We start from the raw sequence: 115,343 nt of genomic DNA on the forward strand, positions 1-115,343 counted from the left end.
CTCTGTGAATGTCCACACAGATATACTTGTCATATTGTTAAAGAGCATCCCGTTCGCGCTTGGCTCATCGGGTCAGGGCTGCGTATTCTACGCTTTCCCGCGTTGGCGTCAAGTGTTTTTTCAAACTTTCTTTTCGCCTTGATTTGAGTGGCTTAAATACCTTCAAATCACACTGTCGAGCTTGCCACCTACACTTGGTGTTGGCCGCTGCGCCGTGTCAGTGGGAGCGCATTATAGGGAGCTTAGATTTTTGCGCAAGGGCTTTTTTGAAGTTTTTTATGATTTACAGTTTAAGCGAATACTTAATGAACTAATCGCTGTTTTTGCGGGCTAAAACGTAGATTTTTAATACATCTTGATAAAGGAACTAGCTATTACGAGCCTGCATTATGTTTCAACGTCACATCAAAGTATGGTGAAAACGACCGTTAATGAACTAACGATAGGTAATAAAGTCGTAGGTAGACGTTAACTTTATATAGCTAAAATAGCTAACTTTGGCTGCTGATTAAAAAAACTGTACATTTTTCAGCTTAAATTAAGGCCAAGCACTACATTGCGAGCCATAAAACGATATAATCGCCGCTTTGCTAGATAAGCAATCCGACTATCGAGCGCTTATCGCTTTCATCCAGCTTGCTATATCTAATACAGAGACATGTGATCCAGAAGCATGTACCTGAGTTTTGGAATGTGCAGCTAGGTACAGGTTTAAGGATATAACATGAGTCAGGCATTTCTCCCTTTATGTCGACCAGCCATTGATGATAATGATATTCAAGCTGTCACAGATGTGCTGCGCTCAGGCTGGATCACCACAGGCCCTAAAAGTGCTGAGCTAGAAAACCAAGTTCAACAATATACCCAAACCTCTCACGTGGTCAGCTTAAGTAGCGCATCTGCCGGCATGCACCTTGTTCTGCTTGCTCTAGGGGTAGGCCCAGGTGATGAAGTAATTACTCCGTCTCTTACTTGGGTATCAACAGTAAACCTAATTACCCTGTTAGGCGCTAAGCCAGTATTTGTTGACGTTGACCAAGATACCTTAATGACAACAGCTGAGCTAATTGAGCCACTAATTACCGACAAGACCAAAGCCATTGTGCCAGTACACTACTCTGGTGCCAGCTTAGACTTAGATGCTTTATATGCCCTTGGCGACAAACATGGTATTGCTATTGTTGAAGACGCTGCGCACGCGCTAGGTACCGAATACCAAGGTCGACCAATCGGCAAAACGGGAACTTGCTTATTCTCTTTGCATGCAATTAAAAACGTCACTACAGCAGAAGGCGGCATTTTAACCACTCATGATGCCAAGCTTGCCGAAAGAGTTCGCCGCTTGAAATTCCATGGCCTTGGCGTTGACGCTTTTGATCGTGAGACTCAAGGTCGTGCACCTCAGGCAGAAGTGATTGAGCCAGGCTTTAAATACAATATGCCAGATATTTGCGCTGTATTGGCCCTTGGCCAGCTTGAGCGCATTGAACAAATCACAGCTAAACGTACAGAGCTAGTCACCTACTACCGCCAGCAGCTCGCTCAATTAGATGGCTTTACACCATTAGCTATCCCTGAATATGACCACAAACATTGCTGGCACCTAATGATCGTTCGTGTTGACCCGAGTCAAACCGGGATTAACCGAGACGATCTCATTGCTGCGTTAAAAGTACGTGGTATTGGCGCGGGTATTCACTTTAAAGCCATCCACACCCAAAAATACTACCGCGAAAATTACGCTAGCTTATTTGGTGAAATCAATCCAAACCTAAGCAATACCGAGCGCAATAGTCAGCAGATTTGCTCACTGCCATTATTCCCGTCAATGGAGTTAACCGATATCGATCGGGTAATTGCCGCTATTAAAGACATTGTTGGACAATAAACATGAAACACAACCAAAGTATCGACTTCGTTTCGATTGTCATTCCCGTATACAACGAAGAAGCCAGCTTGCCAGAGCTAATCAAGCGCACAGTAGCCGCTGCAGACTCGATGGATAAAGATTATGAACTTATTCTAATTGACGATGGTAGCCGTGATAAAAGTGCTGAGCTAATTGAAGCGGCAGCATCTGAGAAAGACAGTCACGTTGTCGGCGTAATTCTTAACCGCAACTATGGTCAACACAGCGCTATTATGGCCGGCTTTGAGCATGTACGTGGCGACTTAATTGTCACCCTAGATGCTGACCTGCAAAATCCGCCAGAAGAAATCCCTAACCTGGTAGCAAAAGCCGAAGAAGGCTATGACTCTGTTGGTACCGTGCGTAAGAACCGCCAAGATAGTCGTTTACGTCGTTACCCGTCTAAACTGATCAACAAGCTAGTTAAGCGCTCAACCGGTGTTGAGATGAATGACTATGGTTGTATGTTGCGTGCATACCGTCGCCATGTAGTTAATGCCATGCTTGAGTGTCATGAGCGCAGTACTTTTATCCCAATTCTTGCTAACGGCTTTGCTCGCAACACGGTTGAGATAGACGTAATGCACGCCGAACGTGCTGCCGGTGACTCAAAATACAGCTTTATGAGCCTGATCAATTTGATGTTTGATTTGCTCACCAGTATGACCACAGCACCATTACGTATGCTAAGCCTAGTTGGTGGCGGTATTGCCGCACTGGGTTTGATGCTAGCAGTGGTATTAATGGGGCTTCGCCTAATTTACGGCGCCGAATGGGGCGTTGACGGTGTATTCCCACTATTCTCGGTACTATTTATCTTTATTGGCGCCCAATTTGTTGGACTTGGGTTGCTAGGCGAATATATTGGCCGAATTTATTCCGACGTAAGAGCTAGACCTCGCTACTACGTGCAAGACATCTTGGTAGGCGAAGCCACCAAGAAAGCACGTGAGCTCGATGAAAGTAAGCAGTAGCAGCTATTTAAAATTTAACTTTGTAAGGAAATCCCATGAAAGCAGTCGTATTTGCTTATCACAACATTGGTTGCGCTGCCATCAAGAGCATGCTTGAGGCTGGCGTAGAAATCGCAGCAGTATTCACCCATGTTGACGATGCTAACGAAAATGTATTCTTTGAGTCTGTTGCTAAGCTAGCTGCAAGCAAAGGTATCCCAGTATTCGCACCTGAAGATGTAAACCACCCACTTTGGGTTGAAAAGATTAAGAAGATGCAGCCAGATGCATTGTTCTCTTTCTACTATCGCCACATGCTAAGCCAAGAGATCTTAGACATTGCCCCTAAAGGCGGCTTCAACCTACACGGTTCACTACTACCTAACTACCGTGGCCGCGCGCCAATCAACTGGGTACTGGTAAATGGTGAAACAGAAACTGGTGTGACGTTACACACTATGACAGCTAAGCCTGATGCCGGTGATATTGTTGCTCAGCAAAAAATCGCCATTAGCGACGAAGACACAGCAGCAACGCTGCACGGCGCTATGACTAAAGCAGCTTCAGAGCTACTTGCGAACGCGCTACCTGCTATCGTTGCTGGCACTCACACACTGACGCCACAAGATGCAAGCCAAGCAACCTACTTCGGTCGCCGCACCCCTGCTGACGGTGAAATTAAGTGGACCAACGATGCGCGCACTGTATTTAACCTAGTTCGCGCGGTAACTGAGCCATTCCCAGGTGCTTTCTCTTTCCTAGGTGAGCGTAAAGTCATTATCTGGAGCGCTAAGGCGATTGATAAAAACTACGACGTAACCCCAGGTACAATCGTTGCGACCAAGCCGCTAACAATTGCCTGTGCACAAGGTGCCCTGCAAGTTAACTCAGGTCAGACTGAAAATGGCTTATTCCTAAGTGGTGATCAACTAGCAGCAGAAATGCACCTAGTAGAAGGTATGCGTTTTGGCCCACAAGCCAGTGCAGTCATTGCTGCGACTCGTCGCCAAAAAGTACTTATTATGGGTGCCAATGGCTTTATTGGTAACCACCTAACTAAGCGTTTACTTGACGATGGCAAGTACGAAATCTATGCCATGGACATGAGCTCAAACCAAATTGAGCAACACCTTGAGCACCCTGATTTTCACTTTGTTGAAGGCGACATCACCATTCACAACGAGTGGATTGAATACCACATTAAGAAGTGTGACATCGTATTACCGCTGGTTGCGATTGCTACACCAATCGAATACACCCGTAACCCACTAAAAGTATTCGAGCTAGATTTTGAAGAGAATTTAAAAATCGTTCGTGCCTGTGTGAAATACAACAAGCGCATCATCTTCCCATCGACCTCTGAAGTTTACGGTATGTGTACTGACGAGCAGTTTGACGAAGATACTTCACCGCTAATTACTGGTCCAATTAACCGCCAGCGTTGGATTTACTCAACCTCTAAGCAGCTGCTTGACCGGGTAATTTGGGCTTACGGTAAAAAAGACAACCTAAAGTTCACCCTATTCCGTCCATTTAACTGGATGGGTCCTCGCCTAGATAGCTTAAACTCAGCGCGTGTTGGTTCTAGCCGTGCGATTACTCAGCTGATCTTAAACCTAGTTGAAGGTACGCCAATCAAGCTGATTGACGGTGGTGAGCAAAAACGTTGTTTCACCGATATCTCAGAAGCAATTGAAGCGCTATTTCGCATCATTGAGAACAAAGACAACCTTTGTGACAGCCAAATCATCAACATTGGTAAGCCTGACAACGAGGCGAGCATCAAGGTAATGGCTGAAACGCTAGTTGAGAAGTTCGACAAGCACCCGTTACGCGATCAATTCCCACCGTTTGCTGGCTACAACCTAGTTGAAAGCCACACCTTCTACGGTGATGGTTACCAAGATGTTCAGCACCGTCGTCCAAGCATTGCTAATGCGAAGAAACTGCTGAACTGGGAGCCTAAGATCATGATGGACCAAACCATTGAAGACACCTTAGACTTCTTCTTGAAATCAGCAATTGACGAAAGAAAATGAGCCAAGACTCAGTGACCAAAGTCGGTCTTAGGATCGACGTTGACACCTTTCGTGGCACGCGCTTAGGCGTGCCCAAGCTGCTTGAGTTATTTGCCAAACATGATGTAAAGGCCTCGTTCTACTTTACCGTTGGCCCAGACAACATGGGGCGCCATATTTGGCGCCTGCTACGCCCGGCGTTCTTAAAGAAAATGCTACGCTCAAAAGCCGCTAGCCTCTATGGTTGGGATATTCTTATCCGCGGCACTATTTGGCCAGGGCCTGTCATTGGTAAAAAGCTTAAACACATCATTAAAGATACTCAGCTTGCAGGCCATGAAATGGGCTTGCACGCCTGGGATCATCACAAGTGGCAAATGAAGACCGACACTATGTCAGCTAACGAGCTGCACAGTGAAATCAAAAAAGGTCATGACTTGCTGAGTCAAATCACTGGTGAAGCACCAACAACCAGCGCAGTCGCTGGCTGGCGCTGCACCGAGCAAACCTTAGTTGAAAAGCAAAAGTTTGCTTTTAACTACAACAGTGATTGCCGCGGCGAGTCGATATTCAGCCCGGGAGAAGGCCTAGCGCCTCAAATTCCGGTTACCTTGCCAACTTATGATGAATTGATTGGTCAAGGGAATGTCACAGCAGACAATTACAATGATGAAATCATCAAGCTGATCAAACCAAATCAACTCAACGTGTACACCATTCACGCCGAAGTGGAAGGGATTGTTTGCGCGCAGATGTTTGAAGATTTGTTGATAAAAGCTAAGGCAAACAAGATTGAGTTTGTACCCTTAGTCGAATTATTAGATGATTATGACCAACAAAACTTACCTCAAGACACTATTGTCAATGTAGCACTTGAGGGACGTGAAGGCTGGCTTAGCCACCAGCGTTCTATGGTAGAGAAAACTGCAAGTTCTTAATTGGAAGAAGAATGACTAAATCTAAAATTAATCTAGCGGTACTTGTGCCGCTTTTTTTTATCGCGCTATATATCTTACCGCTAGGGTTACGTGATCTTTGGTCACCAGATGAACTGCGTTACGCCGAAATCGCCCGCGAAATGGTACAAAACAATAACTGGATTGTACCTACCTTCAACGACCTACGCTATTTTGAAAAGCCAATTATGGGCCACTGGATGAATGCGATTTCACAGGTCATTTTTGGTGAAAATAACTTCTCAGTGCGTTTTGCTTCAGCCTTTAGCACCTTTGGCGCAGCCTTGTGTCTATTTTTGCTCGTCGCGCGCTTTGCTAATCGCCAACAAGCCTGGGTAACTGTAGCGGTATTTTTAAGCCTGTTCCTGGTTAACAACTTAGGCTCGTACAGTGTGCTCGACGGCATGCTTAACCTATGGCTTACCGCCGCCTTTACCGCTTTCTTCTTTGCGGCAGACTCACCCAACACATCAGCAAGATGGCGTAACTATGGCTTAGCCGGACTGTTTTGTTCGTTTGCGTTAATGACCAAAGGCTTTCTCGCCCTCGCCTTACCAGTAATTGTGGTAGTGCCATTTATGATTTGGCAAAAGCAATTGCTCGAAATCTTAAAGTGGGGTTGGTGGGTTATGCTAGTTGCACTAGTGGTGACCTTGCCTTGGGCGCTAGCAGTACATGCAGCAGAGCCTGACTACTGGCACTACTTCTTTTGGGTTGAGCATATCCAACGCTTTAGCGCTGACAACGCCCAGCACGCTGCGCCATTTTGGTACTACATTCCGTTTTTAATGCTTGGCACTATCCCTTGGCTATTTATTGCACCAGCGGCACTTAAACATATGTCTGGTCAGTGGGACTCGCGATTAATTCGTTACGCCATTTTATGGGCAGTATTGCCGTTTTTATTCTTCTCTATTGCCAAAGGCAAGCTAGCAACTTATATCCTGCCTTGCATGGCGCCAATTGCGATTATTCTAGCGCAAGGGGTAATGAATGCTATCAAGAATAAATCTAAAGGCTTTAATATCGGCTCTTACATCAATGCTGGCTTTTTTATTCTAGTGTCAGTCACTGTGCTTGTGCTGTTCTATATTGGCAAACTGCCACTCACCGAAGATGAAGCGTATCGCCCTTGGCTACTCACTTTGGTATTTGGCGCCTGGGCTGCGTTGGCTATCGTTGCGACCAAGGTGAAAACGCTAGAGGCGAAAGTATCAAGCTACATGCTAATGCCATTGAGCTTATTCTTACTAGTGTGGGCCATCATTCCTAACATTAGTATTGATGGCAAAATGCCAGCACGTTTTTTAAAGCAGGTTAGCCCGCTAATCACAGAAAATACGGTACTGGTTGGCGATCACCCAAGCACCATGTCGGCATTTAGCTGGTACTTTAAGCGTCACGATGTTTACCTAACGGGTTCAAAAGGTGAGTTAACTTATGGTCTGAACTATCCTGATTCAAGCCATCGCTTTGTACCTCTGGACAATCTCAATGGCTTTATCGAGCACCAAACTCAAGATGAAGCTGTGATGATTTTATTCCGCGAAGTGGACGTGCCTGCCAATATTAACGCGCCAGACCAAAAGGTCGTTCGCGGTAAATACCAGGTGTATTTTTACGAGCAAGCAGATGCGGTGGCTAACTAACAGTGTTGACCCTAGCCCTGTTTTTCAGCTCAGTGATTGCAAGCTCGCTCAGTCAATACTGGCAAAAGCGCGCTTCAAGTTATTTTGAAGCGCACCCCGAACTCACCACAATGCAGAAGCTATTTAATAAACCTATTTTACTCAGCATCGTATTTTTAGGTTTGGGGGCATTAACCTGGCTAGCAGTATTGAGTGACTGGGAAGTATCCACCGCCTATCCGCTATTGAGCATCAACTTTGTAGTCATGCTATTGATGTCAAAATACTGCTTTAACGAAACTATCTCAGCAAAGCAGTGGACTGGTGTTGTCGCGATTATGTTTGGTGTCGCCCTGCTAAGCGGAGGCTTAACATGGTAACGACAGCCATTAATAAAGTGACCCAATCTAAAGGCATCGCCTTAGCACTAACCAGTGTTGCATTGATCTCAACCGCACAACTGGCAATGAAGTGGGGAATGGCTAACTTGCGCCAATTATGGCCGCAAATTGAAGCCTTACTATCACCGCTGCAGTTTATGCCGCTGTTTGACCTCGCAATAGCTAGCGCTCTCGCTGTCGGCGCTGGGCTTATTTGCTATGCGTTGTCTATGGTGTGCTGGATTATGGCGCTCAAACATCTGCCGTTATCTAAGGCTTATCCGCTACTAAGCTTGAGCTATGTGATTGTTTATCTCGCTGCGGTCAGCTTTCCCTGGTTAGGTGAAACCGTCAGTGCCACCAAGCTGGCGGGTATTGGCTGTATTCTAGTGGGTTTGTATTTGGCTATTCCAAGTAAGTCAGCTGATTAAGCTGATAACTTCGAACACCATCATAAGTAAAAAAACCACCTTCTGAAGAAGCAGGAGGTTTTTGTTAACTTCCTAGAAGGGAACAAAGTCTAAACAGCTAAAGTTAAAGCATGTAGTTGCGATGACATTTAAAGCCGTTGAAAACAAGGATGTTTTCTTCGAGTCCACAAGGAAGTGTTCACGACGAGCTTTAAATTTCATTGTAACGTGGGCGAAATATGAGAGCTGCCAAATCTGGAAAAACTAGAAGTTTCAGGCAAACCTAATTGAATTATAATTGCCAACCTAAAAAGGTGGTTGAAGCTAAAAAAACGCACCCACTAATCGGGTGCGTTTTGTTATGAGGTGGAATCTTGATTCCTGCATTCAGGAATTAACAAGACTAGTCTGAGCCGAACAAATCTCGGGTATAGACTTTATCTTCAACATCCAGCAGCTCTTCCATCATACGATTAGACACAATCACATCAGACATCTTCTTAAACTCATCGACATCACGAATAAGCGGCGAATTAAAGTAGCTATCTTCTTCCATAACCGGCTCATAGATCACCACGTTAATGCCCTTGGCTTTAATGCGCTTCATAATGCCGAGAATAGACGATGCACGGAAGTTATCAGAACCTGACTTCATGATTAATCGATATAGACCAACCGTCTCAGGGTTACGCTTTAGAATCGCGTTAGCAATAAAGTCTTTTCGAGTGGTATTGGCATCCACAATTGCGCCGATAATGTTGTTTGGCACATCCTGGTAGTTAGCCAAAAGTTGCTTGGTATCTTTAGGCAGGCAGTAACCACCATAACCAAATGATGGATTGTTATAGTGCGAGCCAATGCGTGGGTCTAAACCAACACCTTCGATTATTTGTCTTGATGACAAACCATGAGTTTCGGCGTAGGTATCTAATTCATTAAAGTAAGCTACGCGCATGGCCAGATAAGTATTAGAAAACAGCTTAATGGCTTCTGCTTCCGTATCATCAGTAAATAGCACTGGCACATCTTTTTTGATTGCACCTTCCACTAGCAAATTAGCAAAAACTTCAGCACGTTTTGAACGTTCACCAATCACAATACGTGATGGGAACAAGTTATCGTGTACTGCACGCCCTTCGCGCAAGAACTCTGGCGAGAAAATAATGTTGTCATGACCCAACTTCTGCTTGAGTGACTTTGTGTAACCAACAGGCACAGTCGATTTAATCACGATAGTCGCTTGCGGGTTAATCGCAATCACATCTTCAATCACAGACTCAACCGACTTTGTATTGAAGTAGTTGGTTTCAGGATCATAGTCAGTTGGCGTGGCTACGATAACGTAATCAGCACCGGCGAACGCCTGCTGCTTATCTAAGGTCGCTGTTAGATTTAGTGTTTTGGTATTGAGGAAGTCTTCCGCTTCTTTATCAACAATTGGCGAAATACGATTATTTAGCTGCTCAACGCGCTTTGGATTGATATCCAAGGCAACAACTTCACTATGTTGCGACAAAATAATCGCGTTTGATAAGCCGACATAACCTGTACCGGCGATAACTATCTTCATAAACCACTTAACCTAGTTAAAAATGTGCTTGCGCTAATTGCGGCTAGTTTAATCAATAAACATGACAAGAAACAGATCCCACACCACAAACTAAAGGATAAGCTCATTAATCGGCCAATCATGTTATATTCTGCAACCAAGTATAGCTCGTGCGCTTATAAGGAAATCAAATGTCACAGTCAGTTCGTGCCTACAAGGGTATTACTCCAACAATCGATCCCAGTGTTTACGTTGATGAAGCCAGCGTTCTCGTTGGTGATATTCATCTCGCCAAAGATGCCAGCATTTGGCCATTAGTTGCCGCGCGCGGTGACGTCAACATCATTCGCATTGGCGAGCGCAGTAACGTACAAGACGGCACAGTATTGCACGTCACCCGCAAGTCGCCATCAAACCCAGAGGGCTTTCCGCTGATTATTGGTGATGATGTCACCATAGGCCACAAAGCTATGCTTCACGGCTGCAAGATTGGCAACCGAGTATTGATTGGTATGGGCGCTGTTATTATTGACGGCGTAACGGTAGAGGATGACGTCATCGTCGCCGCAGGCAGCGTAGTCCCGCCAAATAAGACGCTAAAAAGTGGCTATTTATATGTCGGTAATCCATGTAAACAAGCGCGCCCACTGACCGAAGCTGAACTGGCATTTTTACCTCAATCAGCCGATAACTATGTGCGTCTAAAAAATGAATATCTAGAAGAGCTGGCAAACGACTAGTTGCCAAAGCACTAAACAATAGAGCACTAAACAACAAAGCACTATACAAGAGCCCTAAACAACACGCTCCCTAAACAACTAGTTACGATATGTCCTAAATGCAAAAAGTCACCGGAATCGGTGACTTTTTTAATAACGAAGCCCTAGCTCACTATGCGCTGATATGTACCTCGCCTTGTCCATTCACTTGCTCATCAAGAATTTGCTGTTCGGCGAGTTCTTCAATATCGAACCTTAATGACTCAAACACTTGCAGCGCATTCTCTGACGATACAACCTCATTGGCATAATTAAGCTGTTGATTTAACGCTTGAAGATCAGCAAAGCTCACCACACACACCAACACTTGCCCTTGTTGCTGGGCATTAAAGCGCACTGAGTTATCAATGATGGTTAGCTCATTATCGAACTGAATTGCTTGGTTCATATTGCTCTTATCTGCTGATTATTAATAGCTAACGGCTTAACCACGACTTAGCAGCTCACGAAGTTTCGCCATAGTCACGCTGACATCGGGCTTTACCGCGCGCCACAGGTAAAAGCTTTGCGCGGCTTGACCAACCAGCATTCCTAGTCCATCAGCCACCTTTTTAGCACCAGCTTGCTGTGCCCATTGGTTAAACACGGTTTGCTCTGCGCTATAGGTCATATCATAACAATGGGTTTGCTTACCGATAATCGAGTCTGGCAGCGCGATTAACCCACCTGCAAGCCCGGCTGAGGTGGAGTTGATGACTAAATCATAACTAGCGCTATCAGCTAAATCATCGATAGCCACAGCCTTAACCTCACCATAGTCGGCAAATAACTCAGCTAACGACTGCGCCTTTGCGTGGGTGCGATTGCAAATAACGATCTGTGCACCAGCATCTAACAAGGGCTTAATGCAGCCTCGCGCCGCACCACCAGCACCAACTAATAGGACAGAGCGACCGTTAAGCTCACCAAAGTGCGCCTCAAGATCGGTTACTAAACCTACTCCATCAGTATTGTCGCCGCGCACTCGGCCGTCATCTAACCTAATCAGTGTGTTGACCGCACCTGAGAGCTTAGCTAATTCGCTAAGCTCGTCACTAAGCTCAAAGGCTTGCTGCTTAAAAGGTGCGGTCACGTTAGCGCCTACACCACCTTGCTGCCAAAACTCAGCTAAAGCGTCAGGAAAAGCATCAACCTCGGCAAAAATTGCTTGATAACTAATATCTTGCCCAGTTTGCTTGGCAAAATCACCATGAATAAAAGGCGATTTACTTTGCGCGATAGGGTTACCAAATACGGCATATTTTGCGGTCATGCATGTTCCTGTTTACTTGTGTCGCTTTGGTTTATGTCACTTGGTTTACGTCACTTTAGCTTGTGTTACTTGCTGCTATTTAGAATAGGCTCGCGGCATGTCTGACTGTGTCAGGTAGCGATCACGCAATTTGTCTAAACGGCTTTGCATCGACTGCGCTTCGCCGCCAATCCACATGGCTTCAACTTGAGTAGAGTACTCAAAAGGATCGCCACTCCACAACACTAAATCCGCGCGTTTGCCTACAGCAACCTCACCGGCCTCAATATCGAACACTTGTGCAGCATTTATGGTGACCGATTTCAGTGCAGCTTGGTAATCCATGCCATTTGCCACTGCATTACCTGCCGCATAACGCAAACCGTAAACCGAGTGCGCCCCGCCTGTGGTCAATACCACTTTTACCCCTGCTTGTGTCAGCTTAGCGGCGTTATCAAGCGAGTTATGCAGCGAGTCAAAACTCTCTGGTAGGTTACGCATGGCATCAATCAGCACAGGTACATCTGCCTTGGCAATATGCTCAGCAACACTTACAGCATCAGCGGCGCCAACTAGCACTAGATCAATGCCGTATTGCTTCTTAAGCTTGAGCAATTGCATGATGTCGCTGGCGCGGTCGACTTGTACAACGAGTGCTTTTTCGCTTGCAAGCACAGCGTTAAAAATAACGGCTTCTTTGTCTAACTCGGTATCTTCTTCGGCTTCACCTTTGTTTGCAGACGATAGCGCTTTTTGGGTTTCTTCCAGCTTAGTGCTAAGCGTTTGCATACCCACAGCGCGCGAGCCATCATGTTCAGCACCTAGGGTTACAAACAGCGCGCCATGAGTTGAAATAACGCTATCCCAGTCGCCGCTCATTTTTGCGACAAAAGTCTGCCCAACAAAAATATCTTCGCCGCCATCAGCTGAGACTACGCTAGTGGTTAAACCGCCTTTGCGGGCAAAAGCGATAGTGGTGCTTTTTGGGTTGTAAGCCAGGCTTGGGTCAAACGTCATGCCAGCGCGCTCATCGCCAGTGTCTCGCGAATCCTTTTCTTGACCAACTTCCACTAGGCCAACTGTGTTCATCGTACTAATAAAGCCTGGTGTTAGCACCTTGCCTTTACCATCAATAATGGTCTCTGCCGAAACCGCGGCTGGGTTAATTGCGCTGATCTTGCCGTCAACAAACACCACTGTGGCATCTTCCAACACACCTTGTGCCGATGCAGTGTGTAACTGCACATTAGTGATAGCCACACTTTCAGCCAGTGCAACACTTGAGGTACTTGCAGCAATTGCCAGCGCAAGTAATGATTGATTAATCTTAGTCATTGCCTTGCTCCTTATTGCTGACCTAGCATGAAATCACTTTTAGCTTGATAGGCTTCATCAAAGCGGTCGTAAACCTTAGCACCATCAATAAATACCTGCTCTGCTTGAGCATAAACGCTAAACGGGTTTTGATTCCAAATCACCACATCAGCATTTTTACCAGCCTCAAGTGAGCCCACTTTGTCTGCAATACCTAGGGATTTAGCAGCATTAGAGGTGATCCAACTAATCACATATTCCGGTGTGTAGTTAAAACCATTGGCATTGGCACTTGCCATGATCTTGGCCGTTTCTTGGTTTAGGCGCTGAATGGTAGTTGCTGAATCTGAATGAACAATGGCGCAAGAGTTTTTCGCTGCATCAACAATGGCTACGTTTTCAAGTACCGTATCGTAAGCCTCCATCTTGAAGCCCCACCAATCAGGCCACATCGCGGCGCAGTTGCCGTTTTCGCCCAGTAAATCGGCAATTTTGTAGGCTTCAATAGCATGATGGAAGGTGCCTGAGTGATAGCCAAACTCTTTACCTAGATCGATCATCATCGCCATTTCTTCTGCTTTATAGCAGTGGTTGTGGATCATAATCTCGCCATCTAACACCCCTTTTAAGGTGTCTAAGGTTAAGTCGCGCTCTGGTGCTGTTGGGTTTAACCCTCTAGCGTAATCAGCCTCATATTTATCCCACGCACGCTTATACTCTGTTGCTTCAATAAAGGCCTGACGATAACCCGCCATGTTCCCCATACGTGTCATCGGTGCCTGAGTGCGCTTACCGTAAAGCTTCTTAGGGTTCTCACCACAGGCCATTTTCAAACCATAAGGCGCATCAGGAAACTTCATCGCCTGCATGGTTTCAGCTGGCATATTCTTTAAGGTCACACCACGGCCACCAATTAAGTTGGCAGAACCGGGTAAGATTTGCAGTGTCGTCACACCACCAGCACGCGCTTGGTTAAAGCCAGGGTCTTGCGGCCACACGCTATGCTCAGCCCACACTTCAGCAGTAACTGGCGAGGTCATTTCGTTGCCGTCACTGTGTGACTCGGCGCCTGGGCTTGGATAAACCCCTAGGTGCGAATGCACATCAATAATGCCTGGCGTAACCCACTTACCCTTGGCATCAATTGTCTTTGCACCTTGGGCATCGAGATCAACACCAACAGCTTTCACTTTGCCATCAAGTAGCAATACATCAGCAGTTTCAAGTCGTTTGCCTGTACCTGTTAGTACGGTTGCATTAGTGATCAGCAAGCTATCACTGGCAAGTGGTTTATAAGTACTCGGGTAGGGATTTTTGTTGATGGTAACTTTGGCATCCTGTTGCTCAGACTGGCAACCTGCAATCACAAAGCTAACCGCGATAGCTATCGCAGTTGTGGCGAATTTGGCCATTAGCGCTCTCCTTATTATTTTCAGTTAATCTAAACAAATTACCGCTGAAAATATAGCCACAACTAACAACAATTTAGTTTCAAATCGTTAACCGATTCGCAGTGTTGGCCAAGTTAAGGTTTGTTACCATATGGGCTAAGACAATAACCACAGTGAATATCACCATGCTGTCCTGGCTTAAAAAACACATTAACAACAACTCTACCGAGCGCCACCCTGAGCAATCGAACGCCTATGATGTAATTGGCGGCGATAAGGTAATCAAGGCTATCGCGCATGAGTTTTACCAACAAATGCAGCAAAGAAAGGAAACAGCTGAGCTACTGGCAATTCACCGCGCACCTATCGCTGAGTCGGAGCAAAAGCTATATGAGTTTTTAAGCGGCTGGCTGGGCGGCCCTAACTTATATCAGCAAAAATATGGTCATCCTGCTTTAAGAGCAAGACACATGCCGTTTGCCATTGACGAAAATATGCGTGATCAGTGGCTGATTTGCATGCGGGCGGCCATCGAAATACATATTAAAAAGCCTGAACATCAACAGGTGATTATTCAGGCTATTTCGACGTTAGCTGATCACATGCGTAATCAGTAACGAAATACTAAACTAGCTTGCTTCTAAGCCAAGCCAGTCTTGTGGTTTAAGGTAGCGCTCGTACAGCTCCGCTTCTTCAGAGCCCTCTTCTGGAGTAAAACCATACTCCCAGCGCACCAGAGGCGGCATCGACATTAATATCGACTCGGTGCGGCCACCGGTTTGCAAGCCAAACAAGGTACCTCGGTCATACACCAGGTTAAACTCGACATAGCGACCACGGCGATACAGTTGGAATTGACGCTGCTCATCTTGGTAGTCCAGCTCTTTGTTGCGCTCAACTATCGGCTGGTAGGCTTCGATAAAGCCATTGCCCACTGCGCGCATAAACTCGAAACTTTTTTCAAATCCGTGCTCGTTGAGATCATCAAAGAACAAACCGCCCACGCCGCGCGTCTCACCTCGATGAGGTAAGAAGAAGTAATCGTCACACCATTTCTTGTATTTAGGATAAACCTCATCACCGAAGGGTTTACACAGATCAAATGCGCTCTGGTGCCAGCTGACAACATCTTCTTCAAATGGATAATAAGGGGTTAGGTCAAAGCCGCCGCCAAACCACCAAACCGGATCAGCCCCTTCTTTTTCAGCAATAAAAAAGCGCACATTGGCGTGGGTGGTTGGAATATATGGATTATTTGGGTGGATGACTAAGGATACGCCCATGGCTTCAAAGCTGCGCCCTGCTAGCTCAGGGCGATGCGCTGTTGCAGATACTGGCATTGCCGCACCTGTTACATGGGAAAAGTTAACCCCTGCTTGCTCAAACACTTTGCCGCCAGTTAATACTCTACTTTCACCACCGCCACCTTCTGCTCGCTCCCAGGTGTCGGCTTTAAACTCGGCTTTACCATCTAGCGCTTCAAGGCGTTTACATATCGCCTGCTGCAAGCCAATAAGGTAAGCCTTAACTTCTGTCACACTTGGCTTTTGCGAAGACGAGTTTGCGTCATTTGCCATAAATCAATTTCCCTTTCGAAGTACATCGCCAGTTCTGGCATCAATAATAGTTGAAGGCTGTCTTTGTTCACCCAGCTCACCTTGCACCACAGCATCTATCTTGCCGCTAAATATATCTAGCACTTGCTGATGCGACATAGCTGGGTCTTCACCTGCCAGATTAGCACTGGTGGAAACTAAAGGTTTACCAATGGTGTTACAGATCTCGCGCACCACAGGATGAGCAGATACGCGCACCGCAATCGAGTCGAACTCGCCTTTTAACAAGGCTTGAGTTTTGTCACCGACAGGCATCACAAAGGTAAATGGCCCCGGCCATTTTTGCTTGGCAAAACTCAGTTGATCATCACTTAACTGGGTTAAATCAACATAACCTTGTAATTGCGATAAGTCTGCCGCCACTAAAATCAGCCCCTTTTTCCAGGATCGCTGCTTGACTTGCAGGACTTTTTCTATCGCTTGTGGATTATCTGGGTCGCAGCCAAGGCCATAAACTGCCTCGGTTGGATAAGCAATCACTCCTCCGCTGGCAATCACATCGCTGACCGCTGAAGGTGGTAATTGTTGCATAGTAGTTCCTTAAATATGCTTGAGCTATGTAAGACGCCCTGAGTTACAGGGCGAGTTCATAAACATGTATCGCGCTTTTTATGGGCATAAATGAGCTTTGAGGAAGCAAGCTTCTTTGGCAAAGATGCTAAAGTGGAGCTCCTAACTTAGCCTTAGGGGATGATTTTACGACGTTTTACACCCTCAAAGTTCATTTACCCTTAGAGCATGGTCGATAATCAATAAATCATGCGGCTACGCTACTCTGTGTCATATTCTGACTCCTGACACTTTTATGTTGAGTATCTGGTAGCGGCAAAGCCTAACAAAGCAAGCTTAAATCTTGCTGAGTCACATGCTAAAGCGCGAGCTTATATTTACAACTTTTCTGTGGGCACTCTAAGCGATGACCACTCGCCGTTTTACGCTCGACTAAAATGCCAAAGCCACAGTCTGGGCAACTTTGCGCCACTGGCGGGTAATTTACAATAAATTTGCACTTAGGATAAGCACTGCAGGAATAAAAGGTTTTGCCGTAACGGCTGGTACGCGACTCCATGTGACCCGTTCTGCAATGAGGGCAAGTGATTTCAGCCTGTTGCTCTTGTTGGTCATGCTTTTCGATATGGTGGCATTCTGGGTAATTAGTACAGCCAATAAAAATACCAAAGCGGCCTGATTTTACAGCTAATTCACTACCACACTCAGGGCATTGAGAGCCCGCTATTACCTGCGACTCTATCGCTTCATGATGCACTAAAGGCCGAGTGTAGTCACAAGTTGGGTAGTTATTACAGCCAACAAAGCTTCCGTGTTTACTGTGCTTAACCGACAGCTCACAGCCACACTCAGGACACAGCTCAAACTCTTTCTCAAGTGCATGCTCGTGAACAGTAAACAGTTGTGAATCAATTTTCGACATCGACAGTCAACCTCTTATGGCGATCAAAAAAGGAGGCTAAGCCTCCTTCAATTTATACCGCTACGAATGCAACCTACCGTCAGGTTGCTCGAAGATGAGATCTTCCATTTGCTCATACGCAGACTCATTACCGGGCACATTGAATAATACCATCAATACCACCCATTTGAGATCTTCTAATACCAAATTAGGCTCATCTAGCTCCATAACACGGTCAATAACCATTTCACGTAACTCGACGTTAAGCACCTTGATTTGCTCTAAAAATAATAAAAAGCCACGGCAAGCGACATCTAACTTGACCATTTCATCTTTGGTATAAATCCGGAAAGACTGTTGGTCATGGTTGCAAAGGTAAGGCTGATCGCCTTCTTGCAAGTTTGCGAGATGCTCAAGCCAGGCAAGTGCTTTTAAAATATCTACCTGATGAAAACCTGCTTTGGTTAACTCTTTGGTTAGTTCATCTTCGTCAACCAAAAGCTCGACTTCACTATGAACATAGTTTTCAAATAAGTACATGAGGATATCAAACATGGCTAGCTCCTCTTTAATCTGACGTAACCACCGGCTACCGCTGTAACCCACCCTTGTAATTCAAGCTCAAGCATTTGTACTAACACCAGATCTAATGGTTGCCCACTATGCTCAACGACTTGGTCTAATGTCGTTGTCTCATATCCTACACTAGCTAACAGGGGAGGAAATGGCAAATTACAATTACTCATGGGCTCTATATGGTGACGTTGTTGTAATTGTTCAAGGTGGAAATGCGATAAACTCAGCAACTCTTCTATTATATCGGCCGATTTTTCGACAAGTTTTGCCCCATTTTGAATAAGCTGGTGACAACCTTCGTAATGACCACTTAATACCGAGCCTGGTACAGCAAACACTTCCCGGTTTTGCTCCATGGCAAGCCTGGCAGTTATAAGCGAGCCACTTCGCAGCGCAGCCTCGACAACTATCACCCCCAAAGATAGACCACTGACAATGCGATTACGCTTAGGGAAGTTACCGGCAAATGGGCCGACATCAGGCCAGAACTCGCTAACCAAGCAGCCAGACTCTCGTACTTGCTGATATAAATTACGATGACGCTTGGGATATATGGTGTCGATACCTGTGCCTAACACGGCGATGGTTTTCCCGCTTGGATTAATCGCGCCTTGATGAGCGGCAGCGTCAATACCTAGCGCCAAACCACTGGTTACCGCAAAGCCCTGATTAGCCAACTCAGCTGCCAGTGTTCTTGCAATCTCAAGCCCTGCTGGTGATGCATTTCGACTGCCGACTATTGCCACACTTGGAATAACTAAACTATGAACATCACCTTTAACAAATAGTATGGGTGGAGGATCAGGGATTTCTGCCAGTAAAGCAGGATAAAGAGGGTCTGATCGGGAGAGAATATAGTGATCATCAGCCGCGGCTTGCCACTCTAACGCCTGCTCAACGCGCTGATGATCAATATGGAGTTTTTCAATGCTGGAACTAGGTAAAGGCAGTGTTTGCTTTTCAAACTCCAACCTTTGCCTTAGCTCCTCAACATCCATGTGAGTTAATAATTGCTTAATCCGAGCGGGTCCTAGCCCAGAAACTGCGTAAACAACCAGCCAGTCGACCAGTTTGTCAGATATCTAGTCCGCCTTTAGTTTAATCTCAACAGGCTCCATTAACTTATCGCCTACACGCACAGGACGTTGATTATACATAATCAAGCCCATTGCGGTGCGGTCGAACACTTTAAACACCATTAAGTTACCATGGAAAATATCAGGCATTTTGGTCACGCTATCTTCAGAGAAGTGAGCCAGCACTTTTTCATACGATGAACGATCAACCACGCGAACAGGCATACCATCATTGTCGATAATGATTTCTTCACCGTCACGGTACATAGAGAACACATGACCAGGGCGAACGCCGTCAACGCTTCCTTTATCTAAATAAACTACATCTAGCTTGCCAGCTTCTCGTACACTACCAACTGTCGCCAACACACGCGCACCTTCAGTTTCAGCCGCTTGCGGCATAAAGTAGGCAGGTAAAAGCGCTTCATCCTCTACGCGTGCCACTTTGAAGCCAACTTTAGTTTCGCGCAAGTTACTCAGCAACTGAACTTTTGAAACATCACCGGACTCAACCACACGGCCACTCGCAGAGACAATAATCTCACGTCCTAGGGGTTCGCCTGATTCTGCCTCAGTAAACTCACGCGCTGGCTCATAAATCAACACTTTCTGACCTTTTGGCATATTGGCATTGATATAAACGATATTATCCATAAGGTGATGACGAGAAGGATTCTCACCACTTAGCACCATAGGTAGACCATCGAGCCACTGCTGCTCAACAACACGATTTTGATTCAAATATTGATGAATAAGCGATAAATCCACCGCGGGAATTGCACCGCCTTTTGGAGAAATACGCCCTTCAACATTCTTTTTCACGTGTTTTTTAACAACAAGACGCGGCTCGCCATCAATAAAGACTAACGTTAGACGATCGCCTGGGTAAATTAGGTGAGGGTTGGCAATTTGTGGATTAACGCCCCACAACTTTGGCCAGCGCCAAGGGTCGTTAAGAAAGTAGCCAGAAATATCCCATAGGGTGTCGCCTTTTTTGACAACATAAGTATCAGGATGACCCGCTTTTAATGTCAGCGTGTCAGCATTAACTTGAGTAATATTTAATGCCAAAAATGCGAGAAATAGTAAACGTCTCATGCAGAGGTCCATGTTATTAAGCCTAAAAAGCGCTTTTTGCTGTTATTGATAGTCCGTTAGGATTAAAATTACCCTATTTGCATCTGCCAGTATAGCTAACTGGCTGAAATTTGACAGACTTGTTAAGAGTTTAAATATGCCATTACTAAAAGTATTACGCTTTCCAGACGAAAGATTACGAACCATTGCTAAGCCTGTGACAGATTTCGGCCCAGCATTACAAACCCAAATCGACAGCATGCTTGAAACCATGTACGAAGAAAAAGGCATTGGCCTTGCGGGCACTCAGGTGGACTTCCATCAACAACTGATTGTGATGGATCTACAAGACGATGTTGAGCGCCCAAATGTGATTATCAATCCAGAAATCGTTGCCAGTAGCGGTGATTTTACCAATGAGGAAGGTTGCCTTTCAGTGCCAGGCATCTACGCCAAAGTGGAGCGCGCCGAAAAGGTAACCCTTAAGGCTCAAGACCGCAATGGTGACGAGTATACTATTGAAGCAGATGATCTTTTTGCGATTTGTATTCAACACGAAATGGATCACCTTCAAGGCAAACTGTTTGTTGACTACCTGTCGCCATTAAAGCGCCAGCGCATCAAAACCAAACTTGAAAAAGAAGCTCGACTAGCAGCTAAAAACGCATAGGACACACATTGAAACCGCTAAAAATCATTTTTGCCGGCACTCCAGACTTTGCCGCGAGACATTTACAAGCCCTTCTAGACTCTGAACATCAGGTTGTTGGAGTTTATACCCAACCTGATAGACCAGCCGGACGAGGTAAGAAACTTACGGCAAGCCCAGTTAAGTCGTTGGCAGTTGAACATGATATTGCGGTTTATCAACCTAAGTCTTTGCGTAATGCAGAGGCGCAAGCCGAGCTTGCGGCTATTAATGCAGACATCATGGTCGTAGTGGCTTATGGCCTTATCTTGCCTCAAGTAGTACTCGATACACCGCGTTTAGGTTGCATCAATGTCCACGGTTCAATTTTGCCTCGCTGGCGCGGCGCAGCGCCAATTCAGCGCGCGTTATGGGCGGGCGATAAAGCGACTGGCGTCACCATTATGCAAATGGATATCGGCCTAGATACGGGCGATATGCTACTAAAAACTCACCTGCCAATTGAAGACAGCGACACTTCGGCAACCTTATATGAAAAGCTTGCTGAGCAAGGCCCACAAGCCCTTGTTGAAGCTCTTGCAGGATTAAGTGCTGGTACACTGAGCGCCGAGAAACAAGACGAGTCGCAAGCTAATTACGCAGAAAAACTGTCGAAAGAAGAAGCCAAGCTAGATTGGAGCAAAACAGCCACTCAACTTTGGCAAGAAGTTCGCGCCTTTAACCCTTGGCCAGCAAGTCACTTTAGCCACAACGAGCAGACGATTAAAGTATGGCAAGCTAAAGTTGAGCAGCTAGAATCAGCAGCAAAGCCAGGCACCATAATTCGCGCAGACAAATCAGGCATAGTGGTTGCCACAGGTAAAAATGCACTCGTTATTGAGACCTTGCAGTTACCAAACAAAAAACCGCTAAGTGCAGCCGATGTGCTTAACTCACGCGCTGACTGGTTTGCAGCAGGCACTCAACTCAGCATCGAGGCAGCTCAATAATGAACGTTCGCGCATTAGCCGCTAAAGCGATTTTTGATGTGCTTGAACGAGGCATCTCGTTATCAGTTGCCCTACCAGAGCAACAAAAGCACCTAGCCAACGGCAAAGATAAAGGCCTACTTGCGGAAATCTGCTATGGAGTTATGCGCCAACTACCTCAATTAGATAAATGCGTTAGCGATTGCCTAAGTAAACAGTTCAAAGGTAAGCAGCGCATTATTCACCAACTATTACTGGTGGGTTGCTATCAGCTGTATTTCACCCGCATTCCTGCCCACGCTGCTGTTGGTGAAACAGCAGAAGCCTGCCGGCAATTAAAGTTTAACGGCCTAGTGAAAGTGGTTAATGGCGTGCTGCGCAATATTGAGCGCCAAAAAGCGCCTTTAAGCGAAGCGTCTGACACCCTCAAGTTCAACACACCCGCCTGGTTAGTTAAACGCTTGCAGCAAGCATACCCACAGCAATGGCAGCAGGTTATTGAGCAAAGCCATCAACGCCCGCCAATGTGGCTGCGAAACAATCAACAGCAACAAAGTCGTGACAGCTACTTAGCCAAACTGGCTGAGCAGCAAATTGAAGCAAGTAGCGGTACTAGCGATGATGCCATCTTACTAGCAAGTCCAACTGACGTAACTCAGCTACCTGAGTTTGAAAATGGTGCAGCATCAGTACAAGATGGTGCGGCCCAATGGGCCGCTACCCTACTCGCGCCACAAGCAAATGAAATCATTCTTGATGCATGTGCAGCTCCTGGCGGTAAAAGCTGTCATCTGCTTGAGCTTGAGCCGAGTATTGAGCTCACAGCAGTAGATTTTGACGCCAAACGCCTTGAGCGAGTGCAGCAGAATCTAGATAGACTCAAGCTTAACGCCAATGTCATTCATGGCGATGCGGCCAATATTGATAGCTGGTGGACAGGCGGTAAGTTTGACCGCATTTTGCTAGACGCGCCTTGTTCAGCAACCGGTGTTATCCGTCGTCACCCAGACATTAAATGGCTGCGTAAAAGTAACGACATTGAAGAGCTAGCCAAGCTGCAAAAACAAATTTTTGATCACTGCTGGCAGTGGCTAAAACCAGGTGGCACCCTGCTCTATGCCACCTGTTCTATCCTGCCGCAGGAAAACCGTGATCAAGTAACTGACTTCCTTGCCCGCACTCCTGATGCCAAACTTGAGCCCATCGCTCAGCAAGACAGTAGTGATGATATCGGTTGGCAGATCTTGCCTGGGCAAAATAATATGGATGGCTTTTATTACGCCAAGCTTACCAAGAGCGCAAAACAATAAAAGCCAATAAGGTGATGGATACGCAATGAAAATTATTATCTTAGGTGCAGGACAAGTTGGTGGCACACTCGCCGAAAACCTAGTGGGGGAGAACAACGATATCACCTTGGTAGATAGCGACCGCGCAACTCTTAACATCCTACAAGATAAGTTTGATTTGCGTGTTGTCGCTGGCCACGGTGCCCACCCCAATGTACTCAAGCAAGCTGGCGCCGAAGATGCCGATATGTTGATCGCGGTAACCAACAGCGATGAGTGTAATATGGCAGCCTGCCAAATTGCCTACAGCCTCTATGGCACACCAACTAAGATTGCCCGTATCCGCTCTGAGCCTTACCTGCAAATGCAAGACAAACTGTTTATCGACAGTGAAGTAAAACAAGGCGATGCCAAACCTCGTGGCGGCTTTATTATCGATGAGCTGATCGCCCCAGAACAGTTAGTCACCACTTACATTAAACGCTTGGTTGACTACCCTGGCGCACTGCAAGTACTTGAGTTTGCCGACGGTAAACTAAGCTTGGTAGCAGTAAAAGCTTATTATGGTGGCCCGCTGGTTGGTAATGCATTAGCAACTCTGCGCGAACACATGCCGAATATTGATACCCGGGTTGCAGCAATTTACCGCCAAGGTAAACACATCATGCCTCGCGGCACCACCATTATCGAGGCAGATGATGAGGTGTTCTTCCTGGCTGACAGCCGCCACATTCGCGCGGTAATGAGCGAAATGCAAAAGCTAGATAACTCGTACCGCAATATCATGATTGCCGGTGGCGGTAATATCGGTTTTGGTCTTGCTGAGCAGCTGCAAAGACAACATTCAGTTAAGTTGATCGAGCATAAAAAAGAGCGTGCTGACATGCTCAGCGAAAAGCTCACCAAAACCACAGTGTTCAATGGTGATGCCTCAGATCAAGAGCTGCTTATTGAAGAAGGCATTAGCCAAACCGATGTATTTATCGCTGTAACCAATGACGATGAAGCCAACATTATGTCGGCGCTGCTAGCTAAGCGTATGGGCGCCAAAAAAGTCATGGTGCTAATCCAGCGCGAAGCCTATGTCGATATTGTGCAAGAAGCCAATATTGATATTGCGGTGTCACCGCAACAAGCAACCATCTCAGCCCTACTGACTCACATCCGTCAGGGTGATATCTGCAATGTATACTCTTTGCGCCGCGGTGTAGCCGAAGCCATTGAGGCAATTGCCCACGGTGATGAAAACACCTCAAAAGTGGTTGGCAAGCGCATTAGCGATATCAAGCTGCCACCTGGGACAACTATCGGCGCGATTGTGCGTAATGATGAAGTGCTAATGGGTCACGATAAAACCGTGATTGAACAAGGTGACCACGTGATCCTATTCTTGGTTCACAAGAAATACATTACTGATGTTGAAAAGCTATTCCAACCAAGCGCTTTCTTCTTTTAGATACAAGCAATCACTTTTATCATACCCAAAAACACCAAGGGCGCTGATTAGCGCCCTTGTTGACTCGACAATTCCTGAAATTATGCCTTTGTCAGCTGACAAATATGATCAGCGTATAGCTTCACATCGTCCCAATCAGTGTAATCAATCACTGCTTTACTATCAGTTGGGCCATCGGTCATTTTCATGATCAGCTTAATGGCTAAGCTGTCGTACCAGGTCCACGATGGGTAATCAACTTTACCAGCAATGATCTTCACATCCTGTGGTTTCCAATCTGACAGTTCAATAAATTTTTGCAGGTATTTATTGTTCTCAGGAATACGCTTTTCTGGTTTGCGGGCAACCACATTCACGCAGAAGAAGCTATTTGGCAAACTCGCTAATTGCTCATGGTGGCGACGGCAAAACTCAAATACAGACTTATGGTATGAGCCATACAAAACACATGCGCCTAGTGCTATCGCATCATATTGCTGCCAATTAATTTCACCTTTATGTTCGACTAAATTAATCACATCACACTGATGCTCGTTGGCGGTAATCTGCTGCGCGATTGCGCGACTGATCTGCGCGGTATGCCCACCACGTGAGTAATAAATAACTAAAATGTTTGCCATTGCTATCACCTAAGCTTAAATCTGTTGCCAGTGTGACAAAAAACACCCACCAATGCGTCATTAAGGATCACAAAATTAGGTTCTGTTAATCTTTGCAGGTAAGATTTTGTTCGAGGAAAAAACGCTTTAATCGCGGCGTGAGCGATGCAGTTTAGTCCACTAAACAAGTTACTCACAACAAAGAGAAAAGCGTTTTTAGCCGAACCTTACAGGCAGCGCTTGTTGTCATTTCTACTACGTTAGTGGCTTTTTATGTGAACTACCACACCGCAAAACCACTGCCTTGTATAAATTTCCAACAAGCAGCTGCAAAATCAACCTCGAAAGATCAACAGAACCTATGCTAGCTCATATATTTATTGTTAATAATTGAGATATGAATAGCCCAAACGTATTATAAATACATTGCTAAATTACTTGGAGAAGCTGACTGTGCAAGGCGAAATCGATGTCGAGTCTATGTTGACCAACGCAGAAACAGCAGCGAAGTGGCTAAAAGCCATTGCGAACCCTTACCGGTTAATGATCTTATGTTTGCTGTTAGATAATGAACTGAGCGTGACAGAATTAAACGAAACGGTACCGCTAAGCCAATCGGCATTGTCACAACATTTAGCAGTATTAAGACAGCAAGACTTGGTGAGTACCCGCAAAAGCTCGCAAGTGGTTTACTATCAGCTCAAAAATCAGCAGGTAACTGAGGTGATATCCATTCTGCACAAGCGTTACTGTGCTTAACTCAGAATAGCCAACACGAGTCAGCACCAGCCCCCTCAGCTAGTACCCATAAAAAAAGCAGCTCGAAGCTGCTTTTTTAGTTTTGGGGCTCGCTTGAATACTTGCTAGTTTTTCCAGAAAGTTGGCGTGAATAAAACCAGCAAGGTGAATACTTCTAAACGACCAAATAGCATAGCAACAATCAATACCCATTTAGCGCCATCGGTAATTGAAGCATAATTGTCAGCCACCTCACCCAAGCCAGGGCCTAGGTTGTTAAGACTCGCGGCAGTTGCACTAAAGGCTGTGGTTGGATCCATATCCATCGCCATTAAAATCACCATGCACACCACAAATACCAGAGCATAAGCCGAAAAGAAGCCCCAAACCGCATCAATAATTCTATCTGGCAGCGCAGTAGAGCCAATCTTAATCGAGTACAAGGCTTTAGGGTGCACCAAACGCTTCAATTCACGCGAGCCTTGCAAGAACAGTAAAATAAGCCTGATCACCTTCATACCGCCACCAGTTGAACCGGCGCAGCCACCAATGAAGCTTGAAAAAATCAGTAGTACCGGCAGGTAAAGCGGCCATGACGAGAAGCTCTCGGTACCAAAACCTGCGGTGGTTGAGATAGACACCACTTGGAAGAAAGCATAATCCAGTGTTTGTTCAGCACTGTCATAAATACCGGCATTATAAAGTGTGGCAAAACAAATCGCGGTAAGCACCAGTTGCACCGCAATCAAGGCCTTAAACTCAGCGTCTTTAAAGTACACTTTAAAGTTAATACCGCGACGAGAAAACGCTGCAAAGTGCAGACTAAAATTCACCGCAGCAATTAATAAGAACACCGCACAAATCACGTTGATAAGCGGGCTTTCAAAATAGCCTAAGCTTGCGTCATGGGTCGAAAAGCCGCCGATGGCAATGGTAGAAAATGAATGACAGATGGCATCAAACACATCCATGCCAGCAAAGTAAAAAGCACTAGCACAAGCCACTGTTAGCATTAAATAGATATACCACAGCGCCTTGGCTGTTTCGGCAATCCTTGGGGTCATCTTGCTGTCTTTTACCGGCCCGGGTACCTCAGCTTTATAAAGCTGCATACCACCAATACCTAACAGCGGCAAAATTGCGACCGCAAGTACAATGATACCCATGCCGCCCATCCACTGCAGTAGGTGGCGGTAAAACAAAATCGCTTTAGGGAGATGGTCAAGCCCGGTAATCACAGTAGCACCGGTTGTGGTTAGCGCCGAAAATGACTCGAAAAAGCTATCGGTCCAACTTAAATTTGGCTCAGTTGAAAAAATAAAAGGTAAGGAACCAATTGAGCCCAGTACCGTCCAGAACAACACCACAATAAGGAATCCCTCACGAGTACGTAGGTCACCTTTTTGTTTGCGGTTGGGATACCAAAGTAAGAAACCAAGGAACAAGCTGACGCTAAATGCTTGAATAAATGCGGTACCACCACCGTCTTTGTATATCACTGCCACTAATGCTGGTGGTAGCATAGTCATAGAAAACAAGCCCATTAACAGGCCAGTGATACGGATAATGGTTTTATATTGCATGCTGGTTCAAAATCCAAAATGCCTTGGAAAACAAGAAGCTCAATTACGGCGAGCTTACATTTTTATAAAGAACTCACATTTTGGCACTTACACATCAAGCTGTAAACTTAACTTGTAACGCCCCTTGGGTTTGCGTCGCTAAAAGTGCATTAAACTTTTGTTGCCAGGCTTTGGCTAACTCAAACTCAACCGTCACCGACTCGGCAAACTGCTTATCAATAATCACGCCTTCACATTGAGTGATAACGTACTCGACATCATTAAGCTGGGCATAATCACAAGTTAACTTAACTGGATAACGGCGGGTTTTAAGCTGAGTTTTTAACTCAGGAATGACCTTCTTGATACCTGAACTATACGCACGTACCAAACCGCCAACACCTAGTTTAGTGCCGCCAAAATAGCGCACCACAACTGCGCCAATTTCACCAATGTTAGCCCCTTGCAAGCAGGCAAGCATAGGCCTACCAGCGCTGCCAGCTGGCTCGCCATCATCGGACGAACCGATAGCAACCAGGTTACTCGGGTCGTCAGCGACAAACGCATAACAGTAATGACTTGCCCCAGGGTAATGCTGTTTAACGCGAGTAAGTACTAACTTCAGCTTTTGTTCGCTATCACAATGAAACACAAAAGAGATAAAGCGGCTGTGCTTTATCTCTTCTTCAAATTCAACTTCCTCGGCGGGAATTAAAAACTCTTCAGTCAACTAAACCTTGCTCTCTAGTCATGTTCTCATTACGGTCATGATGGACGATAACGTTATCTTCAATACGGATGCCGCCGTAAGGTCTAAGCTCATCAATTAAATGCCAGTTAATACTTGCCTTAGCAGCATCAGATAACTTGTTTAGCAGGCTATCAATCACATACAAGCCTGGCTCAATGGTGAGCACCTGATTTGCCGCTAACATGCGAGTGCAGCGTAAGAATGGGTGTTCTTCTGGCGCGGCGATGTGAGTACCACGTTCATCATGGGCAAAACCGCCCATGTCATGCACTTGCAAGCCAAGCATGTGACCTAACCCGTGCGGGAAAATCGCTTTGGTGATCCCTAAGTCCAACGCGCTTTCTACGCTACCTGTGGTAATGCCAAACTCATTGAGCAATTGCGCCAGTTTAACGTGCGTCTCAACATGTAAATCGACATACTTAACCCCAGGCTTCATCATGTCGATAATCTCAAGCTGTAATTTATCCATGGCAACAATCAGCTCGTAAAAACGGCTCTTGCCAAAGGCGTATGTGCGAGTAATGTCAGCCGCATAACCATGGTAATTAGCACCGGCATCAATCAAAAATGAATAACGCGAATCAGGGCTTTGGTGCTCAAGTGCGGTGTAGTGCAAAATCGCGGCGTTGTGGTTCAAGGCGATAATGTTGCCGTAAGGCACTTCATTCTCACCCTGACCAATTTCAGATAAATACTGCTGCTGAATTTCAAACTCGCTAGCACCATTATAAAACGCCTGCTTCGCCGCCAAATGGCCTTTTACCGCAATCTGGTTTGCTCGGCGTAAACACTCAAGCTCATACTGCGTTTTGTCAGCGCGGTGGTAGTGCAAATAGTTAAGTACTGCGTCAGGGTTACGTGAGCTAAACCCAAGCACATCAGCTACATCCAAATGCTCACCAATATATGCCCAGTCAGTGATTTGCTTAGGCAATAACTCAGCTACGCGGTCAGCTTTGGTCAGCAGCTTGATATCGAAATGCTTAGTCCAAAAGGTTTGCGGCACATCATTCACCTTGTGCCAAAAATCTTCTGGACGATAGTAAATAAGTGTTGGCTTGTCTTGGCCGTTAACTACCAGCCAACTGTTTGGATTGTCCAACAGCGGCAACCAAGCCTTAAAATGTGGGTTAACTTTAAATGGATAATCCATATCATCCAAAAACTGACGATGATACTGCCCTGAGTGAATAATCAGTCCGGCTATATTTTCTCGCTGGCAAACATCAGCAACGCGGCGGTTAAGCTCGCTAATATGGTCATGATAAAGGTGAGCTAATTGATCCATTTTTAATCCTTTAGGGTCTAATGCCCTTTGGTGTTAATCCCATGCAAAGTCTATCACAAACCGCAAATAAACTTAGCTTTACAAAATTATTAAACGATCGTTTAAATTGGGTGTTGTAATTTTTCTCGTTTAGAAGCACACTGTGGAACAACTGGTCAACAGATGACCTATCTTAGCTGTAAAACAAGCTTGATAACTACACGGCAAAATAGATGTGGAAGTCGCTTTAAGCAATAAGGAAGCAAGCAATGATCTACCAAAGCCCTACCATTCAGGTTGAGTTACTCGAAGATAATATTGCCAAGCTGTGCTTTGATGCACCGGGCTCGGTTAACAAGTTCGACAGGGAAACTCTCGCCTCACTTGACGCTGCATTAGACAGCCTCATGCAACAGTCAGACGTTAAAGCATTAGTACTGACATCAGCAAAAAGCACCTTTATCGTGGGTGCAGACATCACCGAATTCTTAGGATTGTTTCAACAGGATGAAGCAACCCTACTGACCTGGGTTGAACAAGCAAGTGCAGTATTCGATAAACTAGAAGACCTGCCTTTCCCAACAGTTTCAGCAGTAAACGGTTTTGCTTTAGGCGGTGGTTGCGAAACCATCCTTGCGACAGATTTTCGTGTTGCAGACACGACAGCAAGCATTGGACTACCAGAAACTAAACTTGGTCTTATCCCGGGCTTTGGTGGCACAGTGCGTCTACCACGCGTTATTGGCGCAGACAACGCACTTGAGTGGATCACAACCGGTAAACCACAAAAGCCACAAGCTGCATTAGCAGTTGGTGCAATCGACGCAGTCGTTGCCCCTGAAGCGCTTGAAGCAAGCGCTATTCAAATGCTAAAAGATGCCTTAGCAGGCAAGCTTGACTGGCAAGCGCGTCGTCAGCGCAAACTTAGCCCACTAAACCTGCCTAAGCTTGAAGCCATGATGTCGTTCACCACGGCAAAAGGCATGGTATTTAAAGTTGCGGGTAAGCACTACCCAGCACCTATGGCTGCAGTAGAGGTGATTGAGCAAGCAGCGACACATTCTCGAGCAGAAGCGCTAAAAATTGAAAACCGTGCCTTCCTAAAGCTTGCGAAAACTGAAGTGGCTACAGCACTAATTGGTATCTTCTTAAATGACCAAGTAGTAAAAGGTAAAGCTAAGAAAGCAGCTAAAACAGCCAAAGATGTTAACAGCGCGGCTGTACTGGGAGCAGGCATTATGGGCGGCGGTATCGCTTACCAAAGTGCAAGCAAAGGCACGCCAATTGTAATGAAAGACATCGCCCAACCAGCTCTAGATTTAGGTTTAGGTGAAGCTGCCAAGCTACTTGAAGCGCAAGTTAAACGCGGCCGCTCGACCCCAGCTAAAATGGCTAAGGTACTCAACAACATCACACCTGCACTAGACTATGCACCTGTTAAAGATGCTGACGTAGTAGTAGAAGCCGTTGTTGAGCATCCAAAAGTTAAAGCGACTGTACTTGCTGAAGTTGAGCAACAAGTTGCTGAAGATGCAATTATCACCTCAAACACCTCAACAATTTCTATCAATCTACTTGCTAAGAGCCTTAATAAACCTGAGCGTTTCTGTGGTATGCACTTCTTTAACCCAGTGCATAAAATGCCATTAGTTGAAGTTATCCGCGGTAAAAACACCTCTGAAGAAACCATCGCCTCTGTTGTTGCTTACGCAAGTAAGATGGGTAAAACCCCAATTGTGGTAAACGATTGCCCAGGCTTCTTTGTTAACCGCGTATTGTTCCCTTACTTCGCCGGTTTCAGTGGCTTACTAGCAGATGGCGCAGACTTTGCCAAAATCGACAAAGTGATGGAAAAACAATTTGGCTGGCCAATGGGCCCAGCTTACCTACTTGATGTTGTTGGTCTAGATACTGGCCATCACGCACAAGCGGTAATGGCTGAAGGTTTCCCAGATCGCATGGGCAAAAACGGTAAAGATGCTATCGACATTATGTTCGAAAATGAACGCTTTGGTCAGAAGAACAAGATTGGTTTTTACCAGTACTCTGTTGACCGTCGTGGCAAGCCGAAAAAAGACATCGACCCAACTAGCTACGAGCTATTGGCAAACCAGTATGGCGCGACAAAAGACTTCGATGCAGATGAAATCATCGCTCGCTGCATGATCCCTATGGTGATTGAAACGGTTCGCTGTTTAGAAGAAGGCATCGTTGCTTCACCAGCTGAAGGAGACATGGGCTTAGTTTATGGTATTGGCTTCCCACCATTCCGTGGTGGTGTATTCCGTTACCTAGATACTATGGGCGTGGCAAACTTTGTGGCACTCGCGGACAAGTACGCCCACCTAGGTGGTCTTTACCAAGTAACACCAGCGATGCGCGACTTAGCCGCAAGCAACGGTAGCTACTACTCAGCCTAATTTAGCCTAAAGGATTATCATCATGAAACACGCTGTAATCGTAGATTGTATTCGTACTCCAATGGGCCGCTCTAAGGCTGGAGTATTTAGAAATGTTCGCGCAGAAACCTTGTCTGCCGAGCTAATGAAAGCCCTGCTTTCGCGTAACCCACAACTAGACCCAAATGGCATTGAAGATGTTATTTGGGGTTGTGTACAACAAACCCTAGAGCAAGGCTTTAACATTGCTCGTAACGCTGCACTACTAGCTGGCATCCCTAAAACAGCGGGTGCAGTAACAGTTAACCGCCTTTGTGGCTCATCGATGGACGCATTGCACCAAGCAACGCGCGCAATTATGACTGGCCAAGGTGACACCTTCATTGTTGGTGGTGTTGAGCATATGGGTCACGTACCTATGAACCACGGTGTCGACTTCCACCCAGGTCTTGCAAACAATGTAGCTAAAGCTTCAGGCATGATGGGCTTAACTGCAGAAATGCTAGGTAAGCTGCACGGCATTAGCCGCGAGCAACAGGATGAGTTTGCAGTACGCTCTCATCAACGCGCTCACGCAGCCACAGTTGAAGGTCGCTTCGCCAAAGAAATCGTCGCAGTTGAAGGTCACGACGAAAACGGTGCGCTTATCAAAGTTGAGCACGATGAGGTTATTCGCCCAGAAACTTCAATGGAGTCGCTATCTGGTTTGCGCCCGGTATTTGACCCAGCAAACGGTACAGTAACTGCAGGTACGTCTTCTGCTCTATCTGACGGCGCATCCGCTATGTTAGTTATGGAAGAAGAAAAAGCACGCGAGCTTGGCCTGCCAATTCGTGCTCGTATCCGCTCTATGGCTGTTGCTGGTTGTGATGCTGCTATTATGGGTTATGGTCCAGTTCCAGCAACACAAAAAGCACTAGCTCGCGCAGGCTTAACCATTGAAGATATGGATGTGATTGAGCTTAACGAAGCATTCGCAGCACAGTCATTACCATGTGTGAAAGACCTTGGACTAATGGATGTGGTTGACGAGAAAGTTAACCTTAACGGTGGTGCAATTGCACTTGGTCACCCACTAGGCTGTTCTGGTACACGTATCTCGACAACGCTAATCAACTTGATGGAAGACAAAGGTGCTAAGCTAGGTCTTGCAACTATGTGTATTGGTTTAGGTCAAGGTATTGCAACTGTATTTGAGCGCGTCGACAACTAAGCTACTCACTCGGCGAAGCTTGGAATTGACCAGCTAAAAAGTAAATCTCAATTTACATTTTATAAAAAGGGCTCTATGAGCCCTTTTTTATTTGTTTTTTAATTTTTCTGCTTTGACTAATGTTCCACGTGGAACATGTTTCATGAAAATTTATTTTCGATTCAAAATTACTGCTAACGCCAAAAATCAATCAATATCACATTAGCTAATACTGAACTTGGCATCCAATAAAGGCAGGCGTAAAATTAACCCTATTTAGTTCACAAGAAGTATTCGCATGTCTGACACATTTGAGCAAGCTAACCATCAACTCGACGCCTTGGGTTTACGTTGCCCCGAACCGGTAATGATGATCCGTAAAACCGTGAGAAAAATGGCTGAAGGTGAAACCCTATTGATCATTGCCGATGACCCAGCAACCACCCGCGACATTCCTAGCTTTTGTGAATTTATGGATCATACACTGGTATCAAGCGAAACTAGCGAGACACCTTATCGCTATCTTTTGAAAAAAGGACTTTAACATGCCAACACTGACAGGGATTGCATACAAAGATAAAAAGCGTGGGCCAATGCACGAGCTTGACTCTGTAAAAGTCACGCTTGAGAGTGGAGTCGCCAATGATATATTTGGTCGCCCAGGCAAACGCCAAGTTACCCTTTTATCTTCAGCTCAATGGCAGCAAGCCTGCAGTGAAATAGCACAAGACCTCAATTGGCTTACACGTCGTGCCAATCTATTAGTTGATGGCTACCAATTTAGTGCTGCCGATGTAGGTAAAACAGTCCATATCGGCGCCCAGTTACAGCTTGAAATTACTGGCGAGACTGACCCTTGCGCTAAAATGGAACAAGCCGTAGCTGGCTTGGAGGCTGCCTTAACACCCGAATGGCGTGGCGGTGTTACTGCTAAGGTAGTCAATGCTGGTGAGATTAGCATTAACGATACCGTCAGCATCCTATAAGCTCACACTCATCATGAACTGTTATAACTAACTCTACAGCTCAGCACTATATGCTGGGCTTTTTTATCACCAGCTAACCGATATTCCTCTGGTCAAATCTGTCAATTCAAACATACGAGTCCCATCTATCTACTGTCATAAAAAGAAACAGAAAAAGGCTACCGTTTAACCAAGGTTTGTGAGATAACTTCAAGCTGATCCACATGAGCTGCAATGGCTCACACCGCGAATTCCAATACAACCAACAATAATGGAAACAGCATGTTTACTCGAAAACTAACCCCTATATATACAGCTGTGGCGCTGTCACTTGGTTTAGCTGCCAATGTTACAGCCGAGGAAGAAAAGACTGGCTGGCAAGTTAACGCCCCGGCACAAGCACCTTTAAGCAAGATTGATATCAATGTCACCGAAGGCACCTGGATGAACGTAAGCGTTTCACCAGATGGCAAAAATATCGTATTCGACCTACTAGGCGATATTTACCAGATGCCAATTTCAGGTGGTGAAGCCAAGCCATTGGTCACAGGCATAGCCTGGCAAATGCAACCCGTATACAGCCCTGATGGTAAGTACATCGCCTTTACATCTGACGAGGACGGTGGCGACAACATTTGGGTAATGGATGCCGATGGCAACAATCAAAGAGCAGTAACTAAAGAAACCTTTAGACTATTAAACAGCCCTGCATGGAGCCCTGATTCGCAATATCTTGTTGCGCGTAAGCACTTTACCGCTAGCCGCTCACTCGGTGCTGGCGAAGTGTGGATGTATCATGTTGCTGGTGGTGAAGGCGTTAAGTTAACCGAGCGCCCTAATGATCAGAAAGACTTGGGTGAACCAGCCTACTCTCCAGACGGTCGGTACATTTACTTTAGCCAAGATGCGACACCTGGTAAAACCTTCCACTACTCAAAGGACTCGGTTAAAGGTATCTACAAGATCAAACGTTACGATACACAAACTGGTGACATCAAAGTATTGGTTCAAGGCACAGGTGGCGCGATTCGCCCAACGCCAAGTCCTGATGGTGAGAAGCTTGCTTACATTAAACGTGACGGTTTCCAATCAACCTTATACCTGCTTGACTTAAAGTCAGGTGAACAAACGAAGCTCTACGATAAGTTAGACCGTGACATGCAAGAAACCTGGGCTATTCACGGGGTTTACCCGACTATGTCCTGGACTCAAGATAACGAAGATATCGTATTTTGGGCTGGGGGTAAAATCAATCGCTTAAACGTTGAAGATAAAACGGTAACTGATATTCCATTCTCGGTGAAGACTCAGTTAGATGTGCAACCATCGGTTCGTTTCACCCAAAACCTCGACCAAGATGAGTTTGACGTTAAGATGCTGCGTATGGCGCAGGTATCTCCTAACGGTGAAAAAGTAGTATTTGAAGCGCTGGGTAAACTGTGGATCCGCGATATTAAAGACGGTAAGCAAAAGCGCTTAACCCGTCTCAGCGACAACGTTAATGAACTATTCCCACAGTGGTCACGTGACGGTAAGAAAATCGTATTCACCACCTGGAATGACCAAGACCAGGGTAGCGTTCGTGTTGTTAGTGCACGCGGTGGCAAAAGTAAAAAGCTAACCCAAGAGCCGGGTAAATACGTAGAAGCGACCTTCTCTCCTGATGGCAAGACGATCGTCTATCGCAAAGCACGCGGCGGATATGTTACTCCTCGAACCTGGTCACAAGAGCCTGGTTTATATAAGGTTGATGTAAAAGGTAAACGCAATGAGTTCATCACGCCTTATGGTTACCAACCTCAGTTTGGTGCCAGCAATGAGCGCGTCTACTTTATGGATCATGGTGAAACACCAGAACTATCTTCGATAGGCCTTAATGGTCATGAAATGCGTACTCACTACACCAGCAAGCACGCAACTGAGTTCAGAGTATCGCCAGATGGTAAACACCTGGCATTTGCTGAACGCTTCCGTGTGTATGTAACGCCATTCGCGAAACATGGTGAGACCATCAATATTGGCCCTAAAGCCAACAACCTACCTGTTACTCAGTTAAGTGTGCGTGCAGGTGAAAGCATTAGTTGGAATGGCGACAGTGACGCGCTGTACTGGACACTTGGCCCTGAGCTTTATCAAGCCGATATTGATACTGAGTATGTAAAAACTGAAACCAAAGTTGAACCTAAGATAACTGATATTGGCTTTAAAGCTGACGCAGATGTTCCACGTGGAACAGTTGCTTTTATTGGTGGCAATGTCATAACCATGGACAACGACAAAGTCATCGAAAATGGTGTAGTGATAGTCAAAGACAATAAGATTGCAGTTGTCGGTGACGCAAATACTGAAGTACCAAGCGATGCCCAAGTTATCAATATTTCAGGCAAGTCAATTATGCCAGGTCTATTCGATGCTCACGCTCACGGCGGTCAAGCAGACGATGAAATCATCCCGCAGCAAAACTGGATGCTCTATTCGGGCTTATCACTAGGTGTTACATCGATCCATGACCCATCAAACGATACGACTGAAATCTTCGCTGCTTCTGAGCAGCAAAAAGCCGGCAATATTGCAGGGCCACGCATCTTCTCTACAGGTACCATCTTGTACGGTGCAAACGCTCCAGGCTATACCTCACACGTAGATTCACTTGATGATGCTAAGTTCCATCTGGAACGCCTCAAAAAAGTGGGCGCATTTAGTGTTAAGAGTTATAACCAACCACGTCGTAATCAACGCCAACAAGTCATTCAAGCTGCACGCGAGCTTGAAATGATGGTAGTGCCAGAAGGCGGCAGTCTGCTTCAGCACAACCTAACAATGATTGCAGACGGTCATACTACGCTAGAACATTCGCTACCTGTTGGCGCTATTTATAGCGACATCAAGCAAATGTGGCGCCAAACCGAAGTTGCTTACACACCAACCCTAGTTGTAGCGTACGGCGGTATTTCGGGTGAACACTACTGGTACGACAAAACAGACGTATGGGCTCACCCTCGTCTAAGTAAATACGTTCCAAGCGACATGCTCAATGCACGCTCTATGCGTCGTACTACCGCGCCAGATGGTCACTATAACCACTTCAACGTTGTACGAGTTGCTAATGAGCTAAAAGATGAAGGTATTATTGCCAATATTGGTGCTCATGGTCAGCGTGAAGGCTTAGCAGCACATTGGGAGATGTGGATGTTTGCCCAGGGCGGTATGAGCAATATGGAAGTGCTTAAAACAGCCACCATCAACCCAGCGAAAACCTTCGGTATGGATCATCAACTTGGTTCAATCGAACAAGGCAAGCTAGCGGACCTAATCGTGATTGACGGTAACCCACTAGAAGATATTCGTGTGACAGATAAAGTGACCTACACCATGGTGAACGGCAAGCTTTATGACTCTGAAACGATGAATGAACTAAATGGCGATAAGCGCGAGCGCGAACGATTCTTCTTTGAAAAGTAAGCCAACTTGCCAAAGCTAATAACCTTTAGATTCTAGGTTTTAAATTAGAGCCTAGAGTCACGCGATAAAAAGGAAAAAGGGTGTTCCACGTGGAACACCCTTTTCTATTTTACTACACACTAAATGGTGATCGAGTATAACTATCATTTAGGATTTAAATCTTTGCCGTAAAGGAAGCAATCTTGAGTATGATCATTGACCATGCCAACGGCCTGCATAAACGCATAGCAAATTGTTGGGCCTACAAAATTAAACCCGAGCTTTTTAAGCGCCTTTGACATTGCTTCAGACTCAGGCGTTTGCGCAGGTAACTCAGCCATAGAAGCGAAATGATTAACCTTAGGTTGTCCACCAACAAAGTCCCATAAGAATTCACTAAAATCATTGCCTTCGGCTTCAAACTTAAGCAAAGCCTTAGCATTGCGAATAATCGAATTAACCTTAAGCCTGTTACGCACGATACCCGGGTCTAGCAATAATTGCTCTACTTTGTTTTCATCATAAGTAGCAATTACCTTGGCATCAAAGTTAGCAAACAAGCGCTCATAATTAGCCTGCTTTTTTAAAATGGTAATCCAGGATAAACCCGCTTGCTGACCATCAAGGCACAACTTGGCGAATAACTCCTGCGAGTCATATACAGGTCGCCCCCAAACCTCATCATGGTATTGCTGGTAAACAGGGTCATCACCACACCACTTGCAGCGCTTAATATCCATAATCTGTGCTCATTAGTAATTTTGCTATGTACGCTAAAAAATAACCTACATAAGCGCGGATCTACAAGGTATAATCAACAACATTTTCCTATATTAGCCTTAACCAGTAGATAAGCGGACATGACGACGAAACACGACGTAAAAACATTCCAGGGCTTTATTATGACCCTACAGGAATACTGGGCGCAGCAAGGTTGCGCAATCGTACAACCATTAGATATGGAAGTCGGTGCGGGTACATTCCACCCGATGACATTTTTACGTTCATTAGGCCCAGAGCCGATGAGCAGTGCTTATGTACAGCCTTCTCGTCGCCCTACCGATGGCCGCTATGGTGACAATCCTAACCGTCTGCAACACTACTACCAGTTCCAAGTGGTATTAAAGCCATCACCAGACAACATCCAAGAGTTATACCTAGGTTCACTTGAAGCTCTAGGCATCGACATGAATGTACACGATGTGCGTTTTGTAGAAGATAACTGGGAGTCACCAACACTAGGTGCTTGGGGTCTTGGTTGGGAAGTATGGCTAAATGGTATGGAAGTATCTCAGTTTACTTACTTCCAGCAAGTAGGTGGCCTTGAATGTAGTCCTGTAACAGGTGAAATCACTTATGGTCTAGAGCGTCTTGCGATGTACATCCAAGAAGTAGACAGTGTTTACGACCTTGTATGGACTGACGGCCCAATGGGCAAAGTGATGTACGGCGATATCTTCCACCAAAACGAAGTGGAGCAATCGACCTACAACTTTGAACACGCCAATGTTGAAGTACTATTTAAACAATTTGAAGATTGTGAACAAGCTTGCCAACACCTACTTGGTTTAGAAAAGCCACTACCACTGCCAGCATACGAACAAGTAATGAAAGCGTCTCACGCATTCAACCTTCTTGATGCGCGCCATGCAATTTCGGTAACCGAGCGCCAACGCTATATTCTCCGCGTTCGTACCATGGCAAAAGGCGTTGCTGAAGCCTACTATGCAGCCCGTGAAGCGCTTGGCTTCCCAATGTGTAAATAGAGTAAGTAGAGGTATAACTAAATGAAATTTGAAAACTTACTCATTGAAGTGGGTACAGAAGAACTGCCACCAAAAGCACTACGTAAGCTTGCTGAATCTTTAGTGGCTAACTTTAGCGATGAATTAAAAAAAGCCGAGCTAAGCTTTGAAAAAGCTAGCTGGTATGCGGCGCCGCGCCGCCTAGCGCTTTACATCGAACAACTCGCTGTAGCGCAAGCGGACAAGGTAGTTGAAAAACGTGGTCCTGCTATTGCACAAGCATTTGATGCAGATGGTAACCCAACCAAAGCTGCTATGGGCTGGGCTCGCGGTAACGGTATTAGCGTTGACCAGGCTGAGCGTCTAACAACAGATAAAGGCGAATGGTTACTACACAAGGCACAAGTTGTTGGTGCAGAGACGAAAACGCTAGTGGCTGACATGGCACAAAAAGCCTTAGACAAGCTACCTATTCCTAAGCCAATGCGCTGGGGTGCTAACAAGACACAATTTATCCGCCCGGTTCACACCATTACTATGTTACTTGGTGATGAACTGATTGAAGGCGAAATTCTAGGTATTAAGTCGGCGCGTACTATTCGCGGCCACCGCTTCATGGGCGTAGACACCTTTGAACTAAGCCATGCAGACAACTACCTCACCGAGCTTGAACAGCAAGGTAAAGTGATTGCCGATTATGAGCGCCGTAAGACCCTTATCAAAGCTGATGCAGAAGCTGCGGCCAAACAAATTGGCGGCGTTGCTGAGCTTGAAGATGAGTTACTAGAGGAAGTCGCTTCTTTGGTTGAGTGGCCTGTTGTACTAACAGCAAACTTCGAAGACAAGTTCCTAGATGTGCCAGCAGAAGCACTGGTTTACACCATGAAAGGTGACCAAAAGTACTTCCCAGTATTTAATGCTAACGGCAAACTGCTGCCTAACTTCATCTTTGTGACTAACATTGAGTCAAAAGATCCTCAGCAAATTATTGCCGGTAACGAGAAGGTTGTTCGCCCTCGCCTAGCCGATGCTGAATTCTTCTTCGACACTGACAAAAAGCACACCTTAGAGTCGCGTTTAACCAGCTTAGAAACCGTGGTGTTCCAAAAGCAACTTGGTACGATTAAAGACCGTGTTGAGCGCATTTCTGAACTGGCAGCTTACATCGCAACTGAAATAAAAGCAGATGCAGAGCAAGCTAAACGTGCAGGTTTATTGTCTAAGTCTGACTTGATGACCAACATGGTAATGGAGTTTACCGATCTACAAGGCACCATGGGCATGCACTATGCTCGTTTAGATGGAGAAGCTGAAGCGGTAGCGGTTGCGTTAGCAGAGCAATACAAGCCTAAATTCTCTGGCGACACAGTACCAACTGCGCCAATTTCAATGTGCGTAGCGCTGGCTGAAAAGCTAGATACACTAGTGGGTATTTTCGGTATTGGCCAGGCTCCGAAAGGCGCTGCTGACCCATTCGCCCTACGCCGGGCAGCAATCGGTATTTTACGTATCTGTTTAGAGAACAACTTACCGTTAGATCTGGTTGACCTAATTGCTAAAGCACAAGCACTTCACGGTGATAACCTAAGTAATGCGGATGTCGCTGAACAAGCGCTTGAGTTCTTTATGGGCCGCTTCCGCGCTTGGTATCAAGATCAAGGTGTTAGCGTTGACGTTATCTTAGCCGTACTTGCACGTCGCCCTACTTCACCAGCTGATTTTGAAAGCCGCATTAAGGCTGTAGCTCACTTTAGAACGCTAGAGCAAGCACTAGCACTTGCTGCAGCTAACAAACGTGTGTCTAACATTCTTGCTAAAGTTGAAGGTAGTATAGCCGCTGAAATCAACAATGAACTACTCGTTGAAGACGCTGAAAAAGCACTGGCAGCCAATCTGGCTGAGCTACAACCTCAGTTAGCACCATTATTTGCTGATGCTAAGTACCAAGAGTCATTAGCACTGCTAGCGGGTCTGCGCGATGCAGTAGATAACTTCTTTAAAGATGTAATGGTAATGGCTGACGATGAAGCGCTTAAACAAAACCGTTTAGCACTACTGAGCAAGTTGCGTGAGCAATTCCTGCATACTGCAGATATCTCGCTACTTCAGTAAGCAATTAACTGAAAGCAAACAAAAAAGCCGCTATCAAGCGGCTTTTTTATTATTAATCAGAATGTTAGTGAACCTGAACTCTGGATAAGGAAGTGCCAATAACTCTCTAGGCCAGATTTATACCTTCCATTATGTTTCTAGCGAGATAGTTTTTGTGTAGTTCAAGGCGAAGCTACGCGTCAATAGCTAGCCTATTGCAAGTAGCTTCAACGAAGAAATGGGCAAAAATAGCCGTTAGAAACCGATTTATTATCCAGAGCTCAGGTTAGTTATTAAAACTCGATTAGTTTTTGATGTAGTAGCCCAAATGCATCAATATCTAAGCCCACGCTTTGCATAAGTCCCTCTAGCACCTCGTCAGACAGCTTGTTTGCTTGACGCAGCATAGAACACTCACTAATGATATTTGCTTGCCAAATTACTCTAGCGAGCCCCTGCTGCGGCACATTATTGGTATTGGCAAGTAATACCAGGTTCTTAGCAAATGAGATAGGTAGCTGCCACTCTCTTGCTAACAAAGCACTCAGGGTTAACGACTTAGTGGTCATCACCTGACTAAATAATAAAGACCTTGGTTGTTCACCGGGTTCGGCTTGATGAAAGGCATCGATAAGTAATTTGAAGATGGCAATTTTGCCTACATCATGCAGTAAACCAAGCAAAAACGCCGACTCGTTGTCTTCCTCGGCAAGTTCACTAGCGAGAAATGCCACCTGCATCGAGTGACGCCAAATTTCAGCACCAAAACGGCGAAAATAAATAGGCTTAATGTCGATCATCTCGCGCGATAAACTCGCAGTAACAAAGCGGCGTAACTGTACCCTACCAAGTTGTACTAATGCTTGCTGCAAGTTAGTAATGTCACTATTACTGCGTCTAAATGCCGGTGAGTTACACAGCTTAAGCACTTCGACACTTAATAGTGGATCTTGCTCGATTAACGCTAGTACTTCCTTAGTATCGATGTCTTCATTGGCAAGTTTTTTATCAAGCTCTATAATTTTACTCGGCAGTTTAAGCGTGGTATCGGCAATGCACTTAACTGAGCTAAGCGCTGCCTCTATTTCTCCCATCACCTTACGCTCTAGATTATTAGCCGTGCCACCAGCAGACTCAGGTTGCTGTGAGAACAGCAAACCATAAAACAATGCAGATAAATCAACTTCGGCAGCTTTTTGCTGCGGGGCTTTGGCAATAGGTGTTTGGGCTAATTGAGGTGAGGATGTTGATTGTGAAGCAGGTGACTTGCGCATCTGCACATTGCTTGGTCTAGATTGCGCTATTTTAGCCTGTCTTTTGGCAGCCGCAGAGGTCCCGGTAAACTTTGCTTGCTGCTGTTTATCCCGGATATTAAATACTTTTTTAAATAAGCCAACGACCACGTTACTACGACCTTATAAAACAGCGAACCATCCTATCTATTTTACTACTGAAACAGGCGACTCGCAGTAGTTTATAGATTGAGCAAAAACAAAAAAGGCACCCGAAGGTGCCTTTTGTTAACTAGATCTCGTTAGTAAATATCATTAAATTTTTGAATTTAATAACCTTTTACTTTGTGGGTGAATAACTTAAATTTTTATGTCATTCACCCACTAATAATCACTAGTTGCGCAGATGCATTAAACGTCTAGGTTCGCAACGTTTAGTGCGTTGGTTTCAATAAAGTCACGACGAGGCTCAACCTGATCACCCATTAGTGTAGTAAATAGTTGATCTGCCGCTACGGCATCTTCAACCGTTACTCGTAACATGCGGCGAGTTTCAGGGTCCATTGTGGTTTCCCAAAGCTGCTCTGGGTTCATCTCACCCAGTCCTTTATAGCGCTGGATGTATAAACCACGGTTTGCTTCATTCATCGTCCACTCTAGTGCTTCAACAAAGCTGGTGACTTCTTTAACACGCTCACCACGTTGTACATAACCGCCCTCTTCAACCAGACCATTAATCGCTGCGCCAAGTTTGGCAATGTGCTCATAATCAGCAGAGGTAAAGAAGTCATAACCAAATAGGTAACTGGTGTCGATACCATGCTTACGAATGGTCAGGCTAGGTGCATAAACATTACGCTCAGGATCATGTGTAACCTCTACCGAGTACAGCACACCATCAGTTTCACGTTCAGTTAAGTCAGCAACAAAGGCTTCTGCCCATGCTTTCATTGCCGCTTCATCAGCTAACATTTCAGCAGTCACACCAGTGTGATATAGCATGCGATCAGTCAGGTTAGTTGGGTAGCGCTTTTCTAAACGGCTAATAATCGCTTCCACTTCACGGTACTGATTAACCAAACGCTCTAGTGGCTCACCTGACATACCAGGCGCACCTTGGCTTGGATAGATATGAGTGTTATCTAAAGCTTGTGTAGTTAGGTATTCAGTGAGTGCAGCTTCATCTTTCAGATACTGCTCTTGCTTACCTTTCTTCACTTTAAATAGCGGTGGCTGTGCAATATAAACAAAACCGCGCTCAATTAGCTCAGGCATTTGACGGAAGAAGAAGGTCAACAGCAAGGTACGAATGTGCGAGCCGTCGACGTCAGCATCGGTCATGATGATGATGTTGTGGTAGCGAGTTTTCTCTGGGTCGTACTCATCACGACCAATACCACAACCAAGTGCGGTAATAAGCGTTGCCACTTCTTGAGACGACAACATCTTATCGAAACGTGCTTTCTCTACGTTTAGAATTTTACCTTTCAGTGGCAGAATAGCTTGGTTCTTACGGTTACGACCCTGCTTAGCACTACCGCCCGCAGAGTCACCCTCCACTATGTAAATTTCTGAAAGACCAGGGTCTTTCTCTTGGCAGTCAGCTAGTTTCCCTGGCAAACCACCTAGGTCTAATGCGCCTTTACGGCGGGTCATTTCACGGGCTTTACGCGCCGCTTCACGCGCCTTAGCTGCATCAACAATTTTTTGAACCACTAACTTAGCGTCAGTAGGGTTTTCCAATAGGTAATCGTTTAGCTTCTCACCCATGGTTTGCTCAACAGCACCTTTTACTTCACTAGAAACTAGCTTGTCTTTGGTTTGTGAGCTGAATTTTGGATCAGGTACTTTAACCGAAATAACGGCAGTAAGACCTTCACGAGCATCATCACCACTAGCACTAGTCTTGCCCTTCTTATTGTAACCTTCTCGCTCCATATAGTTGTTTAGGTTACGAGTCAGTGCACCACGAAAGCCTGCTAAGTGAGTACCACCATCGCGCTGTGGGATATTGTTGGTGAAACAGAAGATATTTTCTTGGTAACCATCGTTCCACTGCATAGCAACTTCAACAGTGATACCGTCTTCACGCTCATGTTGGAAGTGGAAGATATCTTTGTTTACTGGAGTTTTGTTGTTATTTAAGTAATCAACGAAAGCACTGATACCACCTTCATAACGGAAGAACTCATTGCGCTCTTCTTCGCGCTCATCGACTAAACGAATACCAACACCTGAGTTAAGGAAAGATAACTCACGAACGCGCTTAGCCAGAATGTCGAAGTGGAATAATGTGTCAGAGAAAGTCTCTTTGCTCGGCCAGAAACGAATGCTGGTACCGGTTTTATCCGTGTCACCAACAGGCTTAATTGGCTCCTGCGGTACACCCATATCATAAAACTGCTCGTAAACTTTGCCATCACGGCGAATCGTCATTTGTAGTTTTTCAGATAGCGCGTTTACTACCGAAACACCTACACCGTGAAGACCACCAGAAACCTTGTACGAGTTGTCGTCGAACTTACCACCAGCATGCAGTACCGTCATAATAACTTCTGCTGCTGACACCCCTTCTTCAGGGTGAATTTCAACTGGAATACCACGACCATCATCTTGTACAGAAACAGAGCCATCAGCATGAATAGTGATGGTGATTTCGTTACAGTGACCTGCTAGTGCTTCGTCGATAGAGTTATCGACCACTTCAAATACCATGTGGTGTAAGCCGGTGCCGTCATCGGTATCACCGATATACATACCAGGTCTTTTACGTACCGCATCAAGGCCTTTTAGTACCTTAATGCTGGAAGAATCGTAACTATTCTCTGACATATTTCTCTCTCGTTGTTATTCAATAACCGCTATCTTGCCGTGTTCCACATGAAACATCCTGTCGGGTGGGCTAGATAACGAATCGACTATTGCTGCAGGGTCAATGGCGGTCACAAAAATCTGTGCTCCGGTTTCCGTTAACTGTTTCAGCAATAGCTGCCTATGCTTTGCATCCAACTCAGACGGTAAGTCGTCCACCAAATAAATGCTGTTTTTATTGAGTTGTTGTTTCAGCAACTTTCCCTGTGCAATACGCAGTGCACAGACTAATAATTTTAACTGTCCTCGGGACAAGGCATCTTGAGCCGGCAAGCTTCCCACCCGTAAACGCAAGTCTGCTTTATGGGGGCCGCTTCCAGTAAAACCAGAGGCTAAATCGCGTGGATATTGGTTCTCAAGATGTTGCAAATACTCCGTTTTGCTATCCCATCCTCGGGTGAATGAAACCTTTAAATCTACCTGAGGTAAAAACTCTTCGATTATACCCTTTAGTAGCGCATTTAACGAGTCTACATATCGATTTCGTATCTCAGTAACCACCTCAGCATAGCGCACCAATTCTGTATCCCAAAATTGGATATTTGCATAGGGTGTTTCGCTCTTAAGGAGTTGATTACGCTGCTTTAAAATTCGCCTTGTATTGGCCCAAGCCAAATGAAAATTAGGATCACAATGAAATGCGCCCCAATCAATAAACTGCCGCCTTGATTTTGGGCCTTCAAAAAGCAAAGAAAAACTCTCTGGCGTGATAACTTGAATGGGTAAGGCTTCGGCTAGCGTCGACAAGCGCTTAATGTTCTCGCCATTGATTTTGACATCAATATCACCACTGCGGCTACGACGTAAACCTAACTTTGTTTGCCGAGTTCCGCGCTCAAGCATAGCAAACAAAGTGAGATTATCTTGCTCGTTATTAATGACCCTTTGTGACAAATGGCTGCGAAATGAACGCCCCATGCCTAAGAAGAAAATCGCTTCTAATACGCTGGTTTTGCCGCTGCCATTCTCGCCATAGATCAAATTAAGCCCGTCAGCCAATTGCATCTGAGCTGACAAGATATTTCTAAACGAATTGATATTAAGGCGAGTTAAACTCATGAATTCCTACAAACGCGGATAGACAAACAAAAAAGGTGCATCAAGTTATGCACCTTTAGAGATTACCACAATTTAATCTATAGATTTATAATCGCATCGGCATCACCACATACATAGAATCTTCTTCTTTGTGGTTTTCAATTAAGGCACTTGAGTTGCCGTCAATTAAGGTAATGCGCACATCATCGCTGGCAAGGTTGTTAAGCACATCAAGCAGGTAGCTAACGTTAAAGCCAATCTCTAACTCACTACCTTGATAGTCAACATCAATGATTTCTTCGGCTTCTTCTTGCTCTGGGTTATTTGCAGTTATCTTCAATAAACCAGGCTCAAGCTGAATACGCACACCGCGGAACTTCTCATTCGATAAAATAGAAGCGCGGGTCAATGCTTGTTTAAATTGATTGCGGCTAGCAACCACAATTTTATCACCGCCTTTTGGTAGTACGCGGCGATAATCAGGGAAACGGCCATCAACTAATTTACTGGTAAATACCGCTGCAGCCGTGGTAGCACGAATCGCACTGTCACCAATGGCAATGGTAATGTCGGCGTCTTCAGTATCAAGCAAACGCGCCATTTCAATCACACCTTTACGCGGCACAATCACTTGCTTCTCTGGCAAAGTGGCTTCAACCATTCGATGGCTTAATGCCAAACGGTGACCATCGGTGGCAATGGCTTTAAGTACATTGCCTTCGGTTTCAAATAACAAACCATTGAGGTAGTAACGTACGTCCTGGTTAGCCATTGAGAACTGCGTTGAATCGATGATCGACTTAAGCACACCTTGCTTGATGCTAAATTCAATCTCAGCCTGAAAGGCCTCAACATTCGGATACTCTTCAGCGGGCAATGTCGCTAACGAGAAGCGGCTGCGACCTGAGCGCAATAACCAGCGGTTATCTTGCTGCTCAACTTTGATTTCAGACTCTGGAAGTGACTTAACAATATCCAGCAGCTTTTTGGCAGGAACTGTGGTTCTACCTATTTGAATGTCACCTTGAATAGGTGCATGACCAACCAGCTCGACCTCAAGGTCTGTACCGGTTAGTTTCAGTGAGTGTTCACTCACCTCAACCAATAGGTTGGATAAAATAGGTAGGTTATGACGACGCTCAACCGCGCCGCATACTAGCTGTAAAGGCTTTAATAGGGCATCCCTATCAATTGAAAATTTCATCTATTCCACGTTCCCTGAATTAAGAAGACAGTGTACGAATCAAGTTAGCATAATCTTCTTTAATATCATGACTTTCTTCACGCAGCTGCGCAATCTTGCGGCAAGCGTGCAACACAGTGGTATGGTCGCGACCACCAAAGGCATCACCAATTTCTGGCAGACTTTGGTTAGTTAATTCTTTAGACAATGCCATCGCCACTTGTCGTGGACGTGCCACACTGCGTGAGCGGCGTTTAGATAACATGTCAGCCATCTTGATTTTGTAGTATTCAGCCACTGTTTTCTGAATATTGTCTATAGTGACCAATTTTTCTTGCAGTGCCAAGAGGTCTCTTAGTGCTTCTCGCACAAAATCAATTGTGATTGGGCGGCCAGTGAAATTCGCGTTAGCAATAACGCGGTTTAATGCGCCTTCTAGCTCACGAACATTAGAGCGTAAACGCTTAGCAATAAAGAAGGCCACTTCATCAGGTAAGTTTATGCCGCTCTCTTGGGCTTTACGCATTAAGATGGCAACACGGGTTTCTAACTCAGGTGGCTCAATCGCCACGGTTAAACCCCAACCAAATCGCGATTTAAGACGATCTTCAACGCCGTCGATCTCTTTTGGATAACGGTCTGAAGTTAAGATGATCTGATGATTACCTTCTAATAACGCATTAAAGGTATGGAAGAATTCTTCTTGGGATCTGTCTTTGTTAGCAAAAAACTGAATATCATCAATAAAGAGTGCATCAACACTGCGGTAGTAACGTTTAAAGTCTTCAATGGCATTATTTTGTAGTGCTTTAACCATGTCCTGAACAAAGCGCTCAGAATGCATGTACACCACTTTCGCATTAGGGTTGTTCTTAATAATGCCATTACCCACTGCATGTAAAAGGTGGGTTTTACCTAAACCTGTGCCGCCATATAAAAATAGTGGGTTATATGCACCGCCTGGGTTTTCTGCTACTTGCAGCGCTGCAGCCTTACCGAGTTGGTTCGATTTACCTTCAACAAAGTTATCAAACTGATAAGTAGGATTAATATTACTGCGATGATTGGCATCCGCTAGTGGTTCAGCATTGGTATTGAAGCGTGGTCCACTGCTGGCACTTGGGCTAGCAGCAGGCTTACTTGGTGCTTGTGGGGCAGCTGGTCGCGACACAGGGGCTGATGGACGACTACCAATATCAAAGCGCAACTTAGGCGCATCACCGCCCATTTGCTCAGTAAAAAACTGATTAATGCTATTAATGTATTTGTCGCGAACCCAATCTAATACGAAACGGTTTGGGGCATATAACACAAGCGTATCGCCATCCATTTCAGCTTGTAACGGTCGGATCCACATACTAAATTGCTGCGCACTGAGCTCATCTTGCAATCTGCCGATACATTGTTGCCAAAGTGAAACCGCCACTTATTTATCCCCAAATGTTTGATTAAAGGAGGGCTATTCTATAGCGAGATCTGAATGATCGCTATCCTTTATAGAAGAATTATCCCCAGAGCGATCCATTGTATGTGGATATCTAGGATCATTAAAGATCATTTTCGATCCAATTCGCGATAATTTGACGCTGCTTCGGCTTTATTAACCGATCAGCTTTGATCTATAATAGCGCCGCTCTGATCTGTGTTAGCCGCTTATGATCCACAAGATGTAGTGTTAGTTAACAGACTTATCCACACCCTGTGGTGGCAACAACAGATAAGATCCCAATAAGAATAGGTAGAATTTAGCCATAATACTGCTTTGGCTGTTGACGCTGGTAGTTAAAGTGATTACAATTCGGCCTCTTTTTTGCCCTTTGCTCTATTTGAGTTAAAGGTTTACTAACTAACAAAGACGGATTGCCATCATGAGTAAACGTACTTTTCAACCTAGCAACCTGAAGCGCAAGCGTTCTCACGGCTTCCGCGCTCGTATGGCCACTGTTGGCGGCCGTAAGGTTCTTGCACGTCGTCGTGCAAAAGGTCGCGCTCGTTTATCTGCTTAATAAGTAGTTAACTAGGTGACTAGCTATACCTTTGGGCGGGAGTTAAGACTCTTAACTCCCGCACAATTCAAACCCGTATTTACCAACCCCATCAAAGCATCTTCTGCTGAAATTACCCTGCTCGCAATTCCTAATTCAGAGCAAAATCCACGTATCGGTTTAACTGTTGCTAAACGTTTTGTAAAAAACGCCAGTGATCGTAATCGTATCAAGCGAATCATTCGAACTAGTTTTCGCTTAAATCAGCATGATATTCCCAATCTCGACATAGTCGTCCTTGTGCGAAATGGCGTGGTAGATATGGATAATGCACAACTTCACCGATTGATAGAGAAGCTATGGCGCAAACTCAGTCGCCGTTACAATGGTTAGCCACCAAGGCAATTAGAGGCTATCAACTCTTTATCAGCCCTATGCTGGGGCATCGCTGCCGCTTTCATCCAAGTTGTTCACAGTTCGCAATTGAAGCAATTAATCTGCATGGAACCGTAAAAGGTTGTTGGTTTGCAGCCAAACGCATATTAAAATGTCACCCTTTACATCCCGGCGGTAGTGATCCCGTCCCACCAAAAAAAGACAGGTGTAATAAATAAACTATGGAATCTCAACGCAATATTTTGCTTATTGGCCTATTGTTCGTCAGCTTATTGCTGTGGCAACAATGGAATGCCGATCAAGCCCCACAACCAGCACCACAAAGTGCTGCTCAAACAACCTCAGCTGCAAATCATAGTAGTGATGTTCCACAAGCTGACAGTGTTGGCGTTCCAGCTCAATTACCGCTTGACGCTGATTTCATTTCAGTAAAAACAGACACGCTTGATATTAAAATCAACCCTGTTGGTGGTGATATTGTTTACGCTGCGCTACTTGAGCATAAGCGTGAAATCGACCAAGAAGATCCATTTGTTCTACTTGAACAAAACAATGACTTCACTTACATCGCTCAAAGCGGCCTAATTGGTCGTAATGGTATTGATAGTGCTGCAAATGGTCGTCCGCATTACGCAGTATCAGCGGAGTCATTCACCCTTGCTGATGGTCAAGATAGCTTAACTGTACCAATGACTTTCGTTGCTGAAAATGGCGTTAAGTATGTTAAAAGCTTCACCTTTACCCGTGGCCAATATGATGTAAGCGTTGATTTCGAAGTAAACAACACCACTGCTAGCCCGCTGCAAATGCAGATGTATGGTCAAATTAAACAAACCATCCGTCCTTCAGAAAGCAGCATGATGATGCCAACTTATCGCGGCGCGGCTTACTCAACCCAAAATACCCGCTACGAGAAGTATGACTTCGAAGACATGGCGAAAAGTAACCTAAACCAACCAACTCTCGGTGGTTGGGCTGCTATGCTACAACACTACTTTGTATCAGCATGGGTTCCACCAGCAAACGATGCTAACACCATTTTCTCAAGCGTTAGCGCTGGTGGCTTGGCTAATATTGGTTTCCGCGGCGCTATGTATGACATTGCACCTGGTGCTAACCAAAAAATTAGCTCACAGTTCTATGTTGGCCCTAAAGATCAAGAAGCCCTTTCTGCTATCTCAGAGTCTCTTAACCTAGTAGTTGATTATGGTTTCCTATGGTGGCTTGCAATCCCTATCCACTGGTTATTGATGTTCTATCAATCACTGGTAGTTAACTGGGGTATGGCAATTATCTTAATTACGCTAACAGTTCGTGGTTTCCTATACCCACTAACTAAGTCGCAATACACTTCTATGGCGAAGATGCGTAACCTACAGCCGAAACTTGCTGACCTAAAAGAGCGTTACGGTGAAGACCGTCAGAAAATGGGTCAAGCAATGATGGAGCTGTACAAGAAAGAGCAAGTTAACCCTATGGGCGGCTGCTTACCTATCTTGTTCCAAATGCCTATCTTCATTGCCCTTTACTGGGTACTGCTAGAGAGCTACGAGCTACGTCATGCACCATTTATGCTTTGGATTGATGACTTATCGGTTCAAGACCCATACTACGTACTTCCACTACTAATGGGTGCGTCTATGTGGTTAATGCAAAAGATGCAGCCAATGGCACCAACCATGGATCCAATGCAAGTGAAAATGATGCAGTGGATGCCAGTTATCTTCACAGTATTCTTCCTATGGTTCCCATCAGGTCTAGTACTTTACTGGTTAGTCGGTAACATCGTTGCCATCATCCAGCAGAAGATTATTTATGCCCAGCTGGAGAAAAAAGGCTTAAAATAAGCCTTAGCTCGACCCAGTAAATGATTTAAAGGCGGCTGTTTAGCCGCCTTTTCCTTTGTAAAAATTAACAGGTATTCCAGTGAAAACAGACACTATCGTGGCACAAGCTACCGCCCCTGGACGTGGTGGTGTAGGTATTATTCGTGTTTCAGGCGACCTTGCTAGCAAGGTCGCAGATACTGTTTTAGGCCATATTCCTAAAACGCGCTACGCTGACTACTGCAACTTTAATGCTGCTGATGGCAAGGTTATCGATCAGGGTATCGCGCTATTTTTTAAAGGACCAAACTCATTTACTGGTGAAGATGTACTTGAGCTACAAGGTCACGGTGGGCAAATAGTGCTTGATATGCTGATCAAGCGTGTGCTTGAAGTCGATGGTGTACGCATAGCTAAACCTGGTGAGTTTAGTGAGCAAGCCTTTATGAACGACAAGCTCGACTTAGCCCAAGCAGAAGCCATTGCTGACTTAATTGATGCCACCAGCGAACAAGCTGCCAAAAGCGCATTAAACTCGCTGCAGGGTGAGTTTTCAAATGAAGTACACGAACTGGTAGATAAGGTCACTAATCTGCGCCTGTATGTTGAAGCAGCGATTGATTTCCCTGATGAAGAAGTCGACTTCTTATCAGACGGTAAAATAGCTAATGCTCTGTATGCGATTATCGACAAACTTGCCCATGTGCAACAAAGCGCTAAGCAAGGCTCAATCATTCGCGAAGGCATGAAAGTGGTGATTGCTGGTCGCCCAAATGCCGGTAAATCAAGTCTACTTAATGCTTTGGCAGGTAAAGAGTCAGCCATTGTGACTGAAATAGCTGGCACCACACGCGACGTGCTACGTGAACATATTCACCTTGATGGTATGCCGCTGCATATTATTGATACTGCGGGGCTGCGCGACACTTCAGACACTGTCGAGCAAATCGGTATTGAGCGTGCATGGGATGAAATAGCCACCGCCGACCAAGTGTTATTTATGGTTGATGGCACCACCACAGAGGCGATTGACCCACACGATATTTGGCCAGATTTTATTGACCGCTTACCAAAGAATCTAGGCGTGACTGTAGTGCGCAATAAAGCTGACTTAACAGGCGAAGCGTTAGAGCACACCACAGAAAAAGGTAATGAGGTTTATCGCATCTCAGCCAAAACTGGCTTAGGTGTCGATGCCCTTAAGCAACATTTGAAGTCGTTAATGGGTTATCAAAGTAACCTTGAAGGTGGCTTTATTGCCCGTCGTCGCCACTTAGAAGCACTAGATTTAGCCTCAAGCCATTTGCAACTGGGTAAAGAACAACTTGAGGTATTCCAGGCTGGTGAACTGCTTGCTGAAGAGCTACGCATGTGCCAGTTAGCGTTATCTGAAATTACTGGTAAGTTCACCTCTGATGACCTATTAGGTAAGATTTTCAGCTCGTTCTGTATTGGCAAATAGTACTTATTGATCCCAAGATATAGAGCTCGAATACATAAAGTGAGTAAGTACTAACTTTATATTCGCAACTATCCGTACATATCAAAAAACGCAACTAACTGGCTGCGTTTTTTGATTGTAAAACCCCAACTGTTCTACAAAGGCATGACCTGATAATCATGGAGTTTAATTTGCCCTTTATCATCTAGGGTTAAACGCCAATACTCAGCCACATCAAGCTCGAGTACCTCACCTTTAAATTGCGATGTTTCATAGGTCTGCGCTTCAAGGTGAATTATCAAACTTACCTTATGCTCCCCTTCATTCTCGCCTAACTTAACATCAATTTGCTTAACCAGATGTAAACAGTTGGGTTTGAAATTACTGCGGGCAATTTGATACCAAGCATCAAATCCATCAGGGCCAACAAATTCCCCTTCAGGCATAGCTAAACGTAAATCATCGGCCAAAAACTGTTTAAACCAGGCACTGTCATCAGGTAGCACATCAAAACGCTTAAACCACTGGGCAACAAAGGATTCAATTAAAGGTTTGGGTACTGTCATCTAGGCCTCCGCTTATGCATCTTGCTTGGTTAATTGCTGTAGCTGAGTCATCAAGCGATCAGCGTGAACTAAAGCTCGCCCCTGCACCTCATCCAACTCGTTATAAACATGTGGGATATATACCATGCCATGAGAATAAATCGGCTCAACATAGTGCATTTGTGCCAGCATGGCGGTTTGATGTAGCGGCTTCATCAACTGCTCAATGGTAAAATGGTTATAGCCTGTGTCAGTATATGACTCTTCTGGGCCACCCACTGTAAAAGATAAGACCAAATGCTTACCTTTTAACTTGTCGCCTTTTGAGCCATAAGCAAAGTTATAGCTAAACACATCATCCAACCATTTCTTCAAAAGTGCAGGCATTGAGTACCAATAAAATGGGAATTGCAGCACAACAACATCAGCGCTTTGCAAAGCCGCCTGCTCAGCAGCTACATCAATTTTGTAATCACTACCATAAAGCTTATCTAAGTAGCGCACCTCAATGTTATCTACGCCTTGTTCTAGCTGCTTTAGGATCACAGTGTTAGTGTTTGATGTTGCTAATTCAGGGTGACCAGAAATTACTAATACTTTGCTCATAACCATCTCCAAAAATATTGACTGACACCGTATTGCTAGCCGAGTGCCTTAAAACTTGTAGCTAGTGTAGAGCGAATAATTAATAATTTTTAGACAGATATTAACTAAATGATTATTATGATTTAGCTAATAATAGTGAGATAACTATGCTTTCAGGAACCACCTACAGCCAACTTAATATCTTTAATGCCATTGCCACTGAAGGCAGTATTACTAAGGCTGCTAAGAAGTTAGAGATAGCGCCGCCATCTGTCAGTAATGCCTTAAAGGCGCTAGAGCAGCAATTAGGCTTGCCCTTGTTTGTTAGAACCACGCGCCGTATAGAGCTGACAGAGGCAGGTAAACGCCTGCACCAAAGCACTTTTGCGACTATGCATGAACTCGCCGTGGCAGTCGAAAGTGTCAGTGATCTCAGCAAAGCACCTTCAGGTAAGCTGCGTATTACCACACCGCGATTTGTCTACCAACACTGGTTAAAGCCTATCTATCATGAGTTTTGCCAGCGTTATGGGGACATTGAACTCGAAATTTCAGTTTCAGATGCCACCATCAATATCCTAGAAGAAGGTTTTGATTTAGGTCTGCGATTTGGTGATAAAGTTGAGCCTGGCATGATAGCAAGGCCACTGACTGCACCAATGCGCGAAGCGCTGTTTGTGTCGCCTGAGTATCAACAGCAAAATGGTATACCACAGTCATTTGAAGACTTGCAGCAACACAAACAAATCCGCTACCGCTTTATCAGCTCCAATCAGCTTGCGCCGCTGCAGCTAGATAATCACGGACAAACGATCACGGTGGAATTTCCCAACTCCATGGTGGTTAACGACACAGACTTAATGATAGATGCATCATTAAATGGTTTAGGAATTGGCCGCATCGTTGAGCCCATTGTCGCAGCTCAACTTGCCAATGGCTCACTTATACCAGTATTGGAACCATACTGGCCGACCTATTCGGGAATTTACGTTTACTTCCATCAAAATACCCAAAAAGCTAAACGCGTTCGGGTACTGATTGATTTCCTACTTGAGAAGTTCAGCCAAACCGCCAAATAAGCTACATAACCAAATACAAGGTAACCCATGACTGCAGCAAACAATGTTGTCGTACTCGACTTTGAAACCACAGGTTTATCACCGGATAAAGGCGACCGCGCTATTGAAATCGGTGCAGTTAAACTGATTAACGGTGAAATAGCCGACTCATTTCAAGCATTAATGAATCCAGGGCGACGCATTAATAGTTTTATTGAAAATTACACCGGGATCAGCAATCAAATGCTAAGCACGGCGCCAAGTTGCGAGACTGTAATGAGCGAGTTTGCCGAGTTTATGGGTGACTTTAATCTTGTGGCTCACAACGCAAGCTTTGATATTAAGTTTCTCGATGCTGAATTTGCCAGAATTGGTCATAGCTATTCTGGGCAATGTGCTTGTTCTTTACTGCTTTCAAGGCGAATTCATCAAGATGCGCCTAATCATAAGCTAGGTACACTGGTGGACTATCACCAATTACCCACAGATGGCGTTTATCACCGCGCGTTAGCTGATGCCACCATGACAGCGCACCTATGGCAACATCAATTGGCTAGCATTGCTAAACAACAATCATCAGTAACTAAACCGCTGAACTTTGAACAAGTGATAAAAATAACCCAAACACCCAAAGCGCAAGTACCAAGATTGCTGAGCAAGATGTTTACCTAGATAGTCAGCAGCCACAGCACTATAGCGCTTCGGTTAAATGCGCCATTAATAAACGCACCTTGGTCGATAGATGCCGGTTTTGTGGATAGAGCGCCCAAATCCCTTCTTGCTCTGGCTGAAATTCATCGAGTATCGATACTAACTTGCCTTGTTTAAGTGCCTGACTAACGTAGTAGTCAGGCAGCTGAACCAAACCAATCCCCTTCAATGCAGCATCAAACAAACTAAAACCACTGTTACAGCGTAGGTTGCCCGCAACTTTTATAGAGTAAGTCTGAGTCTTGTCAGTAAAAGACCAATGCGAATGGGTGCCGACTAAGCAATTGTGATCAGCTAGCTGCGCTAATGATGTTGGCTGGCCAAATTCAGTAATATAGCTAGGCGCTGCGCAAACGTACTGGGTTCGGCTAGCTAAGCGTTTTGCCATCATAGATGAATCAACTAAATACCCTAACCTAATCGCTAAATCGTAACCACCGGCGACTAAATCAAGCTGTCTGTTAGTTAGCTCACAAACCACCTCTACTTGCGGATATTGCTGCATAAAATCAATGATAGCTGGCATCACAAAACGCTCGCCATAAGTAACTGGTGCAGTAATCCTAATCAGCCCTCGTGGCTCTTGCTGCAAACTTGATATGGCTCTTTCAGCCTCGGCTAAACCATCAAGTACCTGCTCACAATGACGAAAATAGACTGCGCCCTCTTCAGTTAACGACACCTTGCGCGTGGTGCGATAAAACAGTTTGGTTTGCAAGCGGTTCTCTAATTGGCTCACCTGACGACTAACTTGAGCAGTAGAGATACCTAAGCGTTTACTTGCTGCGGTAAAGCTCGCTGTTTTGGCAACTGCAACAAACTCCATTACACCTTCCCATGGACTCATTATTACTCTCTCGTAAAAGTGATTTGCAATTAAGGCTGATTATCAATCATAAAATAACAATTACAATAATTTTATCTTCTACACTCTGTAGAGCCTTAGTTAGTACCAACATAATCCTTAGGAATACCTGAATATGTCTGCACAATTTATCAAATCAAAAGCCGCCGTAGCCTGGGCAGCGGGACAACCACTCAAAGTTGAAGAAGTTGACGTCATGCTGCCAAAAGCAGGCGAAGTCCTTGTCAAAGTAATTGCTTCAGGCGTATGTCATACCGATGCATTTACCTTATCAGGCGATGATCCTGAAGGTGTGTTTCCAGCAATCCTTGGTCACGAAGGTGGCGGCATTGTTGAGATGGTTGGCGAAGGCGTCACCAGCGTAGAAGTTGGCGACCATGTGATTCCGTTATACACAGCTGAGTGTGGTGAGTGTAAGTTCTGTAAGTCTGGCAAAACCAATTTATGTAGTGCGGTGCGTGAAACCCAAGGTAAAGGGTTAATGCCAGATGGCACCACTCGCTTCTACAAAGACGGTGAACCTATTTTTCATTATATGGGTTGCTCTACCTTCTCTGAATACACTGTACTACCAGAGATTTCACTGGCAAAAGTTAACAAAGCAGCCCCTTTGGAAGAAGTCTGCTTACTTGGTTGTGGCGTAACAACTGGCATGGGCGCTGTGCTCAATACCGCTAAAGTAGAGCAAGGTGATACTGTTGCTATCTTTGGATTGGGCGGTATTGGTTTATCAGCGATTATCGGTGCCACAATGGCGGGTGCGTCACGCATTATTGGTATCGACTTGAATGAGTCTAAATTCGAACTGGCCAAGCAACTAGGTGCTACCGACTGCATTAACCCAAACAACTTTGATAAGCCTATACAAGAAGTCATTGTAGAAATGACAGATGGCGGCGTAGATTACTCATTCGAGTGTATCGGTAACGTTAACGTTATGCGTAGCGCGTTAGAATGTTGTCATAAAGGTTGGGGCGAGTCAGTGATTATTGGTGTTGCAGGAGCAGGGCAAGAGATTTCAACCCGTCCATTCCAACTGGTTACTGGCCGAGTATGGAAAGGCAGCGCATTTGGCGGTGTGAAAGGTCGTAGTGAGCTACCAGGCATTGTTGAGCAATACTTAAATGGTGAATTCGAACTTAACCAGTTCATTACTCACACTATGGGGCTTAATGAAATTAATGAAGCATTTGAGCTAATGCATAAAGGTGAAAGTATTCGCAGTGTCATCCACTTCGATAAGTAGCCTAGATAAATAACTTAGATAAGCCTTGGTTCGCTACAGTATAAATTACTCAGCGAACACTTCTGGTTACAGCCATGATAAGGGACAGAAAATGAGTTTAACCCAAGTAAGCGCAGCGAAAGTATTCGGCGGCTGGCACAAACAGTTTAGCCATGCATCATCAAGCAATCATTGCGATATGCGCTTTGCTGTATACCTGCCACCACAAGCAGAAAAGCAAAATGTACCTGTGGTTTATTGGCTGTCTGGCTTAACCTGCACCGATGAAAACTTTATGCAAAAAGCGGGTGCATTGCGGGTTGCAGCCGAGCTAGGTTTAGCAATTGTAGCGCCAGATACGAGTCCGCGCGGTGATGATGTGGCAGATGACGCTGATGGCGCGTATGACTTTGGTTTAGGCGCAGGCTTTTACGTCAACGCAACGCAAACCCCATTTGCTCAGCACTATCAAATGTACGACTACGTAGTTAATGAGCTGCCTAAACTCATTGAGCAACATTTTCCGGTGACGACTCAGCGTGCAATTAGCGGCCATTCTATGGGGGGACACGGCGCATTAATGATAGCCCTTAAAAACCCGCAGCGTTATGCCAGCGTGTCAGCATTTAGCCCTATTAGCCAACCAATGAATTGCCCTTGGGGACAAAAGGCATTTGCAGGCTACCTTGGCAATGATCAACAGCAGTGGAGGCAATACGACAGTAGTGAATTAGTGAAAGCAAGCCCAGTGCAGGATCATATTCCCGCATTAGTCGATCAAGGTGAGCAAGATAACTTTTTAGTCGAACAGCTAAAACCAGAAGCCTTAGTTGGTGCTGCCAAGCTGGTGGATTATCCATTAACCCTGCGTATGCAACCTGGCTACGATCATAGCTATTACTTCATTGCGAGCTTTATTGAAGAGCATCTGCAGTTTCATGCAAGGTGCATTATCGACAAGAGCTAGATAGAACCTAACACTGGCAGGGTAAGAGCATGAGTGATTAATTATCAAAGTTCATTCAGGATGAATGAATTTTGATTGCGCAATACGCCGTAAAATCATCCCCTAATGCCACTTTAAGGGCTCCGCTTTAGCATCCCTGCTAAAGAGGCTTGCTTACTCACAGCTCATTAATCCCATAAGAAAACGCACGATAGATGTTCATGATCTCACCCTGCTAACACTGATAGATAAACCAAATAAGGCTCCTAAACAGGAGCCTTATTCATGTAAATATTTGGATTGGGTAAGCTTAACTTAAAACAAAAATTAAAAGCCAAAATTAAAAGTAATAACCAAAATTGATGTTAACTCTTTTATCCCAACTGGTGCTATTTTCAGGCAATCCAACATGGCCATTATCCCTTGTTGACGCATACATGTTCTTGCCAAGAATAAAATCCACCATGGTATATGTCGGCCCAGCTGTAACTGCAGCTCCTGTGACATTTTGGTAGCTATTGTCATAGCTATCATCTGCTACGTCAGGGGTTACTAGACCAAAATCATTGTAAAATTTAATATTACCCCAATCGAAATTAACCGTACGGGCGAGGTTGATACTATATGCCTGCGCTTTTGAGGCTATTTCGTATTGCCACTGATAAGCAGCAACAGCAATTTTGTTATCATCAACGGCATCTGCCGCATCATAGTGGTATTGCATAACTTGTAATTGCAAAGCCCAATCTTGATAACTTGCATCCATATGCACAGCTGCAGCATAGCGGCTACCAGTATTCCCAGTAAGGCTATTGTAAATCTGCCCTACTTCTAATGAGCCACCTATAAGTGCTTTACCTGCTTCATAAGTCAGTTCATACGTTTGGCGAAGGTTTACTTGATTGGTCTCTTCATTATGGTATTCAATATCACCCACAATACCAGAGTATAAATCAGGCGAATAACGCTCATTGCTAGTAGCACTAGCTTCACCATTTTTGAAAAAGGCAATTTGGGTACCCCAAGCACCATTGTTATAAACGCCTTTTATACCTAGATCATAGTCATCTTCAAAACCTAGGTAGTAAGGCACGCCAAACCAAAAGCTATTAGAGATGAATCCTGGGTTACCAAAAGGTGTTTGCGTCACACCAAGTTGTAATTGCCAATTTGAGTTAACATCAACAAAGCCATAGCCATAACGCAGAGTTTGCCAACCATCATAAAAACGATATTCAGAGGCCAGTCCCCAGTTGTCTAGCTTGCCATCAAATTTAACTGCAGCCATATCAAAGGTAAAATCACCAAGCTTATCTCGCGAGGCCTGGTCATAATCAATATAAGCATAATTAACCCGCAGCGTACCTGAAACATCGATACCATTTTGCTGTTCATTTGCAGCAACATTCGTTGCAAAAGCAACGCACATAACTATCGCTATTGGCGACAACTTTATAGACATAATTAACTCGGTAGGATTTGCTTTTCAGCAATAAAAAGGAATGCGCTGCTCATGCAACGCGAATTTGATCTAGATCATAGAGGGATTGTTGACTAAGTAGAGTAGTTTTGTACTAAAAGGCGATCTTGATCGGGATAATTAAAAAAATAATTTACAAATGCTACCTATCACTCAAGGTCAAAGCCAACTCAATAAAACGCTGCATAGCTGGGTTAAGCTGCTTATCAGAAGCATAAATAAGCTCACTATACCAACTCACAGACTTACCTCCCGACACCACGAACTCGGTAACATCGCCTTGTTCCAGATAGGTTTCTACTTGAAATCTCGGCACAATCGCCCAACCCATTCCTAAGCTCACCATCTCAATTAAGTCGGCTAAATTAGCCACGCTGTGATAGTGATAACTCAGAATATGTCCATGCAAGTTGCTGTTTTGCGCCACGTAACGATAAACCAATTGCGGGCACGACTTTAACTGTTCCTGCACTTTAACTTCATCACTACCAACCCAACTTGGCGAACCAATAAAAATCAGCTCAAAGTTAAATAATGGCTGACTGATGATCCCTTCAAATGGCTTAAATAAAGTGGTTATGACCCCCAGATCAACTTGATTGCTGGTAACAAGTTCGATTATTTGCTCTGGCTCGCCGCTATGAAGCTCGATAGCTAAATGCGGATATTGTTGCGTAACTTGCTTAATACATCGCAATAATTGGCGATCGTGGATGGTGCTATCTAGTGCAATGCGCAGCTCACTGGGCAACTTTGCGTGCATGGTATCGATTTTGGACTCAAGCACGCCTGCTTCAATCAGTACAGGCCGTGCAAACTGATAAAATTCAAGGCCTGCTTGAGTTGGTGCAAGTTTACGAACGTGGCGCTCAAATAGCTGAATATCAATATCGACCTCTAGTGTTGCGACTTGCTGACTAATCGTCGTGGCGTGTTTGCCTAGTAATAATGCCGCTTGCTTAAAACTGCCCTGCTCCACAGTCGTGACAAAAGCGGTGAGTTGATCGAGCGAGAACTTCATCATGAATACCCTTAACTTTTAACTATCAGTATTTAGCCTTCAGCTATTAACTTCTGCCATTGGTATTTATAGCAGGATAAAACCCTTTTTATACGAGTTATTGAAATGAAATTTATATTCCATAATCCCTCTCGACAGCAAAGTTAGCAACTCAAAATCGAGGTTATTATGAACAACTCAATCATTAGCAAAAAATCACTCGCGATTGCAGCATTAGCCGCGACAAGTATGTTTGCAATAAGCGACATCGCTCAAGCTTGCTCAAACTTTAACTTTAACGCTAACGGCAATACTTTTGTTGGCAGAACCATGGAATGGCCTGGCGAGCTAAATGCACAAGTTGCATTAGTGCCGCAACAGCACCAATTTAGTTATGGCACAAGTAAGTATGGTTTTGTCGGTATTATGCATCAGAACGAACTGTTTTCATCAGGTTTAAATGAACATGGACTTAACGGTGAGGCACTAGTGTTAGGTGAAAGCCAGTTTGCACCAGAAGGACAAGAACAGCTTAAATCGGGCGATCTTGTTGGCTTTGTATTATCCAATGCTAAAAATGTTGATGAAGCAGAAGCACTGCTAAAGCAACATAAAGTCAGCATTGCCGCGTACGACGTAGTTGATGGCTTACACCTAGCAACTCACTTTGCTTTTAATGACGGTAAACGTGCGATCGTTGTTGAGTACCAAGACGGCTCTGGCTACCCTACCATCTTTGAAAATAAACTTGGGGTGATGACGAATGATCCAAGCTATCAAACCCAGCAAAGTCTCGCGGCAATGCTAGTTGATGGCGGTAAGACTCAGTTCTCAGAAGAAACATTTGCAGCGTTTGATATGTCACCTATTGGTCGATTCCAAAAGCTAACCGCTTTACATCAAACCCAAGATTTGCAACTTGTTAAGTCTGACTTTGACGCAGTAAACCGCGCTTGGAATATGATTAACTCAGTCGACATTCCACAAGGGGCACTGTACTGGCGCTTTGCATCAGATCTACCTCAGTTCACTTCATTTGCAAACGTGGTAGACATCAACAACAAAGATTACTATTTCAGAACTTATGACAATATGGATGTTCGCAAGATTGATCTTAACAGCATCAACTTCAAGCAAGCTAAGTTCATCAGTAAATCTATTTTTAAAACAGGCGATTACCAAGAATATTCATTCAAGTAATATAAGCAATTGCAGGCTGTTATTGTCCTCAACAGCCTGCAACTCCCGCCCGCTCACTAATACCTACTGAACAGTAGCTAACTATCTCTAAATAGTGTTCCAACACTGGGAAAAGCAATAAACTAGTGCCACTATCAATCTCACGAGTTTAATCCCAGCAGCCCACAGTTTGGGCAATAGTTACCTTGAAAGCTTAAGTAAATAGTAGGAACATCGAATGAGCAAAATCGCATTACTAGTAGGAACAACACTCGGCGGCACTGAGTATGTTGCAGATGATATGGCAGAGCAGCTTGCTCAGCTTGGCCATCAAGCTGACGTTTTTACCGATCCACAATTAGACACAGTCAGCACATATCCACTATGGATTTTGGTTTGCTCAACTCATGGCGCAGGCGAATTACCAGATAATATCCAACCATTTCATAAACAGATCATGCTATTTCAACCCGATCTTAGTGCAGTAAAATTCGCCGTTTGTGCCATTGGCGACTCAAGCTACGACACTTTTTGTGCAGGCCCCAAAAAGCTCGCAGAATTATTTACACAGGCAGGATCTAGCGAGTTTGTGGATAAGATCCAAATTGACGTCCAACAATCCCCAGTACCTGAAGAAGCCGCACTAGCCTGGCTTTCTCAATGGCAACAAACCATTCCACAATAAGCAATTCTGAGAAAAGAAGATCCTATTATTGGATAATAGGATCTTCTATCCACATTTCCATATCTTTTATCCACAAATTATGATCTAAAATGATAAATATGTGGATAAACTATTATTTTCACCGATCATAACTTTGTACTGTTCACACTCGGATCTACCATTGGATCCACCTTGTGGATAAAGTAGCGATCTATCCCCAAGTTATATTGAGTTTGATCGTCAATAGATCACAAGTTCAAAATCGCGTAAGTAATTATAAATACAGAACTTTAAGCGTTACCCACAGAAAAACACGATCTTAATAGTAAGAAATAATAAAGATCTTTTTAAAAAGATCTTAAGATCTATTAGTCCTTGCCTCACTGATCCACTATGAAAAAATGATCTTCCACCTTGTGGACAGTCAATGATAAAATGATCTGCTCAAATTGAATCTCGGATCAAAATTTCATTTATTTATTGAAGGTCAGGTAATGCATTTTCATGAACGGTTTGATGTCATAGTTGTCGGTGGTGGTCATGCCGGAACGGAAGCCGCACTCGCAGCAGCAAGAATGGGATCAAAAACCTTATTGCTCACACACAACATCGATACTTTAGGACAAATGTCTTGTAACCCAGCCATTGGTGGCATAGGTAAAGGACATCTTGTAAAAGAAATTGATGCACTTGGCGGAGCAATGGCAATTGCAACTGACTTTGCAGGTATTCAATTTAGAACGCTTAATTCAAGCAAAGGCCCGGCAGTACGTGCGACTCGTGCTCAGGCTGACCGCGCCTTATACCGCCAAAAAATTCAGCAGATTTTACAAAGCCAAGCTAACTTACGCATATTTCAACAGGGTGTAGATGATCTTGTTGTAGAAAATAACCGTGTAGTGGGTGTTGTCACTCAAATGGGATTAGCATTTGAAGCGCCAAGTGTGGTGTTAACTGCCGGTACTTTCCTTGGTGGCCAAATTCATATTGGTTTAGAAAACTACAGTGGTGGTAGAGCAGGTGATCCGCCATCAATTGCGCTAGCTCAACGTCTGCGTGACTTGCCTATTCGTGTTGGTCGTTTAAAAACTGGCACACCACCACGACTTGATGCCAATACTCTAGACTTTTCTAAAATGACTGAGCAAAAAGGTGATGACCCATTACCTGTAATGTCATTTATCGGCGATGTCGAGCAGCATCCAGAACAGATATCTTGTCATATCACTCATACCAATGAGCAAACTCACGACATTATTCGTGGTGGACTTGATCGCAGCCCTATGTATTCAGGGGTGATTGAAGGTGTTGGCCCGCGCTACTGCCCGTCAATTGAAGATAAGATCATGCGTTTTGCTGACAAAAACTCACACCAGATCTTTATTGAGCCAGAAGGCTTAACCACCAATGAAATCTACCCAAATGGTATTTCAACCAGCTTACCATTTGATGTGCAATTGAATTTAGTTCGTTCGATCAAGGGCTTAGAAAACGCCGAGATCATTCGTCCTGGCTATGCCATTGAGTATGATTATTTTGATCCACGTGATTTGAAAAACTCACTCGAGACCAAAGTGATTGAAGGTCTATTCTTTGCAGGGCAAATCAATGGCACAACCGGTTATGAAGAAGCGGGTGCGCAAGGTTTGCTTGCAGGTATGAACGCGTCATTGAAAGTGCAGGGCAAAGACACATGGTGTCCACGCCGTGATGAAGCTTATCTTGGTGTACTGGTTGATGATTTATCAACATTAGGCACAAAAGAGCCTTATCGTATGTTCACTAGCCGCGCAGAATATCGCTTATTATTGCGTGAAGACAATGCTGATTTACGTTTGACTGAAAAAGGCCGTGAGCTTGGCTTAGTTGATGATGAGCGTTGGGCAAAATACAGCGAAAAGAAAGAGGCTATTGAGCAAGAATTACAACGCCTTCGCAGTCAGTGGGTGCATCCAAATTCACCGCTGATCGATGTGTTAAACCCTGAACTTAACACGCCGATTTCACGTGAAGCGTCATTTGAAGAATTGTTGCGTCGCCCAGAAATGGACTACGACAAGCTAATGTCACTTGATGGCTTTGGCCCTGGACTTGAAGACGCCCGCGCTGCTGAGCAGGTGCAAATTCAGGTGAAATACTCGGGTTATATTCAACGTCAGCAAGATGAGATCGATAAAGCTATTCGTCATGAAAGCTCATTATTGCCGTTAGATCTGGATTATCAAGAAGTGCCGGGGTTATCCAATGAGGTGATCGCTAAGCTTAATAACCATAAGCCAGAAACGGTTGGTCAGGCATCGCGTATTTCGGGGATCACCCCTGCTGCAATTTCGATTTTGCTTGTACATCTTAAAAAGCGTGGTTTGCTCAGAAAAACGGCTTAAATCACGCATTTTTACCAACTAAAATCGTAAAGGAAGTTGAAAGACTTCCTTTCGTTCATTTACCGCATCATAATACTGATAATTTCATTGCTGCTAAGCGCTGTCACTGTGCCCACAGCATCAAGAACCATTAATCCAATATCGAGGCTTTCGTGTTATTAGAGCAACTGCGTGGCTATTTGTCCGAAATGAATATTTCTGCCACTGAGCAGCAACAATCACAATTGGTTGGTTTTGTCGAAATGCTAAATAAGTGGAACAAAGCTTATAACTTAACATCTGTGCGTGACCCAAAGCAGATGTTGGTCCGTCACGTGATGGACAGTTTAGCGGTTTCACCTTACCTTGACGGTAAGCACTTTATCGATGTTGGCACAGGGCCAGGATTGCCAGGTATTCCGCTAGCGATTTTGAATCCAGATAAAGAGTTTGTGTTGCTCGATAGCTTGGGCAAGCGTATTCGCTTTCAAAAGCAAGTGAAGTTTGAGCTGAAAATTGACAATATCAGCTCAGTAGAATCTCGAGTCGAAGCTTATCAGCCTGAGCAAAAGTTTGATGGAGTGCTTAGCCGCGCCTTTGCTTCAGTTGAAGATATGCTAACTTGGTGTCATCACTTACCCGCACAAGATGGTTGCTTTTATGCGCTAAAAGGGCAATTGTCTGAACAGGAGATGCAAAATATTCCTGCTGGTTTTACTGTGGCTGAAACCATTGTGCTTAAAGTGCCAACTTTGGACGAACAGCGCCACTTACTGAAAATTACCCAGTAAGAAATTATTACCGGACATCAATAATTTATAACAGGACGACATTGTGGGAAAAATTATTGCCGTAGCCAACCAAAAAGGTGGCGTAGGAAAAACAACGACTTGTGTAAACTTGGCTGCGTCGCTTGCAGCAACTAAGCGCAAGGTGTTGTTGATTGATCTTGATCCGCAAGGTAATGCCACAATGGGCAGCGGCGTCGACAAATACGATGTTGAAAATACAGCTTATGAATTACTGGTCGATGAAAAACCATTTGCAGAAGTGGTGATCAAAGATACGGTCGGTAAATACGATCTGATTGCGGGTAACGGTGATGTTACCGCGGCAGAGATCAAGTTAATGGAGTTTTTTGCCCGCGAAATTCGCCTGCGTAATGCTCTGGAAAGCGTCAAAGATGAATATGACTTTATCTTTATTGACTGCCCACCATCGTTGAATATGCTAACGGTTAATGCCATGAGCGCGGCTGACTCAGTATTAGTGCCAATGCAATGTGAGTACTACGCCCTTGAAGGCTTAACTGCACTTATTGATACCATCAGCAAATTAAGCGCCATGGTTAATAAAGACTTAACCATAGAAGGTATTTTACGTACCATGTACGACCCGCGAAATCGTCTATCTAATGATGTGTCAGATCAATTAAAACAACATTTTGGTGAGAAGGTTTATCGCACTGTTATTCCAAGAAATATTCGTCTAGCTGAAGCGCCAAGTTTTGGTGCTCCTGCCATGTATTACGATAAGAGCAGTGCTGGTGCTAAGGCTTATTTAGCCTTAGCAGGAGAAATTATTCGCCGTGCTGAGCAGCAAGATGCTCAAGCAAAAGAAGCCTAGGAACAGAGAATGAATTCAAAAAAACGTGGTTTGGGTAAAGGCTTGGATGCCTTACTGAGTAACAGCAATGCAGCGACTAAAAAAGCCGATGTAGCCATAGAGGCTGCTAGTGCTAACCAAGAAGGTCACGACCTTGTTGAACTTGCCATTGATTTACTGCAACCAGGCAAATACCAACCGCGTAAAGATATGTCTCCAGAAGCACTTGAAGAGCTTGCCGAGTCTATTCGCTCACAAGGCATAATTCAGCCAATTGTGGTGCGTAAAGTATCTGATACCCAATATGAAATTATTGCAGGTGAGCGTCGCTGGCGCGCATCGCAACTAGCTGGACTAGAGGCTGTCCCTTGTATCGTTAAGCAAGTGGCTGACGAAGCCGCTGTCGCAATTGCGTTAATTGAAAATATCCAACGTGAAGACTTAAATGCAATGGAAGAAGCCATTGCATTAGCACGTTTGAAAGACGAATTTGAGCTTACACATCAACAAGTTGCACAAGCGGTTGGTAAGTCGCGGGTAACCGTCTCAAATCTGCTGCGCCTTAATAGCCTTAACGAGCCTGTTAAGCGTTTACTTGAACATGGTGATATAGAAATGGGCCACGCTCGTGCGTTGCTTGCCATTGAAGGTGATATGCAAACTGAGCTGGCTAGATTGGTTGCATCAAAAGAAATGACTGTTCGAGAAACTGAACGACTAGTCAATAAAGCATTAAATCCTGCTAAAACTCCCGAAAAAGCCGTCAAAGATCACGATGTTGTCCGCTTAGAACAGCAGTTAATTGAAAAGTTAGGTGCGAAAGTGGCAATAAATCATGGCAGTAAAGGTAAAGGTAAAATCGTAATTAATTACCAGAATCTTGCTGAATTAGACGGTATTCTTAGCAAAATCCACTAAATATCCCCGCTAAAAATTGCTATACGGTAAGTTTGTGACGAGGTAGAGATTTCAGTTTTTATTAATTTAGACTTAAATCACCTTGAAAATCGCTGTTTTGACATGAACTAAGTTGCAAACAAACCCCGAGAAGGTATACTTTGCAGGCTTTTTGGATGTTAGCTCTCAGCGAACAAAATTCACTGTGTAGCAAGCTCACATAAAAGCATGAATGCGGAGAATTAAATTGAGTAATGTTTTAGCGCAGCGTGGTCGGCTTTCAGCCTATAAGCTGGTTGGATTGCAGGCAGTAGCAGCGATAGTAACTTCAATTTTATTTTTCGTAATGTGGGGAGCATTGTTTGGTCTATCAGCACTGGCTGGTGGACTTATTGCAGTACTCCCTAATTTTGTATTCGCAACCCTAGCATTTTCCCACGCGGGAGCAAGTGCATCAAGAAAGGTCGTACTATCGTTCTTTTTTGGGGAAGCGGTAAAGTTGCTGTTAACTATCGCATTATTTGCGCTAGCGTTCGGAGTGTTTAACGCAGAGTTTCTGCCGTTATTTTTCACTTACGCTTTGAGCTTGGTAGTGCCTTGGACAGCCCCTTTATACGTCAAGCAAAATTAAGTGAGATTAATCATGGCGACAACTGGTGAAGCATTAACTGCTACCGGATACATCCAGCATCACTTGACCAATGCTAAAATGTGCTTCGACGAAAGCGGAGTTGCTTTTAACTATGCATGTCAAGATGCTGGTTTTTGGACTTGGCACGTTGACTCACTTTTGTTTTCAGTTGGCTTAGGTATGCTATTTTTGTGGTTATTCCGCAAAGCTGGCAAGAAGGCAACAACTGGTGTTCCAGGCAAATTTCAATGTTTCGTTGAAATGTGTGTGGAAGGTGTAGATAGAATCGTTAAAGACTCATTTAGCGGTCGTAACGCACTAATCGCACCACTAGCTCTAACTATTTTCATCTGGGTATTCCTGATGAACTTAATGGATCTAGTCCCAATTGACTTCGTACCTGAAGCTGCAAACAGACTACTTGGTGTTCCTTACCTTAAAATTGTACCAACTACCGACTTAAACGTGACTCTAGGCATGTCTTTGAGCGTGTTTGCGTTGATTATTTTTTACAGTATCAAGGTTAAGGGTGTAGGTGGTTTCACTAAAGAAATGACCTTAAATCCATTCAACCATTGGGCACTTATTCCAGTTAACTTAATTCTGGAAACAGTAACCTTGGTTGCGAAGCCTATCTCTCTAGCGCTTCGTCTGTTTGGTAACCTGTATGCAGGTGAGTTGATCTTTATTCTGATTGCGTTAATGCCTTGGTGGGCACAGTTCGCATTATCAGTGCCTTGGGCGATTTTCCATATTTTGGTAATTGTACTTCAGGCGTTTATCTTCATGATGCTGACAATTGTTTATTTAAGCATGGCACATGAAGAACATTAATTTAATTAAATTAGTTATTTCGGAGATAAAATGGAAACTGTAATTAGCTTTACAGCAATCGCTGTTGCAATCATGATTGGCTTAGCAGCGCTAGGTACTGGTATTGGCTTCGCTATCTTAGGTGGTAAGTTCTTAGAAGCTTCTGCTCGTCAGCCAGAACTTGCTCCAGCTCTACAAACTAAAATGTTCATCGTAGCTGGTCTACTTGATGCGATCTCTATGATTGCAGTTGGTGTTGCATTATTCTTCGTATTCGCGAACCCATTCGTAGCTCAACTAGCTGGTTAATTTAGCACCCTATAAGGAGTTGTCGTTATGAGTATTAACGCTACCCTGCTAGGCCAAGCGATCTCTTTTACACTCTTCGTGTGGTTCTGCATGAAGTTTGTATGGCCGCCGCTGATTAATGCTATCGAAGAGCGCCAAAAGAAAATTGCTGATGGTCTGGCTGATGCCGGCCGTGCTGCAAAAGATCTAGAGTTGGCTCAAGCGAAAGCTACAGAGCAACTTAAAGAAGCTAAAGCAACAGCTAACGAAATTATTGAGCAAGCTAACAAGCGTAAAGCTCAAATCGTTGAAGAAGCAAAAGCAGAAGCAGATGCTGAGCGCGCTAAAATTATCGCTCAGGGTCAAGCAGAAATTGAAAGCGAACGTAATCGCGTGAAAGATGACTTGCGTAAGCAAGTTGCTACTCTAGCCGTAGTTGGCGCAGAGAAGATTCTTGAGCGTTCGATTGATCCAGAAGCGCACAGCGACATTGTTGATAAACTTGTTGCTGAAATTTGATAGGGGATTTGAGTTATGGCTGAATTAAGCACCATCGCTCGCCCTTACGCAAAGGCAGCTTTTGATTTTGCTGTTGAAAATCAAGCAGTGGACAGCTGGACAGAAATGTTAGCTTTTGCTGCATTGGTAAGTGAAAACGAATCAATGCAACCACTGTTAAATGGCACTCTAGCGAGCGCCGAAATCGCATCACTATTTATTAAAGTATGTGGCGAGCAAGTAAACGAGCAAGGGCAGAACCTAATTAAGGTTATGGCTGAGAATAATCGTTTAGCGATACTACCTTCAGTATCAGAATTGTTCGTTGAGTACCGCAATGAGTGGGCGAAAGAAGTTGAAGCACAAGTTACTTCAGCTTCTGAGCTAAGCGATGAGCAAAAACAGCAAATTAGTGTTTCTTTAGAGAAACGTCTCGCACGCAAAGTTAAGCTGAACTGTAGCATTGACGCATCGCTATTAGGCGGTGTGATTATTAAATCAGGCGACCTAGTCATTGATGGCTCGGTAAGCGGTAAATTATCGCGTCTGTCTGAAACGCTACAGTCGTAATTGGGAGTTTGAGCATGCAACTGAATTCCACTGAAATCAGCGATCTGATTAAGCAGCGGATCGAGCAGTTCGACGTCGTTAGTGAAGCTCGCAACGAAGGTACTATCGTTGCAGTAAGTGACGGCATCATTCGCATTAACGGCCTTGCCGATGTAATGCAAGGTGAGATGATCGAATTGCCAGGTGGCCGTTTTGCAATCGCGTTGAACTTAGAACGTGATAGTGTCGGTGCCGTAGTGATGGGCCCTTATGCTGATCTAGCAGAAGGCGCAAAAGTAAAAACCACTGGTCGTATTCTTGAAGTACCAGTAGGTAATGGTCTATTAGGCCGCGTTGTTAACACTCTTGGTGAGCCAATTGACGGTAAAGGACCAATCGATAACGATGGTTTCTCTCCTGTTGAAGTAATTGCTCCAGGTGTTATTGAACGTAAATCTGTATCACAACCAATTCAAACTGGTTATAAAGCCGTTGACGCTATGATCCCAATCGGTCGTGGTCAGCGTGAGCTTATCATTGGTGACCGTCAGACTGGTAAAACAGCGATGGCTATCGATGCAATTATCAACCAGAAAGATTCTGGCATTAAGTGTGTTTACGTAGCAGTTGGTCAAAAAGCATCAACTATTGCAAACGTAGTACGCAAGCTAGAAGAACATGGCGCGCTAGCTAACACTATCGTAGTGGTTGCATCAGCTTCTGAAGCTGCAGCACTACAATACCTAGCACCATACTCTGGTTGTTCTATGGGTGAATACTTCCGTGACCGCGGTGAAGATTCTTTAATCGTATATGATGATCTATCTAAGCAAGCAGTTGCTTACCGTCAGATCTCACTACTATTGAAGCGTCCACCAGGACGTGAAGCATACCCAGGTGACGTATTCTATCTACACTCTCGTCTACTAGAGCGTGCATCACGCGTAAACGAAGAGTATGTAGAGAAGTTCACTAACGGTGAAGTAAAAGGTAAGACTGGTTCTTTAACCGCACTACCTATTATTGAAACCCAAGCTGGTGACGTATCAGCGTTCGTACCTACCAACGTAATTTCGATTACCGACGGTCAGATCTTCCTAGAGACCGACCTATTTAACTCTGGCCTACGTCCAGCGGTTAACCCAGGTATTTCGGTATCTCGTGTAGGTGGTGCAGCGCAGACTAAGATCATCAAGAAACTGTCTGGTGGTATCCGTACCGCACTTGCACAGTATCGTGAGCTTGCAGCGTTCTCACAATTTGCATCTGACTTAGATGATGCAACTCGTGCTCAACTTGAGCATGGTGAGCGAGTAACCGAATTAATGAAGCAAAAGCAATATGCTCCTATGAGCGTAGCTGCACAGGCTGTGTCTATTTTCGCAGCTGAAAAAGGCTACCTAAAAGCTGTTGCTATCAATGAAATCGGTCGCTTTGAAGCCGCTCTGCTTGCATACATGAACAGCGAACATGCTGAGCTTATGAACAACATCAACGCTACTGGCGATTACAACGCTGATATCGAAGGTGAGTTAAAAGCAGGCATGGACAAGTTCATTGAAACCCAAACCTGGTAATAATTATCGGGGTGTCATAAGACACCTTCGGTCCCAGATTGGAGAGTAGAGATGGCCGGCGCAAAAGAGATTAAAACCAAGATCGCGAGTGTGAAAAACACTCAGAAGATCACTTCCGCTATGGAAATGGTAGCTGCGAGTAAAATGCGTAAAGCACAAGACCGCATGGAAGCTAGCCGTCCATATGCAGAAAATATGCGTAAGGTGATCGGTCACGTCGCGCAAGGTACTCTTGAATTTAAACATCCATATTTGGAAGTTCGAGATGCTAAGCGGGTTGGTTACATTGTTGTGGCAACCGACCGTGGCCTTTGTGGTGGTTTGAACATCAACTTGTTTAAGCAAGTTGTTGCAGACATGAAGAAGTGGAAAGACCAAGGTGCTGAAATTGAGTTCTGCCCAATTGGTGCCCGTTCTGTACAGTTCTTCAATAGCTTCGGCGGTGATATCGCTGCCCATGCATCAGGTTTAGGTGACGAGCCTAAGCTAGCTGACCTAATTGGTACAGTTCACGTGATGCTACAAGCTTACAACGAAGGCAAACTGGATCGTCTATTCATCGTATACAACAAGTTTGTAAACACGATGACTCAGACTCCTGTGATCGAACAGCTGCTACCTTTGCCTAAATCGGAAGAAGAAGTAGCTAAGTATCCTTGGGATTACATTTACGAGCCGGATCCAAAAGCAATTTTGGAAACATTATTAACTCGTTATGTTGAGTCTCAAGTTTATCAAGGCGTTGTTGAAAACGTTGCTTCAGAGCAAGCTGCCCGTATGGTAGCGATGAAAGCAGCAACCGATAACGCTGGCGAACTAATCGACGATTTGCAATTAGTCTATAACAAGGCCCGTCAGGCTGCGATTACGCAAGAACTGTCGGAAATTGTATCAGGCGCTGCAGCGGTTTAGGTTAGGTAACGAATTTAAGTTTAGAGGATTAATCATGAGCACAGGTACTGTTGTCCAAGTAATTGGCGCGGTTGTGGACGTAGAGTTTCCACAAGATTCTGTACCTCAGGTATATGACGCTCTGAAGATCACAGGTGAAGGCGCCTGTAATGGCTTGGTGCTGGAAGTTCAGCAGCAGCTAGGTGGTGGTGTAGTTCGTACCATCGCTATGGGTTCTTCTGATGGTCTGCGTCGTGGTCTTGAGGTTGAAAACTCAGGTGCACCTATTTCAGTTCCGGTTGGGGAAAAAACCCTTGGCCGTATCATGAACGTTTTAGGTCAACCTATCGATGAAGCAGGTGAAATTGGTGAAGAAGAGCGTTACGAAATTCACCGTGAAGCTCCTTCATACGAAGATCAATCGAACACAACTGAACTTCTAGAGACTGGTATCAAGGTAATCGACCTTGTATGTCCATTCGCTAAGGGTGGTAAAGTTGGTCTGTTCGGTGGTGCGGGTGTTGGTAAGACAGTTAACATGATGGAACTGATTAACAACATCGCTAAGGCACACTCGGGTCTTTCTGTATTCGCTGGTGTAGGTGAGCGTACTCGTGAGGGTAACGACTTCTACTACGAGATGGAAGATTCAGGCGTACTTGATAAAGTAGCCATGGTATACGGTCAGATGAACGAGCCTCCAGGAAACCGTCTACGCGTAGCGTTGACTGGTCTGACTATGGCTGAGAAGTTCCGTGACGAAGGTCGTGACGTACTATTGTTCGTTGACAACATCTACCGTTACACACTTGCAGGTACCGAGGTATCAGCACTTCTAGGTCGTATGCCTTCTGCGGTAGGTTATCAGCCAACTCTAGCTGAAGAAATGGGTGTTCTACAGGAACGTATTACTTCAACTAAGACTGGTTCGATTACTTCTGTACAAGCTGTATACGTACCTGCGGATGACTTAACGGATCCGTCACCAGCTACAACCTTCGCTCACTTAGACGCGACAGTTGTACTTTCACGTAATATTGCATCGCTAGGTATTTACCCTGCGGTTGACCCACTGGATTCGACTTCTCGTCAGCTAGATCCACAAGTAGTTGGTCAAGAGCACTATGACGTTGCAAGTGGTGTACAAACAGTATTACAGCGTTACAAAGAGCTGAAAGACATTATTGCTATTCTGGGTATGGACGAATTATCTGATGAAGATAAGACAACTGTATTCCGTGCACGTAAGATTGAGAAATACCTATCTCAACCTTTCTTCGTAGCAGAAGTCTTTACAGGTTCTCCAGGTAAGTACGTTTCTCTTAAAGACACTATCCGTGGCTTCAAGGGCATCTTGGAAGGTGAATTCGATCACCTACCAGAGCAAGCGTTCTACATGGTTGGTTCTATCGACGAAGTAGTCGAAAAGGCTAACAAAAAATAAATAACTAGGCCGTAAAGCTTAGTTCTTTAAGGAGAACTTGATGGCAGCCATGACAGTCAAACTTGATATTGTTAGTGCGGAAAACAGCATGTACCACGGCGAAGTGAGCTTCTTTGAAGTGAGCGGCGTTGAAGGTGAGTTAGGTATCATGCCTAACCATGCTCCATTACTAACAAAAATCAAACCTGGCATGGCGCGCATTATCAAGCAAGATGGCAGTGAAGATGTGATGTACCTTTCAGGGGGAATCCTCGAGGTACAGCCAGCTTCTATCTCTGTGCTTGCAGATGTAGCAATGCGCGCTGATGATATTGATGAAAAAGCTGCGCTTGAAGCTAAGCAACGTGCTGAGCAAGCAATTGCAAATGCCGGTGCTGACTTCGATTACGAAGCGGCAACAATCGAATTAGCTAAATCTTTAGCTCAATTACGTGTTGTTGAAACCATCAAAAAGAATATCGCCAGATAATTTGATTATTTGCGTAATACTAGGCGGTGCTTGTAAAAGCATCGCCTTTTTTATGCCTTTTTTATGCCTGTTTTTCAGTTATTACCTGTATTTTCATTACCAACAGTTACTTGTATATCCCGTCACATCGCATCTTTGTTTAATTGGCTTGAATTCAAATTCAGTGCACTGAGAGTCAGCTCACTAATAGCTATATAACCTAACTGTATGCTGATTTTCTTGTGAGTAAGCCAAACCAGTAATTCTTATCTCCACTATTATTCTCAATGGCATACCTTTAATTTGTGAAAGCAAACATGAGCCCAATCTGCTATTGAACGAGCGTTGTTCCAGTCACGATAAGTTGTAATTAACTGTGCATCGCATTTGATACGCTAATGAATTAAAATTGTCGCTTTGGTTGAGTCTTTAAAATCCCAAGGGAAAGTTAAAGGAAAATTTTATGTCGTTAAATGTTGTTATCTTAGCTGCAGGCAAAGGAACCCGCATGCGCTCAGATCTACCTAAGGTGCTTCACCCAATTGCTCATAAAAGCATGGTGCAGCATGTGATTGATACCGCCAACTCATTGGGTGCGAGTGGTATTCAGTTAGTTTATGGCTATGGTGCAGATAAGCTACAAGCAAACCTAGGGGAACAAGCGTTAAATTGGGTACTACAAGCTGAGCAGCTTGGTACTGGTCATGCTGTTGCGCAGGCAAACCCAAATATTAACGATGACGACACTGTACTCATCCTTTATGGCGATGTACCGCTTATTCAACAATCGACCCTTGAAAAGTTGTTGCAAGCTCGCCAACAAAATGGCCTGGCTATTTTGACGGTAAACCTTGCAAACCCAACAGGCTATGGCCGAATCGTACGTAATGAAGGTAAGGTCGTTGGTATCGTAGAGCAAAAAGATGCAAATGCAGAGCAACTGCTGATCAACGAAGTGAATACCGGCATTATGGCTGTACCGGGCAAACAGCTGAAAACCTGGTTAGAGAACCTGTCGAATGACAACGCGCAAGGTGAGTATTACCTAACTGATATTATCGCCATGGCCCATGAGCAAGGCGTTGCTATTACTACAGCACAACCAGAGTCTGCAATAGAAGTTGAAGGGGCTAACAACCGCGTACAGTTAGCTCAGTTAGAGCGCGCTTATCAGCTTCGAGAAGCTGAAAAACTGATGTTAAATGGTGCTAATCTGCGTGACCCTGCTCGTATTGATATCCGCGGAGAGGTCAGTTTGGGTATGGATGTAATGATCGATGTAAACGTAGTGCTTGAGGGTAAAGTTGCCTTAGGTAATAACGTGTCTATTGGCGCTGGTGCAATCATTATTAATTCTGAAATTGCTGACGACGCAACCATTAAACCTTACTCAATTATCGAAAACGCCAAAGTTGGCCCATCAAGCAGTGCAGGCCCATTTGCTCGTATGCGTCCTGGCAGTGAGTTAGTTGAAGATAGCCATATTGGTAATTTTGTTGAAATGAAAAAAGCCCGCTTAGGTAAAGGTTCTAAAGCAGGGCACTTAACATACCTAGGTGATGCAGAAATTGGTGCAGGGGTAAATATTGGCTGCGGTACTATTACTTGTAACTATGATGGTGCTAATAAGCACCTAACTAAGATTGAAGATGATGTTTTTGTGGGCAGCGACACTCAACTCGTGGCGCCTGTTACTATTGGTAAAGGTTCAACTTTAGGTGCGGGCTCAACAATTACTAAAGATGTGGGTGAAAATGAACTGGTGATAACCCGTGTTAAACAACGTCATTTAAAGGACTGGCAGCGTCCGGTAAAGCAGCCTAAATAGTGATCACTCACACAAACATTAACACGCCAGGTTACATAATCTGGCGTTTTTTTTAACAAAAAAGCAATCAAGGTAAAGGTTGCGTAAATACAGAATAAATGCAAATCGTTCTCATTTATTATCCCCGCCATAAAATAGAGATGAGGGTGATATTAGATGAAGTTACTAACCAAGGTTTCATGCCTTTCTGTTGCGATTGCAAGCAGCCTAGCTGCAACTGCAGTAAGTGCAAATGAGCAAATCGTTGCAGAACCTGATACCAGCAATATTGAGCGAATTCAGGTTAAAGGTCGCAGCTTTAACGACTACAAAGTTGGCAGTGCATCTGGGGCTATGCGCGGCAACATCAGTTTGATGGATACACCACAGTCTGTGAATGTGATCCCTGACTTTGTAACCGATGAGCAGCTTGCTACCAACCTTTCTGAAGTGTTAGTTAACGACTCTAGTGTTACCGGTGGTAGCGAAAAGTGGAACCGCCAGGTATTTAATATTCGTGGTTTTGAGCTATCTTCAGGTTCAGGCTACCTAGTTAATGGTCATCAGCAGTGGTCGCACTATGTTCAGCCTATCGAAACCTTGCAACAAGTTGAGGTGCTTAAAGGCCCATCAAGCATGTTATACGGTCAGTCAGGTCCTGGTGGCTTAATTAACATGGTGACCAAAAAGCCAACTTACGAAAGTTTCTATGAACTTGGTTTCGACACTGACCAAAACGGTTCAACTCGCTTCCAGCTTGATGCGGGTGGCGCACTAAACGAATCTGAAACGATCCGTTACCGTTCTGTATTGGTAAAACAGGACACTACCTACTGGCGTGAATATCAAGATGGCACTAACCAAGAGCGTGATCGCTGGTTAGGTTACATCAATCTAGAATTTGACTTAACTGACGACTTATTACTGTCGGTTAAGTATGACCATACCCAAGATAAAACCGGTATTGACCGCGGTGGCTGGTTAGACAGCAACGGCGAGTTAATTGGTGGTCGTGACATGATTTGGGATCAGCCTTGGGCATTTACCGACAATACTATTAGTAACTTTGGTGCCGACTTAACCTACCATATGTCTGATGAATGGAATGTCAAAGTGGGTTATAACGACCAGCAATTCAACCGTCAGCGTTTAGACTCATCGCCAAGCTACAACGAAAATGCAATGACTGAAGGTTATACTATCAGCCCATTCGATCGTTATGATGACTGGCAACACAAGACTGCTTTTGTTGACTTCAATGGTGAGTTCTCAACTGGCAGTATTGGTCACCAAATGCTAATTGGTGCCAACATGCTTGACTACTACTATGGTCAATTACGAGTAAAAGGCGCAACTGAGACTGTTCAAGTTGGCGCTCCAGTTCCTCGTCCTGATCTTGATTACAACGACGATGACTCCTTGTATCAAACAGATTACAAGCACTATGGTTTTTATGTGCAAGACTTAATCACGCTTAACGACAACTGGCAAGTGCTTGCTGGTGTTCGTTATGACGAGCAAAAGAAAGATGGTGAGGGTAACAACAGTTACGCGGTATCACCTAAGTTTGGTGTAATTTACTCGCCAGCTGAAAACGGTAGCATCTATGTTAACTACTCTAAGAGCTTTACTCCTCAAGGAATGGTTAATGATGAGAAAGACGTTAACGACAAGCTTAACCTAGACCCTGAATACGGCACTCAGTACGAAATTGGTACTAAGTGGGAATTCTACGACGGTGGCTTAATCTTAACGGGTGCGGTATTTGATATTACCGTTGATAACGTCACAGTTACTGAAGACCTTGAAACACCTATTGGTGATAAAGAAACCATTACTACTCAGTCTGGTGAGCAGCGCCACAAAGGTTTTGAAATGGGCGCTCAAGGTCAGCTAAGTGAAAAGTGGTTTATGACAGGTTCTATGATGTACTTAAATGCTGAGTATGTTCGTCCAGAAACTGATGCGCTAAACGGTATGACTCCAATTGATGCTCCTGAGTGGTCTGCAAATATTTGGACTCGCTATGAAATGACTGATGAGCTAGCACTTAACTTTGGTGCTGTGTATGTTGGTGAGCGTTTTGCTAACACCACTAACACAATCACTAAAGACGGTTATGTGCGCTTTGACATGGGGGCAGCATACGAAACAGAGCTATTCGGTAGTGATGTTAGTGTACGTATGAATATCAAGAACCTATTTGATGTTGATTACCTAGAAGGTGGTTCATACAACGATGTTACTGTTGGTGACGGTCGCCATGTTAGCCTAGCATTACAAGCTAAGTTCTAGCACTTTTCTTTTAGAGTGGTGTGATAGTCACTCTATCAGGTAATGATCAAAGCCCTTGTCGAAAGATAAGGGCTTTTTTGTGTCTTTTTGATCAAAAAGTGGCTGATTAACTACCAAATAAGTTTCGTTTGTTTATAATCTATCTTTCGTTTCAAAAGATGCTGAAAGTAAATAGGCTTAAATGAACAAACGTAATACTCAGCAACGCCGCCATAGCATTATGACCCTGCTTAATGAGCAAGGTGAGGTCAGTGTTGAAGATTTATCCTTACGTTTCGAAACTTCAGAAGTCACTATTCGCAAAGATTTAGCCACGCTTGAGAAAACCGGCCTTTTGCTGCGTCGCTATGGTGGTGCAGTTGCAGTGCCTGATGAAGTTACCAGTCAATTTACCGCCAAAGTTGCGCCCAATAAGCTATCAATTGCTAAAGCCGCTGCTGAGCTGATTAACGATCATAATCGCATCATTATTGATAGTGGCACTACTACAGCAGGTATTATCGCTCAGTTAAATACTAAGCGGGGCTTACTGGTCATGACCAACTCATTGTCACTGGCGAACCAAATCCATGAGTTAGAAAACGAACCAACACTATTGATGACAGGTGGTACCTGGGATCCCCATTCAGAATCTTTTCAGGGGCAAGTAGCAGAGCAGGTTTTGCGCTCGTATAACTTTGACCAGCTATTTATTGGCGCAGATGGAATCGACATAGGGCGCGGTACAACTACTTTCAATGAGCTTACTGGCTTAAGTAAGGTTATGGCCGAAGTATCCCGAGAAGTGGTAGTGATGTTAGAGGCTGACAAGCTTGGCAGGAAAATTCCTAACCTTGAGCTATCTTGGGAAAGTATAAATATATTGATTTCTGATGACCGGTTGCCCTTGCATGCTGTAAAGGAAATTGAGTCACATGGTGTAAAGGTCGTTTTGGCTCCGTATACCGATAAATAACCAATTAAAGTGGAACTATTATGTGTGGAATTGTAGGCGCTGTTGCGCAACGAGACGTCGCTGAGATTTTAGTTGAAGGTCTTAGACGCTTAGAGTACCGAGGGTATGATAGTGCTGGCGTGGCAGTAATTAGCAACGGTGAGCTAAGCCGTACTCGCCGCCTGGGCAAGGTACAAGAGCTATCTAGTGCGTTAGATGCAAACCCACTAACTGGTGGTACAGGTATTGCTCATACTCGTTGGGCTACACATGGTGAGCCAAGTGAGCGTAATGCGCATCCGCATCAATCTCGGGGTGATATCGCGGTTGTTCACAACGGGATTATTGAGAACCATAACAAGTTACGTGACATGCTTACCGAGCAGGGTTATGAGTTTGCATCTGACACGGACACCGAGGTGATTTGCCACCTGGTTCATCATGAGCTAAAAAGCCACAATAGTTTACTAGCGGCAGTGCAAACAACTGTAAAGCAACTTGAAGGTGCATACGGTACCGTGGTTATTGATCGCCGCGACAGCGAGCGCATGATTGTTGCTCGCAGTGGTAGCCCACTGGTTATTGGTTATGGTTTAGGTGAGCACTTTGTAGCATCAGATCAACTTGCACTGCTACCAGTTACGCGCTCATTCGCTTTCCTGGAAGAAGGCGATGTTGCCGAGGTAACACGTCGTGAAGTGAATATTTTTGATGTGGACGGCAACCCAGTAGAGCGTGAAGTAAAAGAGTCTGAAGTGACTCATGATGCGGGTGACAAAGGTGAATATCGTCACTACATGCTTAAAGAAATTTATGAGCAACCAACTGCGATTGCTAGCACATTAAGCGGGCGTATTGAGTCAGGTAAAGTGCTAGATAGTGCCTTTGGTGAAAACGCTGCAGAGTTCTTAAAAGATATCAAACATGTACAAATTATTGCCTGTGGTACTAGTTACCACGCAGGTATGGCCGCACGTTACTGGTTAGAAGATTGGGCCGGTGTATCGTGTAACGTTGAGATAGCTTCAGAGTTTCGCTACCGCAAGTCGCATATGTTCCCAAATAGCCTTCTGGTGACAATTTCTCAATCTGGTGAAACTGCTGATACTTTAGCAGCACTGCGCCTAGCAAAAGAAATGGGCTATAAGGCTACGTTAACTATCTGTAACTCGTCGGGTTCATCACTGGTACGTGAGTCAGACATGGCTTATATGATGAAAGCAGGCGCTGAGATTGGTGTTGCATCAACCAAAGCCTTTACTGTGCAACTTGCTGGCTTATTAATGCTAACCACAGCCATTGGTCGTCATAACGGTATGAGCAGTGAAATGGAATCAGCTATTACTCAAAGCCTGCAGTCTATGCCTGCGAAAGTGGAGCAAGCGTTAGGTTTAGATGATGCGATTGCAGAGCTTGCTGAAGACTTTGCCGACAAACATCATGCATTATTCTTAGGTCGCGGCGACCAATATCCAATCGCGATGGAAGGTGCGCTTAAGCTAAAAGAAATCTCCTACATTCATGCTGAAGCCTATGCTTCAGGTGAGCTTAAACATGGCCCATTAGCGTTAATTGATGCTGATATGCCGGTAATTGTGGTTGCACCAAACAACGAACTGCTTGAGAAGCTAAAATCGAACGTTGAAGAAGTACGTGCCCGTGGTGGTTTGATGTACGTATTTGCAGATAAAGATGCTGAGTTTGAGTCAGACGACACCATGAAGGTGATTCCAGTACCGCATTGTGATGAGTTTATGGCGCCGCTTATCTACACCATTCCGCTGCAGTTATTGTCTTACTATGTAGCCTTAATCAAAGGTACTGACGTAGACCAACCACGTAACTTAGCTAAGTCAGTAACGGTTGAATAGCAGGTTGAGAACCTGAGGTTTTTGCCAAAGGAATATAGGCAGAGCTTCAGCGAATGAGTAAGTATTTAAAATCTCCAATTAAGCATGTCTTAGTTGGAGATTTTTTTATGGCTGAGATTCTAATTGAATGACTAATGCCAATTGAACTAAGTGACAGTTAGGAGCACTCACTTACTTGTGGTGCTTGATATGACATAAAAAAAGAGCCGCGAATGCGGCTCTTATAGTATCAATCTAATTTAGTTGTACTTGATGCGGTAGCTTTCAAGCTTGATGTTACCTGGGTTGCTCGGTGCAACATGATAGTTAATGAACTCTTGGTCAATCTCAACTACGTGCCAGAAGTTAGAGGTTTCCAGCTTTTCATCAACAGGTTTGTTCATTGGCTTTTGGCTGAAGATCTTGGTCCATTTTTCAGGTGTCATATCTGCAGGTGTTTTGCCTTTAGTATCTTTGCTTAGTAGGTTAAAGCGATCAACACTATCTTTGTTGTAATTCCAGTACATTTCTGGCAATTCAGTCATGTTGATTTTTTTACCTTCTAGGCCAAATTCTGCTTGGTAACTAGAGCTAAGGTCGTTGTTTACGCGAGCTACGTTAGCTGAAACCATTTGGTTGCCATCCATCTTAAACTCAACCACTTTGTTTGCAGATACTTCAAAAGCACGAGTACCAGTGTAGTCAGTTAGCGTGTAGGTTAAACCTTCAGCTGGTTTTATTTTGTTTAAGAATTTAATGCCGTTTTCTACAGAACCTGCTTCAAGCAATTTACGGTAAACAAAAATTTGCGCTAGACCGTTCATGCTGTGCTCAAGTTGGAACTTAGAGTGTGGGCTAAACGTGTGAGCGGCGCCATCCGTGGCAAAAATACCATGACCGCCAACCATGCCGGCAAATGCTGTCATTAAAATAACCGAACCGTCGTCATTTACGTGTTTGATAAGGCTTTGCGAGCCCTCCATAGCACGGATCCAGTCTAGTGTGTAACCAACAGAAGCTTTGTTGTCGCCCCATACTGAAGCGTGAGAACAGTGACCTGGAATCGCGCTACCGTGTTGTGCTTTTTCCATGGCAAGCATTGGGTCAATGCCTGTCATATCTTCAATTACCCAGAACATGGCATCGTATGAGGTAGCGTTCCAAGTAAAGATCTCTTCAAATGAAAGGCCTGAACCGTCAGCGATACCTTGCATCTCTTCTACTAGATCTGGCACTTCTTTTTTTGCTGTTGCTAGTAGGCCTGTGTTTTTGAACACATGCTTGTGAAAATCAGCGTAGGTAATATCTGTACCTAGTGTGCTAAGCAGATTGCTGACCATGTCGTACTTGAAACGGTTCACAGCATGACGAATAACCTTGCGAAGCTCTTTACCGTGCTTGTAGCCACGCTCGTAGTTAGTACCTGCAACTTCAACTGTAAAGAATTCAGATGTGTCGTTTGAGATGCTAACTTGGTGCTCTACAGGTGGCACACCTGCTAGGCTGGTATTGGAAACAAAAGCGCCAGAAACACTGAGAGCGATAAGTGATGCTAAGACAACTTTCTTCATACTATTAACCTCTGTTTTATTAAATTAATAAACGGATTGGCTTTTATACGAAGGAGTTTATCTGCATAAGAGCCAATAGAGCCTGGTTTAATTTTTGGGCTCCGTTGTTTTTATGGCTCTATATTAAGGTGGATTTTCGAATAGTATAAATCAATTATTATCCGATTTTCGAATGATAAATCGTTCAATGATTGATTGGCATACTTGTCCTAAATTGCGGTTTGCTGCCCAAACAAGATCAAGACCTGAGTACATTTGGGTTTGATTAAATTCAGGTTCAATGGCTATTAGAGAGCCAAGCTCAAATCGCTCGGCGCACCAGTCAGAGGGGAGAATGCCCCAGCCCATACCTAACTCGATTAAGTGACAGCACTGAGCCATATTGTCTGCTTCCCAAGTGTCCTGAGAGAATATTGATGTTTGACTGAGTACCGGATGGTGTTTAGTCGATTCACAGACGATTTGTCTCGCCGCAAGCAATTCTTCGTTGCTAATGCTTTCAAGGCTGGCAAGTGGATAGTCGGGACTACAAACACACAACCATTCATATTGATAAACAGTGATAAAGTTAAGGTATTGTGGGTAAGCGTCCGCACCAAAATGAATTCCTAGGTCAATATTGTGGGCAAGTAACTCTTTTTGTAGAGTTGCATGGTCAAGTAGACGTATCTCTACCTCGGTATTCGGGTAGAGTTTGTCTATATTGATCAGCATGGAATCGAGGCAAGACATGGGAGCCAACGGGTCGATTCCAAGTACAACTTTACTCTCAACCCCTTTATTTACAGCTAGAGCGAAGTGATTCATTTTTTCAGCTTGACGGAGTAAGAGTTTTGCTTGGTGATATAGTCGCTCGCCTGTATCTGTTAATGTGGGCTTGCGGGTACGGCGGTCAAATAAATCTAATCCTAATTCATCTTCTAAGTTACTTACCCCAATACTCACTGAACTTTGGCTTTTACTCAATTTTCTGGCCGCTGCAGAAAAAGAACCGGTTTCGACTGTAGTAATGAAAGCGAGTGCTTGCTCTAAATTGATCATAAGTTGGGCGAACCTAAGTGTTTGGGGGAGACGAAGAGTATTGCTCCACTCTATTACAGGTAAGCGAGAGTTTCGAGCTTCTTAAGTGATACCAAACTGTTGAATGCTGACGCTAGTTGAGTATTGAATCTCGCAGGAAATGACTATCCGCTTAGAAACCCAAATCACTCATTGGCAGCAAGGCTGATATTAGGCTGGGTAGGTAACCCCAAGTCAAAATATTGATTTGAAGTCACCTAATTAAGTGGTGTTATGAAGGTTGTGAATGTGCCTGACGCTGCAATAGAAGCAAATATCCTGCTGGGATCAGCATTAGCACTACAGGGGCTGATAGTGCCATTCCCCAGCCGATCACTAACGCGATTGGCGACATTAAATTATCATAACCGCCTACGCCGTATGCTAAAGGTAGCAGGCCTGCGACTGTGGTGAGTGACGTGACTAACATAGGCCTTACTCGGCTAATCGCACCTTCAAGCAGTAACTCGGGCCACTGCGTAGGGTTAGCGTTAAATTGCATTTGTCGGTAGTGATAAAGCATCACTAGGGCATTATTTACAACTACACCAGTCATACCAATTATACCTACACATGCAAAAAAGCTTAGTGGTTTACCATGTAACCATAGTATTAGCAGTGCAGATGCCGCGGCTGCTGGCAACACTAACAATGCGAGTAAGGCAACACTCACTTTATCAAATAGCACCATCATTACCATTGCCATCGCCGTAATCGCAATTAATAGTGCTAAGCCTAAAGATTTCAGTGAGTTGATGGTTTCACTAGCCTGGCTACTGCTAATTATCTCAGCGCTGTATTCATGGCTAGCAAAAGCTTGTAATAGCTCAGCCTCCACAGCGATTGGGTCGGTGATATTGGCATCAATATGGCTGGAAACCCTTAAAGTTCGTAAGCCGTTATAGTGCTCAAACACTTCTTTTCGTTCACTTTGCTGCCAGTGAATAAGTTGCCCAAGTTTAACCAATTGTCCCTGATTGTTAGGTAATGTTAATTGGGCTAACTCACTTGGCGTGCGGTCATTGTCATCAAGCACTAAGCGATAACGGACTTCTTCACCATCTAAAAACAGCCGTGACACATGCTCACCTTCAATGGCTATGCGCAGTAAGTCCGTTACTTGATTGAGTGAAACGCCATGTTGTACTAACCAATCTGGGCGAATATCTGCGCTGAGCTGAGCCACAGGCTCGGCATCTGAAATTCTTGGTGCCACGACACCATTGATGCTTTGTAATTTTGCCAGAATGTCTTGAGCCAAAGCTTGGCGGTCACTATCACTACCGCCAATAACTCTTATATCAATTGGGCGTTCACCTGGTGGGCCGCCGTTGTCGACGTCAAATTCTAAATCTAGCCCGTAAGCCTCGCCTTGTTGCTGCCATTGTTGTACTAGGTCATTAGCACTGAGCTTGCGTAAACCTGCAGGTGTTAGACTCACCTCCCAACTGCCGCTAGCCTCGGTTACTTCACCATACCAGCCGCTCACTTCTTCGGTATTTGCAAGCATTTCATCGATTTGCTGCGCCAATTGCCAGCTCTGATCTAATTCTAGGTTTGCTGGCATAGTTGCAGATATTGCGACTAAATAAGCGCCGTCGTCGGGGAAGAATACCAAGGGTAAGCGTTGCCCTAGCATTGCAACTAGTAATATCGATACCGCTAAAACTGAGCCAATAACCGATTTTGGGCGGTTAATTGCAAACTGCAATAGTGGTCTTAAGTACTCGCCAAAGTTTGTTAGCCAGGCTTTGGTTGGCAGCGAATCTATTTTATTTAACGCTCTACGCAGGTGGGATGGCACAACAACTGTCGCGTCAAGTAGCGAGAAAGCAAGCGCAATAGAGATAGTCAGCGGCAGAACATACAAGAGCTTTCCTGTACTGCCTGGCAGCCACAACATAGGTAAAAAGGCGATGATAGTGGTACAAATTGATACCAGAATTGCCGGTGCGACTTGTTGTACACCTTGAATGACGGCCTGGGTAATATCCATTCCTTCACTAAGATTGGCGCTGATCTTCTCGCTGACCACGACTGAGTCGTCAACAATAATACCGATGATGAGAATAAGCGCAGCCATGGTATAGCTATCAAGAATTTGCCCAATGGCAGCGAGCACAGCAATTGTGCCTAGCAGACAAAATGGAATTGATAATGCGACCCAAGGTGCGATTCGATGATGGAGCACCAATGCCAACACGAGTAACACGAGTATTAGGCCTGTCACACCATTAATTTTAACGATATCAAAGCGGGTTTGTATTTCTTCAGCAATATCAAAACCAACAGCCAGTTGGTAGTCTGAGCCTAACCTTTGTTGTTCACGGGTCAGAAGTGCGCGAACAGCTTGTGACGTGCTAACAACATCGGCCTTTTCGGCTGCACGTAAGTCAAAACCAATACTACGTTCACCATTAATCACCGATAAACTTTGCTGTCGCTCATAATCATAACGAACAGTTGCCACGTCTTTGAGGCGAATGAGAGGCTGCTGTTTTAGAGGCAGTTCTTCTAGCTTAGCAACTGTGTCTAGGCGTGATTCAGCGACTAATTCTATTTGTTCATTGTTGATATTAATGTTGCCAGCGGTAGCCAGCAGGTTGTGGTCGGCAATTGCGCTAGCTATGTCTGTAGCATTAAGTTGATAACGGCTAAGCTGTGCAGGCTCTAGTTCAATCCAAAACTCTCTCTCACGCAAATCAATCAGATTAACCTCACCAACACCTGATATACGCCTGAGTTTTAGTTCTAGCTGTTTAGCCTGTTCCCTTAACTGCTTGTAGCTTATTTGCTTAGAGCTTAGCTGAGAACCGATACCAACTACCATGAAATCAAGGTTTGATGACTTGTGAACCCGTACCAAGGGCTTTTCAATCACTTGAGGAGGCAAGTCAGTAACACGGTTCACCGCATCACGAATATCCTGATATACAGGTTCTAGCTTGGTGATATTTGAGTCAATGGTAATAGCAATGCGTGAGCTGCCACTTTCAGAAACCGAACTAAACTTTGAAATGCCCGATACGCTGAGCAGCTCTTTCTCAAGTTTAGAAGTCACATTCGATTCGACCTCTTCAGCAGATGCGCCAGGATAACTGGTACTCACAGATACTTCACCCGCATCAATGGCAGGTTTTTCTGCCATAGGTAACGACCATAACGACAGGGTGCCGATAGCTAATAATGCTATTGTGAGTACGTTTGCCAGCAATCGTCTTTGTATTAAGTTGGCAAAAAGGGCTGCAAAAATATTCACTCCACGCCCCCTTGTTCAAGGCGCAACTCTGCGCGATAGCCTGGTTTTAATTGCCTTTCTAGGTTGGCAAGTTCAAGCTCGATGCGATAGCCGCTACCATCTTGTTGCGGCGCGTCGGCAAGGCGAATTATGCTGGTTTCAAACTGCTTTTCGATAGCTGGTACATAAACTTTAATTGCCTGACCTAACGCCAGTTGTGCGATATCTTGCTCAACCAAATTAGCTTGAATTAATACCGTGCTGATATCTGCCAGTCGGTAAAGAGGCTCACCGACACTTACCCATTGACCAACTTCCACGTAACGTTCAATTACGCTTGCAGCAAAGGGGGCGAGAATTGTGTGCTTGTCGAGATTGCGCTTAGCAATAGCAAGGTTTTGTTGTTGTACCCTAAGCTGAACCTGACTTATCTGCGTTTGCCGTAGTTGCTCTTCTAGCTCGCTATCAGTCACGGTTTTCTTTGCATTGAGCTGCTGTAGGCGGGTCAGTTGCTTTGCTTTTAATTGACTATCAACCTCGGCAAGGTCACGGTTAGCCTGGGCCAAAGCTAATTCTAACTTGGGGTCTGTGGCATCGAACTCTAAAAGTCGTTGGAATTGAGTAACCTGTTCGCCAAATTCGACATCGTAATGATTGACTAGTCCATCGACCTGAGCCATTACATTCACTTCCGCTTTCGCTTTAATTTCACCTATGAGGTAATCGGTGGCATTGGCTGCTGACGACAGCATGACCAGCAGCAACAAAGCAATACGCATATTTAGTACTCCACATCTGAATATGGGCAGTATGTTATGCGAATATCTGTCGAAGAAATGTCGATGCCAGATGGCTGAGGATTGGTTTTGGGAAGAATGTACCTATGGAGGGGGAGCAAATCAATTAGCGTTGACATAAACACAACTGGTCACATTTTAGTCGTTAACTAGTTTGAGTTGATTGTGTTATATCTAAAACAGTTATTAGCCTAAGTGCTTCTCATTCACATCAATTTAAAACGACTTATGAACTACTTGAAAACACTCCTTTTTATTGTTGGCTTACTTTGCATATCGATACCTTATAAAGTTCACGGGCAAGCCAGTGCGAAAGGGGATCATATTGAAGTTGCTTTAGTGAGTGAGAATCAGCAGTTAAGTCCTGATAAAACTAATTGGATTGGTGTGTTACTTACGCCTGAAGAACACTGGCATACCTATTGGCAGAACCCTGGTGATTCAGGGGAAGCACCAACTGTTGAATGGAGCGCCTCAGTGCCTTTATCTTTTGGGGATATTTTATGGCCAATACCCCAGCAAATTCCTGTCGCCCACCTGGTTAACTATGGTTATGACGGGCAAGTACTGCTTATGGTGCCTGTTGAATTGTCGAATGCTGACAAGCTTGCAGAGCAAGTAGATATCAAGGTGTCACTGTCTTGGTTAGTGTGCCAAGAAGACTGTATTCCGGGTTGGGCTGATTTAACTCTTTCGTTGCCTGTGTCTGTAAACACCCAAGAGTCTAGCTACGCGCCATTATTTGCCCAAACCCGCGAGCAATTACCTAACGATACTCAGCTAACCGCAAAATTTGAAATTACTGAGCAACACCTTGCTGTGTCTTATCAAGCACCGTTTGAATCAGATTGGCAGTTACTGCCGCTGCGCTCAGACGTGGCGCAGCACAATCAAAAGCAATCTGTCGTTAGTGAAGCTGACTTTAACAATCAAGTGATTGCCAGATCAGACTACTTTGTGGGTGATGCGCAAACCTTGAAGTTTTTAATGACAGACGGTCAATCTGGTTACTATGTCACTGCACACCTAAATGATAATCAGCAGCAAACGACCGATGCTTTATGGGTGATTTTGATAATGGCGTTTGTTGGTGGGTTAATCCTAAATATTATGCCATGCGTATTACCTGTGCTGTCGTTTAAAGCCATGGCTATTGGCCAGCAAAACATGACCATGACCCAAAAGCTTGGCTACGGCATTGGTGTACTGGTTTGCTTTAACTTGTTTGCCACCATGATTATTGTGTTAAAAAGCTCAGGCGAAGCGGTAGGGTGGGGTTTTCACATGCAAGAGCCGGCTGTTATCGCTTTTTTAGCTTTCTTGTTTGTGTTTATCGCGTTGATATTGATGGATATTGCGCCCTCAGGTGCAAGGCTTGCGGGAGTTGGGCAATCACTGATTGCAGGAAACGGTTTTGGCAGTCAGTTTTTTACCGGTGTATTGGCGGTTATCGTAGCTTCGCCTTGCACCGCGCCATTTATGGCTGCGGCGTTAGGGGTTGCTTTGGTAAGTCCCCCTATCACCACATATTTGATTTTTACGGCTCTTGCGCTTGGTTTTGCTCTGCCTTTATCCTTGTTATTTATCTCGCCAGTTTTTGCCAAATTATTGCCAAAACCAGGGGCGTGGATGAACACCTTTAAGCATTTGTTGGTGTTCCCTATGCTAGCTACAGTTGCCTGGTTAGTGTGGGTTTACCTTGGTCAAACAAGCAGTTTCGCCCAGTTTGGTTTGCTATTGGCTTTAGTGGGATTTGCGCTGTTTATTTGGTTGAGTAGCGTGTTAAAGGGAGTGTATAGCCTTAGCAGTTTGATATTGGCTTTAGTCATACTACTAGGTGCGTTATTTAATGGTGCCCAAACGCAAGCATTACCAAATGACAGTTCGCACGAGGCTTATTCCCCTGAAAAGTTAGCGCAACTGCGAAACAATGGACAGCTTGTACTGGTCAATATGACTGCAGACTGGTGCATTACTTGTAAAGTGAATGAGCAGGTTGCCTTTAGTACAGAGCAGGTGCAGCTGGCTTTGCAGCAAAACCAGGTCCACTATCTAGTCGGCGATTGGACCAACAAAAATGACATGATTTTTAACTATTTAAAGCAATATCAACGCTCTGGCGTGCCGTTATATGTCATGTATGCCGGTAATGATTATGAGCAAGTATTGCCACAAATTTTAACACCAGAAATGGTAGTAACAGCGATTAACACAGCAAAAAAGGAAGTGAATCATGATTAGCAAGAAACTACTCTCAGTCACTATTTTGTTACTGGGCTTTATTGGCAATGTCGCAGCTGCAGTGAAGGTAGATCAAGTTGCACCTAACTTTAGCTTAGCCAACTCTAAAGGTCAGCAAGTTCAACTTTCAGACTTTAAGGGTAAGTATGTGGTGCTTGAGTGGACTAATCACTTATGTCCTTATGTTCAAAAACATTATGACAGCGACAATATTCCAAGCATGCAGCGCGAATATACTCAAAAAAATATTGTGTGGTTATCGATTATTTCATCAGCCGAAGGTAAGCAAGGTCACATTGATGCTGCCAAATCTGATGAATTAACCGCGTCACGCAATGCTGCGCCAACTCACGTACTGTTTGACCCAGAAGGTGACGTAGGCAAGTTATATGGCGCTAAAACCACACCACATATGTATATTATCGACCCTGCAGGGACCCTTAAATATGCTGGCGGTATTGATAGCATCAAATCTGCAAATCCTGCTGATATTGCTAAAGCCGATAATTACGTAGAGCTTGCAATGGCAGAGTTGCTAGCAGGTAAAAATGTCAGTAAAAAGCTAACCCCACCTTATGGATGCTCTGTGAAATACAAAGGGTAATCCACCTGTAAATAGGCTTAGCTCAATTCGGTGCTAGGCCTATTTAAGTATCATGCAACTAGCATTTCTTGGCTGTTATTGTTCCGTACATTCAAGCCAAAAATAAAAACACGCCGCTCCACATTTTTTTCACATTTGTTTCTTATTGTTCAGGCTGGCCTTTAAAGGATCCAGTAAAGGAACAACAAGATGAACAACTATTTAGTGATAAGTTCTTTGGTATTAAGCCTAGGAGCCATATCTTCGCTCAGTGCTGCAACCTTGCCACCACTGACGATAACAGTTGATGAAAATACTAAAACCAATACAAGAATTGGTGAAATTAAGTTCTTTGATGGTGAAGCAAATAGCAGTTTTACCATTGAAGTCGGTAGCAGCAGTATTGAAAACTGGGCTACTAACGGTGAAGCGTTTGAGCCAATCGCGTTTTATAACCAATTTACTCAAACCCCTATTTTATTTAGCCAAATTCAAACAAATAGCAGCTATAAAGTTTCTTATGATGTGTATACCAACTCGTATACCGGCACGGTAGAAAAAGCCGGTAGCGAGTTTTTGCTGCGTGCACGTCATCAAGGTGTATCTGCAACAGGCTTTGAAGCTATTTTAGAGTCTGAGTTAGATAAGCGTGGCACCAGTGCTGTCACTGCGATTAACAATAAAGGTGCGGAGCTACTTGGTTGGATGGCTGTAAGCGACAGTCGTCAAGGTGTTTGGGGAGAAATGCCTTTTGAAGTTACGTCAACTGGGTTGAATGTGACTCACAGTGAGTTCTCTCAAAGCTTTACTGCGCCGATGACAGATACGCCAAATATCTTAACTACTATCACTAGTTACTCAGAGATAGCTCAGGCTGGCGTAGCAATTAATAAAGTCAGCGATAACAACGTTAAGTTATTTGTCGATGAGATTGATGATGGCAGTCATGCCGCTGAAGAAATCAGTGTTTTTGCTGTTCAAGGTAGTGGCATTTTAAAAGATGTTAACGGCACTAGCATTGGTGAAACGGGCGCTGTTGAAGTAGCTGACACTGGTCGAGATGCAGTATTCACGGTTAACCTGCTAAGGCAATACACCAACCCTGTGGTATTTGTTCAAGCTGTAGGTATCGATGGCACCATTAATGATGCGGCAATTCGCCTGAGTCAGGTTGGTAGTCACTTCTTTACTGGTTACTTGCACGATATCAGTGAATCAGTCGTACCCAACAAACATGGCCAATTTACCTTGCATTATAAGGTGTTTGAACAAGGTAGTTGGGATATTCCTGTAGAGCAATATCAATATGCCATTGTTGCTGGCAATGATACTGGTGCATTTAGCGTAGATGCGGCAACTGGCAAAATCCGCATTGCTGATCAAACCCAAATTGATTATGAGTCTGGAATTCATTCCTTTAACTTTACAGTGCGCGTGACAGATGGTCGTGGCAATGAGTACGACACTGAAGTGACCGTGAATGTAAATGACATCAATGATTCACTCAATAACAACGCTCAAACCATTGCAGGTTTGGCACAAGACGATTGGTCTGGTTTTGGCCTTGCACCTGCGGGTGATGTTAATGGTGACGGTTTTGACGACGTTATAGTTGGTGTGCCTCATGATGACAACAATGGCGAAGATGCTGGTCGAGCTTACGTATTATTTAGTAATGCTTCAGGCGTGTTACCAGACTTTGAAACCGTGCTTTCTGGCTCAGGTGGTTTCGTTATTAACGGCGCAAAGGCTGGTGACAAAGCTGGTTTTAGTGTTAACGGTGGCGCAGATATAAATGGCGACGGTCTAGCTGACATTATCGTAGGTGCACCCTTTGCCGACAATAACGGGCTGAATTCGGGCTCGGTTTATGTGGTGTTTGGTAAGCCTGATACCGCGCCTGTTGAACTACTAGCTTTTAATGATGGCGGCAACTTACAAGGTTACGCTATTCATGGTGCTTACAAGCACGATTATGTCGGTGGCAGTGTACTTGTTGGCGATGTAAACGGTGACGGTTTGGCTGATGTTATTGCTGGTGAAACCCAGACACGTTTTGTTGTTGGCAATGAAGCTTTTTCTATCAGCGGTATTGCTGAAGATGCCAACTACAGCGACCCGCATATGGCCTATGTGGTTTATGGCAAAGCTGATAGTAATGTTCAATACCTTTCTGAAGTAGCCTTAGACAACAACAGCAGTGGCTTTGTGGTTAAAGATGATGGCCGTGCACCTTTTAAAGATTGGCCGTTTGGTGCTTTGGTTATGCCATCGGGCGACTTTAACAGTGATGGCCTTACTGACGTAATTATTTCACACGGTATTCTAGGCCGCGAAAGCGGCGTGAATAAGCTGCTATTTGGACGTGTCGGTGGCGCCGCAGTTGATTACGGTAAAATTTCATCTGAAAAGCATGGCATCAACATTAACGCTGAATATGCCGGTAACTATGCGTTTGCTTCAAACCTTTCTTCAATCACAGTGACGCCAGGATTTGTTTCGGCAAGTATTGGCGACATTAATGCCGACGGCATTGATGATATGGCGCTGCTGGCGCCTGATGATGGCTGCTGTAACAGTTGGGAACACCCTCGTGCGTACATTATTTTCGGCACCCTCGCGAATGTAGATATTGACTTGGCAGCTATTGCTCAAGGGCAAGGTGGCTTTGTTATTCATAACGATGCATCAAATATCGACTTTAAAGGCATGCAAATCGTTATTGGCTCAATTGGTGGTGCGGGTGACCTAAATGGTGATGGCTATGACGACATAATTATTGGCGACCCGTTTGCCGAAGATGAAAAAGGTCGCGTTTATGCAGTGTATGGATCTGCGCAAACTCAGCCAGTTTATTTAAGCGAAGTTATTGAAACATCTCGTGGTTACTACGCAACTGGTAATGGCGGCGAAATGTTAGGTCAATGGATTGCGAGCGCTGGTGATATCAATGGTGACGGCATTAAAGACATCCAGTTCGGTACGCCATCTGCATCTACCAATAATTTAACCCGCAACGGCGCGATATATGTTCTAAAAGGCGACGGTAGCCAAATTACGATAAGGGGTACAGACCTTGATGACACTATCAATGGTGATAGCAACAATAATTACATTGCTACAGGTACTGGTAATGACGCGGTTTTCAGCAAAGGCGGTCAAGACGCCATTTATACAGGGCCAGGAAATGACACAATTGTTATTAGTGATGATTCTTTTGTACGTATTGATGCTGGCGGCGGCACTGACACTGTGGTGTATGATGGTCAGGGAATTCATTTAAACCTAACTTCTGCCGCCTCTAAAGTACGTAGTGTCGAAGTGTTTGATATCCGTGGTTCTGGCGCCAACAAGTTATCGCTCAATAAAAGTGTTAGTAGTAATTCTAAATTGCGTATTTTGGGTGACGCAAATGATGCCGTATTCGCCGCGAATAACCAGTGGCAAGACACCGGCAATGTGCAGGTAATCGATAATGTAGAGTACAGTGTATTCCAGGTGGGCGCCGCGCAAATGTTGGTGCAGACGGGGGTAGCTGTTGAGATTAATAACGACCCAAGTATTGCCGATCAAAGTTTTGCTGTGAGTGAATACACGGCTGGTGGCTCGTCGATTGGACTGATTGTCGCCAACGCCAATGATGTTGGCGACTTCGTAACCTATAAAATCATTGCTGGCAATACTGATAACGCTTTTGTAGTAGATGCACTTAGCGGTGCGTTATCAATAAGTAGTGCTAAATCGCGACTCGATTACGAGGAGCAAAGTCAGTATGACTTAACTGTGCAGGTGACAGATACATACGGCGCATCTACTGTGGCGACAGTGTCTGTTGAAGTTAATGATGTCGAGTTTATCAGCCACTCATTCAGCGCCGATTTAAGTGCAACAGAAAGTACCTTTGGCTCAACTGCATTTACTGACATTCTTCATGTGGCGACCATGAATGAAATAGCTGGCGGCGAAGTATCAACTGCAGATATTGATCCTATTCAGGCTCCGGGTATTGAGTATCCACCCGGGTTTGATGTTGCTAACCCAGAAAATTGGCAAAAGAAGATCGAAGATACAACCAAAAATGTACAAGGCCTGTTTGAAATGAACCTAGGCGTACATCTGTTCTTTGAGCCTCGTTTAAGCATGCAAACTGGACAGGTTGTGTCAGACATTCCTGTGAGTATGGATCTTGCCTATGCCGATGAAATACAGGTGGGCCAAGAAACCTTAATCACTTCAAAGGTAAATATAGATAACTATGCGGAATTCACAGCAACGTCACCCGCGTTCGAGTTTGACTTTGCCCTAGGGGTTAAGGATTTATCTTTTGGTGTTAAATCAGACATCATTCTTGATAAGCATGGTGACCCACTCAACAAGCAAACTGCATTAGATGAAGGTTCATTTGAGGTAACGCTAAAATCAGATGAATTGGCGGTGGTGAGTCGACACTGTTTGCAAACGCTAGGGCAACCAGCATGTTTAATTGGCTCAGAATCAGATGAAACCCAGCCATTAAGGATGTCAGCTTCGATTGATGCCGATGACTGGTTCGAGCAAGAGTTGTATTACAAAACATCCTGGAAAGCTTGGTACCATGGTGCTAGTGGCCAAGCCATTAGTCATAACGTAGAAGAGTGCCGCGAAGATTTCTTCTATCCTGCGGGTGAAGATCTTTTCTACCGCTATAACTTTGAGATGTTAGATACTTTCTTAAGTGTTTATGCCGATATTAAACAGGACTTTTACCTTGAGGTTCGCCCAATATCACGCTTAACACTTGAAGATGGTAGCGAGCTTGTCTTTAAAGGTGATGAAGATATCCGCTTTACACCTGAGCAATACCACGATGTAAACAATGACGGTGTAATCGATGCAAACCTAACCGTGAACTTGTATTCAGTTTTCTATAACGACACGAAGACAAGTATGGGCGCAAGATTGCCATTCCAAATGGGTATTGCAGATTGGAATATTCAAGAAGCCGTTTGTACTTCAACAAACGTTTACTTGTACCAGCAATCAGGTGCCATGTATGAGAAAGGCACCTTCGGGCCTGTATTTGACTTTGAATTTGGCTTCCATGTTGAAGAGCTTTCTTTAACTGAGTGGAAGTGGGATGAAGCAGCTGAAGCACTAGCTTCTCCGTTTGTTAAAAAGTCTGAGTCTATAGAGCCTCTCCCACCTTATCTTTATAACGACAACGAATGGTTATTGGCCCATGAAAAAATCAGTAAAGATATCTCGTTCGACTTGTGTAATCAGGACGGTGAGTGTGGCCAACCTGTGCTTTCTTTCCACAATAATGCGCCAACAGCGACAGATGTAGTAGTAACCGGTGAGCACACGGCTAAGCGTGCGTTGGCAGCGAGTTATGTTTACAGCGATTATGAAGGCGATGCGGAAAGCAAGTCAGTACATCAGTGGTTTATAGCAACAGATAGCGCAGGCAGTGATGAAGCGCCAATTGTTGGTGAGACAACGCTTTCATACACGCCGAGTATTGCTGAAGTAGGCAAGTATGTCAGGTACTGCGTACGCCCAAATGATGGTTCTAGTCTAGGGTTTGTAAGCTGTAGTAGCTGGCAGCAAATTGGCACACCTTTCTATCAAGATGGCTCAATCTTAACTGGCTTTGGCCAAGCGGCTGTTTTTGATGGTGTGACACAATCATTACTACAAGAAAACTACGGCATGTTTAACCCAGATAACTCATTCACCATTGAGTTGTGGTTAAACGTCAATGAACTCAATTCGACGACCCATAACAATGTGATTGTCTTTAAAAATGGCAGTCTTGGTCGCGCGGCATTACGTGTGAAAGATGATGGCAGTTTACGTGTCAAAGTCACTGACACCACGTTCAATACCACACAATCTGTTAGCCTTAACAGCTGGCACCATGTGTCGATGACTTACGACAGCACAACAGGGCAATTAACCACTTATCTTGATGGTGATGAGGTGATATCTGTAACAGATAGTTCAACCTTTGGTGCATCGGATATTGTTTGGGGAGCCAACAAGAACCGTGGAAATAGCTTATTTAACGGTAAGCTAGATGAGCTAAGAGTCTGGTCTAAGGCCAAGACGGCAGACGAGGTCAAGCAAGGGATGTTAGCGGGCGTGAGCTTGTCTGATCCTGAGTTATTGTCTTATGTCGATTTTGAAGGTGCTGATACTTACAACATTAGTGAGCGCGTGGGTAACGTGGCTGTTTCTGCCCAAGACTCATTAACCGTTGACAAGCATCGTTCATTTGCCGTGTTAGATGGTAATGATGACTATGTTGAGATAGAACACAACACTAGATTAAGTTTTTCGAAGCAGAGCTTCTCAGTACAAGCTTGGGTGTACGTAACTGGTGATGCAGATTACGAGCGAAGTGTGATCAGTAAAATTTCAGCATCTAACACCGAGAGAGGTTGGTCGCTTAGGGTTGATAACAACAATCGCCCTAACTTTAGATATGTGACTAAACCGCTTGGTCAATTAGGTGATAGTAAACGTGTCGTGTTTGACTTTACCTCTGATATCGCATTAAACAATGAGCAGTGGTATCACTTGGCGGCAACGGTCGATCGCAACAACCGAATAGCTAAACTGTATCTTGATGGTGCTGAGGTTCAATTTAAGAATTTAGACAGCTCAGAGGTGACTAGCAATACCGTACCTATGCGTATCGGCGCTTTTAGTGGCAGTGGTGCAGGAGGTTACTTTGAGGGGTTGATTGATGATGTTGCTATTTGGAAAAGGGTTCTGACTCAAGATGAGATTCAAGCTTGTATGCAAGGTATGCAACCAGGTTGTGAGAATGATCTGATGGTTAAATATGACTTTGAAAATAAGAGTACCGATAACAAGTTGAGTTATAACTACCCTGGTAGCTTGGTTAATGGTGCCCATACCGAAGATTCATTTATTGTGACCTTTAACGCGAAAAATGGTGAAACCCTGTATGGAGCGTTACCAGTCGGTGATGGCGTAGCCTTTGAGTTAATGGATTCGCCAAATAACGGCACAATTTACCTCGATGAATACTCTGGTGAGTTTGAATACATACCAAATGTTGATAACACCCAAACCAGTGATTCATTTAGCTATATTGTTTATGACATTAACGATGGTTACAGCTTTAAACGCACGGTAAATATCACCATTAGCGATTAACCATCCAGTAAAAAGCGCATACGTAGAACTGCCCCTAATAGTTGCACACCAATTATTGGGGGCTTTTTATTTTTGCGAGTTTTTCTTGCGCAGTGTTTTAATCGGCGTCAGCTCGCAATTAAATGCTCTACTGGGCTTTGGCAAACTTCTTTTTGAGAAAGGTTAAGCTGCACTTTAAAATCAAAGCTTTAAACTGAATGAAATGTAATTATTGTCTGCTTAGCGGCGCGGGCAAATCTGTTGCTAAATTTCATCTTGTGTTCAGCAGTGGTGATGCACAATGCGATATTAACTTGGCGCGACTATTTAGCGTAGATGAACAGTAGGCTGTACGTGAATAGTCTTAAACGAAAAGAGAAAGCATGATAGTTGATCTTGTAATACTGTTCTTAGCAGGCATTGTGGGCGGGGTGTTGAACTCAGTTGCTGGTGGTGGGAGTTTTGTGACGTTTCCTGCGCTAATGGCAGTTGGTGTGCCGCCTGTGGTTGCCAATGCGACCAATACCTTTGCTTCATTTTTTGGCTATTTAAGCGGTGCCTATGCTTTTCGTCAGCAGCTAGTTGGACATGGTAAACAAATTAAAATCATCATAGTAGTAAGTTTTATTGGCGGCGCCCTTGGGGCATTTTTATTGCTGTGGGCATCGGAGGCCACATTTAAACAGGCAATTCCATGGCTGCTACTATTTGCCACCTTGTTATTTATTTTTGGTGGTCAGATAAATCGCTTTGCTAAGTCCTTGTCGAATAACAAGTATGCATCCCAGCTGGGCGCTGTCATGTTGACCTTAGTGTTATTGGCTATCTGTATTTACGGCGGCTTTTTTAATGCAGGACTCGGCATTATTGGTTTGAGCTATTTAGCGTTAGCCGGTTATACCAACATCAATACCATGAATGGCATTAAGCTAGTGATCTCTTCAGCGGTGTCTCTGGTTGCGATTGTGCTGTTTATTGCTAATGATGCCATCGCCTGGGTTGAGGGCGCGGCAGTATTGATTGGTACCTTGATTGGCGGCTATATGTCCGCTGGCGTGTCGATGCGTATCCCTCAGCACTATATACGCTGGTTTGTGATTGTGATGAGCTGTTTGATCACCGCCTACTTCTTTTACGTTACCTACTTTTAATTGATGCTTTGTTGCTAAAGCAAACGCACTCGAGACAAACACAGCGAATACACAGTAATGAAGAGAGCGGCTGTGTGTTAGCTCCCTAGAAGGGTGCCTAGCTTCACCGGTTGAAACTATAAACTAGAGTGGTAATGACATCTAAAGCCGTTGAAAACACGGATGTTTTCGTCGAGCACATAGGGATGTGCTTGCTGCGTGCTTTAAATGTCATTGCGACGTGAGCAAACAGTCAAAGCTGCCAGGTATGGAAAACACTAGAAATTACAGGCAAACCCTGTTCGATGATTACTACCAACTTCATTAGGTGGTGTAGGGACTGAAAACAAAAGGGAGCCTTGGCTCCCTAACTATTGATTCAGTAATTCACCCTAGCTCATTTTGCGAATAAGGCTCACAGGCGCAATACGTAATAGATAGTGCATAAATGCCCACGGCCAGCTTGGTACGTATGAGTTTGGTTTTTCTTTATCAATTGCAGCAACTAGGGCGCGGCAACCTACGTCGGTGTCGACAATAAACGGCACCTTCTCGACTTTTTCGTTAATCTCGCTGCGAATAAAACCAGGATGCACACAGCTGACCTTGATTGGCGTATTCATCAAATCAATGCGCATTCCTTCTGTAAGAGAGGTCAGCGCGGCTTTGGTAGCGGCGTAAACTGTCATCGCTCGTCTAAAACCACGCAAGGCGCTGATGGATGAAATTGTCACTAGGTGACCAGCATTTTGTTGCCTAAAGATTTCTACAGCCGCTTCGCATTGAGCGATGGCGGCAATGAAGTTGGTTTGTGCCGTTTGCAAGTTAGCGTTGAAGTAACCGGTACCAATAGACGCGCCTTTACCCATACCAGCGTTAACGATAATTCTATCTAGGCTGCCAAGCTCATCTTTAAACTCATTAAACACCTTAAATACTGCATCATGATCGTTTACATCTAGCGACTTAATCGACACGGTAATATTTGGGTTGAGACTTTCTAGCTGTTGTTTTACTTCCTCAAGGCGCTCAACGCGGCGCGCACATAGGGCGAGGTTATGGCCTTTTTTGGCAAACTCGAGTGCCATGCCTTTGCCAAGCCCAGAGCTTGCGCCTGTAATTAGAATGTTGGTTCTCATGCTGCTAGTCCCTTAGTGATTGATTTGTTGTTATTTTACTTGTCTGTGTTGCCCATTAGCCTTTATGTATAGGTCACCAGTTTGCCCGGAAGCCTTTCTAAAAAGTCATGTTGATTTAGGCTTGAAAGCTTCAAACGGCCATTACTGTCGATAATAAACTTGGTCATTCCGGCGTTCACCAGGGTTTGGTTGACCATTAAAAACTGCTTGGGGTCTAATCCAAGAGCAAAGCAGGTAAGCATGCTAATAGGGCCGCCTGAACTAAACACCAGAGTATTTTTCTGGCCTTGAGCGAGCTCAACTAAACTTTGCTCGGCGAGCTTGATACGCTGATAAAACTGATGCCAACTTTCACTATAACCTTGATTATCCGTTGTCTGCGTCCATTTGCTAATGGCTAGACCGAACGTCTCTAAAAAGAAATTTTTAGGGTTAGCTAAGCCACGAGCATGCTCAATCATGGCTTTAGCGCTGTGAAAGCGTTGATCGTATTGGCCAATAATATTCTGGTGATCTAACTCATTCAGCTCAGCGATGGAAGTTATGGCTGGTGGCTGTACTTGTCCTTTCGCTTTATTTCTATATGCAAACAGTTGATTAACTGTGAGTGACGCGGTTTGCTGGTGGCGCTTCATGGTGCCAGCGAGCAAACGGCTAGCATTAAAGCCGCTAGTTGCTAGGTGTTCACCTAGGGCAATTGCTTGCTGTTCGCCTTTGGGTGACAGCTGATCATAATCTTCGCTCAGCGCCGATGCTTGCCCATGTCTAATGAGGTAAATACAACTCATGGTTTCCTCGCTTAATGACTGTTAATTTTTGCCTAACACGCGACTCTACTTGTTTTGCGCCTTGATGGATTTTTTGCAGCGCCACAATAGATAGTGCACAAATACCCAGAAGTTTTTGAATGCTGGGTTATTCGTTTGTTTGTGGTGATAGCGGTAATAAATTTGCTGCACAATACCAGCTAGTCTAAACAGGCCATACACCTCGTAAAAAGTGAAGTCGTCACATTCAATGCCGGTTTTTTTAAGGTAATAATCAATTACCTGTTGTCTGGTTAGCATGCCTTTTAGGTGTGTTGGTTGGCGTCTGGTACTCTGGGCTAAAAAGTCATCGTCAGCTTCAATCCAGTAGGCCAGACTATTACCTAAATCCATGAGTGGGTCGCCAAGTGTTGCTAGCTCCCAGTCGAGCACGCCAATAACTTGAGTATGATCTTCAGGGTTGAGTACTACATTATCAAAGCGAAAGTCGTTGTGAGTTAAGCAAATACGCTCTGTGGTAGGCATATTGTTTTGAAGCCAATTCATTACGTATTTTGCTGAAGGTACATTCCAGGTTTTCGCCTTGGTATAACGCTCGCTCCAACCGCTGATTTGACGCTCGATATAACCCTGACCTTTCGCGAGATTACTCAGCCCCGCTTTGTCTATATCCACCTGATGCAGCTCTACTAAGCAATCAATGACATTGGTGCACAAGTTAGCGGTTTGCTCTGGAGTGGAATTGAGTCCGCGCGGCAGGTTCTTGCGTGGTATCACGCCAGTGAGCTTTTGCATTACATAAAAGTCGGTACCAATCACGGCATCATCGTCGCAAAAGGCTATCATTTTAGGCACATAGCGATACACTTCTTGCAGCGCCTGTTGCAGTCTAAACTCGCGACCCATATCGTGGGCGCCCTTGGCTTTAGTGCCTTTGGGGGCGCGGCGTAAAATCAGCTCAACATTGCTGTAGGTTAAACAGTAGGTCCAGTTAGATGCGCCGCCAGCATACTGAGTAACCTCAGGCGTGCCTTGAACATCAATTTTTTGTGCCTTTAGCCAGCCATCAACAGCATTGATATTAAGCTCTTCACCTTGTCTTACGGCTTTGGCTTTATCTAGCACCTGATTGCTCATGCTTGATCTCCTTGGGTTGAGCCTTGGGTTTCTCCGTCCACTTTTTTCATGCTAGCCGCTTGCTCAGACTTAACTGCTTGTTTTGACTTGGCGACCATTTTGGCGGTGCCTTTTATCGCGCGCTTTAAATAGCTCTCCATTGGTAGCCATTTTTTCATCAAATAAGTGCGTTTGCCAAGCTTGTGGGTGAGGATTAAAAAGCGCTTTTGTTTGGCTTGAATAAAGATGCTCTCGGCGATCTGTTCCGCGGTCATATCGGCCTTTTCAAACAAGCGTGCGACGGTGCGGTGCATTAATGGTTCGCTTGAGCGAAGCGATTTATCTAAGTTAGTTTTGAAAAAGCTCGGGCAGACCACGCTAACGGCAATATTGTCATCAGTCAGCTCCAATTTTAAGGTTTCAGAAAACGAAATCACCGCCGCTTTTACCGCGTTATAGCTTGCCATCAGCGGAATAGGCGTTAACCCAGCTTGTGAAGCAATATTGATAATTTGCCCGCGACCTTGGGCACGAAAGTCATCAACAAATGCCTGACACACGCGCACCATGCCATATAGGTTGATATCAAATACCCACTGCCATTGCTCAATTGGCTCGCTTTTCAGTGAGCCGCCAGTGGCAACCCCAGCGTTATTGATGATGCAGTCAATGCGGCCGAATTTATCGATAACATGTTCACGTAGCTGAGCGACTTGCTGAGCATCGGTGATATTACAATCAAGGTAGCTGGCCTGCGCGCCGAGGGCGATTAACTCGGTAACAACCTCAGCCCCGCTTTGACTATCAATGTCGGCAACACAAATCGCAATCGGCTTGTGTTGTTGCTGATAATGCTTGGCCCAGGTGATGGCTAATGCCTTGCCAAGACCACTAGCAGCGCCTGTGATAAGTATGGTGTATGACTTGTTGCTCATGCTGTCGTAGTTCATGGGCCGTATCCTTAGCTATACTTTTTCAGCTCAAGGCGCGACACCATGGCCATATGCACTTCATCTGGGCCGTCGGCTAGGCGTAACATGCGCGCCATGGCGCTAAACATAGACACTGGGAAGTCGCCCGATACACCGGCGCCGCCGTGCATTTGAATTGCCATATCACTGACCATTTGCAACATGTTTGGCACCACCACTTTAATCGCAGAGATCTCGGTCATGGCCTGCTTAACGCCAACATTATCTATCTTCCATGCGGCGTTAAGGGTGAGTAATCTCGCTTGATCTATCGCCATTCTCGCTTGCGCTATGCGCTCCATATTGCCGCCAAGTTTGATGATTGGCTTGCCAAAGGCTACACGTGACATGCCGCGTTTTATCATTAACTCAAGGCAACGCTCTGCTGCGCCAATTGCGCGCATACAATGGTGAATACGCCCTGGCCCCAGGCGGCCCTGGGCAATGGCAAAGCCTTTACCTAAACCGACAAGCAAGTTGGTTTTAGGTACGCGCACATTGCTAAATTCAACTTCACCGTGACCATAGGGCGCATCGTAATCCTGGCTGGCGGTTAACATGCGCTTGATGTTCACTCCGGGAGTGTCGAGCGGCACTAACACCATAGAATGCTGGTTATGTTTGTCGTTTTCTGGATTCGATAACCCCATAAAAATAGCCACTTTGGCTTTTGGGTGACCTAGACCTGTGGTCCACCATTTAGTGCCATTGAGCACTAGCTCGTCACCGTCAACATCGATCCGTGCTTGCATATTGGTGGCATCGCTAGAAGCTACATCCGGCTCTGTCATGGCGAAAACAGAGCGGATGTCGCCATTGAGCAGTGGAGATAACCATTGCTGCTTTTGTTGTTCATCACCAAAGTGATACAGCACTTCCATATTGCCGGTGTCAGGGGCGTTACAGTTAAAAACCTCTGGGGCAAATAACACCTTGCCGGTTTCTTCTGCTAATGGTGCATATTCAAGACAAGATAAACCTTCGGCGAGCTCAGCATCAGGCAAAAACAAATTCCAAAGGCCTGCAGCCTTGGCTTTGGCTTTTAGTTCGTTAATCGCGGCAGGAACTTGCCACTCGCGCCAATCCACATGCTCGTTGAGGCGACGGTTTTCAGCCACAATGGCTTGCTCTTGCGGCAATACATGCTCAGCCATAAATGCCTTCAGTTTGGCTAAGTACGCCTGACTTTTTTCGCTCGGTTGAAAGTCCATATTCTGTGCCTCACTTAATTACCAATAAATTTAGATTAATACAGGTGTTTGAATGAATTAAGTGAAATATATTGTTAGCATGTGATGAATGCTGTTCATAGTTTAGTGGTGATCAACGAATGTCTAAGGCGCTTTATGCTTAACGAAAAACAACTTCAACAGCTGGACTTTAATCTTCTGAAAGTATTCGAAGCCCTGTATATGGAGCGCAACATGACTAGCGTGGCTAAGACCTTGTTTATTAGTCCGTCCGCGGTGAGCCATGCCATAAAGCGCTTAAGGCAAGCTTTGGGGGATGAGCTGTTTGTGCGTAAAGGGCAGGCTATGGAGCCAACGCCTGCATGTCAGCAAATTGCACCGCAGGTCATTGAGCTGTTGTCTAAGCTGCGTAAGGTGCTGCAAAGCTGTGGTGAGTTTGAGTTAAGCCAAAGTCAGCAAACTTTTACTCTGGCTATTCACGAGGCATTAGAGCCTATTGTATTGCCTAAGCTGGTGGCGATATTTCGCAGTCAGGCGCCCAATGCTTTCTTAAAAAGTATCAAGCTAGACCGCAGTAATATGCCGCGCCAACTGGCAAATCGCCAGGTAGATATGGTGATTGATATAGCCAGACCGATTCAGTCGCCAATTATGCACGCTAGTCTTTCTAGTGATCACTTTGTAGTGCTTGCCGATAAACAACAATTTGCTCAGCACAGTTTGTCGAAACAGTTTTATATCGACTCGCAGCATATTGTGGTGTCTAACCGCAGTGACGGCATAGTGATAGAAGATGTTAGCTTGTTGCAGCAGGGTATTAATCGACAAATTAAGGTGCGTTGTCAAAGCTTCAACACCGCCAAAAATGTACTTAAAGGCACAGACTATTTGCTGACCATACCGTCGATAATTGCCAAGCAGTTTATGGCGTCAGCAGAATTTGATGACAGCTTAATGGTGTTGCCGCTGCCTTTTGAGGCGCCGAGTTTAAATACCCATTACTACTGGCATCAAGACAGCGATGCCGACCCAGCTATCGATTGGCTAAAACAGATGGTGCAGCAACTACTCGGCTAGCCTCTACACATGAAGAACCAGCTAGATGTGAGGTGTTAACTCGCTTTGCTCTGTGTAGTACTAGTCTGTTGATTCTCCGGTTTACTGTCACCTCGCGGCCATTTAGCCCAGAGTGCTATGACCATCGCACCTACATACATAGTCAGCCCGTAAACACCTGCTGCAATCGCAAGTTGTGGTTGGTTTAAAAATGTCATGGCAATCAACATAGCTAGCGTCGCGTTTTGAATGCCCACCTCAATAGCTAGGGTGACGCCATCAGTGCGTGATAATTTGAATATTCGACCAAGCAGCAATCCAAGCGCTACGCTACCAAGGTTTAGCAACAAACACGCGAGGAACATGTCTTTAAATGACTGTGCCAAAATTTGTCTTTCTTGCCACAACACCGCAATTATCATTAACCCCATAAATAACGCCGAAAAACGCCTAAAGAGTGGCTCACTTTTACGACTGACATTTGGAAAATAGTGATTTACCAACATGCCAAGGGCAATGGGCAGCAGAGTAATTGCGCAAAGCCCTAAGGTGACATCAACAAGTGAGAATTGCGGCTGCGCCTGACCTAAAAAGTACTTGCTACTCCAGCTGATCAGTAGTGGCGTTGTGATTAAACAGATCAGGGTACTAAAGCTGGTTAGGGTTATTGAAAGCGCGAGGTTAGCGCGGGCAAGCTGACTGATCACATTCGACATAGTGCCGCCGGGGCAGGCTGATAGGATCATCAGCCCCACCGCCATTTCCGCAGATAACTCCAGCAGTAAACACAAACTAAAAGCGAGTGCAGGTAGCAATAACATTTGCCCGCTTAACCCTAACGCTACCGCTTTAGGCCAGCGCAAGACGCGGCTAAAGTCTGCCAGGGTTAACCCCAAGCCCATGCCAAACATGATCATAGCGATGGCAGCGGGTAATAAGCCCTGAGTTATCCACGAAGCTGTCATGATTATCCTTATCTCGCTTTTTTGTTGTCAGGCCTAAACCAATTAATTAGGTTGAGATCATTGAATTAGGCTGTGACGTTGAATTACAGCTTGTTGCAGACTTGGTAACTTAAATAGTTAGCAAGCGATGCAATGACATTTAAAGCTCGCTGCAAGCACATCCTGTGAGCTCTACGAAAACATCCATGTTTTCAAAGGCTTTAAATGCCACCGCAACCGTATGCTTTCGTAGCTGCCAGTTAGCCTTAAGCATTTATTGTGTAAGCAAGTGCTAATGTAAAGCTAGCGGCTTTTACTCTAAAAAGCTTGCATCTTCTGCCAATACTTTTTGATAAAGCGGTTGGAAGTTACCCCAGGTGACGATTTCTGAGCCATTTACCTGACGGGTTTTTAATGCGGTTTGATGGTCTATCTGTGCTAGCTGCTCAGCAGATTGAACCGCGCTTTGGGCGAGTAATTGGCTATGACAGCAACTCTCTAACATACAAAAGTTAGCGCAGGCTGCATCAACACTGCTGCCAACGGTTAATAACCCGTGGTTTTGTAATATCACAGCGCAATTATCCGCTAGCGCATTAGCGATTAAATCACCCTCGGTTAACTCTGCCACCACACCTGTGAAGGTGCCTAGCAGGGCATGGTTTTCATAGAACAAACACGCGTCTTGCGAGATAGGCAAAATAGGCTGTGCTAACGCTGAAAAAGCTCTTCCATAGGTGGTGTGAGCGTGGGCGACAGCGTTTACGTCTGGGCGTGCATGATGAATACGTGAGTGAATAGCAAAGGCGGCGTTGTTGATAGGGTATTTTCCCTCAACAATATTGCCTTGATGATCCACTCGCACTAAATCTGATGCTTTGATGTGTTTGAAATGAACCGCCAATGGATTCACCCAAAAGGTGTCAGGTGCGATGTTGTCACGCACGGTAATATGCCCGGCTAAACCTTCATCAAAACCATGCATGGCAAAGACCCTAAAAGCAGCCGCTAGGCGCTGTTTAATATAGGTTTGCTCTGCTTGTGGATCATCAAACTGTGGTGGCCTAGGCACTTTAAACTGGCTGTCGCCTCGCGTTGATTGCTGTATTTGTTGCTCCATTTTTTGTGCTTGAGCGCTTTTTGCTTGTTGATCTGTTGCTAGCTGTTTTGTCGCTGAGAGTGGGGATGTCATCATTTAGCCTCTAAAAATTGCTTTAATTTTAGGCTATCGCCCATTAGCATAAATTCAAATGATGGATTTTTATGCTTAGGGATTAATTTGATTCATAGTAAGGTCGACTTAAACTTGTTTGTGGTGCTGCAGGCGATTTACCAGCATGGCTCAATCACTCTTGCTGCTCAGCAATTACACCTCACCCAGCCAGCGGTGAGTCATGCTCTTGCACGGCTGCGCGATACTTATCAAGACCCATTGTTTGTACGTTATGGACGTAAGATGGTGGCAACTGAACTATGTCAGCAAATCATGCCCAGTGTTGAAGCGGCAATGGCGAGTTTGCGGGGGACTTTGGGTTCGCCCAATCGAGCGAATATGCTTAATCAGCCGCGCTTATTGCGTTTGGGGTTGCGCGATATTCTCGAGTCGATTTTCTTCCCGCCGTTAATGCAGCGTGTGCAACAGCAAGCACCCAACTTAAGTATTGATAGTCGGCAAATTACCTTAGTGGATATTGATAAACAGTTGAGTGAGCAACAACTGGATATTGTGATTGATGTGCTTACACCAACCGGGCGTGGCATTAAAAGCCAGCTTATTTGTAATGAGCACTTTTCATTGGTTTGTAGGCCCGATCATCCAATATTGGTCCAACTTAATTTGGCCAACTATCAGCAATATCCCCACGGTATCGTATCGCTTAAAGGCTCTAAAGTAGATGTGGTAGATATGGCGCTGGCCAAACACGGCATTACTCGTAATGTGGTGCTGCGCTGCGAGCATTATTTTGCCGCAGCATCGGTGGCTTGTCAGGGCGATATGCTGCTGACCATGCCCAATTCGTATGCCAAGCTATTGCAGCAAAAGCTACCTGTGGTGGTCTCGCTATTACCATTTGAGGTGCCGCCATTGCCTGTACACATGTACTGGCATGAACAAGCAGAGCACGACCCAATAAATAACTGGCTCAGGGAGCAATTTGAGCAAATGGCCGAGCAGCTATTTGGCAGACTAGATTAACGAGTTACTTGTAGTGTCGGATATCTTTGTTTAGGTTAATAATTAGCCATGCACACAATTGGGCGACGTAGGCTGTTGTAATCAAGTATCTGAAAAGAAATTAAATTCTATAACGCTTATTCAAATAATTAGACAAAGGAAAGGTCATGAAAGCGATTACTACTCTCGTTGCCATAGTTGTATTTGGCTTTGCTCTGGCAAACTATGCCCACGCGCAAGATGCTACGTCCACGAATAAGACTGCCAAAATGGCAGAGCAATATGTTGAAGTTGGCTCAATGTCACCTAGTTGTGGTAACGGTGGTAAAACACCTTATGTGAAGAATAAACACTCCTCGAAGAAGATAGATATCAAGCTTAAGGTGACTTATTTATATCAGGGGCAGCAAAAGGTAAAAGTGTTGCCCGGAAACTGGAGAATCGCCGCAGGCAAAACCCATAAACTGACCACGCGCTGCACCATTCCCGGGCCTACATCACAAAAATTCAGTTACTCGGTTCATAGTGCAACTTACATGTAAAACCCTAAGCTTGAGTTAAGTTTGACTACATAGCATGAGGGTCTCCGTCCTCCGCTGCTTTTGATCCCATCTTTCAACTGCAGCGGATTTTTTTATCTGAAGTTAAATCGCTCCCTGTTATTTAATTCAGAGTTAACCCACTTTAGCTTGTTTTCCCCACTACAGTATATTTAAACCAACCGGTCTATTTTATGCTTATTCTAATAGCTTAACTTTAGCCGCTTACTTTACAAAAGTGCTGTTACGCGCAAACTCAATTGCCTGATTGCAAAGGTGCATTTTTTGCTCTTCGCTAGATGCTCTAAAGTCGGCAAAATATTGCTCTAACTTGTTGCTGGTTTCCTGGGTCATGATGTGGTCTTCAATGCCGGCTTTTTGATGGTCTAACACGGCCTTTTTAACAATGGCGCCTTGAATTGGCATTTCATTTTCATTGTAAAACACGTCGCAAATCATTAAGCCGCCAATACCTATGGCAGTTTCAGTATCAAGCGTTTGTGTCATTGGCTGTGCTTGTACGCTAGCTGCGATACCTAGACCACTAACAATAAGTCCTGCCACTAAGCCTGCAATAATTTGTTTTTTCATCTTTTTCACCCTACGTTTCACCCAAAGTGCTGAGATTGTTGCAGCGGATTTTGCTGCATCTATGCTAGGGCCTGTTGATCTTTCAAGATTATTTTTGCAGCTGCTTGTTGGAGATTTATACAAGGCAACGACTTTGATGTGTGGTTATTCCACATGAGTAAGTCGTTAACACAGTAGAAATGACAACAAGCGTTGCCTGAAAGGTTCGTTTAAAAGCACTTTACTCTTTGTTGCGAGCCCTTTTTAAACCAATAGGTGTAGGTGACTAGACGTCATTGCTCGCGTCGCGATTAAAGTGCTTTTAATTCGAACAAATTCTAATCAGCAAAGATCAACAGGCCCTAGCTAAAATAGCAATTTGTGAAGCGTGAAAATGCTAGCTTTACCCTATTAGCACTGGGTTTTAGAGTAAATTAGAAATAAAAACTCGGCTTACTTCATATATACCTTACCGCCAATCATTTTTAGCGCGGGCGTGCCACGTACTAAGGTGTCGCGGGCGAAGGTTTGCTCGCATTGCGGGCACATCCCAGGTGCTTTGGTGTAATCAACCGCAATCCGTTCTTTAAAGCACTTCACTAGCGAGCCTTTACCGCCTTTATGGTATTTGTACAGTTGGGTTTTGCAGTTGGCACAATAAATATCGACAGTGCGAGTAGGCAGTTTTTTGTTGGGTTTAGCCATAAATAATCAGCAATATGCGTGGTGTCGATAAGGGTATTGTGGGTGCGGACGTTAATCAAGTTGTGGAGCATTCAGTCGTGAAGGCTTGCTGAGGGCCAAAAAGAAAAAACCGCCCAAATGAGTGTTGCCTTATTTGGGCGGGAGCAATAAAGGGTAGCCAATGTTACTCGGCGCTGGCCCCTCGAGATTGAGCATTGCTAAAAGTGGTGGGATTGGCGTACTTGGCAGTGAGCTGTTCAAGATAAGGCTGAACCTCTTTGTCGCCCCAGTCGAGATAGCCACGTAAAAAGCCAACTAAGTTGCCTTCGCCGTCAAATACGTATGTTGCTGGTACCACGTTAAGTGGCACCATGTTTTCAATTTGGGCTTGTGGGTCAATGAGGGTTGGATAGCCATCAAGCTTATGGCGGGTAAGGAATGCCGCAACCTTGTCATATTCCTCATCAATTGACACCGGCATCACTACAAGGTCGTTATTAATATTGTCCTGACGGATCTTTTCCATCATCGGGATTTCTTTAATACAAGGGGCGCACCAGGTCGCCCATAGGTTCATCACCACTAACTTACCGCGATAGTCACTGAGCTTTACGGTTTCACCATCAAGACTTGTAAGTGGTACTTCATTGACCTTACGTGCTTTGGTCATTTCAATGAAGCGCGACATAATCATTGGTTTAGGGATATTTTCGCCTGTGTCATAGACCTTTTCTGACGGCAAAGATGCTTGGCTGGCAAAGCTAACAGTGCAAGTCGCTGTGAGTAACACGCTAGCTAGCAAAGTGGTGAGTTTATTCATGAGTTTTTTCCTCAGTCATCAGGCGTTGCTGTGGCGAGCCTTGAAGCTTGTTAGCACGGCGAGATTGACGCATTTGCTGAGCCACTAGCCAGACAATAGCTAACAGCACCATAAAGATAGGGATAATAAACAAGGCACTAGTGCTGGCATTTAGCGTTGGCATGTAGTGAATCTGCTCGCCAAAGCGAGCCACCATAAATTCGATGATCGCTTGTTTTGACTTGCCTTGTTCCAGCTGCAAGAAAATTTCAGCTTTTAATTCGTTGGCTATCGGTGCTTGAGAGTCCAACAAGTTTTGGTTAATGGATGCTGGGCAGCGCAGCTCTTTGGCTATTTCAAACCCGAGCGTTTTTACCTGCTCTTGAGTGTAATGTTTGGGCGCCTGCATTGCCGCGCTATTTATTGGAGCACTGTTGACTTTGGTGCTACTGATTTCGGTGCTATTGATTTGGGCATTGGCATTTAGCGAGACTAGGCTAGCACTGCCTAGCAGCAAGCACAGCAACATAGTTTTTAATCTAGATAGCATGAGTTGCCTCCTGGTTAACCGTTTTACTTGTCTTTGTTACTGAGTGTTGGCGACGAGTGACTAAGGCCTTGTTTAGCATGCTCACTACGCCACCAAACATCATTAATATTGCGCCTAACCAAATCCAGCTGACTAACGGTTTATAGTTGATGCGGATAAGGTATTCGCTATCGCTAAGCGCTTGTCCCATAGACACGTATAAGTCGCCATACCATTGGCGGTAGACACCTGCCGCCGATAGCTGCATGGCATTGGTGTTAAAGGTGCGCCTTTGTGGTGTGATAAAGCTAATCGTGTTTTCCAGGCTGTCTTGTACTTCAATGTTGGCTTGAATTGCCTCATAGCTAGGGTGCGACACTTGCTCTGTTGAGCGGTAAATAAAGGTGTAACCGGCCAGCTCTTTGCCTTGCCCAGGGCCCATTCGCAGCAGTTCTTCTTGCTCAAAGTTGCTAACGACCGTTGCACCAATAATAGATACCGCTAAACCAAGGTGGGCGATAAACATACCAATAAAGCGTGAATTGATTTGTGAGGTTTTAATCGCCTGATAGGCACAATAGCCAAGGGTTATAGCAAGGAAGCAAACTGCAAACACACCAAGCGCAGCTTGAAAACCTAATGCTAAGGGAAGAGTCACAGCTAGGCTGGCACTAAAACTTATCGCTGCAGCTGCAAGCATGATAGGTTTAAAACTCGCTTGTTGTTTAAAGCGCAGGCAAGGAGCAAGCCCCATTACGATACTAATTAGCGCCACCATAGGGATGAATAAGCTATTAAAGTAAGGCGCACCCACAGAAATAGTGCGTCCAAAAAGCACATCAAAGATGAGTGGATAGCAGGTACCGAGCAGCACCGACAGCGCTGCAATCACCAATAACAAAATGCCAAGAAAAACACTCATTGCCGCGGTGTTGGTTTGAGCGTTGCGGTTATTAACTCCTTGATTTGCGAGCATAGGGTATTTAGCGGCAAATAGGGTATAGCCACCACAACAACTTACAAATAGCAGGGTAAGAATAGAGATGCCGCGGCTTGGGTCTGATGCAAAGGCGTGTACCGATTGCACCACGCCTGAGCGAACCAAAAAGGTACCGAGCAAACATAGGCTAAAACCAAGCAAGCCAATAAAGGCGGTGCTGGCGTAAAAGCGGCGCTGGGTTTGCGTTAACCATAAGCTGTGCACGTAAGCGGTAGCAACTAACCAGGGAATGAATGAAGCATTCTCAACCGGATCCCAGAACCACCAGCCGCCCCAGCCTAGTTCGTTATAAGCCCACCATGAGCCAAAGGCGTTGCCGCCAGTTAGTGTAATCCAGGCAAACAGCGCCCATGGGCGTAGCGACAACATGTTGTTGTGTAACTGCTTACCTGTATCGAGTAAGCAGGCAATGGTAGCGGCAAAACAAATGGTTAATCCCACATAGCCCATGAACAGCAGTGGTGGGTGAAATACTAGGCCGATGTCTTGCAATATTGGGTTTAGGTCGCGTCCTTCAACTGGAATATTGGGCAGCAGGCGCTCAAATGGATTTGAGGTAAACAGTAAGAAGGCTAAAAAGCCCAATAAGATAAGTGCTATCGCAGCGCTAAAGTGGCTGCAAAATTGAGGCTTATTGCGGTTTTTCACCACAAAAATGCTCGCCAATACAGCAGTGGCAACAATCCACAGTAGCATTGACCCTTCATGCCCGCCCCAGGCTGCAGCGACTTTGAAGATCATTGGCAGTTGGGTGTTTGAGTGGTTGGCCACATAGGCAACCGAGAAGTCACTCACGACTAATACATACACCAAAATGGCAAATGCGCCGCATAGCGCCAGTGTATTTAAATGAGTAAGCAGTGCAATGTACGGATTGAGCTTTGGCTCACATTGACCAAGTATTGCCTTGTTAGATGCTCGCCTTTTTGCTGCGAAATGGCTAAATAGCGGTAATAAACTCAGTGATGCTGAAATCACCAGGGCAATGATCAGTAGCAATAGACCTATTTCAGCAATCATGGGTAGCTCACTCTTGGTTAATACTCTAGACGACCCGCATAAGTGAACCTTGTTAAACCGTACTCTTTATATACAGTCTGCACATGCACGCGCTTTTACTATTGAGTAACGACTAAGGAGTAACTCAACCGTGCACTAAGGCGAAAAATTACAGCGGGTAAATCGCTAAACAATGTTCAACTCACTTATTCATTCTTACGTTAAATAAGCCGGGGCAACCTGGTTAATACCATTCAAAAGTCCCCTTACTAAGCTGTCACTGCTTTGCTCTCGTGCCACCTTAAAGCACTTAATTCTGAGATTCTGTGAGCCGCTCCAAGTTAATTTTTGCTAGACAACTTTTGAAAATTAAAAGCACCGTTTTAGCTGTTTTTAGATCTAAAAACCGCAACTTTATTACTAAAGAGTAGTTGGCTTTGGTTTTTCATGTTATTGATTTTGTTGGGAATTCATTTGTTTATATCTCTTTAGATATAAGCAAAAAATCCTTGTGCGCTAGCTCAAGTTTTTGTTGGTTTTTTTATGAAGAATAGGCCTTGCTCAGTTGTATAAGTCGTTTGATGAACGGT

General features: G+C 44.7%; 98 protein-coding genes. 56 read left to right on the forward strand and 42 right to left on the reverse strand.

Features of this window, described 5'->3' with window-relative positions:
* Positions 1-724 precede the first annotated feature (724 nt).
* Genes arnB through arnF form a run of 7 tightly spaced genes read left to right on the forward strand, consistent with a single transcriptional unit; the run spans position 725 to position 8,275 of the window.
* The gene (gene arnB, locus G3R49_RS14800; protein WP_130599870.1) at positions 725-1,888 is read left to right on the forward strand and encodes a UDP-4-amino-4-deoxy-L-arabinose aminotransferase; all 1,164 of its coding nucleotides are present in this window, start codon (positions 725-727) and stop codon (positions 1,886-1,888) included.
* A 2-nt stretch (positions 1,889-1,890) separates the two neighbouring features.
* Positions 1,891-2,883: an undecaprenyl-phosphate 4-deoxy-4-formamido-L-arabinose transferase gene (gene arnC / locus G3R49_RS14805; protein ID WP_167870204.1), complete on the forward strand. Its 993-nt coding sequence runs from the start codon at positions 1,891-1,893 to the stop codon at positions 2,881-2,883.
* 35 nt (positions 2,884-2,918) lie between these two features.
* The gene (gene arnA / locus G3R49_RS14810) at positions 2,919-4,901 is read left to right on the forward strand and encodes a bifunctional UDP-4-amino-4-deoxy-L-arabinose formyltransferase/UDP-glucuronic acid oxidase ArnA (RefSeq protein WP_167870205.1); all 1,983 of its coding nucleotides are present in this window, start codon (positions 2,919-2,921) and stop codon (positions 4,899-4,901) included.
* The gene (gene arnD / locus G3R49_RS14815) at positions 4,898-5,818 is read left to right on the forward strand and encodes a 4-deoxy-4-formamido-L-arabinose-phosphoundecaprenol deformylase (RefSeq protein WP_167870206.1); all 921 of its coding nucleotides are present in this window, start codon (positions 4,898-4,900) and stop codon (positions 5,816-5,818) included. Before arnA ends, arnD begins: the two co-directional genes overlap by 4 nt.
* An 11-nt stretch (positions 5,819-5,829) precedes the next feature.
* Positions 5,830-7,485 carry a lipid IV(A) 4-amino-4-deoxy-L-arabinosyltransferase gene (gene arnT / locus G3R49_RS14820; RefSeq protein WP_167870207.1) on the forward strand — a complete coding sequence of 552 codons (1,656 nt, stop codon included), beginning with the start codon at positions 5,830-5,832 and terminating at the stop codon, positions 7,483-7,485.
* A gap of 2 nt (positions 7,486-7,487) precedes the next feature.
* Positions 7,488-7,844, forward strand: a complete 357-nt coding sequence (locus G3R49_RS14825; RefSeq protein ID WP_167870208.1) for an EamA family transporter — start codon at positions 7,488-7,490, stop codon at positions 7,842-7,844.
* The gene (arnF, locus tag G3R49_RS14830) at positions 7,838-8,275 is read left to right on the forward strand and encodes a 4-amino-4-deoxy-L-arabinose-phosphoundecaprenol flippase subunit ArnF (RefSeq protein ID WP_167870209.1); all 438 of its coding nucleotides are present in this window, start codon (positions 7,838-7,840) and stop codon (positions 8,273-8,275) included. The genes G3R49_RS14825 and arnF overlap by 7 nt, the downstream gene beginning before the upstream one ends.
* 382 nt (positions 8,276-8,657) lie before the next feature.
* Here arnF and G3R49_RS14835 read toward each other — a convergent pair whose 3' ends face one another.
* On the reverse strand, positions 8,658-9,824 hold the full coding sequence (locus G3R49_RS14835) for a nucleotide sugar dehydrogenase (protein WP_167870210.1): 1,167 nt from the start codon (positions 9,822-9,824) through the stop codon (positions 8,658-8,660).
* Between the two features lie 170 nt (positions 9,825-9,994).
* Here G3R49_RS14835 and G3R49_RS14840 point away from each other — a divergent pair, with 170 nt between their 5' ends.
* On the forward strand, positions 9,995-10,543 hold the full coding sequence (locus G3R49_RS14840; protein ID WP_167870211.1) for a gamma carbonic anhydrase family protein: 549 nt from the start codon (positions 9,995-9,997) through the stop codon (positions 10,541-10,543).
* Positions 10,544-10,694: 151 nt separating this feature from the next.
* On the opposite strand, the gene G3R49_RS14845 is transcribed toward G3R49_RS14840, so the two are convergent.
* The 4 genes from G3R49_RS14845 to G3R49_RS14860 all read right to left on the reverse strand — a co-directional run bounded on the left by G3R49_RS14845 (position 10,695) and on the right by G3R49_RS14860 (position 14,539).
* Positions 10,695-10,970, reverse strand: a complete 276-nt coding sequence (locus G3R49_RS14845) for a DUF1488 domain-containing protein (RefSeq protein WP_130599854.1) — start codon at positions 10,968-10,970, stop codon at positions 10,695-10,697.
* Between the two features lie 36 nt (positions 10,971-11,006).
* Positions 11,007-11,834 (reverse strand): shikimate dehydrogenase, encoded by an 828-nt coding sequence (gene aroE / locus G3R49_RS14850; protein WP_167870212.1) that lies wholly within the window; start codon positions 11,832-11,834, stop codon positions 11,007-11,009.
* 75 nt (positions 11,835-11,909) lie between these two features.
* Positions 11,910-13,148 (reverse strand): amidohydrolase family protein, encoded by a 1,239-nt coding sequence (locus G3R49_RS14855; protein WP_210147235.1) that lies wholly within the window; start codon positions 13,146-13,148, stop codon positions 11,910-11,912.
* 11 nt (positions 13,149-13,159) lie between these two features.
* On the reverse strand, positions 13,160-14,539 hold the full coding sequence (locus G3R49_RS14860) for an amidohydrolase (protein ID WP_167870213.1): 1,380 nt from the start codon (positions 14,537-14,539) through the stop codon (positions 13,160-13,162).
* Between the two features lie 167 nt (positions 14,540-14,706).
* Between G3R49_RS14860 and G3R49_RS14865 the strand changes: the two genes are divergently transcribed.
* Complete coding sequence (locus G3R49_RS14865) at positions 14,707-15,135, forward strand: group II truncated hemoglobin (protein WP_167870292.1); 429 nt, start codon at positions 14,707-14,709, stop codon at positions 15,133-15,135.
* Between the two features lie 12 nt (positions 15,136-15,147).
* Here G3R49_RS14865 and hemF read toward each other — a convergent pair whose 3' ends face one another.
* The 6 genes from hemF to G3R49_RS14895 form a co-directional block, all read right to left on the reverse strand.
* Positions 15,148-16,095: an oxygen-dependent coproporphyrinogen oxidase gene (gene hemF / locus G3R49_RS14870; RefSeq protein WP_167870214.1), complete on the reverse strand. Its 948-nt coding sequence runs from the start codon at positions 16,093-16,095 to the stop codon at positions 15,148-15,150.
* A 3-nt stretch (positions 16,096-16,098) separates the two neighbouring features.
* A complete protein-coding gene (locus G3R49_RS14875; RefSeq protein WP_167870215.1) occupies positions 16,099-16,665 on the reverse strand; it encodes an L-threonylcarbamoyladenylate synthase in 567 nt (188 codons plus the stop codon).
* Positions 16,666-17,002: 337 nt separating this feature from the next.
* Entirely contained in the window at positions 17,003-17,566 is a 564-nt protein-coding gene (locus G3R49_RS14880; RefSeq protein WP_167870216.1) for a topoisomerase DNA-binding C4 zinc finger domain-containing protein, read from the reverse strand.
* A gap of 60 nt (positions 17,567-17,626) precedes the next feature.
* A complete protein-coding gene (locus tag G3R49_RS14885; protein WP_130599840.1) occupies positions 17,627-18,100 on the reverse strand; it encodes a DUF494 family protein in 474 nt (157 codons plus the stop codon).
* Positions 18,101-18,102: 2 nt separating this feature from the next.
* Positions 18,103-19,119: a DNA-processing protein DprA gene (dprA, locus tag G3R49_RS14890; RefSeq protein WP_167870217.1), complete on the reverse strand. Its 1,017-nt coding sequence runs from the start codon at positions 19,117-19,119 to the stop codon at positions 18,103-18,105.
* Positions 19,120-19,203: 84 nt separating this feature from the next.
* Complete coding sequence (locus tag G3R49_RS14895) at positions 19,204-20,307, reverse strand: LysM peptidoglycan-binding domain-containing protein (protein WP_130599835.1); 1,104 nt, start codon at positions 20,305-20,307, stop codon at positions 19,204-19,206.
* A 124-nt stretch (positions 20,308-20,431) separates the two neighbouring features.
* Here G3R49_RS14895 and def point away from each other — a divergent pair, with 124 nt between their 5' ends.
* From def to trkA, 4 genes are read left to right on the forward strand one after another with little or no spacing between them, the layout of a single operon-like run.
* Positions 20,432-20,944 carry a peptide deformylase gene (gene def, locus G3R49_RS14900; RefSeq protein WP_167870218.1) on the forward strand — a complete coding sequence of 171 codons (513 nt, stop codon included), beginning with the start codon at positions 20,432-20,434 and terminating at the stop codon, positions 20,942-20,944.
* An 8-nt stretch (positions 20,945-20,952) separates the two neighbouring features.
* The gene (fmt, locus tag G3R49_RS14905; RefSeq protein ID WP_167870219.1) at positions 20,953-21,912 is read left to right on the forward strand and encodes a methionyl-tRNA formyltransferase; all 960 of its coding nucleotides are present in this window, start codon (positions 20,953-20,955) and stop codon (positions 21,910-21,912) included.
* A complete protein-coding gene (gene rsmB / locus G3R49_RS14910) occupies positions 21,912-23,201 on the forward strand; it encodes a 16S rRNA (cytosine(967)-C(5))-methyltransferase RsmB (RefSeq protein WP_167870220.1) in 1,290 nt (429 codons plus the stop codon). The genes fmt and rsmB overlap by 1 nt, the downstream gene beginning before the upstream one ends.
* Positions 23,202-23,226: 25 nt before the next feature.
* Positions 23,227-24,636 carry a Trk system potassium transporter TrkA gene (trkA, locus tag G3R49_RS14915; RefSeq protein ID WP_130599827.1) on the forward strand — a complete coding sequence of 470 codons (1,410 nt, stop codon included), beginning with the start codon at positions 23,227-23,229 and terminating at the stop codon, positions 24,634-24,636.
* Positions 24,637-24,716: 80 nt separating this feature from the next.
* On the opposite strand, the gene hemG is transcribed toward trkA, so the two are convergent.
* Positions 24,717-25,256, reverse strand: coding sequence for a menaquinone-dependent protoporphyrinogen IX dehydrogenase (gene hemG / locus G3R49_RS14920; protein WP_167870221.1), 540 nt, complete (start codon positions 25,254-25,256; stop codon positions 24,717-24,719).
* 432 nt (positions 25,257-25,688) lie between these two features.
* Between hemG and G3R49_RS14925 the strand changes: the two genes are divergently transcribed.
* Entirely contained in the window at positions 25,689-25,994 is a 306-nt protein-coding gene (locus G3R49_RS14925; RefSeq protein WP_130599823.1) for a metalloregulator ArsR/SmtB family transcription factor, read from the forward strand.
* A 104-nt stretch (positions 25,995-26,098) separates the two neighbouring features.
* On the opposite strand, the gene G3R49_RS14930 is transcribed toward G3R49_RS14925, so the two are convergent.
* The 3 genes from G3R49_RS14930 to pepQ form a co-directional block, all read right to left on the reverse strand.
* Positions 26,099-27,556 (reverse strand): TrkH family potassium uptake protein, encoded by a 1,458-nt coding sequence (locus tag G3R49_RS14930; protein ID WP_167870222.1) that lies wholly within the window; start codon positions 27,554-27,556, stop codon positions 26,099-26,101.
* A 94-nt stretch (positions 27,557-27,650) separates the two neighbouring features.
* A complete protein-coding gene (locus G3R49_RS14935) occupies positions 27,651-28,265 on the reverse strand; it encodes a YigZ family protein (protein ID WP_167870223.1) in 615 nt (204 codons plus the stop codon).
* Positions 28,258-29,577, reverse strand: coding sequence for a Xaa-Pro dipeptidase (pepQ, locus tag G3R49_RS14940; RefSeq protein WP_167870224.1), 1,320 nt, complete (start codon positions 29,575-29,577; stop codon positions 28,258-28,260). Before pepQ ends, G3R49_RS14935 begins: the two co-directional genes overlap by 8 nt.
* Positions 29,578-29,825: 248 nt before the next feature.
* On the opposite strand from pepQ, the gene fadB reads away from it, so the two are divergent.
* The 5 genes from fadB to G3R49_RS14965 all read left to right on the forward strand — a co-directional run bounded on the left by fadB (position 29,826) and on the right by G3R49_RS14965 (position 37,574).
* Entirely contained in the window at positions 29,826-31,976 is a 2,151-nt protein-coding gene (gene fadB / locus G3R49_RS14945; protein WP_167870225.1) for a fatty acid oxidation complex subunit alpha FadB, read from the forward strand.
* A 22-nt stretch (positions 31,977-31,998) separates the two neighbouring features.
* Positions 31,999-33,168, forward strand: coding sequence for an acetyl-CoA C-acyltransferase FadA (fadA, locus tag G3R49_RS14950; protein WP_130599812.1), 1,170 nt, complete (start codon positions 31,999-32,001; stop codon positions 33,166-33,168).
* A 277-nt stretch (positions 33,169-33,445) separates the two neighbouring features.
* A complete protein-coding gene (gene tusA, locus G3R49_RS14955; RefSeq protein ID WP_167870226.1) occupies positions 33,446-33,691 on the forward strand; it encodes a sulfurtransferase TusA in 246 nt (81 codons plus the stop codon).
* A 1-nt stretch (position 33,692) separates the two neighbouring features.
* Entirely contained in the window at positions 33,693-34,133 is a 441-nt protein-coding gene (locus G3R49_RS14960; RefSeq protein ID WP_167870227.1) for an MOSC domain-containing protein, read from the forward strand.
* A 261-nt stretch (positions 34,134-34,394) separates the two neighbouring features.
* The gene (locus G3R49_RS14965) at positions 34,395-37,574 is read left to right on the forward strand and encodes an amidohydrolase family protein (RefSeq protein ID WP_167870228.1); all 3,180 of its coding nucleotides are present in this window, start codon (positions 34,395-34,397) and stop codon (positions 37,572-37,574) included.
* A 143-nt stretch (positions 37,575-37,717) separates the two neighbouring features.
* Here the strand turns inward: G3R49_RS14965 and G3R49_RS14970 are convergent, their stop codons facing one another.
* On the reverse strand, positions 37,718-38,293 hold the full coding sequence (locus G3R49_RS14970) for a DNA-3-methyladenine glycosylase I (RefSeq protein ID WP_167870229.1): 576 nt from the start codon (positions 38,291-38,293) through the stop codon (positions 37,718-37,720).
* A 120-nt stretch (positions 38,294-38,413) separates the two neighbouring features.
* Here G3R49_RS14970 and glyQ point away from each other — a divergent pair, with 120 nt between their 5' ends.
* Together glyQ and glyS are read left to right on the forward strand one after the other, a co-directional pair.
* Positions 38,414-39,319: a glycine--tRNA ligase subunit alpha gene (gene glyQ / locus G3R49_RS14975; RefSeq protein ID WP_167870230.1), complete on the forward strand. Its 906-nt coding sequence runs from the start codon at positions 38,414-38,416 to the stop codon at positions 39,317-39,319.
* A gap of 21 nt (positions 39,320-39,340) precedes the next feature.
* The gene (gene glyS / locus G3R49_RS14980) at positions 39,341-41,410 is read left to right on the forward strand and encodes a glycine--tRNA ligase subunit beta (RefSeq protein ID WP_167870231.1); all 2,070 of its coding nucleotides are present in this window, start codon (positions 39,341-39,343) and stop codon (positions 41,408-41,410) included.
* A 272-nt stretch (positions 41,411-41,682) separates the two neighbouring features.
* On the opposite strand, the gene G3R49_RS14985 is transcribed toward glyS, so the two are convergent.
* The 5 genes from G3R49_RS14985 to dnaA form a co-directional block, all read right to left on the reverse strand.
* The gene (locus G3R49_RS14985) at positions 41,683-42,792 is read right to left on the reverse strand and encodes an HDOD domain-containing protein (RefSeq protein WP_348633935.1); all 1,110 of its coding nucleotides are present in this window, start codon (positions 42,790-42,792) and stop codon (positions 41,683-41,685) included.
* A gap of 240 nt (positions 42,793-43,032) precedes the next feature.
* Positions 43,033-45,453, reverse strand: a complete 2,421-nt coding sequence (gene gyrB / locus G3R49_RS14990) for a DNA topoisomerase (ATP-hydrolyzing) subunit B (RefSeq protein WP_167870233.1) — start codon at positions 45,451-45,453, stop codon at positions 43,033-43,035.
* Between the two features lie 15 nt (positions 45,454-45,468).
* Positions 45,469-46,551: a DNA replication/repair protein RecF gene (recF, locus tag G3R49_RS14995; protein ID WP_167870234.1), complete on the reverse strand. Its 1,083-nt coding sequence runs from the start codon at positions 46,549-46,551 to the stop codon at positions 45,469-45,471.
* A gap of 85 nt (positions 46,552-46,636) precedes the next feature.
* Positions 46,637-47,734 (reverse strand): DNA polymerase III subunit beta, encoded by a 1,098-nt coding sequence (dnaN, locus tag G3R49_RS15000; RefSeq protein WP_130599794.1) that lies wholly within the window; start codon positions 47,732-47,734, stop codon positions 46,637-46,639.
* 19 nt (positions 47,735-47,753) lie between these two features.
* A complete protein-coding gene (dnaA, locus tag G3R49_RS15005) occupies positions 47,754-49,139 on the reverse strand; it encodes a chromosomal replication initiator protein DnaA (protein ID WP_130599792.1) in 1,386 nt (461 codons plus the stop codon).
* Between the two features lie 442 nt (positions 49,140-49,581).
* Between dnaA and rpmH the strand changes: the two genes are divergently transcribed.
* The 5 genes from rpmH (at position 49,582) to mnmE (ending at position 53,382) form a co-directional block, all read left to right on the forward strand.
* Complete coding sequence (rpmH, locus tag G3R49_RS15010) at positions 49,582-49,719, forward strand: 50S ribosomal protein L34 (RefSeq protein ID WP_006083827.1); 138 nt, start codon at positions 49,582-49,584, stop codon at positions 49,717-49,719.
* A gap of 15 nt (positions 49,720-49,734) precedes the next feature.
* Positions 49,735-50,091 (forward strand): ribonuclease P protein component, encoded by a 357-nt coding sequence (gene rnpA, locus G3R49_RS15015; protein WP_167870235.1) that lies wholly within the window; start codon positions 49,735-49,737, stop codon positions 50,089-50,091.
* Complete coding sequence (yidD, locus tag G3R49_RS15020; protein WP_130599788.1) at positions 50,058-50,312, forward strand: membrane protein insertion efficiency factor YidD; 255 nt, start codon at positions 50,058-50,060, stop codon at positions 50,310-50,312. Before rnpA ends, yidD begins: the two co-directional genes overlap by 34 nt.
* A 3-nt stretch (positions 50,313-50,315) precedes the next feature.
* A complete protein-coding gene (gene yidC / locus G3R49_RS15025) occupies positions 50,316-51,941 on the forward strand; it encodes a membrane protein insertase YidC (RefSeq protein WP_167870236.1) in 1,626 nt (541 codons plus the stop codon).
* A gap of 79 nt (positions 51,942-52,020) precedes the next feature.
* A complete protein-coding gene (gene mnmE, locus G3R49_RS15030) occupies positions 52,021-53,382 on the forward strand; it encodes a tRNA uridine-5-carboxymethylaminomethyl(34) synthesis GTPase MnmE (protein ID WP_167870237.1) in 1,362 nt (453 codons plus the stop codon).
* Positions 53,383-53,516: 134 nt separating this feature from the next.
* Here the strand turns inward: mnmE and G3R49_RS20155 are convergent, their stop codons facing one another.
* Positions 53,517-53,927: a hypothetical protein gene (locus G3R49_RS20155; protein WP_167870238.1), complete on the reverse strand. Its 411-nt coding sequence runs from the start codon at positions 53,925-53,927 to the stop codon at positions 53,517-53,519.
* Positions 53,928-53,939: 12 nt separating this feature from the next.
* Entirely contained in the window at positions 53,940-54,512 is a 573-nt protein-coding gene (locus G3R49_RS20160) for an NAD(P)H-dependent oxidoreductase (RefSeq protein WP_167870239.1), read from the reverse strand.
* A gap of 146 nt (positions 54,513-54,658) precedes the next feature.
* Here G3R49_RS20160 and G3R49_RS15045 point away from each other — a divergent pair, with 146 nt between their 5' ends.
* Positions 54,659-55,570 carry a LysR family transcriptional regulator gene (locus tag G3R49_RS15045; RefSeq protein ID WP_167870240.1) on the forward strand — a complete coding sequence of 304 codons (912 nt, stop codon included), beginning with the start codon at positions 54,659-54,661 and terminating at the stop codon, positions 55,568-55,570.
* Positions 55,571-55,597: 27 nt separating this feature from the next.
* Positions 55,598-56,221 carry a PolC-type DNA polymerase III gene (locus tag G3R49_RS15050; protein ID WP_130599777.1) on the forward strand — a complete coding sequence of 208 codons (624 nt, stop codon included), beginning with the start codon at positions 55,598-55,600 and terminating at the stop codon, positions 56,219-56,221.
* 19 nt (positions 56,222-56,240) lie between these two features.
* On the opposite strand, the gene G3R49_RS15055 is transcribed toward G3R49_RS15050, so the two are convergent.
* The gene (locus G3R49_RS15055; RefSeq protein WP_167870241.1) at positions 56,241-57,107 is read right to left on the reverse strand and encodes a LysR substrate-binding domain-containing protein; all 867 of its coding nucleotides are present in this window, start codon (positions 57,105-57,107) and stop codon (positions 56,241-56,243) included.
* 133 nt (positions 57,108-57,240) lie between these two features.
* Between G3R49_RS15055 and G3R49_RS15060 the strand changes: the two genes are divergently transcribed.
* Positions 57,241-58,371, forward strand: coding sequence for an S-(hydroxymethyl)glutathione dehydrogenase/class III alcohol dehydrogenase (locus G3R49_RS15060; protein ID WP_210147236.1), 1,131 nt, complete (start codon positions 57,241-57,243; stop codon positions 58,369-58,371).
* A 91-nt stretch (positions 58,372-58,462) separates the two neighbouring features.
* On the forward strand, positions 58,463-59,317 hold the full coding sequence (fghA, locus tag G3R49_RS15065) for an S-formylglutathione hydrolase (protein WP_167870242.1): 855 nt from the start codon (positions 58,463-58,465) through the stop codon (positions 59,315-59,317).
* A 319-nt stretch (positions 59,318-59,636) separates the two neighbouring features.
* Here the strand turns inward: fghA and G3R49_RS15070 are convergent, their stop codons facing one another.
* Positions 59,637-60,758 carry a hypothetical protein gene (locus tag G3R49_RS15070; protein WP_167870243.1) on the reverse strand — a complete coding sequence of 374 codons (1,122 nt, stop codon included), beginning with the start codon at positions 60,756-60,758 and terminating at the stop codon, positions 59,637-59,639.
* Positions 60,759-60,918: 160 nt separating this feature from the next.
* Positions 60,919-61,800 (reverse strand): LysR family transcriptional regulator, encoded by an 882-nt coding sequence (locus tag G3R49_RS15075; RefSeq protein WP_167870244.1) that lies wholly within the window; start codon positions 61,798-61,800, stop codon positions 60,919-60,921.
* Positions 61,801-61,965: 165 nt separating this feature from the next.
* On the opposite strand from G3R49_RS15075, the gene G3R49_RS15080 reads away from it, so the two are divergent.
* The 19 genes from G3R49_RS15080 (at position 61,966) to glmS (ending at position 82,530) form a co-directional block, all read left to right on the forward strand.
* On the forward strand, positions 61,966-62,976 hold the full coding sequence (locus G3R49_RS15080; protein WP_167870245.1) for a linear amide C-N hydrolase: 1,011 nt from the start codon (positions 61,966-61,968) through the stop codon (positions 62,974-62,976).
* A gap of 217 nt (positions 62,977-63,193) precedes the next feature.
* Positions 63,194-63,640: an FMN-binding protein MioC gene (mioC, locus tag G3R49_RS15085; protein WP_130599765.1), complete on the forward strand. Its 447-nt coding sequence runs from the start codon at positions 63,194-63,196 to the stop codon at positions 63,638-63,640.
* A 473-nt stretch (positions 63,641-64,113) separates the two neighbouring features.
* Positions 64,114-66,003: a tRNA uridine-5-carboxymethylaminomethyl(34) synthesis enzyme MnmG gene (gene mnmG, locus G3R49_RS15090; protein WP_130599763.1), complete on the forward strand. Its 1,890-nt coding sequence runs from the start codon at positions 64,114-64,116 to the stop codon at positions 66,001-66,003.
* Between the two features lie 152 nt (positions 66,004-66,155).
* Positions 66,156-66,773, forward strand: coding sequence for a 16S rRNA (guanine(527)-N(7))-methyltransferase RsmG (gene rsmG, locus G3R49_RS15095; RefSeq protein ID WP_130599761.1), 618 nt, complete (start codon positions 66,156-66,158; stop codon positions 66,771-66,773).
* Positions 66,774-66,816: 43 nt separating this feature from the next.
* On the forward strand, positions 66,817-67,608 hold the full coding sequence (locus tag G3R49_RS15100) for a ParA family protein (protein ID WP_130599759.1): 792 nt from the start codon (positions 66,817-66,819) through the stop codon (positions 67,606-67,608).
* Positions 67,609-67,617: 9 nt separating this feature from the next.
* Entirely contained in the window at positions 67,618-68,505 is an 888-nt protein-coding gene (locus G3R49_RS15105) for a ParB/RepB/Spo0J family partition protein (RefSeq protein WP_167870246.1), read from the forward strand.
* Between the two features lie 226 nt (positions 68,506-68,731).
* Positions 68,732-69,115 (forward strand): ATP synthase subunit I, encoded by a 384-nt coding sequence (locus G3R49_RS15110; RefSeq protein ID WP_130599755.1) that lies wholly within the window; start codon positions 68,732-68,734, stop codon positions 69,113-69,115.
* Between the two features lie 12 nt (positions 69,116-69,127).
* The gene (gene atpB, locus G3R49_RS15115; RefSeq protein ID WP_130603411.1) at positions 69,128-69,949 is read left to right on the forward strand and encodes a F0F1 ATP synthase subunit A; all 822 of its coding nucleotides are present in this window, start codon (positions 69,128-69,130) and stop codon (positions 69,947-69,949) included.
* Between the two features lie 30 nt (positions 69,950-69,979).
* Positions 69,980-70,237, forward strand: coding sequence for a F0F1 ATP synthase subunit C (atpE, locus tag G3R49_RS15120; protein ID WP_130599753.1), 258 nt, complete (start codon positions 69,980-69,982; stop codon positions 70,235-70,237).
* A 27-nt stretch (positions 70,238-70,264) separates the two neighbouring features.
* Positions 70,265-70,735: a F0F1 ATP synthase subunit B gene (gene atpF / locus G3R49_RS15125; RefSeq protein WP_130599751.1), complete on the forward strand. Its 471-nt coding sequence runs from the start codon at positions 70,265-70,267 to the stop codon at positions 70,733-70,735.
* A 15-nt stretch (positions 70,736-70,750) separates the two neighbouring features.
* Entirely contained in the window at positions 70,751-71,284 is a 534-nt protein-coding gene (gene atpH / locus G3R49_RS15130; RefSeq protein WP_130599749.1) for a F0F1 ATP synthase subunit delta, read from the forward strand.
* A gap of 14 nt (positions 71,285-71,298) precedes the next feature.
* The gene (gene atpA, locus G3R49_RS15135; RefSeq protein WP_130599747.1) at positions 71,299-72,840 is read left to right on the forward strand and encodes a F0F1 ATP synthase subunit alpha; all 1,542 of its coding nucleotides are present in this window, start codon (positions 71,299-71,301) and stop codon (positions 72,838-72,840) included.
* Positions 72,841-72,891: 51 nt separating this feature from the next.
* A complete protein-coding gene (gene atpG, locus G3R49_RS15140; RefSeq protein WP_130599745.1) occupies positions 72,892-73,752 on the forward strand; it encodes a F0F1 ATP synthase subunit gamma in 861 nt (286 codons plus the stop codon).
* A gap of 34 nt (positions 73,753-73,786) precedes the next feature.
* The gene (gene atpD, locus G3R49_RS15145) at positions 73,787-75,175 is read left to right on the forward strand and encodes a F0F1 ATP synthase subunit beta (protein ID WP_130599743.1); all 1,389 of its coding nucleotides are present in this window, start codon (positions 73,787-73,789) and stop codon (positions 75,173-75,175) included.
* 40 nt (positions 75,176-75,215) lie between these two features.
* Positions 75,216-75,644, forward strand: a complete 429-nt coding sequence (locus tag G3R49_RS15150) for a F0F1 ATP synthase subunit epsilon (RefSeq protein ID WP_130599741.1) — start codon at positions 75,216-75,218, stop codon at positions 75,642-75,644.
* 442 nt (positions 75,645-76,086) lie between these two features.
* On the forward strand, positions 76,087-77,451 hold the full coding sequence (gene glmU, locus G3R49_RS15155; protein WP_167870247.1) for a bifunctional UDP-N-acetylglucosamine diphosphorylase/glucosamine-1-phosphate N-acetyltransferase GlmU: 1,365 nt from the start codon (positions 76,087-76,089) through the stop codon (positions 77,449-77,451).
* A 156-nt stretch (positions 77,452-77,607) separates the two neighbouring features.
* Entirely contained in the window at positions 77,608-79,725 is a 2,118-nt protein-coding gene (locus tag G3R49_RS15160; protein ID WP_167870248.1) for a TonB-dependent siderophore receptor, read from the forward strand.
* Positions 79,726-79,906: 181 nt separating this feature from the next.
* Positions 79,907-80,680, forward strand: coding sequence for a DeoR/GlpR family DNA-binding transcription regulator (locus G3R49_RS15165; protein WP_167870249.1), 774 nt, complete (start codon positions 79,907-79,909; stop codon positions 80,678-80,680).
* 20 nt (positions 80,681-80,700) lie between these two features.
* The gene (glmS, locus tag G3R49_RS15170) at positions 80,701-82,530 is read left to right on the forward strand and encodes a glutamine--fructose-6-phosphate transaminase (isomerizing) (protein WP_167870250.1); all 1,830 of its coding nucleotides are present in this window, start codon (positions 80,701-80,703) and stop codon (positions 82,528-82,530) included.
* Positions 82,531-82,769: 239 nt separating this feature from the next.
* Here the strand turns inward: glmS and G3R49_RS15175 are convergent, their stop codons facing one another.
* The 4 genes from G3R49_RS15175 to G3R49_RS15190 form a co-directional block, all read right to left on the reverse strand.
* Positions 82,770-84,080, reverse strand: a complete 1,311-nt coding sequence (locus G3R49_RS15175; protein WP_167870251.1) for a C45 family peptidase — start codon at positions 84,078-84,080, stop codon at positions 82,770-82,772.
* Positions 84,081-84,230: 150 nt separating this feature from the next.
* The gene (locus G3R49_RS15180; RefSeq protein WP_167870252.1) at positions 84,231-85,121 is read right to left on the reverse strand and encodes a LysR family transcriptional regulator; all 891 of its coding nucleotides are present in this window, start codon (positions 85,119-85,121) and stop codon (positions 84,231-84,233) included.
* Positions 85,122-85,371: 250 nt separating this feature from the next.
* Complete coding sequence (locus G3R49_RS15185) at positions 85,372-88,398, reverse strand: efflux RND transporter permease subunit (protein WP_167870253.1); 3,027 nt, start codon at positions 88,396-88,398, stop codon at positions 85,372-85,374.
* Positions 88,395-89,156: an efflux RND transporter periplasmic adaptor subunit gene (locus tag G3R49_RS15190; RefSeq protein ID WP_167870254.1), complete on the reverse strand. Its 762-nt coding sequence runs from the start codon at positions 89,154-89,156 to the stop codon at positions 88,395-88,397. Before G3R49_RS15190 ends, G3R49_RS15185 begins: the two co-directional genes overlap by 4 nt.
* Before the next feature lie 255 nt (positions 89,157-89,411).
* Here G3R49_RS15190 and G3R49_RS15195 point away from each other — a divergent pair, with 255 nt between their 5' ends.
* The 4 genes from G3R49_RS15195 to G3R49_RS15210 all read left to right on the forward strand — a co-directional run bounded on the left by G3R49_RS15195 (position 89,412) and on the right by G3R49_RS15210 (position 100,295).
* Positions 89,412-91,415 carry a protein-disulfide reductase DsbD gene (locus G3R49_RS15195; RefSeq protein WP_167870255.1) on the forward strand — a complete coding sequence of 668 codons (2,004 nt, stop codon included), beginning with the start codon at positions 89,412-89,414 and terminating at the stop codon, positions 91,413-91,415.
* Complete coding sequence (locus tag G3R49_RS15200) at positions 91,408-92,019, forward strand: redoxin domain-containing protein (RefSeq protein ID WP_167870256.1); 612 nt, start codon at positions 91,408-91,410, stop codon at positions 92,017-92,019. The genes G3R49_RS15195 and G3R49_RS15200 overlap by 8 nt, the downstream gene beginning before the upstream one ends.
* A 189-nt stretch (positions 92,020-92,208) precedes the next feature.
* Positions 92,209-99,165 carry a LamG-like jellyroll fold domain-containing protein gene (locus G3R49_RS15205; protein WP_167870257.1) on the forward strand — a complete coding sequence of 2,319 codons (6,957 nt, stop codon included), beginning with the start codon at positions 92,209-92,211 and terminating at the stop codon, positions 99,163-99,165.
* A 362-nt stretch (positions 99,166-99,527) separates the two neighbouring features.
* On the forward strand, positions 99,528-100,295 hold the full coding sequence (locus G3R49_RS15210; protein WP_167870258.1) for a sulfite exporter TauE/SafE family protein: 768 nt from the start codon (positions 99,528-99,530) through the stop codon (positions 100,293-100,295).
* Between the two features lie 371 nt (positions 100,296-100,666).
* On the opposite strand, the gene G3R49_RS15215 is transcribed toward G3R49_RS15210, so the two are convergent.
* The 5 genes from G3R49_RS15215 to G3R49_RS15235 all read right to left on the reverse strand — a co-directional run bounded on the left by G3R49_RS15215 (position 100,667) and on the right by G3R49_RS15235 (position 105,478).
* Positions 100,667-101,413 (reverse strand): SDR family oxidoreductase, encoded by a 747-nt coding sequence (locus tag G3R49_RS15215; protein ID WP_130599713.1) that lies wholly within the window; start codon positions 101,411-101,413, stop codon positions 100,667-100,669.
* Between the two features lie 62 nt (positions 101,414-101,475).
* On the reverse strand, positions 101,476-102,201 hold the full coding sequence (locus tag G3R49_RS15220) for a histidine phosphatase family protein (RefSeq protein WP_167870259.1): 726 nt from the start codon (positions 102,199-102,201) through the stop codon (positions 101,476-101,478).
* A gap of 45 nt (positions 102,202-102,246) precedes the next feature.
* On the reverse strand, positions 102,247-103,317 hold the full coding sequence (locus G3R49_RS15225) for a phosphotransferase family protein (RefSeq protein WP_167870260.1): 1,071 nt from the start codon (positions 103,315-103,317) through the stop codon (positions 102,247-102,249).
* Positions 103,314-104,246, reverse strand: a complete 933-nt coding sequence (locus tag G3R49_RS15230; protein WP_245335380.1) for an SDR family oxidoreductase — start codon at positions 104,244-104,246, stop codon at positions 103,314-103,316. Before G3R49_RS15230 ends, G3R49_RS15225 begins: the two co-directional genes overlap by 4 nt.
* A gap of 11 nt (positions 104,247-104,257) precedes the next feature.
* Positions 104,258-105,478: an acyl-CoA dehydrogenase family protein gene (locus G3R49_RS15235; protein ID WP_167870261.1), complete on the reverse strand. Its 1,221-nt coding sequence runs from the start codon at positions 105,476-105,478 to the stop codon at positions 104,258-104,260.
* Positions 105,479-105,613: 135 nt separating this feature from the next.
* Here G3R49_RS15235 and G3R49_RS15240 point away from each other — a divergent pair, with 135 nt between their 5' ends.
* Positions 105,614-106,534: a LysR family transcriptional regulator gene (locus G3R49_RS15240; protein ID WP_167870262.1), complete on the forward strand. Its 921-nt coding sequence runs from the start codon at positions 105,614-105,616 to the stop codon at positions 106,532-106,534.
* A gap of 35 nt (positions 106,535-106,569) precedes the next feature.
* On the opposite strand, the gene G3R49_RS15245 is transcribed toward G3R49_RS15240, so the two are convergent.
* Together G3R49_RS15245 and G3R49_RS15250 are read right to left on the reverse strand one after the other, a co-directional pair.
* On the reverse strand, positions 106,570-107,478 hold the full coding sequence (locus tag G3R49_RS15245) for a bile acid:sodium symporter family protein (protein ID WP_167870263.1): 909 nt from the start codon (positions 107,476-107,478) through the stop codon (positions 106,570-106,572).
* Positions 107,479-107,770: 292 nt separating this feature from the next.
* Complete coding sequence (locus G3R49_RS15250) at positions 107,771-108,652, reverse strand: class II aldolase/adducin family protein (RefSeq protein ID WP_280954618.1); 882 nt, start codon at positions 108,650-108,652, stop codon at positions 107,771-107,773.
* Between the two features lie 84 nt (positions 108,653-108,736).
* On the opposite strand from G3R49_RS15250, the gene G3R49_RS15255 reads away from it, so the two are divergent.
* Together G3R49_RS15255 and G3R49_RS15260 are read left to right on the forward strand one after the other, a co-directional pair.
* Positions 108,737-109,654: a LysR family transcriptional regulator gene (locus G3R49_RS15255; protein WP_167870264.1), complete on the forward strand. Its 918-nt coding sequence runs from the start codon at positions 108,737-108,739 to the stop codon at positions 109,652-109,654.
* Between the two features lie 146 nt (positions 109,655-109,800).
* A complete protein-coding gene (locus G3R49_RS15260) occupies positions 109,801-110,175 on the forward strand; it encodes a hypothetical protein (protein WP_167870265.1) in 375 nt (124 codons plus the stop codon).
* Between the two features lie 222 nt (positions 110,176-110,397).
* On the opposite strand, the gene G3R49_RS15265 is transcribed toward G3R49_RS15260, so the two are convergent.
* The 5 genes from G3R49_RS15265 to G3R49_RS15285 form a co-directional block, all read right to left on the reverse strand.
* Positions 110,398-110,763, reverse strand: coding sequence for a hypothetical protein (locus G3R49_RS15265; RefSeq protein WP_167870266.1), 366 nt, complete (start codon positions 110,761-110,763; stop codon positions 110,398-110,400).
* A 432-nt stretch (positions 110,764-111,195) separates the two neighbouring features.
* Positions 111,196-111,447 (reverse strand): hypothetical protein, encoded by a 252-nt coding sequence (locus G3R49_RS15270; RefSeq protein ID WP_167870267.1) that lies wholly within the window; start codon positions 111,445-111,447, stop codon positions 111,196-111,198.
* Between the two features lie 163 nt (positions 111,448-111,610).
* Positions 111,611-112,246 (reverse strand): TlpA disulfide reductase family protein, encoded by a 636-nt coding sequence (locus G3R49_RS15275; protein WP_167870268.1) that lies wholly within the window; start codon positions 112,244-112,246, stop codon positions 111,611-111,613.
* The gene (locus G3R49_RS15280; protein WP_245335381.1) at positions 112,239-112,775 is read right to left on the reverse strand and encodes a cytochrome c-type biogenesis protein; all 537 of its coding nucleotides are present in this window, start codon (positions 112,773-112,775) and stop codon (positions 112,239-112,241) included. The genes G3R49_RS15275 and G3R49_RS15280 overlap by 8 nt, the downstream gene beginning before the upstream one ends.
* Complete coding sequence (locus G3R49_RS15285; protein WP_167870269.1) at positions 112,765-114,774, reverse strand: heme lyase CcmF/NrfE family subunit; 2,010 nt, start codon at positions 114,772-114,774, stop codon at positions 112,765-112,767. The genes G3R49_RS15280 and G3R49_RS15285 overlap by 11 nt, the downstream gene beginning before the upstream one ends.
* Positions 114,775-115,343: the final 569 nt, after the last annotated feature.

The organism is Shewanella sp. WXL01, from assembly GCF_012263345.1.
GTDB lineage: Bacteria > Pseudomonadota > Gammaproteobacteria > Enterobacterales > Shewanellaceae > Shewanella > Shewanella maritima.

Coding starts and splice junctions, on each gene's coding strand:
- arnB (WP_130599870.1), top strand. CDS start 725: ATGAGTCAGGCATTTCTCCCTTTATGTCGACCAGCCATTGATGATAAT.
- arnC (WP_167870204.1), top strand. CDS start 1,891: ATGAAACACAACCAAAGTATCGACTTCGTTTCGATTGTCATTCCCGTA.
- arnA (WP_167870205.1), top strand. CDS start 2,919: ATGAAAGCAGTCGTATTTGCTTATCACAACATTGGTTGCGCTGCCATC.
- arnD (WP_167870206.1), top strand. CDS start 4,898: ATGAGCCAAGACTCAGTGACCAAAGTCGGTCTTAGGATCGACGTTGAC.
- arnT (WP_167870207.1), top strand. CDS start 5,830: ATGACTAAATCTAAAATTAATCTAGCGGTACTTGTGCCGCTTTTTTTT.
- arnF (WP_167870209.1), top strand. CDS start 7,838: ATGGTAACGACAGCCATTAATAAAGTGACCCAATCTAAAGGCATCGCC.
- G3R49_RS14835 (WP_167870210.1), bottom strand. CDS start 9,824: ATGAAGATAGTTATCGCCGGTACAGGTTATGTCGGCTTATCAAACGCG.
- G3R49_RS14840 (WP_167870211.1), top strand. CDS start 9,995: ATGTCACAGTCAGTTCGTGCCTACAAGGGTATTACTCCAACAATCGAT.
- G3R49_RS14845 (WP_130599854.1), bottom strand. CDS start 10,970: ATGAACCAAGCAATTCAGTTCGATAATGAGCTAACCATCATTGATAAC.
- aroE (WP_167870212.1), bottom strand. CDS start 11,834: ATGACCGCAAAATATGCCGTATTTGGTAACCCTATCGCGCAAAGTAAA.
- G3R49_RS14855 (WP_210147235.1), bottom strand. CDS start 13,148: ATGACTAAGATTAATCAATCATTACTTGCGCTGGCAATTGCTGCAAGT.
- G3R49_RS14860 (WP_167870213.1), bottom strand. CDS start 14,539: ATGGCCAAATTCGCCACAACTGCGATAGCTATCGCGGTTAGCTTTGTG.
- hemF (WP_167870214.1), bottom strand. CDS start 16,095: ATGGCAAATGACGCAAACTCGTCTTCGCAAAAGCCAAGTGTGACAGAA.
- G3R49_RS14875 (WP_167870215.1), bottom strand. CDS start 16,665: ATGCAACAATTACCACCTTCAGCGGTCAGCGATGTGATTGCCAGCGGA.
- G3R49_RS14880 (WP_167870216.1), bottom strand. CDS start 17,566: ATGTCGAAAATTGATTCACAACTGTTTACTGTTCACGAGCATGCACTT.
- G3R49_RS14885 (WP_130599840.1), bottom strand. CDS start 18,100: ATGTTTGATATCCTCATGTACTTATTTGAAAACTATGTTCATAGTGAA.
- dprA (WP_167870217.1), bottom strand. CDS start 19,119: ATGGATGTTGAGGAGCTAAGGCAAAGGTTGGAGTTTGAAAAGCAAACA.
- G3R49_RS14895 (WP_130599835.1), bottom strand. CDS start 20,307: ATGGACCTCTGCATGAGACGTTTACTATTTCTCGCATTTTTGGCATTA.
- def (WP_167870218.1), top strand. CDS start 20,432: ATGCCATTACTAAAAGTATTACGCTTTCCAGACGAAAGATTACGAACC.
- rsmB (WP_167870220.1), top strand. CDS start 21,912: ATGAACGTTCGCGCATTAGCCGCTAAAGCGATTTTTGATGTGCTTGAA.
- trkA (WP_130599827.1), top strand. CDS start 23,227: ATGAAAATTATTATCTTAGGTGCAGGACAAGTTGGTGGCACACTCGCC.
- hemG (WP_167870221.1), bottom strand. CDS start 25,256: ATGGCAAACATTTTAGTTATTTATTACTCACGTGGTGGGCATACCGCG.
- G3R49_RS14930 (WP_167870222.1), bottom strand. CDS start 27,556: ATGCAATATAAAACCATTATCCGTATCACTGGCCTGTTAATGGGCTTG.
- pepQ (WP_167870224.1), bottom strand. CDS start 29,577: ATGGATCAATTAGCTCACCTTTATCATGACCATATTAGCGAGCTTAAC.
- fadB (WP_167870225.1), top strand. CDS start 29,826: ATGATCTACCAAAGCCCTACCATTCAGGTTGAGTTACTCGAAGATAAT.
- fadA (WP_130599812.1), top strand. CDS start 31,999: ATGAAACACGCTGTAATCGTAGATTGTATTCGTACTCCAATGGGCCGC.
- tusA (WP_167870226.1), top strand. CDS start 33,446: ATGTCTGACACATTTGAGCAAGCTAACCATCAACTCGACGCCTTGGGT.
- G3R49_RS14960 (WP_167870227.1), top strand. CDS start 33,693: ATGCCAACACTGACAGGGATTGCATACAAAGATAAAAAGCGTGGGCCA.
- G3R49_RS14965 (WP_167870228.1), top strand. CDS start 34,395: ATGTTTACTCGAAAACTAACCCCTATATATACAGCTGTGGCGCTGTCA.
- G3R49_RS14970 (WP_167870229.1), bottom strand. CDS start 38,293: ATGGATATTAAGCGCTGCAAGTGGTGTGGTGATGACCCTGTTTACCAG.
- glyQ (WP_167870230.1), top strand. CDS start 38,414: ATGACGACGAAACACGACGTAAAAACATTCCAGGGCTTTATTATGACC.
- glyS (WP_167870231.1), top strand. CDS start 39,341: ATGAAATTTGAAAACTTACTCATTGAAGTGGGTACAGAAGAACTGCCA.
- gyrB (WP_167870233.1), bottom strand. CDS start 45,453: ATGTCAGAGAATAGTTACGATTCTTCCAGCATTAAGGTACTAAAAGGC.
- recF (WP_167870234.1), bottom strand. CDS start 46,551: ATGAGTTTAACTCGCCTTAATATCAATTCGTTTAGAAATATCTTGTCA.
- dnaN (WP_130599794.1), bottom strand. CDS start 47,734: ATGAAATTTTCAATTGATAGGGATGCCCTATTAAAGCCTTTACAGCTA.
- rpmH (WP_006083827.1), top strand. CDS start 49,582: ATGAGTAAACGTACTTTTCAACCTAGCAACCTGAAGCGCAAGCGTTCT.
- yidD (WP_130599788.1), top strand. CDS start 50,058: ATGGCGCAAACTCAGTCGCCGTTACAATGGTTAGCCACCAAGGCAATT.
- yidC (WP_167870236.1), top strand. CDS start 50,316: ATGGAATCTCAACGCAATATTTTGCTTATTGGCCTATTGTTCGTCAGC.
- G3R49_RS20155 (WP_167870238.1), bottom strand. CDS start 53,927: ATGACAGTACCCAAACCTTTAATTGAATCCTTTGTTGCCCAGTGGTTT.
- G3R49_RS20160 (WP_167870239.1), bottom strand. CDS start 54,512: ATGAGCAAAGTATTAGTAATTTCTGGTCACCCTGAATTAGCAACATCA.
- G3R49_RS15045 (WP_167870240.1), top strand. CDS start 54,659: ATGCTTTCAGGAACCACCTACAGCCAACTTAATATCTTTAATGCCATT.
- G3R49_RS15050 (WP_130599777.1), top strand. CDS start 55,598: ATGACTGCAGCAAACAATGTTGTCGTACTCGACTTTGAAACCACAGGT.
- G3R49_RS15055 (WP_167870241.1), bottom strand. CDS start 57,107: ATGAGTCCATGGGAAGGTGTAATGGAGTTTGTTGCAGTTGCCAAAACA.
- G3R49_RS15060 (WP_210147236.1), top strand. CDS start 57,241: ATGTCTGCACAATTTATCAAATCAAAAGCCGCCGTAGCCTGGGCAGCG.
- fghA (WP_167870242.1), top strand. CDS start 58,463: ATGAGTTTAACCCAAGTAAGCGCAGCGAAAGTATTCGGCGGCTGGCAC.
- G3R49_RS15070 (WP_167870243.1), bottom strand. CDS start 60,758: ATGTCTATAAAGTTGTCGCCAATAGCGATAGTTATGTGCGTTGCTTTT.
- G3R49_RS15075 (WP_167870244.1), bottom strand. CDS start 61,800: ATGATGAAGTTCTCGCTCGATCAACTCACCGCTTTTGTCACGACTGTG.
- G3R49_RS15080 (WP_167870245.1), top strand. CDS start 61,966: ATGAACAACTCAATCATTAGCAAAAAATCACTCGCGATTGCAGCATTA.
- mioC (WP_130599765.1), top strand. CDS start 63,194: ATGAGCAAAATCGCATTACTAGTAGGAACAACACTCGGCGGCACTGAG.
- mnmG (WP_130599763.1), top strand. CDS start 64,114: ATGCATTTTCATGAACGGTTTGATGTCATAGTTGTCGGTGGTGGTCAT.
- G3R49_RS15105 (WP_167870246.1), top strand. CDS start 67,618: ATGAATTCAAAAAAACGTGGTTTGGGTAAAGGCTTGGATGCCTTACTG.
- atpB (WP_130603411.1), top strand. CDS start 69,128: ATGGCGACAACTGGTGAAGCATTAACTGCTACCGGATACATCCAGCAT.
- atpE (WP_130599753.1), top strand. CDS start 69,980: ATGGAAACTGTAATTAGCTTTACAGCAATCGCTGTTGCAATCATGATT.
- atpF (WP_130599751.1), top strand. CDS start 70,265: ATGAGTATTAACGCTACCCTGCTAGGCCAAGCGATCTCTTTTACACTC.
- atpH (WP_130599749.1), top strand. CDS start 70,751: ATGGCTGAATTAAGCACCATCGCTCGCCCTTACGCAAAGGCAGCTTTT.
- atpA (WP_130599747.1), top strand. CDS start 71,299: ATGCAACTGAATTCCACTGAAATCAGCGATCTGATTAAGCAGCGGATC.
- atpG (WP_130599745.1), top strand. CDS start 72,892: ATGGCCGGCGCAAAAGAGATTAAAACCAAGATCGCGAGTGTGAAAAAC.
- atpD (WP_130599743.1), top strand. CDS start 73,787: ATGAGCACAGGTACTGTTGTCCAAGTAATTGGCGCGGTTGTGGACGTA.
- G3R49_RS15150 (WP_130599741.1), top strand. CDS start 75,216: ATGGCAGCCATGACAGTCAAACTTGATATTGTTAGTGCGGAAAACAGC.
- glmU (WP_167870247.1), top strand. CDS start 76,087: ATGTCGTTAAATGTTGTTATCTTAGCTGCAGGCAAAGGAACCCGCATG.
- G3R49_RS15160 (WP_167870248.1), top strand. CDS start 77,608: ATGAAGTTACTAACCAAGGTTTCATGCCTTTCTGTTGCGATTGCAAGC.
- G3R49_RS15165 (WP_167870249.1), top strand. CDS start 79,907: ATGAACAAACGTAATACTCAGCAACGCCGCCATAGCATTATGACCCTG.
- glmS (WP_167870250.1), top strand. CDS start 80,701: ATGTGTGGAATTGTAGGCGCTGTTGCGCAACGAGACGTCGCTGAGATT.
- G3R49_RS15175 (WP_167870251.1), bottom strand. CDS start 84,080: ATGAAGAAAGTTGTCTTAGCATCACTTATCGCTCTCAGTGTTTCTGGC.
- G3R49_RS15180 (WP_167870252.1), bottom strand. CDS start 85,121: ATGATCAATTTAGAGCAAGCACTCGCTTTCATTACTACAGTCGAAACC.
- G3R49_RS15190 (WP_167870254.1), bottom strand. CDS start 89,156: ATGCGTATTGCTTTGTTGCTGCTGGTCATGCTGTCGTCAGCAGCCAAT.
- G3R49_RS15200 (WP_167870256.1), top strand. CDS start 91,408: ATGATTAGCAAGAAACTACTCTCAGTCACTATTTTGTTACTGGGCTTT.
- G3R49_RS15205 (WP_167870257.1), top strand. CDS start 92,209: ATGAACAACTATTTAGTGATAAGTTCTTTGGTATTAAGCCTAGGAGCC.
- G3R49_RS15210 (WP_167870258.1), top strand. CDS start 99,528: ATGATAGTTGATCTTGTAATACTGTTCTTAGCAGGCATTGTGGGCGGG.
- G3R49_RS15215 (WP_130599713.1), bottom strand. CDS start 101,413: ATGAGAACCAACATTCTAATTACAGGCGCAAGCTCTGGGCTTGGCAAA.
- G3R49_RS15220 (WP_167870259.1), bottom strand. CDS start 102,201: ATGAGTTGTATTTACCTCATTAGACATGGGCAAGCATCGGCGCTGAGC.
- G3R49_RS15225 (WP_167870260.1), bottom strand. CDS start 103,317: ATGAGCAATCAGGTGCTAGATAAAGCCAAAGCCGTAAGACAAGGTGAA.
- G3R49_RS15230 (WP_245335380.1), bottom strand. CDS start 104,246: ATGAACTACGACAGCATGAGCAACAAGTCATACACCATACTTATCACA.
- G3R49_RS15235 (WP_167870261.1), bottom strand. CDS start 105,478: ATGGACTTTCAACCGAGCGAAAAAAGTCAGGCGTACTTAGCCAAACTG.
- G3R49_RS15240 (WP_167870262.1), top strand. CDS start 105,614: ATGCTTAACGAAAAACAACTTCAACAGCTGGACTTTAATCTTCTGAAA.
- G3R49_RS15245 (WP_167870263.1), bottom strand. CDS start 107,478: ATGACAGCTTCGTGGATAACTCAGGGCTTATTACCCGCTGCCATCGCT.
- G3R49_RS15250 (WP_280954618.1), bottom strand. CDS start 108,652: ATGATGACATCCCCACTCTCAGCGACAAAACAGCTAGCAACAGATCAA.
- G3R49_RS15260 (WP_167870265.1), top strand. CDS start 109,801: ATGAAAGCGATTACTACTCTCGTTGCCATAGTTGTATTTGGCTTTGCT.
- G3R49_RS15265 (WP_167870266.1), bottom strand. CDS start 110,763: ATGAAAAAACAAATTATTGCAGGCTTAGTGGCAGGACTTATTGTTAGT.
- G3R49_RS15270 (WP_167870267.1), bottom strand. CDS start 111,447: ATGGCTAAACCCAACAAAAAACTGCCTACTCGCACTGTCGATATTTAT.
- G3R49_RS15275 (WP_167870268.1), bottom strand. CDS start 112,246: ATGAATAAACTCACCACTTTGCTAGCTAGCGTGTTACTCACAGCGACT.
- G3R49_RS15280 (WP_245335381.1), bottom strand. CDS start 112,775: ATGCTATCTAGATTAAAAACTATGTTGCTGTGCTTGCTGCTAGGCAGT.
- G3R49_RS15285 (WP_167870269.1), bottom strand. CDS start 114,774: ATGATTGCTGAAATAGGTCTATTGCTACTGATCATTGCCCTGGTGATT.